Here is a 113,514-nt window from a genome sequence, read left to right as displayed (position 1 = left end):
GTGGTCGTACTGTAGGTGCTGGTGTTGTAGCAACTATCGTAGCGTAATTATTAACTTTAAAGTTAATTGTTAGAAAAAGGTCACTCAGGTGGCCTTTTTTAATGCCTGAAGAAAAGTGATTTGCTCCTAGGTATAGCATTATTGCCATAGCTTGGGTTGAGTTTTACGAAACCTGAGGGAAAGTTCTTTGTGGTATTATTTGCCAAATAAGGCGGCTTTGGGCATCCTAAAAAAGCTTTTAGAGTAAAGCTGTGTCAATAAAATAAAAAGGAATTAATTTGGACTCTTTTTTTAACTACCTTGAAAAAATAGATAAAAGATATCCTGCCTGGGACTTATCACTGTTTTTTATATTAATTTATTTACCAATATTACAGAGGGTTTATATGGAATTAAGTATTGTAGAAATAGTGACTTGCTCTACAGCAATTGTCACTTTGTTTATTGCTATCCTTACTTGGCAAATTGCCAAAAACTCGCTAAAAGTAGCTAAAGAATCCAATAACTTTGCCAAATTTCAATTAACAGAAAGGCTTTCATTAAAACTTTATGAGTTGAAGGATCTTATAGATAAAGAAAATGGATCGAGACTTTGGACTGATTTTTTATCTAATGGAAGAATATCCAAAGAGTATGAAAATTTGCTTTATATAATTAAAGATAATGCCAGAGCCAATAATGTATTGAGTGAAAAGCAATCAAACGATTTAGTTAATATATATGAATTTTTTATAGATAAGCCAAATAAAAAAATAGAGCTAGGAGAAGGAAAGCTAAATCCTAAAGATATCTTAAGAGAATATAAAGAAGAGAGAAAGAAAGAGGAACCTAATGATGAAGAAGCAGAACATGCACATAATATTATATACGATATTATAAATAACACTTTAATAAAGCTAAAGCTGCCATAGCATTAGTCATATAAACACGGCCAAGACCGCGTTTATAATATTAGGTGTATTAGGTCATTTTGCTTACAGCTAAAATTTTAGTGCTTTTTCGCATACTCTTCAGCTTGTTTTAAAACTCTTAATAAATTACCGCTAAGAATCTTTTTAATATCTTTGTCGCTGTAATCTCTGTCCATTAAACCTTGAACAAGATTAGGATAGCTAGATACATCTTTTAAACCGATAGGTAATGAATCGCCAACTCCATCATAATCAGAGCCAATACCTACATAATCAATACCAATTAGCTCAACTACGTGATCAATATGGTCAAGTACTTGCTCAAGGCTTGCAAATGGGTATGGGTTTTTAGCGCGGTACGCAGCATCAAAATCTTTGCTTAATTTAGTGCCGTCTTTTTTAACGGACTCTTTTGTGCTTTTTAACTGCTTGCCCCAACTGCCTGCTTTAGCGGTAACAAAGCTTGAGCCAAAGTTAATTTGAATAACGCCGCCATTTTCTTTAAGTGCCAATAGCATATCGTCATTCATATTACGCTCAAAGCCAGGCGTGTATTTACGAAGTGATGAATGTGAGGCAATTACGGGTGTTTTAGATAGATCCATAACCTGATAAAACGCATCATCAGAAATATGCGATACATCGATTAGCATACCAATATTATTCATTTCAGTGACAAGATCTTTACCAAATGGGCTTAAGCCTTTCCATTTACGGCGTATATCGTAAGACGAATCCGAAATATGGTTGCTTTGCGAGTGCGCTAGCGTGATGTAGCGAATACCACGGTCGTAAAAGTGCTGAAGGTTTTTCATATCCCCTTCAATAGGAGAGCCGTTTTCCATACCCATCGCTATAGACAGCTTGCCTTGTTTAAATTGCTCTTCTATATCAGTACTTGAGCTAGCAATAGCAAACTTATCAGGTGCGCGCTGGGCTATGGCTTCCATACTATCAATCATTTGATTGGCTAGCTGGTAGCTTTTTCCTTTACCTTCAAATTCCAAATGCGCAGGAATATAAATTGACATAAACGGTGCGTTTAAACCGCCTTTTACAGCGCGAGGGTAGTCAAAATCGCCATCAGTTGTTGCTTTAGTTACATCAACCCAATTTTCGTGAATTCGATAAGGTACGTCGATATGGGTATCAATTAAAATGGTGTCTTTAGCGAGTTTAATTGCCTTGTCAGATGCTGTTATTGTTTGTTCTGCTTGGGCTTGGCTAGTTAAAGCTAGTGATATGGCTACCACTAGAGTGCTGAGTTTTATCATGTTTTGGCTCTTTGGGTAAAAAGCCATTGTGTACGTTCAATTCAAAAGTTACAAGTACTACACCTTAATCAAACGCCTCTGCTTGATGCTCTTCACTTTGCAGCGCTTTAAATTCGCCCTTAGAAATAATAGTAACTGACTCATGTAATTCAGAGAAAAACACCATCGCTTCACCATTTTTAAGCTGTAGCTTAACTTGGTTAACTTTAGATTCGATGCTTGCTTCTACTTCGCCATAATCGGTGCCTTCGCGCAGTACATAGCTTTCTATTAGGTTGTATAGTGTATCTTTATCGAGTTGTTCAAAAGGGATAATCATAATTGCTCTTTGTTTGCGTTGCCTAAAACATGTTGCCCAAAATAGCATGGCACGGCTTTCTCTAACCAAAATATAGGCTTAAACGGATTTTTACCGCTAATAAAACCAACGTGTCCGCCTTTGTCAGAGATGCGCAGCGTAACATGCTCACTTACGTCTTGCCTACTTGGTACGGCCTTAATTGAGAGCATAGGGTCGTCTTTGGCATGAATAATAAGTGTAGGTATAGCGATATCTTTTAAGTACGGCATTGCACTGGCTTTGCGATAGTAATCATGTGCGTTTTCAAAACCATGCAGAGGGGCTGTTAACTGATTATCAAACTCTAATAAATCGTCAATTTTCATTAACTGTTTTGGTGTTAGTGAAATTTGCTGCTTAATTTGTGGCAGCTTTCGCTGCATTGATTTTTTCATGCGATCGAGCAGATATTTTTGGTAAATTTTACCTAAGCTTTTACGAATAACATCGCTTGATGACGACAAATCATAAGGAGCAGATACCACCGCTGCAGCACTTAGTGGGCATGCTTGTGATTGTTCACCTAAGTATTTGGCCAGTACGTTACCGCCTAACGAAAAACCTACAGCGACCATAGTGCGCTCAGGAAATTGCAGCTTTAAGTGATTTATAAAAAAGGCTAAATCGGCGGTGTCACCGCTGTGATAAGCGCGAGGTAGGCGATTGACTTCAGTTGAGCAATTTCTAAAGTGCATAAGCACAACTGCATAACCTTGCTTTTTTAACGCCTTCATCATGCCTTTGGCATAAAAGCTATTTATATTGCCCTCAAGGCCATGTAAAACAACGGCAAGTGGAGCGGTTTCGTTATGTGGAAGTGACCATGCGAGCTCAATAAAGTCACCATCAGGTGTATCAAGTTGCTCAAGTTCGTAGCGAGTGTGGTGAAATGGGCGGAAAAAACGCGGCATTATGGTTTGAACGTGACGATTGGTCATCCACCATGCTGGTTTGAACTGAGAGATCATGTTTGTACTACGCACTTTGTATTAAACGAAAAGCTAGTGTACCAAATTTTTCGCTTCAGAAAATAAAAAGCGCCTAACTAGTAAACTAATAAGGCGCTTTAGTGCGTCGTGCTTAATTTTGTTCGGGGATTTCTGCATCATGTATTTTTTTCAAAAAGAAAAAAGCAAAAAATATACACAAAGAAACAACGATGGTTAAAAACCCAAAAGACATAAATAAAACTGGATCTGTAAAAAAGTCTCTAAAGAATACGTTCATGAGTTGTTCCCCTCGTTGTTGATGGGTTAATCATAGGTGGTGTTTGCAGGTCGCAACGTGATCGAGATCAAGTTATTTACATAAGCAGATATAGGGGTGAAGCTAAGTTGATCTCGATCATGCTTTAAGGGCTACTAAGTTATTACCACTGAGAGCTAAGAGAGTTTTTCACTTTACCTAAAAGCGTAGCGCTTTAAACTTTTTTGAGTAAACCACTTAAAGATTTTTTGCACAAAGAGAAAAGAATGAGAAGTAAATGAGGGTAGAGCAACAAACTGCTCAATATTTATATCTAAGTAATTTAGTTTGTTTTCCTCTAAAAGCGAAGCGCCTCTTAACCTCTTTGTGAGTAAATTACTTAAAGGTCTTTGCGCAAAAAGAAGAAAAAGAGAAGAAAATTAGGGCAGGGTAATAAAATGCTGAGCTAAACAACCGCTCAATATTTATATTTTTACCTAAGTAATCTAGTTTGTTTTCCTCTAAAAGCGAAGCGCCTCTTAACCTCTTTGTGAATAAATTATTTAAAGGTTTTTTGCACAAAGAAAAGAGAATGAGCAGTGGAGGAGGGTATAAAAAGTAGCAGCCTAAGTGGCTTTCATATACAGCTCAATATTGTTTGGTTCTGCATGCTCGATTAATTCAAGCTCATTTACTGCTTCAATCAACATATGTTGCTGTTGTTTTTCAAGCTTTAGCTCAGTGCTTAGCAACTCTGCGCGTATTGTGGCGTAATCACTTATTGTATTTTGGTTAGCTTTTAAATAGCTACGGGCAGCGCGCAGAGGTTGTAATGCGTGAGTATCAAACTCACTAATTGCGTTTATTAACTCATTTAACTGTTGGGCATTAACGCTTAAATTTAATGAGTCTAAATAAAGCAGTAATAAGCATAAATTAACGTTTTTTCCTTGCTGGTTTTGTAGTGCCAGCAAGGTTGTTTGTTGCTCAGGCTTTGCGTACAAGGCGCACGCAAACTGCCAAAAATGGTCGCTATTGAGCAAGTTCATCGGCGAATGCCTGCTCTTTTTCTTCCATTTCTTCAAGTGCCATAAGTAACTCTTCTTCAACGTCGTTAAGTTTAGGTGTAAGCGTTGCTTGCTTGGCTAATAACTCTTTAAGCTTAGCTTTGTTGTCGTCGTTGTAGAGTTCGTTATCACCTAAGGTCACTTCAACTTCACTTAATTCAGCGGTGAATTTATCGAGTTGCTTTTCAAGCTTTTCAATTTGCTTTTTAAGTGGCTGAGTGGCTTTTCTAAATTCAGCCTCTAAACGCTTTTGCTCCTTACGGTTAACGCCTGGGTTTGCTTTAGGCTCGTCGGTTTGCTGCGCTTTAACCGCTTCTTTATTCGCGTTAAGTAACCATTGGTAATATGCATCTAGGTCGTAGCCAAACTGGGTCACTTTGCCGTCATCTACTAAGTAAAACTCATCGGCAGTATTTTTAAGCATGTGGCGATCGTGCGATACGGTAACCATAGCGCCTTCAAAGCCTTGTAGTGCCATAACAAGTGCATGGCGCATTTCTAAATCAAGGTGGTTAGTTGGCTCATCGAGAAGCAGTAGGTTTGGCTTTTGATATACCAACATGGCAAGCACTAAACGTGCTTTTTCGCCGCCTGAAAATGGGGCTACAGGCTCAAGTGCTTTATCGCCAATAAAGGCAAAACCACCTAAAAAGTCACGTAGTGATTGCTCAGTGGCTTTTGGGTCTAGTCGTTGTATGTGCATTATTGCACTGGCTTTTAAATCAAGAGATTCCAGCTGATGCTGCGCAAAGTAACCAATATTTAATCCGTGATGCTGAATAACTTCGCCCGCTTGCGGCTCTAAATCACCAGAAAGCAGTTTAATTAACGTTGATTTACCCGCGCCATTTCGACCAAGTAAAGCAATTCGGCTACCTGGTACAAGGTTTAGCTCTATATTATTTAAAATAGTGACGTCACCATAACCCGCTTTGGCTTTATCTATTGTCATTAGTGGGTTTGGTAATGCTTTTGGCTCTGCAAACTCAAAGTTAAATGGCGAGTCGGCATGTGCTGGCGCTAGTTTTTCCATGCGTTCAAGTGCTTTTACACGGCTTTGTGCTTGTTTAGCTTTACTGGCTTTTGCTTTAAAGCGCGTTATAAACTGCTCAAGGTGCGCAATTTGATCTTGTTGCTTATCAAACATCGCTTGTTGTTGTAGCAAGCGCTCTGCTTTTTGGCGTTCAAACTGCGAGTAGTTACCTTTGTACACGTTGATAAGCTGCTTATCTACGTGCCAAATTTGATCAACCACCGCATCTAAAAACTCACGGTCATGTGATATAAGTACAAGGGTGCCGGTATAAGCACGTAAAAAACGCTCAAGCCAATAAACGGCATCTAAATCAAGGTGGTTTGTTGGCTCATCAAGAAGTAGTAAATCGGCGTCGCGTATTAATGCTTGGGCAAGGTTTAAACGCATACGCCAACCACCCGAAAACGAGCTTACAGGGTTTTCTATAAGGTTATTGGCAAAGCCTAAGCCGTGTAATAGCTCACCGGCGGTTGATTCAATGCTGTAGCCTTTAATGTTTTCAAGCTGAATATGTACTTTGGCTTGTGTGTCGCCATCGTTGTTTTTCTCGGCCTCACGCAGTGCTATGCGCATTGCGTAGTATTCTGGGTGGCCTTGAAGTACATAATCAATCGCGCTTATTTCAAGTGCAGGTGTCTCTTGCTTAACAGAGGCAATAGACCAATCTTTTGGAATGCTGCAGTTACCGGCATCTAGTTGCAGTTCTGATTTTAGTAAACCAAATAGCGTTGATTTTCCACAGCCATTAGCGCCAACAAGGCCTACTTTGTGCTCTGGGAATAACGTAGCTGATGCGTTTTTTAATAAGGCTTTACCGCCACGAAGTAGTTCTATTTCTGAGATTTGGATCATGAATGCGTTACTTTGCTGTGCCCTTGTTAAGTTGGCGCTATCATAACATAGAACTTAATGCTCTTATCAAGCGTATCAACAAGTGAAGTTATACGATAAAATAGCGGCAGTTCAAACCACAGGAAAAATGTTGTGAGACAAAAGAAGCGATTTATTGCTGGTGCATCGTGCCCTGACTGCAAAGCCATGGATACTATGATGCTATACAGAGAACATGATGTTGAAAAAGTAGAGTGTGTTGAGTGTGGTCATAAAATGGCGCAACCCGATAACGCTGTTCAGGCGTCTACTCGCCAATTTGAACAAGTAATTGGTGTATTTAAACCGGGCGACTAACCCGGTTTTTTATTGCCTAATTTTTACCGGTTTTAGTAATGCGGTGGAGGCGGCTCAGGTGCTTCAGACATCATAGACGATGATGACTGCGACTCTTTAATCTTCTCTGCTAGCAGCTCAGTTTGGCGTTTCATTTTTGCTAACAGTTGCTGGTGCACTTTTATTTCATCATTTAAGACTTCAATCGTCTCATCTTGAAAAGCCACTTTGGCTTCAAGTTCCATTAAGCGATGTTCAATTGTGTTCATTATTCTCTCGTATAATAAATCGCTCTGCGATACCGCTGGAGCTTTCGGTTAACAACGACTTACCGTTATCTGTAAATGTCACATCTAGCACCACCGCCGATTTAGGCTTACTGCCTTCGCGCGGGGTAACCTGCCAAGTTTGAATTTTTTCACCGCTTGGTATTTGCCACAAATCAACGCGCTTATTTGGCGAGCCGGTTGCAAGCAAAGTGCCTTGTTCGTTAAAACGCACAGCAGTAAAAATTTTCTGACGCGCAATATACTTCAGTTTACTCACAAGATCACCTGTAGTCAGCTTCCATACATTTGCTTGTGCCATACTGTCGGCCGTAAACGCATAGCGACCTTGTGGATCGAGCGTCACTTGGGTAACACGCGTTGGGTGATTAAAACGATGAATTACTTGCCCTGTACGTGTATCCCAAAAGTAAGCAACATAATCGTTAGAACCACTTAAGGCGTAGCGTCCGTTAGGTGATAGGTCAACGGTGTTAACTTTATCTTGATGACCTAAAAACTCAATACGACGTCCGGTTTCTAGGTTTACAAATACGACAACGCCGTCGCTACGGCCGTATAAAACACTACGGCCTTGATTGCTAATAGCAATATCGCGAATACTGGCTTTTTGTATTTTGTAATAACCTTTATTTTTGCCTGTGGCTATATCCCACACAGCAAACGTGTTTTTTTCGGCGGTAACAGCCACGCTGTTATCAAAAGCAATAGCAACGGCGTATACCAAACTGTCTTGATCTTGCTGCTGAAACCATTGGTATTTTAGTACCTGCTGTTGATTATCCCACAGGGCGACCCCATGGTTGATAGAGGAGATCAAACTGTATTTACCATCGTTTGAAAGTGTTGATGAAAACGCACCTTGTGCAGCATGTTCGTAACTTGCTACAGCGTGTTGTTTTTTATCGGTACAGGCGATGGCTAAAAAACAGCTAAATACGATTAAAAAAGTACGAAATATCGACATATTACAGGTATTTCCCCTTAACTCTTAGTGACTGAGAGGTTAGACTAGGACGCGTTAAATGCCTAGGTTGTTTGTCTAATCACTGGATATGTTTTTAGTTTAGCTAACAATGTGGAATTTAGTCATTAAACAAGCAGCCTATCATGTGGGCCGTTAATCTTTAACTAGTAATAATACATTAAAATGACAACTGCAAAGTGTGTCGGAGATTTAAAATGAAAAAGACGATTAGATTGTCATTGATTGCAGCGTCAGTTTTAGCGCTTACAGCTTGTAATCAAGAAGCAAAAAAAGAACAAGCTGAAGTTAAATTAGACACTGTAGAACAGCAACAAGCATACGGTATTGGTGCATCTGTAGGTAACTTTTTAAATAAAGACTTAGCAGACAAAACAGAAATTGGTATTGAACTAGACCAAGCACTTCTAATCCGTGGTTTTGAAGATGCACTTGCTGGTAATGCAAAAATTGACGAAGAAAAAATTCGCGAAGTATTAACTGCACTAGATACATCAGTACGTACTAAGCAAGAAGAAAAAGCAAAAGTAGAGTCTGAAAAAAGCAAAGAAGCGGGTGTTAAATACCTAGCTGACAACGCTAAAAAAGAAGGCGTTACAGTAACTGAGTCTGGCCTACAGTACGAAGTACTTAGCGAAGGCGATGGCGAAAAGCCAGTAGCAACTGATGTAGTTAAAGTACACTACAAAGGTACTTTATTAGACGGTACTGAGTTTGATAGCTCATATGCACGTAACGAACCTACAACTTTCCCTCTTAACCGCGTAATTGCTGGTTGGACTGAAGGTTTACAACTTATGTCAGTGGGTTCTAAGTACAAGTTCACTATTCCTTCAGAACTTGCTTACGGCGACCGTGACTTAGGTAAGATTCCAGCTAATTCAACACTTGTATTTGAAGTTGAATTACTTGAAATTCAAAATGAAGAAGCACCAGCACAATAATAAGTTTATTGTGTAAATGCAAAAAGGGACCTTAGGTCCCTTTTTTAATATGCGTAAATAACATATTAGTTTGCGTGATTAGAAAACAAGTTATCAATAAGCTCATCTTCAAGTGCAAAGCGTGCTTCTAATGCCTCACCAATAACAGACAAGTCATCATCAAAACCCTTTAACAAGTCTTCTTTGTCTACTTCAGCGTACTTATCATTAAAATCTAACGCTATGTCGGTTGTACTAGAAATACGCGGGTAAATAGAGTTTGCAAGCTCTTGGCTCTGTAAGCCCTTTTTTTCACATGCTTTTGCTATATCGTCATACACTTCAAAATGGCCTGCAGATAGGTAATCCATTAAAAGTTGGCAAAATGATTCAATTAGTTTTGGCTCTGGCAATGCTTGATCTTGTTTTTCGTACGGCGTAAAACCTGCAATTTTGCAATAAAGTACAATAAGGTCTTGGCGTTCGTTTAGCCATTTATCAATTACTGTGTGGCTACCACCCCATTTTTGTTGAGCTTTTTCTACACGCGTCAGCATAACTGTTCTCCTAGCTGGGTTGGTCTTTCAATTAGAATATAATAAGTTTATGTACATCAAGATATATTTAATTTGCGCGTATATCAACAAGTAAAGTTGAGCTACTTTGAGGGGTGTACCTTTTTATATAATCTAAGGCGAGGGATTTTATTTTAGGCAAGAAAAAACCACCAGTTACGGTGGTCTAATTTCTTTCAGTGACTTGTTATAACAAGCTTTCTTATTTTTATGAGATGATTTTTATTGTTATTATTTTAAAACATTTATTTTTATTGTTTTAAGATTTTTATTATTGTTTTTGTTAACGCGGGACAAACAATAACAAGGTTTTTGTAATGTTGCAAACATATTAATAAAAAGTTTTAAATGTTATTCTTTTTTGCTTGTTTTATAGTCAAAATGGATTAAAGCACGCCATTATATTGATCTGCCTCTAGGTAAAGCTGTTTTCGTCCCTAAGCAATAGAGGGTCGGAGAATATGGTGGTACAATCTTGCACAATTTATACAAGTCTTAGGATCATTTACGCCATGAGCGAATTAAAAAACGACCGTTATTTACGTGCACTTGCAAAACAACCTGTTGATGTAACTCCGGTATGGATGATGCGCCAAGCAGGACGCTATTTACCAGAGTATCGCGCTACACGTGCACAAGCGGGCGATTTTATGAGCCTGTGCCGTAATGCTGAGCTTGCATGTGAAGTAACACTGCAGCCACTACGTCGCTACCCGTTAGATGCCGCTATATTATTTAGTGATATTTTAACGATTCCAGATGCGATGGGTTTAGGTCTTTACTTTGAAACTGGCGAAGGCCCTAAGTTTGAACGTCCTATTTCATCACTTGCTGATGTTAAAAAAATTCCAAAGTTAGACCCTACAGACGAGCTTGGCTACGTAATGAACGCAGTAAGCACTATTCGTCGTGAACTTAAAGGTGAAGTACCACTCATTGGTTTCTCTGGTTCACCGTGGACCCTCGCAACTTATATGGTTGAAGGTGGTAGCAGCAAAGTATTTGGTAAAATCAAAAAAATGGCGTTTGCAGAGCCGCAAACACTTCATTTATTACTCGATAAGTTAGCTGATTCAGTTATCGATTACTTAAATGCTCAAATTAAAGCTGGCGCGCAATCGCTAATGGTATTTGACTCGTGGGGTGGTGTATTAAGCCCGCGCGATTACAACGAATTTTCACTGCAATATATGCATAAAATTGTAGATGGCTTAATTCGTGAATACGATGGTCGTAAAGTACCGGTTACTTTGTTCACTAAAAATGGTGGTCAATGGATTGAAGCTATTGCAGCAACTGGTTGTGATGCAATTGGTCTTGATTGGACTATTAATATTAGCGACGCTAAGCGCCGTGTGGGTGATAAAGTAGCTCTACAAGGTAATATGGACCCATCTATGTTACACGGTACACCAGAACGTATTCGCCAAGAAGTAGGCACTATTTTAGAAGACTTCGGTACAGGCAATGGCCACGTGTTTAACTTAGGCCACGGTATTACGCCAGATGTAGACCCTGAAAATGCTGGTGTATTCATTAATGCAGTACATGAGCTAAGTGCTAAGTACCATAAGTAATAGCTACTTAAATAAGCTTTAAAACTGTTTAAAAGTAAAAAACCCGCTAAGTTGCGGGTTTTTTGTTATCTATTTATAAAGGCTTTTAAAACTTCTTAATTAAGCCGTTATTTAAATAAGCGATTTAAACCATTTAATGCCGCAACACGGTAGGCTTCAGCCATGGTTGGGTAGTTAAATGTGGTATTTACAAAGTAGTCGATATTATTGCCACCATTTTTTTGTTCCATAATAGCTTGGCCAATGTGAACAATTTCAGATGCACGCTCGCCAAAACAATGTACGCCAAGTACTTCTTTGGTTTCAGTGTGGAATAATATTTTTAAACTACCTACTTCAGTACCCGCAATTTGCGCACGTGCCAAATGCTTAAACTGAGCACGGCCAACTTCATATGGTACTTTAGCGGCTGTAAGTTCTTGCTCTGTTTTACCGACTGAGCTCATTTCTGGGATGGTATAAATACCGGCCGGAATATCAACAATCAGTCTGTCGTCACAGTTACCACACGCAATTGCATCAGCAGCTATACGACCTTGGTCAAACGCAGCACTAGCAAGGCTTGGATAGCCAATTACATCACCTACGGCGTAAACGTTGTCAATTTCTGTTTGGTATGTTTCGTTAACTTTTAATTGGCCACGGCTATCGGCTTTTAAACCAATGGCTTCAAGGTTTAATGTATCTGTATTACCAGTACGGCCATTAGCAAATAAAATACAGTCAGCTTTTACGCGTTTGCCTGATTTTAAATGCATAATAACGCAGTCGTCACGCGTTTCTATTCGGTCAAACTCTTCGTTATGACGAATAACAATACCGCTGTTCCAAAAGTGATAGCTAAGCGCGTCAGATATTTCAGCATCCATAAAAGCAAGTAGTCGGTCGCGTGTATTAACTAAATCAACTTTAGCGCCTAAACCTTTAAATATAGAAGCGTACTCACAACCAATTACACCAGCGCCGTATATAAGTACGCGGTGAGGGTCGTGTTTAAGACCTAAAATAGTGTCGCTTTCGTAAATACGAGAATGCGTAAAATCTACCTCTGGTGGGCGATAAGGGCGCGAACCCGTTGCTATAACAATCGTTTTAGCAGTCAGTCGCTCAGTTGAACCATCATTTCTTTTTACTTCAATCGTGTGCTTATCTACAAAGCTCGCATCACCTTGAAACATATGAATGCGGTTACGATCGTAAAAGCTACTACGTAAATTAGATTGCTTAGAAATAACAGAACTTGCGTGACGTAAAATATCAGGAAATGTTAAGCGGCTAGGGCGCTCACCAACATTAAATAACGGATTTGCTTTGTATTCAATATAGCGGCTAACAGAGTGGCGAAGCGCTTTTGAAGGAATTGTTCCCCAATGTACACAACCGCCACCAACTGATTCTTGGCGTTCAATAACCGCTACTTTTTTGTCGTTTTTTGAAAGGTTCATGGCGGTACCTTCACCGCCAGGACCCGTGCCAATAATTATTGCATCATATTGGTATGTCACGGGTACTTTTTTTTGTTCTGGTTGTTTGGCCACAGCCACTCCTAAATTAATTAAAAGAGGCTTTTAATAACCTCGCATTAAGTGCTAGCCATGCCTGTTTTTGATTTTCCCAGGCGGCTTCCAACTCATGGTATTGTGCCATTAATGCTGAGCGTTCACACTGCTTTGCCATGTTATTTTTTTTAACTTCTAACACTTGTTTTTGTAGTGAACAATAATTTTGCAGTTTTTTCAGCAGTAAATCGTACTCTTGTTGTAATAATGTAATCTTATCTTGTGCTAAAGGCAATTTTGCAAGACGCGTTTGCGTTTTGCTCATTAGCGTTTCGGCCTTTGCTTTTTCGATACGTTCAACAGGTGTACGCTTTAGTTTATTGGCTAAACCAACAGCGGCTAAAGAGCGGATCATCCATTTTGTTGGATCGTAATGAAACCATTTAATACCGTTACGGTAGTCGCTTGCAAAAATATGGTGGAAGTTGTGATACCCCTCACCGTATGTAAATAACGCTAAAAAACCGTTATCGCGTGCCGTATTTTTTTCGGTGTATGGGCGAGAGCCCCAAATATGTGCAACCGAATTTATAAAAAAGGTAAAGTGTTGGCTTAGTACTAAGCGTAGTAAACCTGCAAGAATTAACATACCCCACACATCACCAACTAATAAACCAAGTGCAAGAGGCAAACCTACGTTCATAGCAAGTGCTAGTTTCAAGTAGTGCTTATGTTGCCACATAACGACTTTATTTCGTTGTAAATCACGACAATTACTATAGTCGTTGTAGCTATCGCCTTGGTAGTCACGTAACATCCAGCCGATATGGCTATACCAAAAACCATTGGTAGCCGCGTAAGGGTCTTTTATTGGGTCGTCAACTTGACCGTGATGTATACGGTGATCGCTACTCCAATGCAAAGCACTGTTTTGTAGTGCAAAAGCACCGCCAAGCGCAAAAATAAATTCAACAGCAGGGTGTGCGTTATAGGTTTTATGTGCCCATAATCGATGGTAGCCGGCAGTAATTGATAAGCCTGCATAAAACATGCAGCCAACAAAAGCAATCCAATGCGCGCTGGTAAATCCGTAGCTAATGGCGTACCAAGGTACAAGTGTGGCAGCCGCCAAAAAGGTTAGGCTAAAAAATAGGACGTTTGTCCAAATAATCGGTGGTTTATTCATAATTCTCAATCTCAGCGTACAACTGTAAGCTAAAATAGTATTTCAAACTCTCGTCGTCAAGTATTAGACTGTACAATTGAGCTAATATCACTAAATATTCATATAAAATAATTCAGGGAGCTGTTGATGTCGGGTGTTAGAGCGCAACAGAAACAAAAAACACGACAGGCGTTAATTCAAGCGGCATTTAATCAGCTGAGTGCTGATCATAGTTTTTCGAATTTAAGTTTACGCGAAGTGGCACGAGAAGCTGGTATTGCCCCAACTTCTTTTTATCGTCATTTTAAAGACATGGATGAGCTAGGTTTAACCATGGTAGACGAAGCGGGCTTAACTCTTCGCCAACTAATGCGTCAAGCACGCAGACGAATAGCAAACGATGGCGGCAGTGTTATAAATACCTCAGTGGTTACTTTTATGGAGTTTATTGATAACTCAAGTAACCAATTTAGGTTGTTGCTGCGAGAACGATCTGGGACTTCTAAAGCATTTAGAGCCGCTGTAGCCCGCGAGGTAAAGCATTTTATTTTAGAGTTGGCTCACTATCTAGAAAGCGAAACTAAGTGCAACGCTATGCATGCCTATATTCAGGCGGAATCTATGGTAACGCTCGTATTTAATGCGGGTGCAGAAGCGCTCGATATAGAAGGATTGCAACGCGACGAATTGATTGAGCGCGTTATTTGGCAGCTGCGTTATATTACTCGTGGAGCCGGACATTACGTAAGAGAAAACACTGAACAAAGTTAGCAAATTTAAAAATTCATTGTAGATTTTTTGTGCCTATTTCTTTATATTAACGCACTATAATAACGGCATACCTTTTAGCCGTAACTAAATAATAAATAAGTCTCTTATTAAGAGAAAGCGAGGATGCAAATGCTCACCAAGGATCCGGTGAACTTAAATTACCCCCCACTATTTGAACAACCACATAATGAGCCTGAAAATTCAGAGCCTGTGGTTACATTCTCTTATTTAAGTCGTGCTCAGCTTTGCAAACTTCCTAAAGTGTTGCAAAGGCAACTGCAAGACAACCTGTTTGGTGCGCTAGATAAACACCAAGCTGCGCGATTACGCGACGACACTCGGTGCCAATATTGGGCTAAAGACAAAGAGTGGAAAAAGGTACCATATTCTCTGTTTAAGCAAGCTAGTACACGCCTAGCTGTTTACCCAAAACAAACTCAAGCACCAACAAAGTACTCGGGCGCGGTTAATAATGGTTCAATTACATCATCGCAAACAGCGTTGCAAAACAATACTTTTATAAATAACACAGTAATGACGCCAAGCACTTCTGCATTTATAAACAGCCAATCAGCTGCGCAAAATAGTCCGCAATTTATAAATCAGCAAAGTTATAACCAAAAACCTAAAAAAGCAGCGCAACCTATACAACAGCATGCGCCCGCTGTACGTATTTATAAGCCAGAGCTAAACAGCACAATGCTACTAAAAGCGTCTCACACTGTTAGGCAAAATTTTACAACCCATGTACTTAGCGCCGCCGAAACCGTAGAGCAACTCGCACAGCAATATACCGGCTATAAAAATGCCAATTTAATTTACGATTACAACTTAGGCTATAGCGAGCGAAAACCTGCTAAAGCAGGCACAAGCTTAACAGTACCCAGTGGTTGGAAACTCAATATAGAAGGCTCATGCAGTAACAGTCGCAGTGTAGTTATTCAGTGGCAAGGGCCAACAAGTGGTCAAATAACACTACAACTAGAAAAAAAACGCCCAGACGAAGTCTCGTTTTGGCAGCACTACGCTGAGGTAAAACCGGGTCTTTATAATGTTACGGTAACGGCCAGTGGCGCAACCGACACCACCACATTTACTGTTGAACAACCCACTTTAGCCTACGAAATAGAACTACTCGACGAAGCTGGCGAACCACAAGCTAATATGGGCTACAAAATACGCCTACGCAACGGCCACATTATTACCGGGCAACTTGATCAAAACGGTTATGCCAACGTATCAGGCCCCGACTTTGAAAACGCTAAAGTCAGCTTTTTTGAACTCGACAGCGAAGATTGGTCTGTAGGCAAAGTTTAAGGATACACAATGACCCAACAACACACTGTAGCTCAAGGTGAAACGCTATTGCGCATAGCAAAGCAATACGGCTACCAAACATCTAAAGCGCTTTACAACCACCCAAGCAATGCAGAGTTTAAAGCCCTACGCCCAGACCCAAACTTAATTTACCCGGGCGATAAAATTACGATTCCGCCTAAAAAAGAAAAGTTTATACCGCTGCGCACCAACAGTATTAACAGCTTTGTTGTACAAAACGAAAAAGAGTACTTTCGTCTGCAAGTATCGTACGACGACGGCGATGACGTAGTCGGTAAACGCGTAGTACTTAATATTGGTAACCAAACAATAGATACCGTATTGCAAAGTGATGGGCTTATCGAAGTAGAGCTTAATAGTAACGACGCCCTAACCGGCACAGTCGATTTATACCTAAATGAAGGCGATACCACACCAACTAAAAGCTTTAACGTGCAAATAGGCAATCTAGATCCAATAGACACGCTTTCAGGTGTGCAAGGCCGGTGCAATATGCTTGGGTTTGATTGTGGTACGGTTGATGGTGTTATGGGTAAAAAAACTCGCATTGGTGTAAAGGAATTTCAGTACGAGCACGATCTCGACATAGACGGCATACCAGGCCCTAAAACCAAAGCAAAACTACAACAAGTATTTGGGAGTTAGTATGAGTGCCTCGCACAGTATGGCAATGGTAGTAAATAACATAAACCCGTTAACTCTGGTTAAGCCTGCTTTTGTATTTATGTATCAGGTTGATCCAAATACGCCAAAGTACGATAAAGAGCAGCTTATACTTATAAATAAACAACATAGCTGGCAACAGGTACAGTCTATAGCCAGTGTAAGGCTCGATTCTACCTGGGTAAAAATAAAATTTACTGATATCCCTCAAAGTGGCAATTTTGATTTAATGCAAGACCCAAATGATGGTCAGCCAGCTTATTATATTTTCGACAATGTCCCATTCAGTGAGCTTCACGACCAAACGCCAGAAACCGTTTTAATGGCAGAAATAGTAGAAGAGTAAGTGCAAGCACTTTATTTTAATAACACAAGTTTTAATGAATGCGCTTATTTCTATTACTTCGTAAATAAGTGCATGTAGTAAAAGGATAGTTTTAATGACATTTTTAAAAAATCACAGCATGCTTTGCGCTCTCAGCGTTTGTTTTAGCTTACTGCTAAGCGGTTGCTCAGAGCCCTCATCGCAAAGTTCACCACAAGCAGAGGTTGATGTTGCTAAATACCCATGGGCTAAAGAGCACAAAAACCACCCAGAGTGGCCACTCGAAATACGCGAAGAGGTGTACGGAGATGCAGATACATTTTCAACCCCGCGGTTAATGTTTTGGAATAAATATAAAGGCAGTGAAGTGCGCACACTGTGGTCATCACGGTTAGATGGTTCAGACAGGCGCCGTATTATTCCAGAAGAGGTATTTCAAAAGCTTGAATCTATTAGTATACATGCACCAGCACGCTCACCAGATAACCGCTATATCGCTATTTCGGGCTATATAAATGACCGAGCGACTCGCCAGTTATACGATACTAAAGAGAAAAAGCTAATCACCATGTCAAGCGGTGGCGGCTACCCGTGGTTTAATTGGACCTCAGACAGTGAAAACGTCATTTTTTACTCAGATGGCAAAAACTTTAATTACCATGTACCTACAGGGGAACTCACCTCTCGACCGCAAATTCACCACAGTGGCGCTGCTTTTTTACTGCCTGGTGATAAAGAGTTTTTAGCGGTAAAGCACGATGGCTTTTGGATACATAAGTTTAATGGTGAAGTAGTGCGTAAAGTGAACTTTGGTTTTCCGAGAGCATGGGAAATGAAAAACCACCGTATTTCACCAGACGGCAAGTATTTAGCGTTTATGACGTATGGTAGAGAAGATTTTCACTTCCACTGGGTGAATATTGCAAACCCTGAAATAGAGCACTCAGAAAAAGGGGAGGGTGGTGGAGTGATATTTTCATTGGACGAAAATGTCACGCTTAAATTTGGTTTTAACCCGATGGGCGAGGTTGATGAGCTTGGTAGACCTGTTACTTATAGCATTATCACTAGAGCCAATATTTTAACGAGAGAGAAACGTATTACGCGTACTAAAGAAATGAATATTTGGGGCCTTAACGTTTTAGCACCTATCGCTATTACCAACCAAAAAGCACAGAGTAACTAATTATGCATGATATTAGCAAAGGATCTGCAAGCCCATTGGTTTATTTACTAACTGGATATGTTAAACATAATAAACCGATTGGCAAATTAACGCCGGTAGCAAACCGAATTGTTATTGCTGAACAGCCAAAGTCAGCCACTTATAATACAAAAAAGCCTATTGTGTTAAAAACGAATAAAGCCGGTATTTTATCGACAATAAATAGTGACTCATTAGAAGTACGTCAGCCGTTTCATGCCTACATGGCTAATAATCAACGGCCTATTATTATTCCGCCAATGGAGTCCATTGGCCTCATTGCCAATAATAACCCTAGAGGATGGGCTAAAGAATTTGTTGATAATTTAAAAAATTACAGTAGCTCAAATACACCGTTATTAGAGTTACAAACAATCCCTATTACCAATTTAAAACAGCCTACAGAAAATAGCGAAGACGACACTTACAATAAGTGGTATGAAAGGGAAATAATTCAAAAAAACGTAAAGAGTATTCAAGCGTATGTGTTGGCAAAAACGAGGGCTGTTGTATTAAGTATTAACCCAAACATCCCGCTTCTTTCTCCGGGTGAAAATATTGTTTTGTCGTCGCCTATAGGTAGAGATATACCAGCTACTTTCGTCACTGAAACTAACTTAGCGGTGATAACCGGTACTAACAAGATACTACCCAAAGGGTTGTATAGAGTAAAAATAAGGCTTCAGCGGAATACCTATGAGGCCAATATTGCAAGCTGGTGTACTAAATCTATTAAATTTGACGGCACACATTATTACTATGAACTTGCCGAAATGATCCACTTTGATATAAAAAATGAGGCAGGTGAGTTTGATGTAATTAACTGCGATCCGCTTTCGGTTGAAGAGGCAATAATAAAGCAATTTCCTCGCTTTTATAGCCACTTAATAAGTTATGCAAAAGATTTAAAAACCGAGCATGCTACCTATGACCCTAAAAATATTAGTGTTAAAGATGAAAACGGTAAAGAAATTGGCCGCGCTAAAGTTAGTGATGAACCAATAAAAATAGCCAGCGGCTTTGAGAGCTTTTGCCATGGATGGGCGGTGGCTAAAGGCCGTGCACAATTAGCCGCAGGGTTAATAAATACCGATATAACAGCCAGTGCCAGTAACGGTAATTTTACCACTAATGGTAAGTTTGTTTTAGGGAGTAAAATTGCTAAAGCAATACATACTCATTTAAACGAAACAGAAGATAAAACTATTCAAGCAACGCTAGATTCCGTGTTTGCTATGCAAGATGGGCAGGATGCTTGGAAAAAGCTACGTGAAGCTCGCGCAGCCTTTACAACCGATGCTTGGCGGCAAGCACTTGCAGAAAATTTGTGGCGCTTACCAGCTAACACTCCAGCAGCAATGGAAAGCTATAATAAAAGTTTAGGTAAAAAGCTCGGCATTCCTAAGGTGGCAATGGATGCAGCAGGTAATGCACTCAATATAGCTGACTTAACCACAAATATTGCAGCACTTGGGCAAACTACGTTGCAGCAATTTGGTACAAATATCCCTAATTTAGCGCAAGCTAAACGGCACTATAAAACGGTTGCTAACGATTACTTTGAGCATTTAAGTGCCAAAGAAATTGTAAAAGATGTCGTAATTGAAGGAACGTTTTCGCTTAATAGCGAGCAAGTAACCGATGATTACCGCAATACTATTTTGCAGCAAAGCGAGGCCGTTATAAAAGCGCTTAAGCAAAATGAGAACCTTAAAGTAACCGTGGCAGGCCACACCTGCGATATAGGTAATTACGATTATAATATTGCGTTATCTGAGCGACGAGCAGAGGCTGTTAAGCACATTTTAGTGACCCAAGCAGGCATTGATGAAGCGCGTATTGAAGTGCTTGGGCTGGGTTATGCTCAACCACTTATAAATAATAAAGATGAGGCAAGCCGAGCACAAAACCGCCGTGTACATATTGCGGCGTATGCTATTAGCCAAATAAATGTTTGCCCATCTCGTGAAGGTATGGACAGTTTAGAGCGCTTTCGTAATTTAACCGTAGCCAATGATATAAAAGTAGATGAAACAGGCGACGATATGGCGTGGCAAATGATTAACATTGCTCTGGGTGTTATGGCATTTATCCCAATAACAGCTCCCATTGCCGCGGCAGTGGCGGTAATAAAAGCGGGTGGCGCTATTGCTACGTCGGCTGCGAATTTAATGGATGAAGCACTCCTCGATAACGCCTGTAAACAATTCTACGCAGAAATTCAGCGAGATAAACGCCTAGGCCAGGAGTGTGCAGCTAATCAAGGTATGATGCATGAGCTATTAAGTGAATATAATAAAGACGGAAAAACGCAGCAAAGTACACAATGGGCAGCTCAATTTAGGCTGCGCTCAGAGGCAATATCGGGCCTTATGGGATTGCTACTAAGGGCTCAGCGTGAAGGTGATAAAAGCCAATATTATTCAAATTTAGAACGCTATAAAGTAAAACAATACATAGAAAACTTTTTATTAGGTGATAGCTGGGCACTGCCTAATTTGCCCGGTGCATCAATTAGGATGGATACATTTTGGGTATTTTTAATTGATAGCATTACCAATCAAAAGCAAAGTAAAAATGGTGATAAAAAAGCACTTTACGGCTTTAGTGATAACTACAGCTTGCTAGATAAAGCGACACGTAAAGCCGTAGTTACAGATCCTGAAAACACGCTTTATTTGCAATCGCAATCTAACCCGTATGGTTTTTATATGATGACGGTGCCGACAGTAGCGCGTGAGCATAATTATATTACGGCTGAATTTCAAAATTACTTCCCCATTCACACATTTGCTACGCAAGAAAAAGAAGGCAATAAATACCTCGAAAGCTTTGCAAACACATTTGAACCAGTATTTTCTGACTATGGTGAGGCGAGCTATCATCACAGCGCTATATATTATCAAGACCAGACTTCAAAAAAATGGTTGCCAATTATTGCCAATAAACTAAAGCGGCTAACGCCATTCACCCCGATTCGTGTTCTCGTTGTGTTTAACGATACGATGACCGGTATTGCCCCTATTACCTTGAAAGTAACGCGCTGTGATGGCGTAAATAACGAGCTTGCTTATAAAGAGCTAGTAAGGCCGCTTGTAGAGTCTGAGCTATTAAATAATGAAAAGCACTTTGCCGGAAAGTTTGGTTGTGTATTTACACCATTTTTTCAGTTGGGGCCAAAAACGTATTTAGGTACCAAGCCTATGGTGCACGAAGAAGCTTTTTACTCGATTATAAACGACTCTGCAGTTGAATATTATCAAGATGACAATTTCTCTGATATGCGTTATTTCATTGGTGCGCAAGTTGGCAGTAGCCGTGAAGTTGTATTGCCACTAATGGGGGAGCGTAAAGATAATAGTGATGAGATGATTTTTGAGTCTGACACTGCTGAGGTCCTCTATGCCTTAGGCATAAAAAATAAGTTTGTGGCGAATGAGTTTTATGTTGATTTAAATACAAAGCGTAACGGTGGTAATGAAGAGTCACTATTAATAAAAGATTTTTTAACGAGTAGTAGCTCAAGCTTTGTATATCCAGAGCTTTTTGCTGGGGAAAAAAGCATTAGAATTTTGGTGCGCTTTGGTGGTGAGGGTGAACCTTATTTAATAACCAGTAAAATACAAAGGCAAGGGCAATTTATTCGTTTATTTGAGAGTGAATTTGCTGCCGCACAAAGTTTAGGGTTTAAAGTACGCCAGTTTGGCGATGACATAATATTTGATGACTTTGATTGGAATACCCAAGTCGATATTATGGTTGTAGCCACCTGTACAGAGCTAGAGTCTGATAATTATACAAAAAAACTCATTGGTTTAGATTGGCGTAGTGTGCCATGTGATTTAATACTGCAGCAAACTATTGGTATTAATGATCAAGGCCCGAAGTATAAGTCAAAACTTTGCTATTTAGGCAAAGCTACACGTAATGCAAATAAAGGTTATAAAACAGAGCGTATTTTAAATAAAATGGTGGATACGTGGCATGACGATGACTATCAATTTGAGGATAAGTGGTATGACAACCAGTGCCAAATTGATGAGCAGGTAGGCCCAGAGTATGAAGAGTTAATTGAATTATTGAATAACGCAGGCCCTTATAACGAAAAAGGTAAACAGGCTCGAGCGCTGCTTAATTGGCATAATAAAGACGCTGAAGCATTTGCCGGTGAAGAGCAGGTTTTTGTTTTTGCGGCAAATTTTAGTTTGAAATATGAGTCGCCAAAGCGTGTTGAAGTAAACGGCTTAAGGCCTTTTGGAGACATATTTACAAGCCAATTTAGTGATATGTTTACTGACAAAGAGGACAGGCAATATACGATGGAGCTAGGTATTGCTAGCTTTAACTCGGCGGGAAATTCGGGCTTTAATTTTAATGATATCGGTTCGATGACTGATAAAATTAGCAACCATGGCTTGCAGTTAAAGTTACCACTACCGAACCCTACAAATAGCAATTTACCTTGGGGTAAAACATTACCAGAAGCTGATTTAAAAGAATTAGCCGCTGAGCTAAATAGCGATCATTCAACCCCATCACAAAAAGACCTATATAAGCGCTTGTCAGAGGAAGGGTTGACTGAAGATGAAGTGAAACAGTGGTTTGTTGAAGATGCTACAAAGAAGAAAGTAAGGCCGCTAGGAGCTTTTAAAAGCGAATAAATTTATTCGTAATTTAAGTAGTCACCACTAACATAACTGAGCGCAACAGCGCAATTATAGCAAGAATAAAAAGCTCATGAATATGAGCTTTTTATTTATTAGGGTATGGGCATAGTGTGCAGATTGGCTCAGTACTTTAACTGCTTAAAAGGATTTTAATAATGACGTTTTTAAAAAATCACAGCGTGCTTTGCGTCCTCTGCGTTTGTTTTAGCTTATTGCTAAGCGGTTGCTCAGAGCCATCATCGCAAAGTACAAAAAACACAACAGCCGTTGACGTTTTTAAATACCCATGGGTTAAAGAGCACAAAAACCATCCAGAGTGGCCACTTGAAATACGCGAAGAGGTGTATGGTGATGCAGATACATTTTCAACCCCGCGGTTAATGTTTTGGAATAAATATAAATACAGTGCAGTGCGCACGCTGTGGTCATCACGGTTAGATGGCTCAGACAGGCGCCGTATTATTCCAGAAGAGGTATTTCAAAAGCTTGAATCTATTAGTATTCATGCACCAGCACGCTCACCAGATAACCGTTATATTGCTATTTCGGGCTATATAAATGACCGAGCGACTCGCCAGTTATACGATACCAAAGAGAAAAAACTCATTACCATGTCAAGCGGGGGCGGCTACCCTTGGTTTAACTGGACCTCAGACAGTGAAAACGTCATTTTTTACTCAGATGGTAAAAATTTTAACTACAATGTACCAACAGGGGAACTAACCTCTCGGCCGCAAATTCACCACAGTGGCGCTGCTTTTTTACTCCCAGGTGATAAAGAGTTTTTAGCTGTAAAGCACGATGGCTTTTGGATACATAAGTTTAATGGTGAAGTAGTGCGTAAAGTGAACTTTGGTTTTCCGAGGAAATGGGAGATGCTGGACCACCGTATCTCACCGGATGGAAAATACTTAGCGTTTATGACTCATATTAGACCAAAAGCGCATTTTCATTGGGTGAATATTGCCAATCCTGAAATAGAGCATTCAGAGAAAGGTATGGGCAGCAATGTAATTTTTTCACTTGATAAAGACGTTACCCTCAAATTTGGCTATAACGATTTTAAAAGGCCAACTAGTCGGGATGAAGTGCCTGACATATACAGTATTATGACTAAAACGAATATTTTAACAGGTGAAAAAAAAATCACACGCGTAAAGGAAATGGGTATTTGGGGTCTTGATACTTTAGGTCCAATAGCGATTACAAATGTAGCAGCGCAGGGGTTGTAACCATACATGCCTTTCTCTAAATAAAAGCCAAAAAGGATTTTGATAATGACGTTTATAAAAAATCACAGCGTGCTTTGCGCCCTCTGCGTTTGTTTTAGCTTATTGCTAAGCGGTTGCTCAGAGCCCTCATCGCAAAGTTCACCACAAGTAGAAGTTGATGTTGCTAAATACCCATGGGCTAAAGAGCATAAAAACCATCCAGAGTGGCCACTAGAAATACGTGAAGAGGTGTATGGCGATGCAGATACATTTTCAACCCCGCGGCTAATGTTTTGGAATAAATATAAATACAGTGAAGTACGCACGCTGTGGTCATCACGGTTAGATGGCTCAGACAGGCGCCGTATTATTCCAGAAGAAATTTTTACCCAACTGGAGCCTGCGGGATTGCATCCACCAGCACGCTCACCAGATAACCGTTATATTGCTATTTCGGGTTATATAAATGACCGAGCGACTCGCCAGTTATACGATACTAAAGAGAAAAAGCTAATCACCATGTCAAGCGGTGGCGGCTACCCGTGGTTTAATTGGACCTCAGACAGTGAAAACGTCATTTTTTACTCAGATGGCAAAAACTTTAATTACCATGTACCTACAGGGGAACTCACCTCTCGACCGCAAATTCACCACAGTGGCGCTGCTTTTTTACTGCCTGGTGATAAAGAGTTTTTAGCGGTAAAGCACGATGGCTTTTGGATACATAAGTTTAATGGTGAAGTAGTACGCAAAGTTAATTTTGGTTTTCCGAAAGCGTGGGAGATGAAAAACCACCGTATTTCACCTGATGGGAAGTATTTAGCATTTATGACTCATTCAAGGCCAAAAGCACATTTTCATTGGGTGAATATTGCTAACCCGGAAATAAAGAACTCAGAAATAGGAGAAGGTAATGGCGTTATTTTCTCTGATAAAGAAGATTATCAGCTGGAATATACCAATCGCAATTTGCCTGAGCGTAATGAGAAAGGGTGGTTCCTTTCCGAGCGTATTATAAGAACAATAAACATAGTGACAGGCGAACAATCAGAAGCATTAGAAAAAGAGAATAATATTTGGGGTATGGGCTCAATATACCCTATAGCAATTACTAATTCGGCAATGCAAGGAAGTTAATATGCATGAACTAAGCAAAGGATCTGCAAGCCCAATAGTTTACTTATTAACAGAATACTTTGAACAGAATGAATCGATTCTATTGATATGCAAGTAGGCTCAATATAGCTCAAATCACTTTGACTATTTTGTCGATAAAGTGAGTAATGGCACTTTTTAATTATTAAACATGGGATTACTTTATAAGCCCAGATAAAAATAATAAAACTTATCTAATCGGAGATCACTTTAAAGCCGATTTGATTATGGTGGCAAGAAGCGTGTTTGGTATTTTTAATCTTGTTATTTAAGGTTTATTGGTTTTTATTTTCTTTATGATTATGTTTTAAAGGTGTTTTGTGGAATTTTTATGCTTGCTTCCATGGCTTTGTAATGTTAAAAATAGGCTTCACTGAACACACACATAAGAAAACAAGATGCATATTATTCGTTTAATTACACTAAAACTTAACCTCTTACTGCTATGGCAAGTGAGCGGGGATTAGTGTGTTTGCATCGAGTTGAACACTAAAAACCCCGCAATTGCGGGGTTTTTTTTATCTCGCGGCTGGGATTAATTGAAATTTGGGTAACATAGGAATGAGGGGCAGTTATGCAAGAGCAAGATAAAGTATGGATTTTTGATACCACCTTACGTGATGGCGAACAGGCGCTTAAAGCAAGCCTTACTGAAGATGATAAAATTCAATTAGCACATACAATTAGCCGCTTGAATGTGGATGTGATGGAAGTGGGTTTTCCGGTTTCGAGCCCTGCTGATTTTCGCTCGGTGCAACGTATTGCAACCGAAGTAAAAGGTCCAATTATTTGTGGTTTAGCACGCTCAGTTGCTAAAGACATTGAAGCCTGCGGCGAAGCTCTTCGCACAGCACAGCAAAGCCGTATTCATACTTTTATTGCTACAAGCCCTTTGCACCTTGAACATAAATTACGCATGAGCCTAGACGATGCAACAGCAATGGCCGTTAAATCAATTAAATTGGCACGTAACTATACTGATGATGTTGAGTTTTCGTGTGAAGATGCCGGTCGTACGCCGCATTGGGATTTATGTAAAATTGTTGAGCAGGCAATTAACGCTGGTGCCTCTACTATTAACTTGCCAGACACCGTTGGTTTTGTAACGCCAGACGAATACGCCGCGATGATCCGCCATTTAATGAATAACGTGCCAAATATTGATAAAGCGCGTTTAAGTGTGCATTGCCATAACGATTTAGGTTTAGCAGTAGCAAACTCGGTAGCCGCAGTGCAAGCCGGCGCACGTCAAATTGAGTGTACTATTAATGGCATTGGTGAGCGCGCTGGTAATTGCTCGCTTGAAGAAGTGGCGATGATCATGAAAATGCGCCACGACCACTTAAAAGTATACACAGATATTAAAAGTGAAGAAATTTACCGCGCATCTCGCCAAGTGGCTAAAATTTGTAATATGCCAGTACAACCAAATAAAGCGATTGTTGGCGAAAACGCCTTTGCACACAGCTCAGGCATTCACCAAGACGGTGTATTAAAAGCGCAAAATACTTATGAGATTATGTCGCCAGAAAGCGTTGGTGTGCCAAGCAACCAATTAAATATGACTTCGCGCTCGGGTCGCCATGTTATTGAGCATCGCTTAGAAGAGTTGGGCTATCAAAAATCTGATTACGATATGGATGGCTTATATAAAAGCTTTATCGAATTGGCTGACCAAAAAGGCACCGTATACGATTACGACCTTGAGGCGATGATTTACTTTAATCAAATTAACGACAAAGACGAAAAATACCAATTAGAATTTGTTAACTCAGCCTCTAACTCGCAATCGGTAGCAAGCTCTACCATTGGAATGCGCATTGATGGCGAAGCCAAACAAGAAGCCGCGACGGGTAATGGCCCAGTAGAAGCCTCGTTTGCAGCCATTGAGCGCTTAACAGGTATGAGCGTTGAAATGATTGAATATAACTTAGAAGCAACAGGTCAAGGTGCAAGTTCATTAGGCCAAGTAAACATTATTGCTAAATACGATGGTCGCCCTTATCACGGTGCGGGCATTGCAGCGGATGTGGTTGAAGCGTCGGTACGCGCCATGATCCGTGTTTATAACTTAATTTATCGTGCACAAAAAGTGTCTGATTTAAAACAACAAAGGAAAGCAGGATGAGTAAAACAAACTACAGCGTTGCAGTATTAGCTGGCGACGGTATTGGTCCAGAAGTAATGGCAGCAGCAGAGCAAGTACTTGATGCTGTGAGCAATAAGTTTGGTTTTACATTAAACCGTCAGCATCATGCTATTGGTGGCGCAGCCATTGATGAATTTGGTGAAGCATTACCACCAAAAACACTTAGTGCCTGTGAAAGTGCCGATGCTATTTTATTTGGTTCGGTAGGCGGTCCTAAATGGGAAAACTTACCACCAAACGAGCAGCCTGAGCGCGCATCGTTATTGCCGCTTCGTAAGCACTTTGGTTTGTTTTGTAATTTACGCCCTGCACAGTTATTACCTGCATTAAGTGCAGCGTCGCCACTTCGCGCTGATATTAGCGAAAAAGGTTTTGATATTTTGTGTGTGCGCGAACTAACTGGCGGCATTTATTTTGGTGAAAAAGGTCGCAGTGGTGAAGGCGCAGAAGAGTTTGCATTTGATACGCAAACATACTCACGAAAAGAAATTGAACGTATTGCACGCTTTGCTTTTGAAGCGGCGAAACTACGTAGTAACCACGTAACGTCGGTAGATAAAGCCAATGTATTAGCATCAAGTGTATTATGGCGCGAAGTAGTAACTGAAGTTAGTAAAGACTACCCAGAAGTAAGCTTAGATTACATTTACGTAGATAACGCCGCTATGCAGTTAGTTAAACAGCCTAGCCAGTTTGACGTACTACTTTGTGATAACTTATTTGGTGATATTTTGTCAGATGAGTGCGCCATGATCACAGGCTCAATGGGCTTATTACCATCAGCAAGCTTGAATCAATCGGGTTTTGGGTTGTACGAGCCAGCAGGCGGCTCAGCGCCAGATATTGCAGGTAAAGGCGTTGCAAACCCAATAGCACAAATATTAAGTGCCGCATTAATGCTACGTTACTCGCTAGGGCAAGACGAAGCGGCTCGCACAATTGAAAAAGCAGTAGCAGAAGCCGTAGAAGCAGGCGTTGGTACACCAGATATATATCCAAGTGCAGGTTACAGCACAAGCGATGTAGCAGCAGCCATCGTTTCACGCATTTAATAACATATTAAAGTTGCAGCACCGTTATGCTGCAACTCAAACAGATTAGGGAATTAGCAAGTGGCCCAAACGTTATACGAAAAAATTTGGCAAGCACACACCGTTGCCAGCATAAACGAGCAAACCGACTTACTTTATATTGACCGCCATTTAGTGCACGAGGTGACTTCTCCGCAGGCTTTTGCAGGTCTACGTGAAAAAAACCGTACTGTACGTTGCCCAGAAAAAACCTTTGCAACGATGGATCATAACGTATCGACTAAAAGCCGATCACTTGATGCCGCAAGCGAAGTATCTAAAAACCAATTAATGGCGCTTGATAAAAACTGTAAAGAGTTTGGTATTGTACTTTACGATTTAAACTCAATTAACCAAGGCATTGTGCACGTAATGGGTCCAGAGCAGGGTATTACTTTGCCAGGTACAACCATTGTATGTGGCGATAGCCATACCTCTACACATGGTGCGTTTGGCGCATTAGCGCATGGTATTGGTACGTCTGAAGTTGAGCACGTATTAGCAACGCAAACGCTACAGCAAAAAAAGGCGAAATCGTTAAAAATTCAAATTAACGGTGTATTGCGTCCAACGGTTACGGCTAAAGATTTAATTATGGCGGTAATTGGCAAGTTAGGTACCGCTGGTGGCACAGGTTATGTAGCTGAGTTTTGTGGTGCAGGCATTGAAGCGCTTTCAATGGAAGCCCGTATGACGCTATGTAATATGAGCATAGAAATGGGTGCAAAAGCGGGTTTAATTGCTTCTGACCAAATTACTTATGATTACTTAAAAGGTCGTCCGTTTGCACCAAAAGGCGCAGATTTTGATGCAGCCGTTGAATATTGGGAAACATTAAAAACGGATGAAGGCGCACACTTTGATTTAGTTGTTGAGCTAAATGCCGACGACATTCAGCCACAAATTACCTGGGGCACAAGCCCAGAGCAAGTAATTGGTGTTGATGAGTGCATACCCGATCCAGATAAAGAACCAGACTTAATTAAAGCCGATGCTATTCGCAGCGCACTTAAATACATGGACTTAAAAGCGGGCGATAAATTATCAAGCGCAAAAGTAGACACGGTATTTATTGGCTCATGTACAAATAGCCGCATTGAAGATTTACGCGCAGCTGCAAAAATTGTTGAAGGCAAACATGTTGTAGCCGGCATAGAAGCATTAATTGTACCGGGTTCTGGTTTAGTTAAAAAACAAGCTGAAGACGAAGGTTTAGCCGATATTTTTAAAGCCGCTGGCTTTGAATGGCGCGAACCAGGTTGTTCTATGTGTTTAGCGATGAACGATGACCGCCTAGAAGCAGGCAAGCGTTGTGCATCTACTTCTAACCGTAACTTTGAGGGTCGCCAAGGTCGTGGCGGGCGTACACATTTAGTTAGTCCTGCAATGGCGGCAGCCGCTGCAATACATGGTCACTTTGTTGATATTAGAGGAGAAGCATAATGAGCGTATTTTTTAGTGGCTTAATGGCTCCACTTGATAAAAACAATGTAGATACTGACCAAATTATTCCTAAGCAGTTTTTAACATCAACTAGCCGCGAAGGTTTTGATGCCGCATTATTTTATGATTGGCGTTACCTAGATAACGACGAGCCAAACCCTGACTTTATTTTAAATCGCCCTTGTTACCAAGGTGCAAAAATATTATTAACGCGCGATAACTTTGGTTGTGGCTCATCTCGTGAGCACGCGCCATGGGCGCTTAAGCAATATGGTTTTGAAGTGATTTTGGCTGAAAGTTTTGCAGATATTTTCTTTAATAACTGTGGTAACAACCAAATGTTAGCCATTGCGTTACCTGCCGATACGCTTGAGCAATTGTTTGTACTTAGCGAGCAGCACGACGATATTAACATTGAAATCGATCTTGAAAATCAAACACTAACAAGCAGTAAGTTTGCACCGATTAGTTTTGATATTAGTAAAGAGGTAAAAGAGCGTTTGTTAAGTGGTTTAGACTTTATTGGTGTAACCGAAACGCTAAACTCACAAATAGATGCGTTTGAAAAGAAACTGGCTACTGAGCGTTCTTGGCAGTAATTTCTTAACCTGTAATTAAGAATCACGTATTAAAAAGCACGGCAATTGCCGTGCTTTTTTGTGGGTAAATATTAGATGTGGTAGCTAAAGGTTAATGCCTAAAGTCAGCCATTAACGCCGGTATACCAGGTAACATACCTACAATTGCCATTACAGTGGTAAGTAACACAAACATAATAAGTGGAATCACCCAGCGGCTCATTTTAGTTAGCTCAGCGCTGCGCTCTTTACAGCCAATCAGCCCTAAGTTATCAAGTAACATAGTAAGTGACCAACCAAAAGCAGGATTAACTAAGGTCGAAGCAAATACCACAATAGCGGCTGATTGCGTCGTTTTACCTTCGCGCGTCATTTCCATGCCAGCCTCAAGTAACGGGATAAACACACCAACAATAAGCGCTACACACAATACAGGCTGCCAAATTGCTAAATCCATAGGGTAACCCCATAAACCTGCAATTATACAAAATAATGCAGTTAAAATAGCGCCAGCAGGGATAGGGCGTTTAGCTATAGCAGCAGGCACAATATAAGTACCCCAAGAGGACGCAAAGTTAGCACCACCAGCAAGTGAGCCAAATGTTTGTCTAACCGATGCACTTAACATGGTGTCGTCGATATTCATTTGTACTTTTTCAGTGCGTTGCGGATAACTTATTTTTTGAAATACTTGATGGCCTAAAAAATCAGGAGACCACATAGCAACGGCGAGCACTGCAAATGGGAGTACAACAACAAAGCTTTCAAGCGTTGGTAAACCTAGCATCCAACCCGTGTTTTCGCCCCACCAGTAAGCTGGGTTCATATTTGGTAAACCCGGTGCAGTATGAAACTCAAACGGTGCGCCTAAGGCAAAGGCAACCACGCCACCAATAAGGCAACTTAACGGCACGGCTAACCAACGCTTTTTAAAGTGCTCTAATAGCGCATACAATAAAATGGTGGCTAAAATAACAATAAACGCAATGTGTGCCATATCAATGGCTTCAGCCCAAGCAAACAGCTTTTTAACTTGCGAAATAGTACCAATAAAGCCTAAATAAATAAGTAGCCCGCCACATACACCTTTACTGGTTAGGCGCGCGAGCATACTTCCTCCCTTGGTTATGGCTAAAATAAAACCAAAGGCACCAATGAGTAAGCCAAACGCCATAGGGTGACCGCCAGCAGCAACAACAATAGGAATTAACGGAATAAGCGGGCCGTGAGTACCAGCCAAGTTGGCTGTTGGTAAAATAAAGCCTGAGAATAAGATGATAAAAATAGAAACAATGAGTAATTCGTAACGTACATTTTCTAAAACAAATGCATCGCTTAAACCAAGAGGCGCCGCAAAGGTTGCTGCAATAGCCCCCACCATAACGACTTTACCAATAGTGCCCGCCATTGCAGGTATAGTGTCTTCAAATTCAAATCGGTAATCTCTAAACGGTAAATTAGGACGCCAGCGCTTAGGCTGCATAATTTGTAATTCATGTTCGAGGTACTCGTCGCGAGTATTAAACTCTGAACTCGGCTTGTGAAGTTGCTCGTAGCTTTGAGCATCCTTGTGCGTGTTTGATGGTGCATCACCGGGTGGTGTAGTTTGCATGCGTTCTCCTGCAACATTGTTGCTTAATCAAATAAATACGGCTTTGTTAAAGCAAATGAATATTGAACATGCAGGGTAAATCAGCTCTTAGGCTGGGATGTATAGGCAAAAGGTCGTGCATGGTTGTTTTTAATACAGTTAATCTGACAGTCAGCTTTACGTTAGAAATTATAAAACTATACAAAATGATTTAAAGTTATTATAAATCAATGGCTTGTTTTTTATTTTAAGGAGTTTGATTACTGTTTATAGCGGGGAGTAGTGTTAATGGCAGGTTATTATCCTTTAGTCTTAGTGGCTGTAAAAGCCGCTTTGTTTGAAAAGCTTATTGGTAGCAGCCGTTAATTTCGTTTTATTTGTGGTGAAATAATACTTCTGTTACTTTCGGATTGTTAATAACAACAATAAAGAATAGAGATGCAACTCAACTCCCCTAAATCAATTGGTATTTTACTTGGTACGCTTTACGGCATATTTATGCGGCTGTTTGTAGAGCTAGTCAATGCTTACAATTTAGGTAGCTTAGTCTCTATATCATTTATGTTTTTAGTGCCTGTTGCTATTGGCTATATTCGTATTCACTTTGAGTACAACGAATCAAAAACATTAACTAAAAGGCAAATGATCACGATTGCTTGGCAGCCTATTTTTGTTTTTTTATTTGTAAGTATAATTACTTTGCTTGAAGGGAGCATTTGTGTGGCAATGGCTTTGCCTGCTTTTATGTTTTTTGCCAGCATTGGTGGGTTACTTGCGGGCTTTGTTAGAAAACGTAAAATAAAAAAAGCGAATAGTTCTTTATTATCAATCGCGTTGTTACCTATATTGCTCTCACCTATTGAAGTTAACTTTTTACATTTATCAAAAACATACGAAGTAACAAATTCAATAGCTATTAACGCGCCCATCAATGTTGTGTGGCAGCAGTTAGCTAATGTGAGTGACATAAAACCACAGGAAGTGCCTTTTTCACTCACTCAATTAATTGGTGTACCAAAGCCATTAAAGGCAAGTATGAATGCTAGCGGTATAGGCGCTGTTCGCACAAGTACTTGGCAAAAAGGCGTTGTGTTTAAAGAAGTAATAACCGACTGGCAACCAAATAAACAGATGCATTATAGATTTGATATAGACCCTGATGCTATCCCCGATGACGCACTCGATAAACACGTAAAACTAGGCGGTGAATACTTTTCACCTCTTTACGGTGGATATGAGTTAAGTGAAGATAAAATCGGCAATACGATTTTAACGTTAAAAACGACCGTGCAAGATAATACAAATTTTGGTGTTTATTCGCGAATATGGGGTGAGGTGATATTTCAAGATTTTCATCATTCACTTTTAACGTTGATGAAAAACAGAGCTGAAAAATCACTTATCGCAGCTGTTTCTTATAATTAGCTTAAAGCATTGTGTTTATAAAAATATTACACGCTAAAAGGTAAAGCCTTTGCATTTGCAAAGGCTTTTGTTTTAACTGCTAACTTTTACCAAATCATTTCTACAAATTCAGGGTGGTCGATATACGGGTTACGATTGCCTTGAAATTCAAACGCTGCTTGGTTACGGTCAAGTTCCATTTGGCTTACAGGATCGCTGTTATGCCAGTTAAGCAGCATGGCTACAACCCAGTTCTCGAATACTTGGTTGCTTGAACCATTAAGTACAGCATTACTTGAGGTCGTTTTGGTTTGCCAAGTGCCTATTACATTTTCGTAGCGCGTTGCCATGTAAAAATAAGCGCGAGCAAAGTCACCTTTAAATTCGTCAATTGGCTCAAATACAGTACCTGAGTAATTTAATGAATTTGCGGCAGAACCTAATTTACTTCCGTTAGTTGATGTAAATGAAGCGCTTGCTACTTCACCAAATGGGAAGTTACTACGTTTTGAGTTTACATAACCGTCGGTTGCGTAAATATGATGCACATCTGAGTTCATTGGCTCAATAGTGCCGCCAAACCAGCTTTTAGGAAATGAATGCTCACGGTTGTAACAGCCGCCTTCTCCACTATAGTTACCACATTGATCGCTCACCGCAGCATAATTGTAGCTGTCAGAGCCGTTTGGTTTTTCGCTATACATATCTAAAATGCTGTTATCGTTTTCAAAGTATGTATCACGTGCTGATGAGTCGTAAAAATTCCAAATAGCCGAGTAACCCTGTGCATTATGATCTTTAATAATATTATAAAGCTCAGTTTTTAGTGCATAACCCGATAGCCCTTGAGCAGTAACATAGTAGCCAGTGGGTGTTGGGTTGGTCCCGCCGCCATCACCAGAGCCACTACCTAAAGTAAATGCCGTGCTGTCTGTATTATTAAAACTTGCACCGCTAGCAAGTGTGGTAGAGCCTTGCTTAAGCGCATAACTGCCACTACCTGTTGAACAACACATACCATCGCCGTAACTGTCGCTAATAACAAGTGTGTAAGTACCATCAGTTAGGCATATTTGCTCATCATACTGAGAGTTTGATGCGTAACCACTGCCGTTAGCAACAGCGCTACCTTGATTGTTATTAACGGCCCAGCTAGTTTCGCTACCGTAATTATCGGTATTAAGCGTTAGTGTAAGGCTATTGTCGGTACAACTTGTTGATGCGCTGCCATCAGCGTTTGGTAAAAAGTTATCTACGTATACGGTTTCGCTGCCATCAAATCCACTTACATCATAAAACCTAAGCCCTACGCTAATTGTTTTATCACTGCTTGCTGTATAGCTATGGCTAACTGTTTGCCATTGGTTAGTTTGTGCTTGATTTGAATAGCCTTGATAACCATCTACATACAAGCGAGCTTTAATTTTACCTTCGGTGTGGTAAACATCAGCCGAAAAGTTATAGGTTTTACCCGCTTCTACAGCAACTTGTTGTAGTAAATCAGTGTTACTTTGCGATCCTGTAGTTACATTGACAGCAGCAGAGCTACTACCGCTTTTAACTGTACTAGTTGAGCGCGTTAAGCTGATTCCGCTATCAATAGTGCTCCAAGAGCTAGGTGTATTACCTGACCATTGTTCAAATCCGCCATTAGCTACATTGGCCATTACAGGTAATGAGCCAAGTAACAAAGCGGTACTAAGTAGTTTATTTTTATATTTCCCGTGTAACATAGTTGTTCCTATTTTTATTTTGAATGAGGAATATACCCTACATTAGTTAGGTTGCAAAATTGTTAATTTAAAGTGCTGTAAAAAGCAATAATCGTCCTTTAATCTGTTTTTGAAGGTATTTTTATAAATTAATAACTAAATGGAATATCAAAGCAGATTCTATTCTTTTTTTATCTATGCAGAGCCCGTTATCCTACATACTTAGAAAACCTCAACAGATACGCTCTGGATGAGGTAAAACTCATTTTTAACAATACACAAAGTGTGTTGTGTTTAATTTTCAGGGTTATGGGGAATCGATTCATGTTGTTAGGTCAACTAAATGCTGCGGCAAGCCCGCTATCGCAAGATCAAGTACAAAAGCTGCAAGGTTTAGTGGCTGAACTTAATCCAATTCAACAAGCGTGGGTAAGTGGTTACTTAGCTGCAAATGCTAATTCGGCTGCGTTAGGTGCTCCTACGGCAGGCGTACCGGCTGCGGGTGATGCAGCAGCGCTAACTATTTTATATGGTTCGCAAACAGGTAACGCAAAAGGTGTAGCTACCAAAATGAAAGAGCAGGCTGAGTCGCGAGGCTTAGCAGTTAAGCTTGTTAGCATGTCAGATTACAAACCAACAGCCCTGAAAAAAGAAAAGTTTTTAACTATCGTTGTATCTACTTACGGCGAAGGTGAGCCACCTGAAGACGCAGAAACACTTCACGAGTTTTTAGCCACTAAAAAAGCGCCAAAACTAGACGATGTAAAAATAGCGGTTATTGGCTTAGGTGATTCTAGCTATGAGTTTTTCTGCCAAACAGCAAAAGATTTTGAAGAGCGTTTAAATAAACTCGGTGCGCAAACCATATATCAACGTGCTGATTTAGATGTAGATTACGAAGATGAAGCTGCAACATGGATTGCCGGTGCAGTTGATGCATTCGAACCTGATTTAAAAGCGCAGCAAGAAGCCGCTGGTGGTCAAGTTGTATCAATGCCATTTGGCGCACCAACGACCGCTTCAAGCCAATACACAAAGCAAAATCCATTTGAAGCAGAGCTATTAACAGTTCAAAAAATTACCGGTCGCGACTCAACTAAAGATGTACGCCACGTTGAAATTTCGCTTGAAGGTTCAGACATTACTTACACACCTGGTGATTCATTAGGTGTGTACTTTTTAAATGATGATGTATTAGTTGATGAAGTACTTACACTTACTCAAATAGATGCAACAAGCATTGTAAAAGTAGGTGATGAAGAGCTAAGCGTACGTGATGCACTTATTGAAAAACTAGAGCTGACTCAGTCATACCCAGGTTTTGTAGAAAAATACGCAATAGCAACTGGTACGCCTGAATTATTAAAGCTTGTAGAAGATAAAGCCGCAATGCGTGCGTATATTGAACCTCGCCAAATATTTGATGTGATTCGCCAAAACCCTGCAAAAATTGATGCGCAAACATTAGTAGATTGCCTACGTAAACTACAAGCTCGTTTGTACTCAATTGCATCTAGCCAAGCTGAGGTTGAAGACGAAGTACATTTAACACTAGGTCTAGTGCAGTTTGATGCATTTGATAGCGAGCATTTAGGTGGCTGTACTGGTTACTTAACTCGTCGTGCAGAAGAAGGTTGTAAAGTTAAAGTATTTAGCGAACACAACGACAATTTCCGCCTACCCACTAACGATGATACACCGGTGATTATGGTAGGCCCAGGTACGGGTATTGCGCCGTTCCGTGCATTTTTACAAGAGCGTGATTCGCGTGAAGCGCAAGGCAAAAACTGGTTGTTTTTTGGTAACCCACATTTCACTCAAGACTTTTTATACCAAGTAGAAATACAGGGTTATTTAAAATCGGGTTTACTTAACAAAGTAGATGTTGCATTTAGCCGCGACCAAGCAGAAAAAGTATACGTACAAGATAAGTTACGCAGTAACAGTAAAGACGTGTTTGAATGGTTAGAAGCTGGCGCTCACTTTTATATTTGTGGCGATGCAAATCGCATGGCAAAAGATGTACACAACGCCTTGCTTGATATTGTTAAAGAAAACACAGGCAAGAGCAATGAAGACGCAGAGCAATATTTAAAAGATTTGCGTAGCGCAAACCGCTATCAGAAAGACGTGTATTAATCACGTTTCTTATTTTATTTAACAGCTAGCAGCCGTCACTGTAACAAATTTAGGATTTAAAATGAGCGAACAAGATAAAAACGTAAAACTTTCTGATAACGAACGTTTGAAAAGAGAAAGTAACTTTTTACGTGGCACCATAGAAAAAGATTTAACAGACGAAATTACCGGTGGCTTTACAGCCGATAACTTTCAGCTAATTCGTTTTCACGGTATGTACCAACAAGATGACCGCGATATACGTGGTGAGCGCGCTAAGCAAAAGCTAGAGCCGCTACATAATGTAATGTTACGTGCACGTATGCCTGGCGGTATTATTAAGCCAGAGCAGTGGTTAGCAATCGACAAGTTTGCAGATGACAAAACAAGCTACGGCAGCATTCGTTTAACAACGCGTCAAACGTTTCAGTTTCATGGAGTGTTAAAGCCTAATATTAAAGGCATGCACCAAATGCTTGATAGCGTAGGTATAGACTCTATTGCTACAGCGGGTGACGTTAACCGTAATGTGCTTTGTACTACTAATCCCGTTGAGTCTGAGCTACATCAAGAAGCTTACGACTGGGCTGCAAAAATTTCTGAACACTTATTACCAAAAACGAAAGCGTATGCCGAAATTTGGTTAAATGGCGAAAAAGCAGAAACCACAGAAGAGCCAATTTTAGGATCTAATTACTTACCGCGTAAGTTTAAAACCACGGTGACTATTCCACCTAACAACGAAGTTGATGTACACGCTAACGATTTAAACTTTGTGGCAATTGCTGATAACGGCAAACTTGTTGGTTTTAACGTATTAGTGGGCGGTGGCCTTGCGATGACGCACGGCGATACAGCAACTTATCCGCGTAAGGCTGATGACTTTGGCTTTATCGCGCTAGAAGATACCTTAAAAATTGCAGAGCATGTTGTATCTGTGCAGCGCGATTGGGGTAATCGTTCAAACCGTAAAAATGCAAAAACTAAATACACATTAGACCGTGTAGGCGTTGATGTATTTAAAGCAGAAGTTGAAAAGCGCTCAGGCGTTACGTTTGCACCAAGCCGTCCGTTTGAGTTTACTCATCGTGGCGACCGCATTGGTTGGGTTGAAGGCATTGATGGTAAGCACCACTTAACGCTATTTATTCAAAGTGGTCGTATTTTAGACTATCCAGGCAAGCCGCTTAAAACAGGTTGTCGTAAAATCGCAGAAGTTCACCAAGGTGACATGCGTATGACGGCAAACCAAAACTTAATTATTGCTGGCGTACCTGCAGATCAAAAAGCCGTAATTGAAGAAATTGCACGTAGCCATGGCTTAATTGACGACACAGATTCGCAGCAGCGTAAAAATTCTATGGCGTGTGTTTCACTGCCTACGTGCCCACTTGCAATGGCCGAAGCAGAGCGTTACTTACCAAGCCTAGTAGAAAAAACTGAAGCATTACTTGCTAAGCACGGTATACCCGATGACAGCATTATTATGCGCGTTGTAGGTTGCCCGAACGGCTGTGGCCGCGCAATGCTTGCAGAAGCTGGTTTAGTGGGTAAAGGCCCAGGTAAATACAACGTTTACTTAGGTGGTAATTTAGAAGGTACACGTATTCCTAAATTGTACCTTGAGAACGTAGGCGAAGACGTTTACCTAGAAGCATTCGATAAGCTCATTGGCCAATGGGCAAGCGAGCGCAATGATGGTGAGTGTTTTGGTGACTTTGTTATACGCAAAGGCATTGTTGCTGAAGTAAAAGTATCAGTAACCGATTTTCACGCTTAATTAAATACCAGCGCTTTGGCGCTGGTGAGGTTTGGAATTTACCATGAGTGAATTTAAAAACATTTTACAGCTAGATAAACAAAGCCAAACGGCTATGTTAGCTGATGCTAATGGTTTACTAGCGAATATGAGCGCAGAACAGCGTGTTGCATGGGCGCTTGATAACTTGCCTAATACGGCTTTTTTATCATCTAGCTTTGGTATTCAAGCGGCAGTAATGCTGCATTTAATGACCTCACAACGTCCAGATATTCCCGTTGTATTAACCGATACAGGCTATTTGTTTCCTGAAACGTATCAGTTTATTGAGCAAATGAGTGAGCGTTTATCACTTAACTTAAAGGTGTATAGAGCGCCGCTTAGCCCAGCATGGCAAGAGGCTAAATTTGGTAAACTATGGGAGAAAGGCGAAGACGGCATTAAGCAATATAATCAGCTTAATAAAGTAGAGCCGATGACCCGTGCGTTAAAAGAAATAGAAGCGGGCACGTGGTTTAGTGGTTTGCGTCGCGATCAATCATCTACACGTGCTGATAAACAGTTTGTAGAAATTAGCCGTGGTACCGTTAAAGTGTACCCGATTATTGAATGGTCTAACCGCGACGTGTATCAGTATCTTACCAAGCACGATTTACCTTACCACCCATTATGGGAGCAAGGTTATGTGTCTATGGGAGACGTACATACAACACGTAAGTTAGAACCAGGAATGACAGAGGAAGAAACTCGCTTTTTTGGTTTAAACCGAGAATGCGGACTACACATGGATGGTGACGGTATTTAACGCGACTACGGTGTAGTTAAATTGCAAATAAAAACGCAGCTTCGGCTGCGTTTTTATTTTTTTATTAGGGTACAAAAAATTGCTTAATTAAGTATTTTTTATTAGACTCAGAGCAATAAAGGATTAATTAAAGCAGGAACGCTATGAAATACTTTACCTACTTAGCTATATCAATCATGGCTATTGCAGTTATCTCTTTGTTTTATTTAAAAAAGCCCGATGGTCAAACATGGCTTTCTGCATCATCAATTAGCAGTGAATCTCAGCAAATTAAAGAAAAAATGGTTGCTCTTTCAAGCAATACTTTGGACCAAGCAGTGCAGGGCGTTAAGCAAGCAGGCGATAAAATTGCGAGCAGTATTTCTGATGAACCAATGCCTGAAAGTACTACCTCAAGCAGCAAAATTTTTAAGTGGCAAGACGAAACAGGCCAATGGCACTTTTCTGATACACCTAACCCGCATGTAAAAAGTATTGAAGTAAAACTCGATCCTAAAGATATTACTGTTATTGCTGCAGAAGACACGTCTATTTTAAATACCTCTCCAAGTACAAATACAATGTCGGCTGCACCAGAGGGGATCAGTATTTTGAACCCAGACTCTGTTAAAAAGCTATTTAATGATGCCGAAAATGTAAAAGACAAACTAGAAAAACGTAATAAAGAAATTAATAATTTAAGTGCACTCTAATTATTTAGAGTGAGTGCTTTTATGGTTTTTTAAATAACGTTTTTCGGCTTCCATCAGTAATACGGTTAAATATATTTTAGTAGGGAGCGACAACAACACGCCTATAGCAATGCATGCTGCCGCTATAATTATTCCTTTAATACCATGATTAACAGTGAAGTAACTCGACACAATTAAAGTGTGGCCAGTCACGATAAGGCACAACCCAAGCACTATTGATGTTTTAAGCAGCCTAATTATCATCGTTTGCGACATAGTTACCTCACTAAGAGTAGCCCTAGGGCCTGTTTATCTTTCGAGGTTAAATTTGCAGCAGTGTGTTTGGTATTTAGGCAAGGCAGAGCCTATGTAGTGTGGTTATTCCCCATGAATAGGCGATAACGTGGAATAAATGCCAAACATGCGCTGCCCGAAGGGTTCTGCCTAGGGGCTATTTACTCTTTGTTGCTCGGTTTTTACTTAGCCCACTAGGTTACAAACCTCACGCCGCGATTAAATAGCCCCTAGGTTGAACAAATTTTAATCCTGAAAGGTCAACAGGCCCTAGTGTAGGCACGCTTTAAATGCTTAGCATTGATTTAAGACAACAAACAGCACACATAAAAAAGCCCAGCTTATTATTAAGCTGGGCTTTTAAATGTATTAACTACTGTCTTTGTTAGTCGAGCATATTACGCAGTACATATTGTAAAATACCGCCGTGTTTGTAGTAATCCCACTCTTTAGGGGTATCAATACGTACATCAGCACTCAAGGTTACTTTTTTACCTTCGGCATTTGTAGCAATAACGGTTACTTCATCGGTTTTATCGTACAGGCCATCAATATCAAATTGTTCTTGCCCTGTTAACCCATGTGACTCGTAGCTTTCACCTTCTTTAAATTGCAGAGGTAATACACCCATACCAATTAAGTTAGAGCGATGAATACGTTCATAGCTTTGTGCTACAACGGCTTTAACGCCTAATAAAAGTGAGCCTTTAGCAGCCCAGTCACGAGATGAACCCGTACCGTATTCCTTACCCGCTAAAATGATGAGTGGCGTATTATTTTTTTGATACTCCATTGCTGCATCATAAATACTCTCTAGCGTATCGCCAGGCTGAGTACGTGTTACGCCACCTTCAGTACCTGGTGCTAGTAAGTTTTTAAGACGCACATTAGCAAACGTACCACGCATCATTACTTCGTGATTACCACGGCGTGAACCGTACGAGTTAAACTGCGCTTTATCTACGCCATTTTCTTGCAAGTATAAACCTGCTGGCGCATCTGCTTTAATAGCACCTGCTGGAGAAATATGATCAGTGGTTACTGAATCCCCAAGCTTAGCTAAACAACGTGCACCCTCAATAGTAGGAATGCCCGGTGGTTCTACTTTCATACCATCAAAAAATGGTGCTTTTTTAATGTAGGTAGATGCGTCATCCCAATCGTAAAGTTTGCCATCTGGTATTTTAATTTGCTGCCAACGGCTATCGCCTTCGTAAACGTTAGCGTAGCTTTTTTCGAACATTTCTTTAGTTACTGTTTCTTTAACTAGGTCACTTACTTCTTTAACGCTTGGCCAAATGTTTTTAAGGTAAATATCGTTACCGTTAGCATCTTGAGCAAGGGGTTCGTTGTATACGTCAATATCGGTTCTACCTGCAATGGCATAAGCTACAACAAGCGGAGGAGAGGCTAAAAAGTTCATTTTAACATCTTGGTGAATACGCCCTTCAAAGTTACGGTTACCCGATAAAATAGAGCTCACTACCAATTTATGTTTTTGAATTGCGTCTGATATTTCAGTTGCAAGCGGCCCTGAGTTACCAATACACGTAGTACAGCCGTAGCCAACTAAGTTAAAGCCTAAGCTTTCTAAGTCGTCCATTAAGCCTGCTTTTTCTAGGTAGTCGGTAACTACTTTAGAGCCTGGTGCAAGTGATGTTTTAACCCAAGGTTTTACATTAATGCCTAACTGTTTTGCTTTTTTGGCAACCAAACCAGCAGCTAAAATAACACTTGGGTTAGAAGTATTAGTACAGCTGGTAATTGCGGCAATAACACAAGCGCCATCGTTTAACTCAAACTCTTGCCCTTTAAATTTAACCTTGGCGGCGCCCATAAACTGCGCTTCGTTAACTGGTTCATCTGGATTTGTTGTTGGCCCTTCACTTTCAATACGAGCTTGTTCTTCGTCGCTATTATCACGACGAGCCATACGTTCATCTTGAAAGTTTTTTAAATGCTGGCTAATCACTTCACCAGCCTTGTCTAGGGAAATTCTATCCTGTGGTCGTTTAGGGCCTGCAAGGCTTGGTACAACATCACCTAGTTTAAGCTCGAGTGTATCGGTGTAGCTCGCTTCGTCACCATCGTTACGCCATAAACCTTGGTGTTTTGCGTAATCCTCAATTACCTTTAGGTGACTTTCGTCGCGGTTTGTTAAGCGAAGGTAGTTAATGGTTTCATCATCAATTGGGAAAATACCACACGTAGCGCCGTATTCAGGTGCCATATTCGCTATGGTTGCTCTATCGGCAAGTGGTAAGTCGGCAAGGCCATCACCATAAAACTCTACAAATTTACCCACTACACCATGGTTACGCAGTATTTCTGTTACCGTTAATACTAAATCTGTAGCGGTAGTACCTTCAGGTAAGCGGCCACTTAGCTTCATACCGACTACTTGTGGAATGAGTAAGCTAATTGGCTGACCAAGCATGGCTGCTTCAGCTTCAATACCGCCTACACCCCAACCAAGCACACCTAAGCCATTAATCATGGTGGTGTGAGAGTCAGTCCCTACAAGCGTATCTGGGTAAGCGAATTTTTTGCCGTCGCGCTCTTCATTAAAAACAACGCGCGCTAAGTATTCTAGGTTTACTTGGTGAACAATACCGGTTGCAGGTGGCACTACTTTTAAATTATCAAAAGCGGTTTGTCCCCAACGTAAAAATTCATAACGTTCTTTATTTCGGTCGTATTCAAGTTTTGCATTTAAATCAAATGCACCATCATTTCCGTAGCCATCTACTTGTACCGAATGATCAATAACAAGTTCAGCAGGTGATAACGGGTTTATTTTTGCAGGATCACCACCTAGTTTTTCCATTGCGTCACGCATCGCGGCTAAATCTACAATAGCGGGTACACCGGTAAAATCTTGCATAACAACACGGGCGGGAGTAAAGGCAACTTCAGATGCAGGCTTTGCTTGAGGATCCCAATTAAGAAGGGCTTGAATATCTTGTTCTTTTATATTTGCGCCATCTTCGTTACGAAGAAGGTTTTCAAGTAATACTTTTAAGGAAAAGGGCAGTCGTTTCGCTTTGTCGCCAAGTCCTTTTAGAGAATGAATATGATATTGCTCACCATTTATTGTGAGCTGATGTTGGGTATCGAAACTATTATTCATTATTTGCCCCTTTATGAATTAGAAAAATATTTTGAAGAGTGACCTCTGTAGTGTTCGAGTTGCAAAGTACATACCAGTGTAAAAAATCGTGTTTAGAGAACGAATTTTATACAGTTAATATAGTAGAGATGATGCTGAAAAGTTTAATTTCAAGAGATGATTTGAAAGAGGTAGGGTCAAAAGTTATTTCAACCCTTATTAATTACTGTAACCAACCTTGTTGCTTACCTTTAATACTCAAACAAAGTAAAGCGATGGCAATAACGATTACAAAAATAGGCATAAATACAGCACTTGCGCCAAGTAGCTCAATACTGTTTATGACCACAAAATTATAATATTGCTGAATTAAAATAGCGCCGAGCGATAGCGCAAAAGTAGGTGTTGCCAGCGCGTTTTTAGCAAGTAAAAACAGACAACCAAAAGTGCTTCCAAATACAGCTATAGCAAATGAAATGGTTGACCAAATAGGAACGTTAGAGTAGGCAGCTTGTTGATCTAGCGGAAGTTTACCTATCATTTCGGGTGTCATCATCATGTGCATAGCAAATGCAATAACGCCAAGTAAGTTCCATACGAGTGCCGCCCATACAACGGGCTTAAACCAATTTTTAGGTGTTTTAACAGACATTTTATAACCTTGTTTTTATTATTATTAACTAGGTTATTAAAGAGTAAAAAGGCCAACTATACAAGTTGACCTTTTTATATAAAAAGAGGGCTTTTAAATGCTTAACCAAATGAAATAGGTCGACGACCTGTTTTATCATCTACTTTTGGTTTTTTAGTTCGCTTACGCTTACTTTTAGCTGGCTGATTTGTTGGTTGTGGTGCAGCTTGCTTTGACTCTGCTTGAGTTTGTATCGCAGGTTTTTCTGCAGGGGTTGCATCTTCACTTAGCGCAAGTTTAAAAAATTCACCATCAAATTCTAATACATCGCCACTGTATAATTTTTTCCGCTTTATTGTACAAATTTCATGGTTAACACCCACATAGCCTTCGGTAATTAGGTTTTTAGCTTGGCCGCCACCTTCAACTAAGTTTAGTACTTTTAATAATTTACAGAGCTCAATCGGCTCTTCTTCTAATTCTATTTCTATGTATTCTTCGTTCATATTTGCTCTCGGTGGGGTAACGCACAAGCTGTAGTATAAAGGCTTGCAGCTACTTTTGCACCAAAGCAAGTGACTTTCGCTAATTGTAATACGTAAATAGCTATGAAATTTTTTATGTATTTTATCTGTCTTTAAAAAAACTGAAGCAATTGAAGAGTAACCTTTGCAGCAGTTAATTTTACGTATGGCCTGCTAATTGCTAAAACTTTGGCGGATTAAATAGTTTTCATTAAATGGAGTAGGAAATGGGCGTAAGATTGGCAATGAAAAAAGAGCTAATGGGATTAGACAATTCAGGTATGTTAACTGCTGACGATGTTAGAGAGCACCTTGCTAATTCTGTAAAAAAGCAAGCTGATCAAGATGAACGCGGTTTTTCTGTAATTTCAAAGTTCAATGATACCCATAGCCGTTTAGTTAGTGGTGATGCCACGAGAAAAACAAAACTCGAGTTTGAACGACATCGTTTATTTAAAGAAGTTTTATATACTCGAAAAAGTGTTGATGCTTGGTTAGATAGCCAAACAAATTAAATTGCTATAAATAGTTACCTTTAATAGACTACAAGCGTAATCAAAAGAGGTAACTATGAAAAATGGAATTTTAATGTGTGTGTTGGCATTACCATTAGCTGCGTGCCAACAACCTACCGTGTATGTATTTAGTGAAAACTTGCAAGATGAACAGAGCAATCAGCTCGATGCTGCGCTAAAAGCACAATCGCTCCCTTATGAATATGTACCGCTGGCAATCCCATCAGAGTTTGGTGAGGCTACATTACTCTTATCAAGTGACAAAATTTACCCAAAAGAAACTGAGCAGTTAGCTACTATTATGCAGGGGCTAGGTTACGAGCCACAAGTTAACTATACAACGCGTTCAAATCATTTTTATGGTGATGGCAATATAGGCTTTTATCTAAAAAATGCAGTGGCGGGTACAACCTTTGTTATGCCTAAAAAGTTACGAACAACTCAATGCAGCGAAGACAAGTACAATGATTTACTCGTCACATTTACAGATAAATATGCTGACTTTACCTTACCCAGTGGCGCTGTTGTAAGGTTAGGTTGGGAGTTTTTATACGGTTACGTTGTCATTTATTACAAAAATTATTCGCAAACATACAGTCACTCACAACCACTTATAAATACGCCCTTTGGCGCCAAACCATCTGATACTTACAGGTTTACAGCTCACGTTAATAACCCCAGCTGGCTTGATTGCTCACTACAAATTATTTATATGGACTGAACTAACCGTGAGTTTCTATATGCTCGCTTAGTTTGGCAATGCGCAGACTCATACCTTCTATAATTCGGTCTTTAATTTTTTCGCGGATAACATTAGGTAAGCGGGTGAGTGCTTCAGGGGTAATAGCGAGGACTATGCTGTCGGTTTTGGCACGTGCGCTAGTGCTGCGTTCTCGGTTATTTATAAAAGCGCCTTCACCTATAAATTCACCGGGCTCTATAGTACCAAGTTCTAGCAAATGATTATGTTTAAATACTAATAGCGCGCCGCTAAGTACAATATATAAGCGCTTGTCGTTATCGTATTGCTTAAATAAAAACTGATGCTGGCTTACTAAATATAACAGGCCGAACGACTCCAATAAGACTTGGCGCTCGCTGAGCGTAAATTCCTTAAAAAAGTGCAGCCTGTTTATAATTTCCATTTGTTTGAATAATGGAATATGTTCGATTAGCTTCATCAATAACCAAATGTGTTAAAAGCGTTTAATCAGCTAATATTGCGCTCTTTTAATTTTCGGGTCAACGTGTTGCGTCCCCAACCAATTTTTATAGCAGCATCTTGCTTATGACCAGAACAATTAGCCAGTGCGGTTTTAATTAAGCGAGTTTCTAGCTGGGCTTGAATGTCAGGCCAAATATTTTCTTTGCCTTGTTTAAGCTCTTGATTAAGCCATTGCTGAAACGCATCTAGCCAATCACCTTCTTCCTGGGTTGGCGAAGCATCCAGAATTTCCGGCGGTAAGTCTTGCTCGCTTACAAGCTCACCCGGTGCCATTACAGTAAGCCAGCGACAGGTGTTTTCTAATTGGCGTACATTGCCTGGCCAATTAAATAAGCGTAATTGCTCAGTTGCCTTAGGGCTCAGCACTTTGCTTTCTACTTGTAGCTCTTTAGCGCTTTTATGTAAAAAGTGTTGCGATAAGCTTTCTATATCTTCAGTACGCTCTCGAAGAGCAGGTAAACGTAGGCGCACAACATTAAGACGATGAAATAAATCATCCCTAAACTTGCCCTGTTTAACTAAATCTTCAAGGTTTTGGTGCGTAGCCGCAATAATACGCACATCTACTTTTATACTTTGATGGCCACCAACACGATAAAACTCACCATCGGCAAGAACGCGTAATAAACGTGTTTGTACATCAAGTGGCATATCACCAATTTCATCTAAAAATAGTGTGCCGCCATTGGCTTGCTCAAAACGGCCTTTACGCACGCTGTCGGCGCCCGTAAATGCGCCTTTTTCGTGGCCAAATAACTCTGACTCAACAAGCTCTTTTGGAATGGCTGCCATGTTAAGTGCAATAAATTGGTTTTCTTTACGTGGGCTATGATTGTGCAAAGCACTGGCGACAAGTTCTTTACCTGTTCCAGATTCGCCATTTATTAATACGCTCATGCTAGAAGCCGATAGTTTACCTATCGCTCTAAACACTTCTTGCATTGCGGGCGCTTCACCAATTATGTGGGCACTTTTTGGTGGAGCTTGCTTGCGTTTAGTTTTTTTAGTGGAGTTTGCTCTGCATGCGCTTTCGACCAGCGCCACTGCTTCGTTTAAATCAAACGGCTTAGCTAGGTATTCAAAAGCACCTTTTTGGAATGCATTTACAGCTGAGTCTAAATCTGAGTGCGCAGTCATTATAATAACCGGCAGCCCAGGGTTTTGCTCTGCAATAAGTTCAAGCAACGCCATACCATCCATACCAGGCATTCGTACGTCAGAAACTAAAACAGTAGGTTGGCTAAACTTTAGGGCGCTTAGTACATCTTGCGCATTAGCAAAGCTCTCTGTGTTAAACCCTGCACGGGTTAGTGCTTTTTCAAGTACAAATCGAATAGAAGCATCATCATCTACAAGCCAAACTGTTTTCATGCAAACTCCAAACATTAATCTGCAAAGGGCAGATAGATATTAAATTCAGTATGTCCAGGCCAGCTATCACATTCTATATAGCCATCATGTTGATCTATCAGTGTTTGCGCTATTGAGAGTCCTAACCCAGAGCCACCTTCTTTATTGGTGATCATAGGGTAGAACAGTGTTTCGCGTACACTGGGATCAATACCTGGTCCGTTATCAGATATTTGGATCAACAAGGCTTTTTTAGGTGCTTTACCTGGGCGACGATGCTGATGATTAATGCGGGTTTTTATTGTTATTTCACCGCCATCTACAAGCGCCTGTTGGGCGTTTCGAACAATATTTAATACTACTTGCTGAATTTTGCCTTGATCAATGTATACATCAGGAATACTTGGGTCGTAATCTTTAACCAAGCTAATATTAGAACAATTATCTAACGTACTTAGCCTTGCAACTGATTCAAGTGATTGATGTATATTGCCATACGATTTTTGCGGAAGTTGATTGGGCCCCAAAAGCCTATCTACTAGTTCGCGTAATCGGTCGGCTTGCTCAATGATGAGCTCAGCACATTGATCTCTTTCTTGTTGATCAACCTCATACTGCAATAACTGCGCCGCTCCGCGAATTCCACCTAAAGGATTTTTAATTTCGTGAGCTAAGCCTCTAATTAGGTTTCGGGCAGCTTGATATTGATGCATTTGATTAGACGCTTGGTCATGCTTAATTTCGTCATCGGTTTGGCGCCACTCAAATAAAATATAAAGCGAGCCATTAAACTTAATTTGTCGTGTACTTACGGCTACTTTTGCATGGCGAGAATCGCTAAAAACCACGTCAGCTCTGTGCTGCTGGCAATCTACGCCTTCAACTAATGAGTATTGTTCTATACGCTGTAAATCGATTGAATGGTAGTTAAAAAGGCTATCAAACGGTTGTTCTAACAAGCGCTTATTACCAAGGCCAAGCAGCTCGCTGGTACTAGTATTGGCATATACAACGGTAAAGTTTTTATCAAGTAACATGATAGCGGTTGTTTGATTTTGCCAAATGGCATCGAGTAGCTCAGGGCTAAAGTTTTTATTATTAATCATAGCTGCACCATTTTAGTGCGTGGATGTTTGCAAGCAAGTTATATGGTTAAATACACTGCTGCACGTTTAGTAATACCCCAATTTAGTTACCTAGGTTTAGCCCTTTTCGGTGCATAAAAAATATGCAGGGTTCGCTTGTAGCAATAACTTGGTTTTTACTATTAAAAAGCTTTAATTGTAGTGTGTGCTGACCACGTTCTACATCTCTAATTGCAAAGGTTGAGCTGTCACTGGCTGGGCCGTGTGCTTTACCATCAATAAAAAGTTGTATAGTAAAACCAGTTTCAAAGCGTGGTTTTATTCGGCTAGTTACATAAACAGTGCCGGTATTTTCACGAATAGTCTGGTTATGATCAGGTGAGGAAATAGCAATACTAAAGGCCGCTTGTTGAGGCTGAGGTTGCTCGTCGAAAATGTCAGTATTTGTTGCAGGCATATTAAGATCTTGGCTGGTGAGCTTTACTTCTTGAGCCCCTTTATGAGGGGTGTCTGAGAACACTAATACGCCATTTTTATCTTTCCAAGCGTATATTTTTGTTTCACCGGCATAACCATAATTACTTAATCCTAAAGTAATTAATAGTAATAAAATCTTGTTATTCACTCTGCAGCCCTGCATTTTTATCGGTAACTTAACTTTAGTGGAGATTGACTAATTTTACCATTAAAAAAGCCCGCAAAGCGGGCTTGAGAACACACATATTTTTACAGCTTAATTAACAGCTGTAGTACATTTCAAACTCAACTGGGTGAGTTGTCATGTTAAGCTTTTCAACTTCTTTAGACTTAAGTTCGATGTAAGCATCGATTAAGTCATCAGTGAATACGCCACCTTGAGTTAAGAATTCACGGTCTGCGCTAAGTGCAGATAGTGCTTCGTCAAGTGATGCTGCAACAGTTGGAATTTCTGCTGCTTCTTCAGCTGGTAAGTCGTATAAATCTTTATCCATAGCATCGCCAGGGTGGATCTTGTTTTTGATACCATCAAGGCCAGCCATAAGCATTGCTGAGAAAGCAAGGTATGGGTTAGCAGTTGGATCCGGGAAGCGTACTTCAATACGACGACCTTTTTCAGATGGAACCACTGGGATACGGATTGATGCAGAACGGTTACGTGCAGAGTATGCAAGCATAACAGGTGCTTCAAAACCTGGTACTAAACGTTTGTACGAGTTAGTAGACGCATTTGCAAAAGCGTTAATTGCTTTAGCATGCTTGATGATGCCGCCAATGTAGTAAAGTGCATCTTCAGAAAGACCGCCGTACTTATCACCAGCAAAAAGGTTTACACCACCTTTAGCAAGTGACTGGTGACAATGCATACCAGAACCGTTATCACCAACAACTGGCTTAGGCATAAACGTTGCTGTTTTACCGTATAAGTGAGCCATGTTATGGATAACATATTTCATTTCTTGAATTTCATCCGCTTTTAATACCATTGTATTAAAGCGAGTAGCGATTTCGTTTTGACCTGCTGTTGCTACTTCGTGGTGATGTGCTTCTACTACTTGGCCCATTTCTTCTAGAACTAGACACGTAGCTGAACGCCAATCTTGGAAGTCATCAACTGGAGCAACTGGGAAGTAACCGCCTTTAACACCTGGACGATGACCAGTGTTGCCATCTGCATATTCTTTATCTGAGTTCCAAGCAGCTTGCTTAGAATCAATTTTGTACATAGATCCAGACATATCTGATTTATATTTAACATCGTCAAATACGAAAAATTCTGGCTCAGGGCCAAATAAAACAGTGTCTGCAATGCCTGTAGATTTCATGTAATCTTCAGCGCGCTTAGCAACAGAACGCGGGTCGCGCTCATAGCCTTGTAGTGTAGAAGGCTCTACTACGTCACAACGTAAAATTAATGTCGCTTCTTCAGTGAAAGGGTCTAGTTTGATTGACTCAGGAACTGGCATTAATACCATGTCTGATTCGTTTATGCCTTTCCAGCCTGCAATTGAAGAACCGTCGAACATTTTACCGTCTTCGAAAAAATCTTCATCAACTTGGTGATGAGGGATCGATACATGTTGTTCTTTACCCTTAGTGTCAGTAAAGCGTAAATCAATGAACTTGACGTCATTTTCTTTAATAAAATCTAAAACCGATTGTGACATGTGTCCTCCAACTATTGGGTTTTGTTATTGCTGCATAATTGCTTTGGTATTTACTAAGCTGATTTTGTGCCATTATTGTAACTGGCTGTTTATAAATTAAAAAAATATCATTGCATCAAAATGGAATATACAAACGCACCATGTTGGTGCGTAAATATTCCATTTCGGTGCAAAATTTACAGAGCGTAATTTGTTGTTAATTTAATCAGCTGAAATTAGCATAACCTAAATGCAAAAGAGTAACAAAAAGATCGGAAAAATAGTCAAAAAGGCTGTTTTTCAAAAAAATATTGAAATTTAATTCATATAATTGTCATATATAAAACAGATACTTAGTAAAAGTATTGAGAAAGTTTTAAAATATGTATTGGATAAACTTTCATCCATGTCATTAATGAGGGATAATATGCGCCCTTTTAAATCCTATGCTGGGACATCTCGCGAAAGCGTGGATGAGTGCGTAGATCTTGCAGGATCATTGAGAATTTAATTTCTCTGAGTAAATATATGAGCATCGAAAAGTTAAGAAATATAGCGATTATCGCGCACGTTGACCACGGTAAAACAACTCTGGTTGACAAACTACTTGAGCAATCAGGTACATTAGAAACACGCGGCGGTAACGAAGAGCGCGTGATGGACTCAAACGACATTGAGAAAGAACGTGGTATTACCATTTTGGCTAAAAACACAGCCATCTCTTGGAACGACTACCATATCAATATCGTAGATACTCCGGGACACGCCGATTTCGGTGGTGAAGTTGAACGCGTACTTTCGATGGCTGACTCAGTATTATTACTTGTTGATGCTCAAGAAGGTCCAATGCCACAAACGCGTTTCGTTACGCAAAAGGCATTCGCGCAAGGCTTAAAGCCAATCGTAGTTATCAATAAAATTGATAAGCCAGGTTCACGTCCTGATTGGGTTATGGATCAAATCTTTGATTTATTCGACAACCTTGGCGCAACTGACGAACAGTTAGATTTTAAAGTAATCTACGCTTCAGCTATCAACGGCTGGGCAACACTAGATTTAGACGAGCCATCAGACAACATGGAACCTATGTTCAAGATGATCGTTGACGAAGTATCACCACCGGATGCAGATCCTGAAGGTGACTTCCAAATGCAAATTTCTCAACTAGATTACAACTCTTATGTTGGTGTAGTTGGTATTGGTCGTATTAAACGTGGTTCTGTTGCTCCTAACCAACAAGTTACTATTATCAGTGCTGATGGCACTACACGTAATGGTAAAATTGGCGCAGTACAAAGCTACCTAGGTCTTGAACGTATCGAAACTGATAGAGCTTACGCTGGTAACATCGTAACTGTAACAGGTATTGGTGAGCTTAAGATTTCTGATACAGTTTGTTTCCCAGGAAACGTTGAAGCATTACCACCACTAAGTGTTGATGAGCCAACTGTAACAATGACATTCTCTGTAAATAACTCACCTTTCTGTGGTAAAGAAGGTAAGTTTGTAACGTCACGTAATATCCGTGAACGTTTAGACAAAGAATTAGTACACAACGTAGCACTTCGCGTTGAAGATACTGGTAGCCCAGATAGCTTCCGTGTTTCTGGTCGTGGTGAATTACACCTAGGTATCTTAATCGAGAACATGCGTCGTGAAGGTTACGAGCTTTCAGTTTCTCGTCCGGAAGTTATCTTACGTACTGTAGATGGCGTTCTAGAAGAACCGTTTGAAACAGTTACTATTGACTGTCAAGACGAGCATCAGGGTTCTGTTATGGAACAAGTTGGCCTACGTAAAGGTGAGCTTACTAACATGACTCCAGATGGCAAAGGCCGTATGCGTTTAGATTTCATGATCCCTAGCCGTGGTTTAATTGGTTTCCAAACTGATTTCATGACGCTTACTTCGGGTTCTGGTCTTATGTACCATACGTTCGATCATTACGGTCCTCACAAAGGTGGCGACATCGGTGTTCGTAAGAACGGCGTAATGATTGCAAATGCAACTGGTAAAGCACTTACTAACGCATTATTCAACTTACAAGAACGCGGCCGTTTATTCATCGGTCACGGTGTTGAAGTATACGAAGGTATGGTTATCGGTATTCATAACCGTGATAACGACCTTACAGTTAACGCCCTTAAAGGCAAGCAGTTAACTAACGTACGTGCATCTGGTACTGATGAAGCGCAAACGCTTTCTCCACACCTTAACTACTCACTTGAGCAAGCGCTTGAGTTCATCGATGATGACGAGCTAGTTGAAGTAACTCCACTAAACATTCGTATTCGTAAGCGTTACCTTACAGAAAACGAACGTAAACGTGCAGGTCGTGGACCTAAAGCATAATCTATTAATTTAGAATTATGATTTTAAAAGCCGCTGTATTGAAAAATACAGCGGCTTTTTTGTGGGTGAAATTTGATGAGTAAAGGCTTAAGGAGTTCGGTTTAAATTTTTCTTATCAACGAGATAGCGTGCATTACAACGAGCACAAGCTATGGGTTGACGAATTAGCATCTAAGGTGACTTTTTATTTATATGTTAATTGGCTTGATTTTCAACTTTACGAAGCGTAAGAGTATTATTACTAAGTATCTATAGATTGAATATATGTAGTTTAGATGGTTAATATCAGCTCGATCTACTCAGTCCAAAAAAAAATTATGCAGCCCAAGTCATGCGTTAAAAAATACTAAACTGTTATTTAAAAAGGAATTGTTATGTTTCTATATCGTGGTGTTACAAGTGAATTAGATAGTTTATGTAAGGGACAGTTGATCCCCAAAGGAAAACAAAATACGGCCATACCTGAACTAGGTGAAGTTGGTGTGGAGTGCGGAGCAGGGTATGAATCAGGATACTCTGGAGGCAACGGCTTAAGGGCTCATCAAATAGATTCCAATATGAAAAAGCTGTCGTTTGTTTCTACGAGCAAAAGCATTGAAGTAGCAAAAATATTTGCTACTAAAAATGGTACTTGTAATGGATATATTTATAAATTAGATTCAAGCTTATTTGAACAATTCGATGTGGTTACAGAAGAATTGGAATCCCCCATTTATCCTGATGAGCATGAAGTTAGTATTCGGACAAACGAAAACGGGCTAATCCCTGAAGGTGTTATAGTTGATAAGTTCACTGTTAACTGCACATAATCTAGTGCTAAGGAAGAACTGAATATCTTTGCTTTTCTAGATATTTCCAGTTGCTCAAGGAGAAAAAATGAATATTTATAAAAAGTTTATCAAAAGTATACTTATTGTAATTACTATTACTTTGTCTGCCTGTGGAAGCGCTGACAATGGTGCTTTTTCGAAACAACAAATTTGTATTGCTACAATTGCATCGATTATGGGACGTAGTCCTTCAATTGTTAAAATAGATTCAATTAAAGGTAATGTTACACATCTCTCGTATGTTCGTAAAGATGATGGCACGAATTGGAAGTATAGGTGCAAGTTTGAGGGGAGTCGAGTTATTTGGGCTTCTGATGCTGGGAGATGGCGCACAGACCAATATGATTCTAAAATAACCTTTTTAGTCGATGAAAATGAATTAAGTATTTTTGAAAAATACTCTGATGGCTCTGGTAATACTAAGAAATATAATATTAATCAACTGACTAATTAGTCTAACAAGGCGATGAGTAATAGAAAGGCCCAAGTTTACTGTTCTCTAAAAGCGCAGCGCCTCTTAACCTCTTTGTGAATAATTTACTTAAAGATCTTTTGCATAAGGATAAGCAATAAAAAAGGGGCAGCTTAAACAGCCGATAATGCAAAGCATACATGTTTTTTGGTAGGGTATTTTTCGTTGGGTTTCGCTGCGCTCAACCCAACCTACTTATTTCTGGGGGGGTTACTTTTTTGGCAGCAGGGTGATTTTTCCAAATACGTCTGCGTCTATAAACCCACGGTTTCTGTCGCCATTTACTGGCTGTACTTCGTGCGAACCCATAAAGTGCTCGCGCACGTCACTACCATCGTTATCGCAATACGCTAACATAAAGCCAATGATTTGTTTTTCGCTAAGTGTAATGGGTGTATTTACTGCGCCTTCTTTGTAGTCATTGGGGTAGAGCTTTATGGCTACTTCCCACGTGATGTTAAAAGGTGCAGCAGTGTTACGCTTCCAGTTACTGATTAGGTGATCGGTATACAAGTGCGCTTTTTTATCAGGGCCATAATCGGCGGCTTGGTTATCAAGGCCGATATGGTACGCCAAAGCGGTGTGATTAAATTGATGATTTCCGCCTGATGCATCGCTATCAATAAATACTTCAAGCGCGTCGTCATCCCAATATTTATAGGTTGGATCGGCGTGTGTATCTATTAAAACGTCATCCACAATATCGGCTTGTAGGTATAAATAGTTTTGATCCCACAGTAAGCGATAACGCCCTTTAAAGTCGGCATCGTTTGCTGGCAGTGTGCCATCCATTAAATAAGGCATATCGTGCCAAGCGGCTTTATCCCACGCACTTTCTGATACGCCATCAATAGTAATTGGAGTTGATGTATGTTCAACATCAATAGCCATTGCTGGCGTGCTTAATAAAAAGCTTAAGGCGAGTGCTAATTTTTTCATTAATTTCTCAATTTTATTGTGTGCTTGTCTTAATGTAATAACAATCTTAAAACAGCTAAGTAAATAGTTACAGTGAAATACTTTCGCCTTCGTTTAAAATGTACAGCGGTACTTTTGAATCCATTTTATTGTACATATGCAATAAGCGTAGTAAGGCAGAGTGGCTAGTATGGTCGCCCATTTTCCAACTTGAATTACCATACCCCCAAGGTATCATTACTTTGCAGTTAAGTTCTTGTGCTGCGTTGAGCGCGTCTTCTGGTGTGGTGTGAACGTAACGATAAAATTTACCACTTTCTTTACTGTAGTAAGATGCGATTGGTATTAAGCACACATCTATATTGCCATATTTTTGCTGTATATCTTTAAAGTGTTTTGAGTAGCCCGTATCGCCTGCAAAAAATAAGGTACTGCCGTTTTGTTCAAGCAGCCAGCCATTCCATAAGTCTTTATTGTTATCTTCGTAAATAAAGGGCACCAATACACGAGCGCTAAAATGATGAGCTGGCACGGCATTAATAGCTAAGTCGTCAATGTTGGTTGTTGAGTACCACGGCATTTCGGTAATATTAAAACCACCGGTAGGGAAGTTGTCGGCCATCCCGAGTGGTGTTAAATAGCGAGGTTTATTGCCAATGCTTTGTATGTCGGCTTTATTAAAGTGATCGTAATGAATATGCGAATACATTACCGCATCAATATTTTCCAGTTCTTGCTCACTAGGCCAAGCCCCTGCTTTACGATAAATACCGCCGCCGAGTTTAAAGCCAAGTGCGACTGGAGAATCAAACTGATTTTTTACCGGATCAAACAGCACACTTTGCCCATTTGGAGTGTTAATTACAAAACTAGCGTGGCCAAGCCAGCGTACGGTATAACCGGTGCTAAGTTGTGGTTTAGTTTGCTGGCCTTGGTACTGGCAGTTTTCGCTGCCGGTTTTGCATAGTAAATCTGGGTGGGCTGGGTAGCAGTTTTCAGTACAGGTAGTGGGATATGTTTTTTCACCTGTGTATAAATTTTTATAACGACCGTTCTTATCATTAATAACAACAACTGAGTCAGAGCTGGTAATACGATTAATATTATTAGGTGCACCGCAGGCAGTTAGTATACATAAGAGCATTGTTGCGGTTAAAAAGCGTTTCATTGTAAATCCCTTTTAGCGTTCCCTTTAACATAAAAAAGCCTGCAATTAAGCAGGCTTGTTAAAGTAACAAATGATTAGCCAGCGCTATTCATTTGTTCAATAAATTTGTTTGAGTCGGCAATCGATTTGTTCATGTCGTTCATCAACAATTGAATATCGCGTTTAAGGTTAGTGAACTCACCTTTAATAGCCGATACCGCTTGTGCATTTAAGTTATGCTTTAAGTATAAAACGTTATCATGAAGCGAGGTTAATACTGGCTCCATTTTACTCTCTGCGCTGCGCATTGAGCGTAATAGCTGATCAAATTGACGCTTAGTCGCAGTTAGCTTTTTGCTGCTTTCACGCTTAAGTGATGCACTTTTGTACTGCTCTAACTCATCGGCCCACTCATCAAATAGCGCTTCTGCCACGTCTTCTACTTTATTGATGTTAGTTGATACTTCGTTAGCGGCATTTAAGCTCGACTCGTAATCATCGTTTAGTTGATTGTAAGTGTCTTGTAGTTCGCCACCATTAAAATCGATTAGAGTAGTTAAGCGCTCAAGTGCCGATTTAAATTCTTCTTGTGACTCTTGCTGCGAGTCTTTGGTTTCTTCTACGCGGTCAATAAGAATATCGCGTTTGTGAACACCGACTTTTTCCATTGCAGAATAATAAGCTGATTGGCAGCCAGTTAAAGTAAGTGTTACTACAAGCATTGAAACACTGAGTAATGTTTGTTTTTTCATTTGAATTCCTGTTTACGAGCGTTAGTGCTGTAAATTATGGCGCTGATTGTTATTATAATCAAAACTATATAAGCACAAGTCAATTGTATGAATGATAAGCTCTCACATTACAAACAGCAAGTTAAGTCCTTTATACGCCAGCAACCTGGTTGGTGGATGCAGTATTTTAATCGTTGTATAGACGATCAAATAACGGTTAATGCAGGTTACCTTGCTTACGTAACCCTTCTTTCTTTAGTGCCATTAATTGCGGTGGGTGTTGCTATATTTTCAGCCTTTCCGGGCTTTGAATCTACTCGCATGGAAATTGAGAGCTTTTTGTTTACTAATTTTGTACCTACCTCTACCGATGTTATTAGAGAGCATATTAGCTCCTTTGCGGGCAATGCCAACCAAATGACGGCGGTAGGTATTGGCTTTTTAGCTGCAATAGCCTTGCTGTTAATACGTAATGTAGATGCCACATTAAACCGAATTTGGCGAATTAAGAAAAAGCGCCCAATGATGATCTCATTTGCTGTGTACTGGATGGTTTTGAGCTTAGGGCCTATGTTGCTCGGTGCCAGTATTGGTGTTACCTCTTATATTGTATCTTTGGTGTCGTTTGCTGATCAGGGTATTCCTGGGTTTAGCGGGTTTTTGTTAAAGCTATTGCCGTATGGAATTTCGATGGTGGGCTTTATTATGCTCTACACATTAGTGCCTAATACGCGGGTGTCGTTTAGAGCGGCAATACCTGGCGCTTTTTTTGCGGCACTTTTATTTGAGCTGACTAAAAAGGGGTTTGCTCTTTATATTAGCCATTTTCCGTCATACGAAGTTATTTATGGCGCAGTAGCAACCATTCCTATTTTGTTTGTATGGGTGTATTTGTCGTGGGTAGTTGTTTTGCTTGGCGCTGAATTTACTGCGTGTATTAGCCCAAATGATATTCCAGAAACACCAGAGCTTGAACTAGAAGATGATGAACCAGCAATAAAGGACACAGTTTAAATGCAAGGTTTAATACAACGTGTAAAGCATGCCAAAGTAGAAATTAACAACCAAGTAGTAGGTGAAATTAGCCAAGGTATATTGTTGTTGCTGGGCGTTGAAAAACACGACGACAAACAAACGGCCGATAAGCTTTTACACAAGGTAAGTAATTATCGTATTTTTACTGACGAAAACGACAAAATGAACTTAAGCCTTAAAGATATTAAAGGTGAGTTACTTGTTGTTTCGCAATTTACGCTAGCGGCTGATACTAAAAAGGGTATGCGCCCTAGTTTTTCATCTGCGGCAACGCCAAGCCAAGCTAACGAGCTTTACGAATACTTTGTAGCTCAAGCTAAAGAGTTGGGGCTTACAATAGCCACAGGTGAGTTTGGTGCCGATATGCAAGTAAGCTTGTGTAACGACGGACCCGTTACGTTTAACTTATCTGTTTAAGTTTTTGGTTACCACGACGATATGATTTACATAGCCCGTAATTTTTTGCGGGCTGACGTTACAACCAAATACATCGAGTAATAGCTGCTGAAGTTGTTTTAATTGCGACTCATGCTGCGATAAAAAGTTAATAAATAGCACGCCGTTGTTATTTAAAGCCGAGTAGATTTTTTTATAAAATGCCTCTTCAAATAAAAATCGAGGCGCGTCTATTTGGCTAAATAAATCTAGAATAATCCAATCAATATTTTGCACACTTTCTAAAATCTGTTGCGCATCGGCGCACAGCAGTTGCTCATTCTTATTTGACGAAAAAAACTGGGTATAGCAATCAATAATATCGGCGTTTTTTTCAACCGATGTTATTTGTGCTTTAGGGTATTTGTGTTGTAAATAGTTACGAATTGCACCGCCGCCAAGGCCGAGTTCTAACACTTTTTGTGGCGGCTTAAGAGTCTGCCAGTGCTTATCTAGGTACAATAAGTGTGGAAAAAGTAATGAATCCGGGCTATTTGAATCAATAACAGATTGAAGAGTGTCGTTAATAAGTAACCAGCGTAACTGCTCGTGCTCACGTACTTGAATGTGATCGCCACTGCATTTATGCCAATAGATTAACTGACCAATGCTGTGGCTATTTTCAATAAATTGATCGCTCAGCAAACCCGTCAGTGAATTTATATAATTGATTTTTTCAGTCATATCCTCAGCATAAACTAGCAACGTTAAAGCGCAATGGCCTTTGTCATTATTTTTTTTCGTTATTTTACAGCCATCACCAAAGTCGTATTTGCAGTTTTTTTAAGATGGAGTATGGTATTTGCCATAATAATGCCAATCAATTTAATTATTTTATTTTTTTAGCTTGGTAGATAACCAATACTATTAGTATAGCGCCGTAGCCTTCTTTTGACTTTTATTTACGGCTTATATAACAACAGGAGTATGTATGTTTCAGGTAAGCACCCCACAAAGTAGCGAAGATTGGCAAGCGTATTACCAATTGCGTTGGCAGGTATTACGCGCGCCTTGGGGCGAGCCTCGAGGCTCTGAACAAGACGATATGGAACAAGACTCTGAGCATCGCTTTATAAAAAATAAAGAAGGCGAAGTGCTTGGTGTAGCACGTTTGCACTTTAACAGTCATGAGCAAGCACAAGTGCGCTACATGGCAGTTGCAGAGGGTAATCGTAATCAGCATATTGGTAGTCGTTTGCTTCATGAGCTTGAAAAAATAGCATGGACACAAAATGCCGATGAACTGGTTTTGTTTGCACGCGAACGAGCGCTTGAGTTTTATAAACGCCACGGTTACGAATTAAAAGAAAAAGCGCACTTAGCATATGGCGATGTACAACATTTTAAAATGGTAAAGCAAAAACCGTGTGAGCCAGGCTGGTTCCGCCATCCTAATTGGACGCAAGTGCTACAAAATACGTGGCGTGAGTCTATTCCAATTAGTGACGCGATGGGTATTAAGGTAGAAAGCTATACCGATTGGCAATTTACAACCAGCGCCGACCTAGACGCTAACTTAAACCTACATAACACCATGTTTGCAGGCTCTATTTATAGCTTGGCCACGCTAACAGGTTGGGGCGCTACGTACTTAGCACTTAAAGAGGCTGGGCTTGAAGGTAATATTGTATTAGCCGATGCTAACATTAAGTACTTAAAGCCGCTTACTACCGACCCACGTGGTTGTGTTGATATACAAACCTGTAAGGGCAAGTTAAGCGATTTAGAAACCGACGGTAAAGCAAGTTACGTAGTGCCTGTAACTATTTACGATGGTGATAACGTGGTTGCCGAATTTGAAGGACAGTTTGTAGTAAAAAAATAACTGTTTAGCTGTTCAAAACACAAAAAAGCCAAGCGATACTTGGCTTTTTTGTGCGTAAAACTTAGGGAAGTATTACAGCAGATCGGTTAATAATATACCTACACCAATACGTTCTACATCCGCATTGTAATCAATTAAGCTTTCGCCATAACCGTTAAAGTATTGTGCATAACCACGAACGCGGCCCCATAAAGGAAACGACCAGTCGAGTTGAATTGCACCACGATTATCTGAATTTAAGTTGTTACGTGTCATAAAGCTAAATTCATGGTCATGAAAACGATACGCGCCGCTAAACTCAAAGTAACCCATGTATTTATATATGTCTGGGTTGTCATCGCCCTTAGCTTCTAAAATATCTTCTTTTTCGTCCTCAGCTATTCGGTACCAAGGTTTAAAGCTAAAAACAAAGCCTCTGTTTTCCCAGATAAAGTCTGCATAAATACGGTTCCACGAACGTGAGTTTGGTTGGCTTCGACCATTTGATTGATGCGAAATACCTAATGCGATTGCCATTTCGTCGCCCCATAATACGTTTTCTGGGTCGAGGTAATTTATCCAAAATATCTCTGGTTCGTAGTTGGTTTCACGAAATGGAGAAGAAATTTCTGAGTTATAAATCTGCCAATATGATTGCAGTGTAAAGCCAAAAAATATGGCTTGGTCTTTATCCGAAAAATCATCGTAAAGAGGCACTTTTATCGATAGCTGGTATTTTGCTTCTAAGTTGTCGAGCGGTTCACCGTCGTTATCGTCGGTTAGTGCATCAAAGCCATCAAATGGGCGATCGTTTGGGTGTGATACGTACGAAAGAGGTAAAATATAGTTACGCTTATGTGGAGTAATTACATTTCTATTTTTTTTACCAACTTCTTCACGAGCTTGGCGTTTATCAAGCGCGGTAAGTTGTTTGTTTTCTTCAAGAGCTGAACACTTTTTACGAAGATCGTCTAATGTTTGTTTACCATCTCCGCCAATTACCTCATTTAAAATACACTGCTTTACAAGTTCGATGTCGTTGTCTTGCTCATTTGTAGCAACTTCTTCTTGTGCGAAGGTAGCTGTACTTATTAAGGCAGAAAGTGTGATCCAGTGGCGCCAGCTCATTGTAATTCCTTGTGAGTTTGGGTTGTTGTATGCGTTAATTTAATTATAACGTCTTTTTACATATGTAACGGTGAACTTTTACTGAATTTGTATTTATAACAAGTTCACTACGTATACAAAGTAAATATAGATCAGAAAAAAAGCGGCCTAAGCCGCTTTTTTAATGCACATTAACTATTTTAGTTAATGTGCTCTCACGCAATGAGAAGGGTGAGCTAAAGCTCAAATACGTTAGTAAAAAACTTATAAAGCTCGGTGCCTTGGTTAACACTCGCTGAGGCAAAGTGCAAAATGGCAATTGCATCGCAATCGAGAGTAAGTGTTTGCAGTGGTTGCTCGCTTAAGTAGCGCTCCATTCGCAAAATATTGGCAATAGGCTCACCGGCTTTAATGTGTCCGCCAAGCGGGGCTATGTATTCAACCATGCCGCCAATAGGGGCGTAATAAGCAAAGTAGTCATTTAAATTACATGCATAGCGAGTGATATTAGCTGGCGTATGCGGCGCGTTTTGCAGTACGCCTTTGTGATTTAAGTAACTTAAAATGCTGTTAGCATCGTTTAGTGCTTCTTTTAAGTCTATTTTTTCTTGGCTGCCTAGCTCTACAGTAAATGCTTCTACAGGTATTGATAATTCGCGACCTTGCCCACTAAGTGCATCACTTAAATGCCACCATGGGCAAAAGTTAGCTTCATCCATTGCACCGTCAAAATCACTAGGAATAAGCAGTACATGTTCAATATTAAAGTAACGTGCGCTGTCGGTTGCATAGGTTGGGCAGTACAAATGTTTGCTTGAAATAGGACCTGTGTGTAAATCGAGTACTATATCAGCTTGATGAGCAAGCTTTTGTAGGTTAAGCGCAATGCGTTTACCCGTATTAAGTAAATAAGCAGGGCCGTTAAGTTTGTTGTCTACTTCTTCAATAAGCGCCTGTTTGAAGTTACTTTTTAATGTGGCGTCATCATACTGAGTATGATTCTGTGCAAACTGTGCCACTAAATTTTTATTGTAGTGATACATGCGATTCCAATTAGTGCCCGTAATCGGATCGAACCTGCCAAGGGTAAACTCGCCAGATTTTTGATTACAACCAATTGGGTTAGCATAAGGTACTAATGTAATATCGCCATTAAGGTTTAGGTGTTTTAATTGCTCAAGTAGCTGAAAAATAACTGCGTTACCTTGCACTTCAGCGCCATGCATATTGGCCTGAACATAAACACTAGGCCCTGTGCCATCGCCTTTTAAACGATACACCGGAATTGTAAGCGGTAAGCCGTTTGCAACTTCCCCTACTACAATGTTCTCTTGGCTGATGTGTGTTGTATTACTCATGCTTATTACCTTAAGTAGTGGCTGGCATTTTCGGCTTGGCGAACACAGGTAAGTTCACCGTTTTGCAATGTATACTCGCCGGCGAGCTCGTGGCATAAAAAATACGGCATACTTTCGGTAAAGCCGTAAGCACCGCATTGGCTAAACACTAGCCAGTCATGCTCATTTAAATCGCTTGGCAGGTTATGCTCACCTAAGCAATCAAGCGCTGTACAAAGCGGGCCGTATAAAGTGACCGCTTGAATTTTAGCACTGGATTCACGCAGTAACGCAGCAGGAAAATCTTGGCTGGTAACAGCAGGGCGTAATAAGTGATTTATACCGCCGCTTAAAATTACTTGTTCTTGATTGTAGTTTTGTTTGCGCTCTACTACTGGGTTTGCGTAATGACCGCATTCGCCAACGGCATAGCGACCAAGTTCCATCCATAATTCTTCTACACCCGCATCATTTTTAATTTTAGCGAGCGCAGCTATTAAGTCATCCCAATCAAGCGTTGCTTCATTTTGTGTATAAGGAATACCTAAACCGCCACCTAAATCTAAAACTTTAAGATTGATGTTTAAATCGCTGGCAAGTTGGCTAAGTGGTGCAATCATTTGTGACCACAATTCGCTTAGCTTTTGCGTGCTAAGCATGTTGCCCCACTGAAAAATATGTAAGCCGTCAAACTTAAGTGTAGGGTAGTCGGTTACATTGAGTGCTTGCCACTCATCACAACCCAAACCAAACGGCGTAAGGCTGTCGCCGCCCAGTGGGTTTTTTTCACCTTCAGGCCAGCGTAATTGCACTCGCAGTAATACTTGTAACTGCGTATTTTGTAGTTGCGCTTGTTGGTTTAACCAACGTACTTGATTGAGGCTTTCGGCTACGAATATACGTACTCCGCGCTCAATAAAGTGTTTAATTTGTTTAGGGCTTTTTGCAGGCCCTGTGTTGAGCACGCGCTGTGAGCTAATACCTTGTGCTAGCACTTGCTCAAGCTCACCTTTACTTGCTACGTCAAAATTAAAGCCAGCGCTGTCTAAGCTTTGAATAATTTTAGACAGTGGATTTGCTTTTACCGCGTACCACAGTTTTACATCGGTTTGCGCAACTAAACGTGCAAGATGCGCGTTTAGTTGATCTAGGTCGTAAACAAAAAAAGGTGTATCAAGTTGTTGTGTAATTGTATTTACAGCGGTTTTGATAGGCGTGCTCAAAAAGCTCATTATCGTAAAACCTCTTCAAGCAATAATGATGCATCGCTTTTTTCGTCGCGGTATTTAACTATTAACGCACACGACATGCTTAAGCCTTGCTCGCGCGCCCACTCGTTTGACGCAGGGCGAGAGCCTGGTATTACAATGGCATATTCTGGGATTGGCTCGCCTTTATCAAGTTGGCGCTCGTTTACGCAGTCGTATACCGGAATAGTTGCTGATAAACGCACGCCTGGGGCAAGTACTGCACCTTTTTTAATAACTACACCTTCAACAATAATACAGCCAGCGCCAATAAAGGCGTCGTCTTCTACAACTACTGGGCTTGCACCAATTGGCTCAAGTACACCACCAAGCTGCACTGCAGCACTTAAATGTACGTTTTTACCTACTTGTGCACACGAGCCAACTAATGCGTGGCTATCTACCATTGTGCCTTCGTCGATGTATGCACCAATGTTTACATACGCTGGTGGCATAATAATCGTGCCTTTAGCAACATAAGCACCACGGCGAACACTAGAGCCACCCGGCACCATACGTACGCCATCGTCAGTACTAAATTCTTGCGGAGCTAAGTTATGTTTATCAACAAAACCACCTGCAAACTCAGTATTAGTGCCATTTTTGAAGGCATCCAAAATGCCTTGTTTTACTTCTACGTTAGCTTGCCATTGGCCGCTTTCGTTTTGTGATGCTGCGCGTACTGCGCCCGATTCTAAATTATTTAATAGTTCTAACCAGCTCATTATAAAAACCTGTATTTAATGCCAAGATAAAATGGTGTTGTTTGCAGTTGTGATGCAATCGGTTTGAGTTAACTCAAGGTGTGTTAAAGGTGGACGAAGTTGCGGGCTGCTTAAGCGGCCTTGCAAATGCATCAATACCTTTACGGGAATAGGGTTTGCGACAGCAAATAAGCTATTAATAGCGCTTGACCACTGGGCAAATAAATTAGGGTGTTGGCCACTTAAGCTGCGTTTAACAAACTCGTGAGTTTGTGCGGGCCATGCATTTGCAGCTACCGACACTAAACCTTTTGCGCCAGCTTGAGCAAAATAAGGCATCAGCGCATCGTCGCCACTAAAAATAGCTAAATTAGGCGCAGCTTGGCGGTAAGCTTCAAACTGAGCAATGCTGCCGCTCGCTTCTTTTAACGCCCATAAATTTTTATTATTTTGTAAGTTTTGAATTGTTGCCGTTGGAATGCTAACAGCACTTCGACCCGGTACGTTATAAAGCATACACGGGTGAGCACTTGCATTAAGTAGGCTTTCAAACCAATGAGTTTGACCTATAGCGCCGGGCTTTGCATAAAGCGGTGAGCCAAGTAAAAAGCTATGAATTGGGAGTGTATTACAGTAGTTAACCCACTCAATTTGTTGCTTTAAGTTACTACCGCCCACAGCAACCATGAGTGGTACTGCTGGTTTTAGTTGGCATACGTGTTCAACAATGGCTTGTTGTTCTTTTAGCGTTAGTGCTAAACCTTCGCCCGTACTGCCAAGTAGTAAAATACCGTTATGTGCCGCTTCTTGATCGCTAACCAATTTAGTTAACGTGTTGTAGTCAACATCGCCGTGTTGATCAAATGGCGTTACGAGCGCGGTCCACAATGAGTAGTCGTTTAAATTGAAGTTGTTGATCATCTCTCACGAACTTATAATTTGTACCAACTTTATTAAAAACGTGATCATTTTAGCGATAACTAATTTAATGCAATTGATATTATTCGAAGAGTTAAAAAGCTTTATGGAAGGAGCCGCATTAACGTCGTTCGAACTAATAATTCGAAGAGCGAATGGGCTTAAAATAATAGGGCGCACGGCCTTAATATTTAAGACCAGAAGCTCTCCACCAAACTAATAAGCTGCTTTTTATAAGCAGCTATTGGTGACAGTCGCTAGGGTTCAACCTAGTCGCCCGAAATAAACACCTCGCAAAAGTGGTTACTTCTCGGCGTTAATTCCCCTCACGTATGCTCACTGGAGTTTGCGCTCCTAACATACGCTACCTGAATAACGCACCTCTTCTAGCCCTTTGCACCTGTTTGTAGAGTAAAACTTACAAACCTGTGCAATTTAAATAGGGTAATTACGGCGATTAAAGCATTTTAGCCATCTGGGTGTCAAGCTACTAAATACAGATTAATTCACCGAAAAGAGGGGTGGTTACGTATTGGGTGCTTTTCTCGTACACTAGACCCATAGTAGAAGTAAGGTATTAATCAGATGGAAAAATTTAGCGATATTTATAAGCGAGCGGTAGAGCGAAAAGGCTCTGAAAAAATGCTTAAGTTATTACTCGCAAAACCGCTATCTAAAAAACAACTAAGCACGTTAAGTGACGACGATTGGCTTGAGGAATTTACTCGAAAAGTATTTCAAAGTGGCTTTTATTGGTCAGTCATTAATAATAAGTGGCCAGGCTTTAGAGAGGTTTTTTGGGATTTTAGCGTTGATAAGTTATTAATGATGCCACCCGATATGCTGGAACAAAAAGCAACGGATGAGCGAATTGTTCGTAACTATAAAAAAGTAAAAACAATTACCGAAAATGCTTACATGATCAACGAAATAGCAGGGGAACATGGCAGTTTTAGTCAGTTTATCGCTAATTGGCCAACAGACGATATTATTGGTTTATGGGCGTATTTAAAAAAGCATGGTGCGCGTTTAGGCGGAAATACAGGGCCTTATGCACTGCGAGCACTTGGTAAAGATACTTTTTTACTATCACGCGATGTAGAGAGTTACTTACGGGCCCATAAAATTATAGACGGCGGCTTACAAACTAAAAAGTCACTAAATGCAGCCCAAGCCTTTTTTAACGAAATGCAAAAGCAAAGCGGCTTAAGTATGCAAGAGTTAAGCTTAATTGTTGCTTATGGCGTAGGTGACAACCGTGTTGGTATAAGTCAGCAATAATAGGAATTACCATGAAATTAGTGCCAAGATACACAGACATTACGGAAAACTTTGCGATAGAAGATTTCCCTGCAAGTGTTGCCTTTCCTCAGTTATTACTGTGGAACGAGAGCTTAGCAAAAGAGTTTAATATTAACGTTGCAGCTGATTTGCGTGCTAGCACTTTTAGCGGTAACGAAAAACAGGCGATTCCTGCAGTAGCACTTGGTTACTCTGGGCACCAATTTGGACATTTTTCACCACGTTTAGGCGATGGGCGAGCGCATTTACTGGGCGCTATTAATGATGATAAAAACCAGTTGTGGGATATTCAATTAAAAGGCTCTGGTGCTACTCCTTACTCAAGAGGGGGAGATGGGCGTTGTGCTCTTGGTCCTGCTATTCGTGAATACGTAATGAGCGAGGCAATGCATGCACTAGGCATTAAAACCACACGCTGCTTAGCGGTTGTTGGTAGTGGTGAAACGGTTTATCGTAATCCGCCACAAGCAGGCGCCATAGTGACTCGTTTAGCAACGAGCCATATTCGTGTTGGCTCGTTTCAATATTTAGCGACGCAAGGCGATGTTGAAGGACTTAAAAATTTAGCCGATTTAGCTATAGAGCGACACTGCCCAGAAATAACAGATACAGGATCGCAGCGCTATTTAGCATTTTTAGGCGCTGTGATTAAAAACCAAGTTAAGCTAGTTGTGAGCTGGATGCGTGTTGGCTTTATTCACGGAGTAATGAATACCGATAATACGCTAGTAAGCGGAGAAACCATTGATTACGGCCCGTGTGCCATGATGAATAGCTTTGACTTTGATACTGTATTTAGCTCTATCGACAAACAAGGTCGGTATGCATTTGGTAATCAACCTAATATAGCTAACTGGAACTGTGCTCGTTTAGCTGAGAGTTTAATACCGCTTATCAGCGATGATGACGAACAAGCTGTTTCGTTAATGACGCCATACATTAATAGCTTTGCTGAGCAATTTAATACTGAGTTTACGGCTATGTGGGGACAAAAGCTGGGTTTAAATGAATCTTGCAATAGTAGTGGCGAGTTAATCGCAGAGTTGTTAGCACTATTAAAAGATAATCAGCTCGATTACACCAATACCTTCGATGCGCTTACTGAATCCTTAAAAGAAGAAGTAGTAATACCAGAGTCGCTAATTGAATGGAGAGCTAAGTGGGTAAGCTTAACCGACGATAATAGTTATGAAATAATGAGAGCTGCAAATCCTCGTGTAATACCGCGTAATCATGTGATCGAAGAAATAATTGCACAATATAACGCTACAGGGTCTAGTGAGTTACTACAGCGCTTTATAAAAATAGCCAGTAACCCGTATTCTGACAGTGAAAAATTATCAGAATTTCAGGCTGCACCGATAAATGATAATGATTACCAAACTTTTTGTGGTACTTAATACTTAACTTTGAGTATAACTACATGATTAAAAAGAGTCATTTTTTAATCAAATATGTGCATATACCTAGGGTAATGTTAATTCTGGTGGTATTATGCGCCGAATTAAAGCCAAGCAATATTTCTTTGCATTTATAAGTGCATTTAATTTAATTGCTCTTACATTCCTTGCTAAGTACTAATTTACAACAAACTACTATATTTATTTTTCAATAAAGTTTTAATTTCGCCTATAGTAAGTGGATGTGTGTTGTGACGAGGCATAGAAAAAAGTTATAAACTTTATTTTTCGTTAAGTATTGATTAACAAAGGCTCAGTTAGTCTATATAAAACTGATTGAGCTAGTATCGATTAGCTACAATTTAAAATTGTTCAAATGGGAAGAAAACAATGAAATTAAAATCACTTACAATTGCAATCGCGTTGGCTGCAACTAGCGCATCTACATTCGCTGCTGATAAAGAAGAAGGTTTCTACATTGGCGCATTTGGCGACTATTATGACGCATCTTGGAAAAACATGCGTGCTCAAGCTGGTCTTGATGTAAATGAATCAACTGGCTGGGGTGTTGAAGCCGGTTACCGTTTCAGTGATTACTGGAGCGCACGTCTTGAATATGCAGATATGGATTTTAATGCTTTTGATAAAGTTGCTGGCAACCGCAACGGTATTGATGGCGAGCGTTACGGTATTGATGCTCTTTACCATTTAAATGGCGGTCCTTTCTACGGTCTTTTCGGTATTAAAGAAATAGACGTAGTAGATGACAATACATTCTTAAATGCAGGTGTTGGTTACCAACATTTCATTACAGATGGCTTATTTGTAAATGCTGAAACAGCTGTATACCAAGGTCTTGACCGTGGTTACACAGATGTAGGCGCTAAAATTGGTATTAACTACTTATTTGGCCAAAATTCAGCTCCTGTAGAGCCAGTTAAACCAGCTCCAGAGCCTAAGGTAATTGAAGTAGCTGTAGCTCCTACAGATAGCGACAACGACAACATTCCTGATGCAGATGATAAGTGTGCTAACACACCTATGACTGATGCAGTTGATGGCACTGGTTGTACTTTATATGAAGATAAAGAAGTGACTGTAAGCTTATTAGTGACTTTCCCTAACAATGCTTCAGCAGTATCTACTCAGTACTTAAACGATATTGAAAAAGTATCTGCATTCTTAAAAGATTACCCAGATACAACAGTACTTTTAGAAGGTCACACTTCTTCTGTAGGTAAAGCAACTTACAACAAATGGTTATCTAAAAAACGTGCTGATGCAGTAGCTAAGCAATTAGTTACTGATGGCATTGCTAAAGACCGTATTACTACAGTTGGTTTAGGTGAAGAGCGTCTTAAAAATGATGCAAACACTAAAGCTGCAAACGCAGAAAACCGTCGTGTAGAAGCGCATATCAAAACTATCAAAAACGTTAAAGTTTTACGTTAATTAAATAGTTTGTAATAAAAACCCAGCCAAGTGCTGGGTTTTTTTATGGCTGTAATAAATTAATATTGGTTAATGGTAATGATTCTTACTTAACAAGTATTCATGAAAATAGTTTTTACTACAACCACTATTCATAGTATTTATAATCGGTATAATCAGTTGCGTAACTGGATGGATTTTCATCTATCCATAAAAGCTTTATAATTACGCGTTAGAATACTATAAGTATTGGGTAACTTATTTGCGCTTGAAGCGCTACCGGATACTTTCACGTCACCAAGAGGGCAATATTGTGCTACAAGAATATCGTAAACACGTAGAAGAACGTGCCGCGTTAGGTATCGTACCAGCGCCATTAGATGCTCAGCAAACTGCTGATCTTATTGAATTAATCAAAAATCCACCTGCAGGTGAAGAAGAATTCATTTTAGATTTGTTCATTCAGCGTATACCAGCAGGTGTTGATGATGCTGCTTATATTAAAGCGGGCTTCTTAGCAGCTGTAGCTAAAGGTGAAACTAATTCTCCACTTGTTTCTAAAGAAAAAGCGGCAGAATTATTAGGTACAATGTTGGGCGGTTACAATATTGCACCAATGATTGACCTACTTGATGACGAAACACTTGCACCAATCGTAGTTAAAGGCCTTTCAAATACATTACTTATGTTTGATGCGTTCTACGATGTAGAAGAAAAAGCAAAAGCAGGTAATACATTCGCTAAGCAAATTATTGAGTCTTGGGCAAATGCAGAATGGTTTACTAATAAGCCAGCTGTTGCTGAAAAGATTTCAGTTACTGTATTTAAAGTAACTGGCGAAACAAATACTGATGACTTGTCTCCTGCACCAGATGCATGGTCTCGTCCAGATATCCCACTTCATGCTTTAGCAATGCTAAAAATTGAACGCGATGGTATTACACCTGATAAAGCGGGCGAAGTTGGTCCAATTACTCAGATTGAAGAATTAAAAACTAAAGGTTTACCACTTGCTTACGTAGGTGATGTTGTTGGTACGGGTTCTTCTCGTAAGTCTGCAACTAACTCTGTACTTTGGTTTATGGGCGATGATATCCCGTTTGTACCAAACAAGCGTGTTGGCGGTGTATGTTTAGGTAATAAAATTGCTCCAATCTTCTTCAACACAATGGAAGATTCAGGCGCATTACCAATCGAATTAAATGTTGATGAACTCAACATGGGCGAGCAAATCGACATTTATCCGTACGAAGGTGTTGTTAAGCAACATGGTACTGATAAAGTGATTTCTACTTTTGAGCTTAAATCTGATGTGATTTTAGATGAAGTTCGTGCTGGTGGTCGTATTCCACTAATCATCGGTCGTGGTTTAACTGATAAAGCGCGTACATCTCTTGGCTTAGGCGCAACTGATACATTTAAAGTACCAACAGCAACAGAAGTTTCTGATAAAGGCTTCACACTAGCGCAAAAAATGGTTGGTAAAGCATGTAACGTTGCAGGTATTCGCCCAGGTCAGTACTGTGAGCCTAAAATGACAACTGTTGGTTCGCAAGATACAACAGGTCCTATGACACGTGATGAACTTAAAGATCTAGCATGTTTAGGTTTCTCTGCAGATTTAACAATGCAGTCATTCTGTCATACATCAGCTTATCCTAAGCCTATCGATGTAAGCACTCACCATACGCTTCCTGATTTCATCATGAACCGTGGCGGTGTTTCACTTCGTCCAGGTGATGGTATTATTCACTCGTGGTTAAACCGTATGTTATTACCAGATACCGTAGGTACTGGTGGTGATTCACATACACGTTTCCCATTAGGTATTTCATTCCCAGCAGGTTCGGGTGCAGTAGCATTCGCAGCAGCAACAGGTGTTATGCCACTTGATATGCCTGAATCTATTTTGGTTCGTTTTAAAGGCGAAATGCAACCAGGTATCACTTTACGTGACCTTGTTCATGCAATCCCTTACTACGGTATCAAACAAGGTTTATTAACAGTTGAGAAAAAAGGTAAAATTAACGAATTCTCTGGTCGCGTACTAGAAATTGAAGGCGTTGAGCACCTAACTGTTGAGCAAGCGTTTGAATTATCAGATGCATCTGCAGAGCGTTCGGCAGCAGGTTGTACTGTTAAGTTATCTAAAGAGTCTATCTCTGAATACCTTGAGTCAAACATTGTTATGCTTAAGTGGATGATTTCTGAAGGTTACGGCGATGTACGTACGATTGAACGTCGTATTACTGCAATGCAAGATTGGTTAGCTAACCCAGAACTAATGGAAGCTGACGCTGATGCAGAGTACAAGCATATCGTTGAAATTGATTTAGCTGAGATTAAAGAACCTGTTCTTTGTGCTCCAAATGACCCAGATGATGCGCGTCTTCTTTCTGATGTTGCGGGCGAGAAAATTGATGAAGTATTCATCGGTTCTTGTATGACTAACATTGGTCACTTCCGTGCTGCTGGTAAGTTGCTTGATGGCTTTAAAGGTCAACTTCCGACTCAGCTTTGGGTTGCTCCACCTACTAAGATGGATAAAGATCAGCTTACAGAAGAAGGTTACTATGGTATTTTTGGTCGTGTTGGCGCACGTATCGAAACTCCAGGTTGTTCACTATGTATGGGTAACCAAGCACGTGTTGCAGATAAAGCTACTGTTGTGTCTACCTCTACACGTAACTTCCCTAACCGTTTAGGTAATGGCGCAAACGTATTCTTAGCATCATCTGAGCTTGCTGCAATTGCTGCAATCATTGGTAAATTACCAACAGTTGCTGAGTACCAAGAATATGCAGCGAAGATCAATGCAACGGCTTCAGATACATACCGTTACTTGAACTTCCACCGTATGCCTGCTTACACTAAAAAAGCAGACAACGTGATTATCCAACAAGCTGTATAATTTTTAGAGTTTGTTTAAAAACCCGCTTAGGCGGGTTTTTTATTGGCTAAAATAAATATTAGATAGTTCATGCTTCTTTTTTTATATTATTGTATTAACTCTAGACATAAATTGCTTTTAAAGTAATTAATCGCGCAAAAATTCCTATCAAAATGCATTAAAATCCTCATCAATATTCTCATTATTTTAGGCGAGATTTTATGACAGCATTAAACAACCAGAATTTACTGCAACTACGTTTTGTTAACCAAGCAAATATTGATTTGGTTAAGCCTTCTTTTGATAACCTGCCTGCAAATCCATATGCAGATGGTGCCTTTCGTAAACGTCGTTACTCAGTAGTTAAAATGCAAAATGGTGAAATAAAGTTACAACAAACCAAAGCATTTGTTCAAGACGATTCAATTAATACTTTTCAAGGTAATGTAGAGCGTACTTACGAAAACCTAGAGCAAAGTTTACTTGAATCAGAAGGCATGAAAAGCATTGTAAATGAGTTTCGCCAACTTACCGGTATTGATGAACAGCGTGATATTGAAATTCATCAGTTCCGTATGCTTGCTATTAATAGTGATACGCCAGCAGCACCAGAAGGCGTGCATCAAGATGGTTTTGACCATGTATGTATATGCGGTGTTTCTCATGAAAATTTAGAAGGTGGCGAGCTACTTGTATACGAAAACAAGCAAGCTGAGCCTTGTTTTAAAATGGAAATAAAAGACGGCATGTTTGCATTAATAAATGACCGTCAAGTGTGGCACAACGCAACACCTATGAACAAAATTGATGCTAGCAAACCAGGTTACCTGGATTGTTTTGTATTAACGTCTTAAGGAAGTTAGGCATGAACATAACGCAATTACGTGAGCAGTTTCCTGCATTAATGCAAAACGTTGATGGTAAATCGCCAATATTTTTAGACGGACCAGGTGGCTCGCAGGTACCAACATCGGTGCTTAATGCGATGACAGCTTATTTAGGTCATTATAATTCGAACTTAGGTGGCGCGTTTTTTTCAAGTGATAAAACAGTTGAGTTGATGGCGAATGCGCGTCAAGCAGCCGCTGATTTACTTAATGCACCTAGCTCACAACACATTGTGTTTGGTCCAAACATGACCAGCCTAACATTTAGCTTTAGCCGTGCTATTTCACGCGACTGGCAGGCTGGCGATGAAATAATTGTAACCAATGCCGATCATTTCTCAAATGTATCGTCGTGGCAGCAAGCTGCAGAAGATAAAGACGTAAAGGTAAATACAGCGCTTATTAATGAAGCTGATTGCAGCTTAGATATGGTGCAATTTGAAAGCTTATTAAACAGCAACACTAAGCTTGTAGCGGTAACTTACGCTTCAAATACCACAGGTTCAATTAATAATATTAAACGTATTGTTGAGCTTGCTCACGCTGTAGGCGCACTTGTTTATGTTGATGCCGTACATTACGCACCGCACGAACTTGTTGACGTGCAAGCGCTTGATTGCGACTTTTTAGCCTGCTCTGCATATAAGTTTTTTGGCCCGCATTTAGGTCTGGTTTACGGTAAAAAAGAACATTTAGACGGGTTTACACCTTATAAAGTTGAGCCAGCTAAAGACGTAGCACCAGGTCGTTGGGAAACCGGCACACAAAGCTTTGAAGCCATGGCGGGTTTTATCGCGGCTGTTGATTACATTGCAGCAATTAGCGAACTTGACGATAGCCATTCACGCCGCGAAAAGCTAAGCATAGCTTTTGCTAAAACTAAACAACACGAAATGGCGCTTAGTGAGCACTTTTTAACGCGCTTGGTAAACTATCCACGCATTAAGTTGTTTGGTATTGATGACTTTGATCGCTTAAATGAGCGTACACCTACTTTTGCTTTAATTTTTGAAGGGCTTGAGCCGCGCGCCGTTTCAGAATTTTTAGGTAAGCAGCATATTTGCGTGTGGGATGGTAACTTTTACGCGCAAGGTTTGTGCAAGCAACTAGGTGTGCTTGATAAAGGCGGTGTAGTACGTATTGGTTGTATGCACTACAACACGATTACTGAACTTGATAAGCTATTTGACTTATTTGATGAACTACTCGGTTAATCATGTAAGTTTTGGTGCGCTAACTCTTTGGCGCACCGTATATTTGTTCTGCGCGGTTAAACAGTACCCACGAGGTTAAAATATACTTATCGTTTGATACTGGCTTATTACCTCTGTGGGTATGTGTAAAGTAGCCAGGAGATATTACCATAGTGCCTTTTTTAGGTGCTATTTTACGATTTTGATAGTAAAACTCCGTTTCACCGCCTTCATCAACATCGTTTAAATAAAACATAAATAACAACACGCGATGCAAAGCTTCATTGTGCTGTAGCTGCGGGTAAACTTCACTATGCCAGTAAGGGTAGCCACCTTTGTTTACTTCATATTTTTGCGCTTGAATATTACCAAGTCTAAAAATTTGCTGCACTAGCAAAGGTAATTGCGGTTTACCCACTTCTTCAAAATTCTCTTGGGTTAAATCGACTACTTCACCTGTTTTTGGGTGATAGACCTTTAAGCCAAACGCCCCAATCATCATAAAAATATGCTCTTCAACATACTTAAAAACATGCTGTGCAGTCGTTTGTTGTATATGTTTTAATTGTTGTGCATATTCGGGGTGATTATTTAAGTGTAGGTCGTGACTGTCTTTTTTCTTTAAGTCGACACCGCCCGATGTTACCCCTTGTCTTACATGCGGGCTTTGCGCGAATGTGGAAATAAATTCATCGCAAAACTCATCGCTTAATGCGTTATCAACAACGCGTATAAAGTCCGTCATGGTTTACCTTTATATAATTATTATTGGATTTTTATGTTTATTGAAAAAGTGATGCCGCGCTTTAGCGAAACAGATGCACTCGGACACATTAACAATACCGTACTCCCTGTATGGTTTGAAGTCGCACGTGGACCTATTTTTAAGTTTTTTACACCGGACTTAAACCCGCATGATTGGAAATTGATTATCGCCAAAGTTGAAGTGTCGTTTGTGGGCGAATTATTTTATGGCCACGAAGTGACCGTAAAAACCTCTGTAGAGCATATAGGCACTAGCTCTTTTACGCTTAGACAGGAAGCATGGCAACACAATAAATGCTGCGCAATAGGCAAGGCTGTGATGGTGAGGTACGATTTTATTGCTAAATCAAAGCAAGCGCTTAGCATTGACGAAAAAGCGGCGCTTAACGAGCATATTACTGCTGAGTCATAACTTGCTAATAAATGACCTTTTAGTGACAAACGCTTGGTTTGTCATATTCTTAGCATAATTGAATGCTAAATTAATCCTCTTAAATACAACAGCTAACACAGTTGTTTTTACTTTTGAATTAAGAGGTTTTTAAGGTCATTTTATGATTATCGAATCATTTTTTGAAAAGTTATATACCGAGCACAATAGTGAACTAAACCGTAGAGTCCGTGATTTTTTTGGGGCAAGCCTTAGCGACCATGAAGATTTAGTGCAAGAAGCATTTAGTAATATGTTATCGCATCAGCATATTGATAAAATAGAGTTTCCGAAAGCTTATCTGCTTCGTTCAGCTATTAACATTGGTTTAAATTATCGTTCTCGTTTTAAAAACACTCAACATTTTTTAGACGATACCCGCGATAATATTGATGAACCACTATGTACACAAGGTAGCCCTGAGGATCTATGTAGCATGAATTTGCGAATTGAATATATTTCAGATGCGATGAATACGCTTACAGATAAGCAGCGAGACCTTATAGTACGTAGTCGTATTCATGGTGAAACATATCAACAAATTAAAGTGGCAACAGGGTTTAGCCTAGGTGATATAAGCCGTCAAATGCAAAGTGCTATTGAGCAATTGCATAGCTACATAAGTGCCAAAAATGCGTGACTAAGTTCCCTAGTCACGCTAATCCTCTCCTTGTACGCGTTATTATATAGAGCCATAGGTTATCTTCGTTTTATTGCGGTTATTTAATAGGAAGAACCATTGAAGGCTGCCTCCCTTGACCATTAATTTTAAGTTGGGTTGGCGAAAATTCAAGAGTGCTAAATGCAGTTGTATCGGTATCAAGCATCGCATGAAAAGTTACAAAGTGAATGCCGTCTTTTTTTGCGTAGTTACCTACATGGTTATGACCATTAAACCATGCTTTTACGGTTGAATACTGGCTAATAAGGGTTAGCACTTCTTGCGCGTTCCATAGGTTATGATTGTTTTCCGGAAAAATAGGAAAATGACTCAGTAGCACAACAGGTTGCTCTTTTACTTGCGCTACTTTTAGCTTCTCTTCTAACCACTTAAGCTGTTTTATACCAATTGCGCCATTCCAATCTTCATGCCCTTTATATTGAGAGTTAAACAAAGCCATATTTTGTTGATGTTTTTTACTATTTTTAGGCCATGCGTAAGTGCTCACATCGTTGCCATCTAAAGCAATAAAGAGCCAATTATTTATTTCAAAACTGTAGTAGCGCGATGGCATGTTTAAAGTGTTAGTTATGCGCATTTTAAACTTATCATCTACCGAGAATTCATGGTTTCCTAATACATGATAAAGGGGAGTATTAAGCGATGATGATATTGTATTTAACGGAGTAAAACTTTTAAATTCACGGTCGATAAAGTCGCCTAAATGCAATACACCCGATAAAGGGTGTTGATTAAATTGCTCAACCGCAGTGCTGAACTTTTGAGGGCAAGATGTATAGTGTCGAGTACCTTTATTGGCTTGTTCTGCATATTGGCAATCGGCAATAACACCTAAAGTAAATGTGTCATTTGCAGCAATTGATGGGCAACAAACCAAAAGCAGGAATAAATTAATAAGTAATGAAACAGTGTGTTTTTGCATAACTTTTTTCCTTAAAGTTACTGGCTGCAAAAGCAGCCAGTTTAGAGGTGAGAGCTAAAATTTATACGACATACCTAACGCAAAATTACGACCACTTTGTGAGTAAGATTGGGTTCTGTGATCGAGGAATTGTCGAATCGCTTCGTCGGTTAAGTTCGTTGCTTCAAAGGTTATTTTTACTTGCTCTGTAATATTCATGAACGATTTAAAATCAACAAACGTTGTTTCATCGTATCCGGCAACAATGTTTTGCTCTGAGCCTTCCCCTGTAATGTATTCATCACGATAAGAGCTCGATACACGCATGCCCCAATGCGGCGTTTCATAATAAAGGGTAAAGTTGTGAGACAGCTCAGACAAGCCAGGAGGAGTAACACTGATGCGCTCACCTTCGTTAAACAAAATAGTTTCGCCATCTGCAATGGTTACATTACCGAGCATTCCTAAGTAATTAAACGGCTCGGGTAAAAAATCAAAGTCCATTTGAAACGCAACTTCTAAACCAGTAACATCTGTAGAATCACCATTTATAGGTTGTGAAACGGTAAACTCAGATTGCGCATTTACGCGCGGGTCAAAATCTAAAAACTCTAGAGGGTAACCCGTTTGCTCATACGGTAGGGTCACTGATTGCTGGACAATAAATGACTCCATATCTTTATGAAATAATGCAATAGCCAAGCTTGACGAATCACCATAAAACTCAAATGATGTTTCGAATGAATCAGCAACAAAACGCTCTAAATTAGGGTTACCAGCACTAATAAATTGATCTGCAACGCCCACTTGCCCAGCCGCTTTTAATTGATTTAAATTTGGTCGAGAAATATTGCGATTTGCACCAAAGCGGACTAACCAATTATCAGAAATATCAGCAACAACATTTAAGCTTGGTAGTAAATCGGAATAGGTTTTACTAAATGCAATTTGCTCAAAACCTGCTCCTGTATTAACTTCCCCGCTCGATGTTTGTTCAGTTTCGTACCAACGCAAACCTAAGTTACCTCTAATTGGGAAGTTACTTATTTCGGTGTTCCATAAATACTGTGCATAAACCCCAATAGTATCTTCTTCAATTTGATATACAGTACCAGGGCGATTATGAGAGGCGTCTAACTCTCGAGAAATTAAACCTGTTGCAACAACACGCTCAAAAGTAGCTTGGTTATCTGCAATAACATAGTCATGTAATATTGGGATGTTTGTTATTTGGAAAACAGCTTCAGGTGAATTTGGGTTGTTTTCCCAATCAACACGGTCTCTGCGTTCAAAGCCATCTGATTGATAATTTTTAGACTGTAGACCAAACTTAAATGAATGCACATCATTGAGTTCGTAATTAAAATCGACTTGATACGTGTTGTATTCATTGCTTATTTCATCTTCGCGGACATCAGTTCGCATTAATGCCCACTGGTCAACGTCGGTAATATCAAAGTCGTAAGTATTTTGACCATATTTAGCATTGCGCCAATCAACAGAAAACGCATGGTCGACAGATTCACTAAACACTTTATCGTTTATAGGTTGCTCAAAAGTAGATTTTGATAAACCAAACATGGTTGTCATGTATAGTTTATCGGTTAGTTCAAAATTACCACTGAGTGATATTTGGTGAAAATCAGTTTCGCCAAAACTTACCTTTGACTCGGTACGTAAATCAAGACCTTCAAATGAGGCGTATACTAAATCGTCACCTTCAATAGCTGCACCAACGAGTAACTGATTTGCCGTCACATCGCCAGTAAATGCGTTTGTGCCCGCTGTTGATAATTGGTTCTCAATGCGATCGTTAGATAGCTTTCCGTACAAAATATCCAAATCAAAAGACATTGCATCAGAAGGTTGCCACTGAAATGCAGCGGTAATACCGGTACGTTTACGTGTATTAGCCCAAGATGCAATGTTATTAGCGCGAGATACAAACACTCGGTCATTGCCCGTGGCGTTAACTAAACGGTTTTTGATATCGCCATCAACTGAATCTGCAACATTATCATCACCAAAGCTCGCTTGTTTCCAAGACCACACATGATAGCCTTCTTCAATTGTATCTACTTCAGAATAAGCAACCGATACGAGCGCACCAAAATTCCCCCAAGTATTTGATATCAAACCAGCAAAGCGAGGGTCTGAATGCTCTGTTCTATCATTATAAATACCTTTTACACTTACAGCACCTTGTAGCCCTTCTTCCGAATTATCAAAAGGTTTTGCAGTATGTAAATCAACAGTACCGGCAATACCTCCTTCATCTAATGACGCATCATACGATTTATACACATCTACGCGATTAAACAGTTCTGAGGCAAAAATACTGAAATCAAAATCTCGAGAGCGAGATGCACCACCACGTTGGTCAATACCTGAATCGCTTGTAAAAAGTGCTTCCATGCCATTTAAGCGTGTGCGTGTAAAATTAGGGCCTAAGCCACGTAGCGATATTTGACGACCCTCACCTGAGTCGCGTGAAATAGATACACCTGGTACACGCTGTAATGACTCAGCTAAGTTGGCATCAGGGAATTCGCCAATGTCTTCAGCTAATATGCTGTCTTGCGAGCCAATGGCATTTTTTTTGAGTTCTTTACTACGGGCTAGGTTAGAGCGGTAGCCTGTTACCGTGATCGCTTCCATTTCCTGCTGAACTTTATCACTTTGAGCTGCATGTATAGGGCTGCTTGCTAATATGAATGTGCCAGATACAGCGCTAACTAATATGCTCAGTTTATTAAGTTTAAATGGGATCATAATTCCTTTCTTCTCTCAGTTAATGTTTATAAATACTAAAAACAAAGTGCACACGCAGCGATTAAGCTGGATTAAATGGTGCAGACATCAACTAAACAAAGTAAGGCTGAAAATTTTCCAAATAAAAGAGTGGTTTAATAAAACTTTAACATATGTCGATTGGTTGGGTTTTCTTAAGTCTATGATTGTATTTATCTTTTTATTTATTTTGACGTGTTAGTTAATTAGGTGTGATTTTTAGAGGGTTAAAAACAATAAGTATTTAATTTACTCGCCTTATGTAAATAATAATGGCAGCTGTAAATTTTTGTCGAGAAATTTTAACGTATTTAGATTGAGTTACAGGCTTCAATTATATACTATTTATATTATATATTGTTGCGCCGTTATAACAGGAAATGTTAATTCGGTAATTTGATTGGAGAATGCGTGTGACATCTATTGCCAATAACCAACCTTTACAAGTTATTCAGCTCAGTGATAGTCAAAATTTAACAGCTGAAATTTTGCCATTTGGCGCAATAATAAAAAGCATTAAATTTAAAAAACAAGAAATGACGCTTAGCGTCGATGATCCTCAATATTATTTTGAAAACCCATTTTATCTTGGCGCTACAGTAGGTCGATACGCTAACCGCATTGCAAAGGGGCGTTTTAACTTATCTGGTACGAAGTATCAATTAGAAGCAAATAACGGCCCTAATAGCCTGCACGGCGGCGTTAAAGGCTTTAATAAAGTACTGTGGCAAGTAACCAAACAAACTGAAAGTGAAGTTGAGCTTTATTATTGCTCGCCCGACGGCGAACAAGGTTTCCCTGGGCAGTTGCAGGTTTGGCAAACTATTAGCGCTAAAAACGGCGAGCTTACTCTGCACTTTAAAGCGCTAACCAATAAAGAAACGCTCGTTAACTTTACTAACCATTGCTACTTTAATCTTGATGGCAGCGAATCAATCTATGATCATTGTGTTCAAATTAATGCCAGTCACTACCTTCCTATCGATAAAACCAGTATCCCGCTTAATGAAGCGGCACTAGTTACAGGTACTTGCTTTGATTTTACCAAACCAACTCAAGTTGGTGAGGCATTAAGTGCCGTTCATTCACAGTTAGAAGCTGGAAATGGCTTTGATCACTGCTATATTTTTAATGATGACAGCAGTTTAAAGACGATGGCTACATTAACTTCGCCACACACGAAGGTTAATTTAACCCTTAAGAGCACTCAGCCAGGTATGCAGTTATACACTGCTAACTTTGTAGGTGCGCCTTTTAAAGCACGCCAAGCTTTGTGTTTTGAAGCGCAAAATTGGCCTGATGCGCCAAATCGTGAAAACTTCCCCAAAGCAAATTTATTGCCGGGAGAGGGTTACGAACAGGTTATTATTTACGCATTTTCTGAGTGAATACAGCATCCTAATGTTAATTTAAAGAAAATAAAAAGAAAAAATACAGTAATTAAATGCTATCTATAGTTTAGGAAAAGGTTGCACTTTTTACTGTTTTAAAGTATTTATAATATAAATAGTATTTGAAACTATATGCACCACCACAACGACACAACGACTACACACAATCAGGAGTTTTTAAAAAATGATAATCAACAAGAAGTTATCGTTCAACAAAAAAACCGCGCTTAGTATTGCTATCACAGGCATATTGGCAAGCGGCAGCTTTGCAGCTCAAGGCGCTGAAGGTGACACACCTAAAGTAAATGAAGATGTTGAAGTTATCGCAGTAACGGGTATACGCAGCAGCTTACGTTCATCAATGTTAGATAAAAAAGCCTCTAATGTTGTTACTGACGGGATTAAAGCAGAGGATCTTGGTAAATTTCCTGATTTAAACGTAGCAGAATCTCTGCAACGTATTACAGGTGTAGCCATCGATCGCAGTGGCGGTGAAGGACAAGCAGTTACAATTCGTGGTTTTGGTCCACAGTTTAATACGGTTCTTGTAAACGGTCGTCAAATTGCGACAGACAGTGCAGGTCGTGAATTTAATTTTGATGTATTAGCGGCGGATCAAATCACCGGTGCTGATATTTATAAGAGTAATACAGCAACTCTTCAAGAAGGCGGCATTGGTGGTACGGTTAACGTAACTACAGCACGCCCTTTTGATTTTGGTGGTTTACATATTTTAGGTTCAGTTAAAGGTATGTACGAAAGCCTTTCTGAAGAAGTATCTCCATCAACATCATTCTTAATAAGTAATACGTTTAACGATGACAAGCTAGGTGTGCTTTTTGCCATCACTAATCAACAACGTAAACTTCAAAATAACCAAATTTTAACGGCAGGTTGGCGCGGTGGCCAAACAATTTCTAACCCAACGGATGGTGTATTGTTTGAAAATGCTTACATTCCACGTAACTGGGACCAAGTAGTTGATGAGCAAGACCGCGAGCGTACAAATGCAAGTTTAGTACTTCAATACGCACCGTCTGACGATGTTACGATTACTGTTGATGGCATGATTTCAAAATTCGAAGTTGACTCAACAGTACGCGATTTAGCATCTTGGTTTGAACCAGACCGCGTAGGCAGTGCAACGATTGATCCAGAAACAGGTACTCTTTTAACTTTCTCTCAAGAAGTTGGTTTAGGCGCGCCAAGTGGCGACCCTGCAAGTGACTTTGTATCGCATACACGTAATTCACGTGATGTAACTAATAAAGCATTTGGTATTAACGTTGATTGGCAAGTAAACGAGTCATTAAAAGCTAAATTTGATGTATCTCGCTCAACAGCCGAAAACGACCGTGCTGGTAGAGATCGTTTTAACGTAGTGGGTATTATTAATAGCTTCAGTTTTGATGGCACAGGTGGCGTTCCAACTGTTCAGCATGATGGATTTACAAATGGTTCATTGCCTGATCCAAGCTTAGCGCGACTTCATTACAACGAAATTGGTAATCAATTTACAGATGAAGATGAAATTACTGAAGTAAAAGCCGATTTTGAATATGTGCCAGATAAAGGCCCAGTTGAGCGTATTAACTTTGGTGCTTATCGCCAAGAGCGTGAAAAATCAAGCTTTCAAATCTTTGGTAGTCAATGTCAGTTCTGTGGTTATGGTACACAAGCACCACTTGATGCAATTGATTTTGAAGCATATACAGCGAGTAACTACTTCCCTGGTTTGATCGATACATTTTATAGCTACGATGGCGATAAAATGCTTGATTACTTAGCCGATCAAGGTTTCCCAGTAGAACCAACACTACAAAATAACCGTTACACAATTAACGAAGACATCACTAGCTTATACATGGACTTTACGCTTGGTTTTGACCTAGCTGATATGCCAGTAACTGTTAATATGGGCGCACGTTACTCAGAAACTGATATTGAAGTTGCTGCAATACAAAGCTTTATTAGCGATGTAATACCAACATCTGACGCAACATTGTTTCAGAATGTTTTTGGGCCTGCAACGAACATCGAGCAAGGCACTAGCTACTCAAACTTGTTACCATCTTTCAATGTTAAGTTAGAGCTACAAGACAATATGATTTTACGCTTTGCGGCGTATGACAGTATTACTCGTCCAACGATGTCTCAGCTATCTCCTGCGACAAACTTTAACGAGCCACGTCGTCAAAACTTAACGGCAAGTGGTGGTAATCCAGCACTTAAACCATTCCAATCAGAAAACTGGGATATTTCTTACGAGTGGTACTACAACGATGCTAACTTATTTAGCTTTGCAGTATTTAGTAAAGAAGTAGATGACTTTATTGTTACCCTAACAGGTGCCGAAACATACGAAATGTCTGATCGTTCAGGCCCTGATTTTGCGTGTACTACATGTACAGATCAAACAGATGACGAACTTATTGGTAGTTCAGAAGTTTACACTGTAAGTCGTCCTCAAAATGGTGAGTCTGCAACTGTAACCGGCTTTGAAGTCGGTGTTACTCACATGTTTGAAAATGGCTTTGGTTTTATTGCTAATGCAACCGTTGTGAATAGCGACATTAGTGTGGGTGACGATACTACACAAACATTTGCACTAGAAGGTCTTGGGGATTCACAAAACTTAATATTTTTCTATGAGCAAGAAAACTGGCAAGCACGTGTTGCATTTAACAACCGTGAAGGCTTTTTACGCTTAGTTGATAACGGCTTTAACGGTGAACCAGTGAACGTAGAAACTTACGGCCAGTGGGATATTAGTGCAAGCTACGATATTAACGAAAACTTCACTATTTTTGCAGAAGGCATCAACATCACTGAAGAAGAGTTGGTGCAAACAGGTCGTTTTGCTAACCAAATCTATTCAGTAGAAGATAATGGCTCACGTTACGCGTTTGGTATTCGCGGATCGTTTTAATTAATGATGGAGGCGTATTTTTTCGCCTCTTAGTTTTCATTACAGCACCGAGGTGCTAATACCAATTAGGTTAATTTAGCAGTAATGTATATTAGTTAACCTAATTGGCTAAAATGAATTCACATTAAATCAAAATGCCCTAACGGGCATTTGCTGTATAAAACGTTATCAAAAAATACTCAAAGAGTAGTCCATTATGAATAAAGTAATAAAAACAGTAGCGGTAGTTGGCGGTGGTACAGCAGGATGGCTGAGCGCTGCAATTATAGCTTCGTATCACCAAGGTCAAAATGGTGACGGCTTAAAAGTGATGTTGGTTGAATCGTCAGACATTCCAACTATTGGCGTAGGTGAAGGTACCTGGCCCACGATGAAAAACACACTTCAGCAAATAGGCTTGCGTGAAGTTGATGTGTTTAAAGCCTGTAATGCTACCTTCAAACAAGGCGGGAAGTTTGTAAATTGGACTCATGGCAATAATGACTTTTACTACCATCCATTTACTGTACCGCTAGGCTACGGCCGTATAGATTTAGCCCCATATTTAGATAATGTTGAAGACTTTGCACAGCAAACTAATTTTCAACATGATATTTGCGAAGCAAGCTTAGCCCCAAGAGGTATAGCGCAAGGTGAATATCAAGGTAATTGTAATTACGCTTATCACTTAGATGCCGGCGCTTTTGCAGAAATGCTTAAACAGCATTGTAAAAGTAAGCTTGGCGTAGAGCATATTATTGGTACTGTTGATCAGGTAAAGCTTGATGACGATGGTGCAATAAATGTGCTTACTCTAAAAGGTCAAACCCGCACTATAAACGCCGACTTATTTATAGACTGTACTGGTTTTTCATCATTGTTATTAGGCCAAGCGCTCAACGTACCGTTTAAAAAAATGGACCACGTGCTATTTAACGACAGCGCACTGGCTATGCAAGTCCCTTACGATGAAAACGAGCAGCTTCTTGCCAGCCATACCATAGCAACAGCGCAAAACGCTGGATGGATTTGGGATATAGGTTTAACGCATCGCCGAGGTGTAGGACATGTATATTCAAGCAAATTTTTATCAGACGATGAAGCAGAGCAAAACCTAAGAAACTATTTAGGCGATGCAGCAAACGGTTTAACTGCCCGTAAAATTAGTTTTGAATCAGGATACCGTGAGAAGTTTTGGCATAAAAACTGTGTTGCTATTGGTATGTCAGCAGGGTTTGTAGAGCCGCTTGAAGCAACCGCTATTATGCTTGTTGAAATTTCAGCACGCTTTGTAGCAGAGCACATGCCAGCAGACACACAAGTAATGCCTATTGTAGCTAAACGCTTTAACGAGCAGATGGATTACCGCTGGCAGCGTATTATCGACTTTTTAAAGCTGCATTACATGCTAACCAAGCGCCCAGAACCTTACTGGCAAGCACATGTACAGCCCGATACTATCCCACAAACCCTGCAAGAAGATTTACTTCTTTGGGGAAGCCGTGGCCCGCTTATTCAAGATTTTCATGGCGCATTAGAGTTATTCCCTGCTGCCAGTTATCAGTATGTTTTGTACGGTATGGGCTTTAAGCCTGACTTTACTAAACAAGCATATTTGTATTCACAACATGTGCAAGCCAAACAAATAATTGAACGTAACAGCCAGCTTACACAGCAGATGTTGCAAACTTTGCCGCCTCACCGTGCTTTTATAGAGCAGTGGTTAGCAGCTAACCCAGTTTAAGGATGTGTAACTATGGCTATTAGTGAACTAGTAAACACCAAACACCAAACATTAAAAATTAACCCCAATGCAGCCGTTGAATACGCAAAAACGCAGCATTTAGTTAATTTAAGAGCAAATGAAATAGCAAAAGCAGCCTGTGACTTACCTATTTTTTTAGCACGTAATACACAAAATGGCAGTTATACAGTATCAGCGTTAACCAGCTTTAGTGCAGGTCAAAGTTTATTGGTTAATAACAACCAATGGCAGGCACTTTACACGCCGGTATGTATGCAAACCCAGCCTCTTTATTTAATGACCCGAGAAGCAAATAGTAGCGATTATTTTATTGCGATTGATGATCAAAGCTCAGCCGTAAACACGCAGCAAGGTGAGGCACTATTTGATGCTAAAGGTAATCCGAGTTTATTTTTAAGTGCACAGCAAAAACTGTTAGAAAGCGACTTAAAAAATGACTATCAAACGTATCAATTTACCCAAGAAGTTGCGCGGTTAGGGCTCATTAAAAATATAGATATTGTATTGCAGTTTGAACAAGGCGAAACCCAAACTATTCAAGGTTTGAGCACCGTTGATGAAGACAAACTGCAAACATTAAATAGCGATACCGTTGCAAACTTACACAAGCAAGGTTACTTGAGCGTGCTTAACAGCATGCTTATTTCACTGTTTCAGTTAAATGCATTGGTAAAGCTGCATAACCAACGTCCCGAACTTATGCCTTTAAAGCAGATTAAGTTAGAACTAAGTCGAGATGCGCACGCGCTGTAGCGTGCACTTTTTTATTACACAGACATTGCGCATAACGCGTAGGAGACACACACATGTCAGATAACATTTTACAGCTGGTGGTTTTTGTTTTTGTCACCGCTTTAATTGGTGGCCTTACTTATTGGAAATGCCGAGGCCAAAATCGCAATAACGGACAAAGCCAAACCAAAGAGTATTTTTTAGCGGGCGGTGGTCTTACTTGGATGTTTGTTGCAGGTTCAATCACATTAACTAATTTAAGTACTGATCAGCTTGTAGGTATGAATGGTAACCAAATGGCTTTACTGGTTTGGTGGGAGCTTGCAGCAATTATAGGTTTGATTATTTTAGCCAAAGTGTTCATTCCTGTTTATTACAAATACAACTGTACTACCACCACAGAGCTTTTAGAAAAGCGCTATAACAACAAACATATTCGCGCTGTGATTGGTGGTTTATTCTTTTTAGGTAATGCACTTATTTATATGCCAGCGGTTATTTATTCTGGCGCGCTATTTATGCAAACCATGTTTAAGGTTGATATTCCGCTAATGTATATTGCCACCGCATTTGCCATTATTGGTGCTGTTTATGCGTTTTTTGGTGGCCTGAGAGCAGTTGCTGTATCGGATACCTACAATGGCATACTTGTACTAGGCATGGCTGTTTTAGTCGTGTTTTTAGCACTTAATGCGATTGATTATGACTTTACGGGTATTCCAGAGGAGCGCTTAACACTCATAGGCGATGCTGATTCACCTATTCCGTGGCCAACACTTTTAACCGGTATGATCTTTATTCAAATGTATTACTGGGGTACTAACCAAACAATCACACAGCGAGCAATGGCAGCACCTAATGTTAAAGAAGCGCAAAAAGGTATATTTGCAGCTGCGGGTATTCGTTTTTTAATCGTCCCTGCAATTGTGGTATTACCGGGTATTATTTCGTTTAAACTTTATGGCGATATTGGCGACGCTGCTTATGGTCGAATTGTGGGTGATGTAATGCCAGCATGGTTAACCGGTGTGTTCGCAGCGGCAATGGCAGCAGCAGTACTCTCTACTTACAACAGCTTATTAAATTCAGCTACAGCACTATATGTGTGTGATATTCACGAAGCGTACTTTAATAAAGAGCCAAGTGTTGTAAAGCTAAGTGGTTACGTAACATTGCTACTAACAAGCTTAACACTGGTACTTGTACCAATTTACCAGCAAGCAGATAGCATTATTAACTTACTACAGCAATTAAATGGCTTGTTAAGTATGCCTATATTCTCTATTTTTGTAGTGGGCTTATTATTTAAAAATGTGGATGCACGTGCAGGTATTGCAGCAGTAATTTTAGGTGTTGTAATGTACGGCATGCTTACATTTGCAAACTCACCACTACATACTGACATTCATTACATTCACTTAATGCCAATTACACTGATTGTATGTGTCGCTTTTGCATTGATAGTAAATAAAGTGGTATTTGGTTTAAATGCGCAGTGGGCAGGTAAAACACCAGCACTTGATGACGCAGGCCAAGCACAAGTACAAAAATAACGTATAAATAGTTTAAGCTGAAAAAATCGGTCATGGGGAAACTCTGGCCGATTTTTTTATATGTATTAAAAGCAACATGAGAACTTCAAAGCTAAGGTTAGTTTAATACTTTTTATTACAGTGATACTTCCAGTGAGTTTATCTGACTATTTGCGATGTAAAGACTATCAAAACCTAATTTATATGATATATACTATTATTATTGAGTGTCACCGTCTGATAGATTGTGGCTCAAGCAAAGAGATACATTTACTACATAGTGTAGCTTACTAATTTTCGTTATATTTATAACTCACACAATGAACAAGAGGATAGGAAAATCATGGCCGACACTAAATCATTTTATCGATTAGACAGTGTAAACAGCACCGTTATTTTCGACTGCCAGAGCAAAACACCGGCGTTACTGTACTTTGGTAAACGCCTATCTGAGCAAACAACAGAAACAATGCTAACTCAGCTTGCTACGCGTCAAGAAGTAAAATGTGCCGTGGTTGAAGAAGCGCCTATTTCTCTATCTCCGTTATTAGGCGAAGGCTTTACTGGTGCGCCAGGGCTTGAGCTAGTAAATGATTCAATCGCATGGTCAGTAGGGCCAGAGCTTCAAGAAGTTCGTCAGCCTTCAAGTGCGACAGTTGAGTTTGTAAGCGTAGATAAGCTTCGTGGTATTGAAGTAGTGCACAGCATTACACTTGATAAAAACACTGATGTACTAAGCGCACATACTGTATTAACTAATTTAGGCGACTTACCGCTAAGCGTTAACTTTTGCGCCGCGCCAACATTTCAATTGCCAGATAGCGTAAGCAAAATAGTGAGCTTTGAAGGTCGTTGGTCAAACGAGTTCCAACGTCAATCGGTTGATTTAGTCTTAGGCAGTTTTGTTCGTGAAAACCGTAAAGGCAAAACATCACACGATGTATTTCCTGGTTTATTAGTGCATAACGAAAATGCAGGCGAGCAGCACGGCGAATGTTACGGCTTTCATTTAGGTTGGAGTGGTAATAATAAACTACGCGCAGAGCTTTTAGCTGAAGGTCGTCGTTACGTGCAAATGGGTGAGCTATTACTACCTGGTGAGCTTACGCTTGCTAAAGGTCAAACGTATCAAAGCCCGAGCATTTATGGCTCGTTTTCGAGTGAAGGTTTTAGTGCGCTTTCTCGTAATTTTCATCGTTTTGTTAAAGCTAATTTACTTAGCCAAGCACAGCGTGAAAAAACGCGTCCTGTGCATTACAACACATGGGAAGGCATTTACTTTGATCACGACGTAGATACGCTTAAGCAGCTAGCGGACAGAGTAGCGCCGTTAGGTATTGAACGTTTTGTACTTGATGATGGTTGGTTTAAAGGCCGCCGTGGCGATAACGCTGGTTTAGGTGATTGGACAGTAGATTACAAAATTTACCCAGATGGTTTATCACCAGTCATAGATCATGTGAATAGCTTAGGTATGGAGTTTGGTATTTGGTTTGAACCAGAAATGGTTAACCCAGATAGTGATTTATACCGCGCGCATCCTGATTGGGTTTTAGGCTCTCAAAACAACGAACAGTTAAGCTTTAGAAATCAGCTAGTACTTGATTTAACGCGCTCTGAGGTTGTTGAGTACCTATACAAAGCAATTGACGATATTTTAGTTGAATACCCAACTATTAAGTACATTAAATGGGATATGAACCGCGATATTAACCATGCGGGTAATTTTGATGGTAAGCCAGCAGTGCACCAGCAAACATTAGCACTTTATCGTTTAATTGACCGTATTAAAGCGGCGCATCCAGGGCTTGAAATAGAAAGCTGTTCGTCAGGTGGTGCACGTGTAGATTACGGCGTACTTGCACACACAGACCGTGTATGGACGTCAGATTCAAACGATGCGCTTGATCGCCTTGAAATACAGCGTGGATGTTCGTTCTTTTTCCCATCGTCGGTTATGGGTGCACACGTAGGCCCACGCGATTGTCATATCACAGGGCGTAATGTAAGTATTGAAATGCGTGCTGCGGTATCAATGTTTGGCCACATGGGAATCGAAATGGACCCACGTGAACTGAACGATCACGAATACAATGCACTTAAAGCGGCAATAGCACTTCATAAAGAGCATCGTGAGTTTATTCATAGCGCCGATTTATACCGCCTAGATAGCGACGATTTATCAATTAACTTTGGTTTAATCGATGAGCAAAAAACAAAAGCGTTATTTGCCTATAACAGCGTTCGCGAAACACCGCGTACAGCGCCTAATAAATTACGTTTTGTTGGCCTAGATGGCGATGCGCAGTACACACTTAATTTAGTGTGGCCGGTAAAATTTGAAGAGTATCGTCCATCTTCTATTGCTGCGGTAAATGGTCAAACATTTACAGGTGAAGCGCTAATGCAGTTTGGTTTACAAATGCCAATATCATTCCCGCAAACATCGCTTATATTTGAGCTTAATAAAGCTTAAATTTAACTAAGAGCAGTAAAAGGCGCTAATCGCTTTTATACTGCTTAGCTTAGCTTAGCTTAGCTTAGCTTAGCTTAGCTTAGCTTAGCTTAGCTTAGCTTAGCTTAGCTTAGCTTAGCTCAGTTTAGATATCAGTAGTCAGCTCTATATTGTTTAGAGCTGACTTTTTTATAGCCTTTGTAAATGCTAACGAATAAATTTAGCATCTCTAACTTAGTAAGCTAATTTAGTAAATTAACTTACTAAACTCAAAGTATCGAAAATAGAGTGGTTACGCTTGCGCGTAATTTTGCTTGTTACCCAACCAACGTTGAATTAGTGGGTCAACAACCTCTGGGTGTTGCTTAAGCATTTGCTGTGCAATCGGTCTAACTTGGTTGAGGATGTGCTTATCGCGGGTAAGATCGGCAATTTTAAACTCGGCTAACCCTGTTTGTTTTGTACCGAGTACTTCACCAGGGCCACGAATTTCTAAATCGCGCTCAGCTATCACAAAACCATCGTTACTATCGCGTAGTACACCTAATCGCTTTTGAGCAGTATGAGACAGTGGTGCGTGGTATAAAAGCACGCAATGCGATGCAGTAGCGCCACGGCCAACTCGCCCACGTAACTGATGCAGCTGTGCTAAGCCTAAGCGCTCAGGGTTTTCTATAATGATTAAGCTCGCATTAGGGACATCTACACCAACTTCAATAACCGTAGTGGCAACTAAAACATGTATATTGCCTGCTTTAAACTCGCTCATAATGGCTTGTTTTTCAGCTGATTTCATTCGCCCATGTACTAAACCTACGTTTAGCTCTGGTAATGCTTCTTTTAACTGCAGTGCACTGTCTTCGGCGGCTTGGCATTGCAGTACTTCAGATTCATCAATAAGAGTACACACCCAGTAAACTTGGCGGCCTTGCTCGTTACACGCTAATTTAACGCGGGCAATAATATCGTCTCTGCGAGTATCTGGAAGTGCTACTGTTGTGATTGGCGTACGCCCAGGTGGTAACTCGTCAATCACAGAGGTTTCTAAGTCGGCATAGGCTGTCATAGCGAGTGTACGCGGGATAGGTGTTGCGGTCATAACTAGTTGATGAGGGTAACAATCACCAAACTTACCCTTTTCGCGCAGTGATAAACGCTGGTGGACACCAAAGCGGTGTTGTTCATCGATAACGATAAGCACTAAGTTATTAAACTTAACTTCATCTTGAAATAAAGCGTGAGTACCAATAATCATTTGCGCCTCACCAGAGGCTATTTTTTCAAGTGTTGCTACGCGCTCTTTGCCTTTTGTTTTACCGCCAAGCCAAGCAACGGTTATACCTAGTTGATTAAACCACGTTGTAAAATTAACGCCATGTTGCTCTGATAAAATTTCAGTAGGAGCCATTAAAGCTACTTGAAAGCCCTGCGCAATGGCTGTTAGTGCACTAAGTGCTGCTACTAGGGTTTTACCTGAGCCTACATCGCCTTGCACTAAACGCATCATTGGATACGCGTGTTGCATGTCACCTTTAATTTCAGCAACTACGCGGCTTTGCGCATTTGTGGGTGCAAAAGGAAGTTGCTCTAAAAATTGGCTTTCTAATGTGTTTACCGGATTTAATGCCACGGCTTTAACTTGTTGCCCTTGCTCTCGTACTTTTAATAAGCTGAGGTTTTGAGCAAGTAACTCCTCAAATACAAGGCGCTGTTGAGCTGGGTGAGTACCTTGCTCTAATGCAGTTACATCAACATCATTTGGTGGGCGGTGCAGTAATAATAAGGCGTCACTTAGTGGCATATTTGATGGCTGCCACTGTGAAGGCAGTAGTTCTTCTACTGAGTATTTATGTAGTAAATCAATAGCCTGTTCGCTTAAAGCTCTAATCGATAGTTGCTTTAAACCTTCGGTTGTTGAATAAACGGGCGTTAATGTTGTCGCTACTGGTTGCTCGTTGGAAGTATCGCTGATGCTGTATTCAGGATGGCTCATTTCAAAGCCAACACGGCCACGGCGCACTTCACCAAAACAACGTATTATTTTACCAGCGCTAAATGCGTTTTTTTGTGCCGCGGTAAAATTAAAAAATCGTAGTGTTAGCCTGCCAGTACCATCATTGATTTGGCAAACAAGCATGCGCCTTTTACCAAACGTAATTTGGCTTGTTTCAATTGTTGCTTCAACACTTACGTGGCTATGAAGTGACAACTCGCTAATCGCGTATAAGCGAGTGCGATCTTCATAGCGAAGTGGCAAATGAAAAAGCATATCTTGCACAGTTAAAATACCTAGCTTTAACAAACGCTCAGCCATTTTTGGGCCGACCCCTTTGAGCTCTGTAATTGGGTATTGATTTAAGCTAGGTTTAGACAAATTATATCAATCTTATTATTTGTGAGTAGGCTAAGTGTACTTACAGAGCTTTAGTCCATCAAGTATGTTTTAAAGCTTGCCAAAATTGCTCGTCAGCGACTATTTCGCCGTTTTCATCAAGTGCAGGATAAGGTAATTTTTTTTGTTTACACTGCCTTGCAATAATAGGGTGGCAGCCTTCAAAGTAAAGTGGATGTTTAACTTCGGCGCTCAGCATATCTCTATTATATAAACCAGCCAGCTCGCGTTGGCGCTGTGCTTCAAACAATATTAGCGCAGCAGCAACCGAAACATTTAGTGATTGCACCATGCCTTGCATTGGAATAATAATATTTTGATCGGCATATTCTAGAGCTTTTTCTGATATCCCCGTTTTTTCTTGTCCAACAATAATAGCCGTTGGCTTGGTGTAATCTACTTCTCTAAAATCAACGGCATCTTCTGATAGATGAGTCGCTAATATTTGTATTTCTGGATTGCGTTCACGCATTGCAGTAACGGCATCATCAATATTTCTATGTAAGTGCGTCTCTAGCCAGTTTTTACTGCCACCTGAGGTATTATTTGTTAGCCATTTTTGCTTTTCAGGCCATACAGCATGTACGTGATGGCAACCAACCGCATCAGCACTTCGTACTATTGCAGATAAGTTATGGTGTTTGTGCACGTCTTCTAAACACACGGTTAGGTCTGTTTGACGGCGCGAAAGTACGTCTTCGATTCTTTGATAGCGAGTTTGCTGCATGGTTATCCTCTTTTTTCGGCAATTATACGAGATTTTTGCAGTTAAGGCATTACCGTACGGCTAATTGGATTTTGTAGAGAAATAAGTGTTTCTGTTGATTGAATGGCTTCTATTGCCTGTATTTTATTAATCAGCACATCTTGTAAGTGATCAATGGACTTTGTCATTACCTTTATAAATATACTGTAGTTACCTGTTGTGTAATAAGCCTCTACCACTTCCTCCAATGCTTCTAGCTTTATAAGCGTTTGCGGGTAATCTCGTGCGTTATTTAAATTAATACCTATAAAGCAGCACACATCGTAGCCTAGCTGTTTAGTATTAATCGTTAATTGGGTGCCTGTAATGATCCCTGCTTGCTTCATTTTTTCAATTCTTACGTGAATTGTCCCTGCGCTTACATTAAATCTTTTTGCTAATTCGGCGTACGCAGTACGGGCATTTGCCATTAACGCATGAAGTATCTGTTTATCGAGATTATCGAGATTATCGATTAAATAATTTTCCATTATATTTTTCTCATAAAATTATCGAATATATGATTTTTATACCATTTAATTAATGGTTTTTATATATTAAAGCTATTTTTGTTATGGGATATTGAATTAATCCTTTAAATCGTTACATTAACTTCATTAAGGGCGTTAATTAGATCGCTTTTTATCAATTAAGCAAGTAACAATAACTGGGAATGAGGCCAATTATTATGAGTTCACACTATGTGCAGCAACAGCAGCAAATAAGTAAAGTTAAGCAATTTTTTTCACAACAACTAGAAACCCAACTTGGGCTGGTTGAGGTTCAAGCCCCAATTTTGGCTAAGGTTGGCGACGGTACGCAAGATAACTTAAGCGGCCATGAAAACGCAGTTGCTGTAAATGTGAAAGCGATTACAGATAGCCGCTACGAAGTGGTGCATTCACTGGCTAAGTGGAAACGTAAAACACTGGCAACTTATGGCTTTAGTGTTGGTGAGGGTATTTACACTCAAATGAAGGCTTTGCGCCCAGATGAAGATTCATTAAGTCCTATTCATTCTGTATATGTTGATCAATGGGATTGGGAAAAAGTAATTAACGAAACGACAGAACGTTCGCTGGCAACACTAAAGCAAACTGTTCAATCTATTTATAAAGGGATAAAAGAGACGGAAGCTTTTGTAAGAGAGTCTTATGGCTTAACGCCTTTTTTACCGGACGATATTAAGTTTGTGCACAGTGAAGAGCTACGTAAAATGTATCCTGACTTTAGTGCTAAGCAACGCGAAAAAGCCATTGCACAAGAATATGGTGCTGTATTTTTAATTGGTATTGGTGGCGCGCTTGGAGATGGCAAAATTCATGATGTAAGAGCCCCAGATTACGATGATTGGTCTACGCCAACATGCGATCAATATATGGGTTTAAATGGTGATATTTTAGTATGGAACCCAGTACTTGAAGATGCATTTGAAATATCATCAATGGGTATACGTGTAAGCCCTGAGGTTTTAAAAGCGCAGTTAAGTACAACTGGAGATGAAGACCGCTTAGAGTTTGATTGGCATAAAGCGCTACTACAAAGTAAATTTCCGCAAACGATTGGCGGTGGAATAGGGCAGTCTCGCTTGGCTATGCTATTGCTACAAAAGCAGCATATTGGCCAAGTACAAGTGGGTGTATGGCCAAGTCAAACTTATGATACGGTAAGTGGCTTACTTTAAATTGTAAAAAAGTGAGTTAATTTGAGTGCTCAATAGAGCACTCAATTTTTTAGTGTGTTTTAAACTCTATTTCAATTTTATTATTTAAAAGTTTAACGTTGCACGGAGGGTAATTGCGGATTGTTTTAAGTACTTTATCAAAAATATGGATCTCTACGCCTGAATGCAAAACAGAATTCACCGTTAAATTAGCGTCGCTAAGTAAATCGTGTAAGTCATGATCTAAGTTTGAAAGACGTTTTTCTAATTTCTCTGCTTGCTCACAATAATGTTTCTGAGTAGCGCCAATTTTAGTGATTAATATTTTCTTCTTTTCGGCATCCTTCACTAAATCAGTTTTTTCTAGCGCTGCTTGCAGCGTATCTAATTGTGCATCTGTTTTAGCTAAGTCTCTAAAGCAATTATCAGTATCCGCTGTTATTTCAGCACCAGAAGCTGCTAAATTAATAATCATTTTAGCACCTGATTCATTCCCTATTTCGCCAGCAATGAGAGTTGTTGCATCAAGTATTTCACCACCAAATATTTTACCTTTAGGTAAGTCTGGTTGGCCTACTTGCAGTAAGCGTTTAGCTTTCATTACACAATGGCTTGTTTGGCGATCAATAAAAATATTATTTGCATCGAGATAACAATACTGTGAGTGAGATACATGAATATCACCTAGCGCAATTAGCTTGCAAGAAAGTGACTTACTATCCACTTTTTGATGGCCAATAATGCCTTGTTTAACCGTGATGTTTCCGCCTGCGGTAAGCTCACCTGATTCAACTGTGCCAAATATAGTAATATCGCCTTTGGCAGTTACTTTCATCCCAGGGTCTATATTGCGAGTAACAATAACACTGCCTTGAAAGTCAATATGGCCGCTTTTTACATTTACATCTGAAATGGTAAAAATATCGTCGACACGCATACCATTATTAATTTCAACCGGAACACCAGCAATAGTAGAGACTAACTCAAGCGGATTCATTTTTGATATTTCAGTCCCTTCGCCTGCCACTAATTGTTTATTTTCTCCGGGCTTTGCGGGCAGTATGTCACCTATTACGGTAAAGCCTTCTTTACCGGGGGTTGCTGGTTGCTGGCGAATAAGCACAGAGCCAGGTTCTACGCTTGCAAGCTTGCCAAAGTCGCGCATGTCCACACTGCCATCTTCTTTGAGCTTGGGCGCTTTTAAGCGGTCTTTTAAAGTCTCTACGGTTGTTATTAGTTTAGTGGCTAAACCATCGCTTGGGAGCCTACCTTTAGCTAATATCCCTTTAACTACAGATCCCGCAGAGTGTTCAGATTGTTTTTGCAGCAGCTGTTCTAAAAAAGCTTGTTTATACCCACGCACAATGCCTGCTTTAACGAGTTGTTTTTTTGCATCTTCTAAGCTTAATAGCTTTCCACCTTGGGCAAGCGTTAGCTCGCCAATGGCCAGCATTTTATCGTCGCTAATTGTTACATTTAAAGTGGCATTGTGTTTTGTTGCTACAACGAGAGTTTGTTGTGTGTTTTCGTTTTTAAAAAAATCATTAATAGCGTCATGATCTATTTTACAGTCGCAAAAAGCTGACTTTTCGAGAGCCTCTAAAATAAATGCAGCGCTGGGAGGAATATGCTCTTTTACATCAAGTAAAACATTTCCATTGTTGGCAAGCTTAAACACGAGTTAATCCTTTTTTACTACTTAAGTTAAGTTTGTTTTTTAAAACACAACTACAGATTGCTAGAAATTTACATTTGAGTCAAGAAGTCAGATAAAACGAAGTGTGGAGCGAAAAATAAAGGCTATAGAGAAGCTCTATAGCCTGTAATACTTAATTGGTAGAAGGTAATTCCATTATTCCGTCTATTTCAACTTGTGCACCTTTTGGTAGTGCACGAACACCTAATGCAGCTCTCGCTGGGTAAGGTTGTTTAAAGTATTGGCTCATCACTTCATTTACAGTGGCGAAGTTAGATAGATCAGTTAGGTAAATATTGATTTTAACTAAATCGTGAATTTTTCCGCCTGCTTCTTCACATACCGCAGCAATATTTTTAAATACTTGATGCGTTTGCTCGCTAAAATCTTCTGAAATCATTTCCATCGTTTCTGGAACTAATGGAATTTGACCAGATAAATAAACAGCGGTACCTACTTTAACTGCTTGGCTGTAAGTGCCAATAGCTGCAGGTGCTTTGTCGGTAGAGATAAATGCTTTATTCATGTGTTTCCTATTTTATTTTTTACGATAGACTTTTTGTACATCAGGCATAACGCGAATGCGGCGCATAATGTTAGCAACGTGGATACGGTTTTTAACGGTAACCCCTAAATCTATCACGTATAAATTACTTTCTTTTTCATCGGTGGCAATTTCGACAATATTGGCTTGGGTTGTAGCGACAACATTGGTTAGCTTAGCTAACGCGCCTTGATGGTTAATAATTTCAACTCTCAGAGCTGCAATATATTCTTTTTCTGGGTTATCGTCCCATTTTACAACTAAGTATTTAGAACGCTCATTTTCCCAACCACGAATATTTTTACATTCTTGGCGGTGAACGGTCAGGCCCTTACCTTGGCTTATATGAGCCGTAATGGCATCGCCTGGTACAGGTCGGCAACACTTAGAGTAATTCACTAACATGCCTTCAGTACCAATAATGGTCGCTTTAGCTTGGCTTGTTATATCAGTTAAATCGTCATTGTCATTTTGCAATAAGCGCTTGGCAATTAACATACTCATTAAGTTACCAGAGCCAATTTCTACAAGTAATTCAAGAAGCGTAGTTAGTTCGTGCTCTTCAAGTACTCTCGCTATATTTTCATCAGCAATGCTATCTAGTTTGTTTTCGCCTAATGCCGAATCAAGTAAACGACGCCCTAAAAGCATAGCTTCTTCATGATGCTGGCTTCTAAGGTAATTACGAACACCTAAGCGTGCTTTACCAGTAACAATAAAGTTTAGCCATGTTGCATTAGGGTGGGCACCTGAGCTTGTTATTATCTCTATGGTTTGCCCTGTATCTAATGGCCGACTTAAAGGATGTGGCTTGCGATTAACGCGAGCGCCTACACAAGTGTTGCCTACATCAGTATGAACCGCATACGCAAAATCGACTGCGGTAGCGCCCATTGGTAGCTCAACAATACGACCATCAGGTGTAAATACGTAAATTTCTTCTGGGAATAGCTCAGTTTTTACGTTTTCAATAAATTCAAACGATGAACCCGCACTTTGCTGAAGCTCTAATAAGCTTTGCATCCATTGGCGAGCACGTTGCTGCGAAGTATTACCGGCACCATCACCTGATTTTTTATACATCCAGTGCGCCGCTACACCTTTGTCGGCCATCTGATCCATATCGTGAGTACGAATCTGAATCTCAACAGGTATCCCGTGTGGGCCAACTAATGAAGTATGAAGCGATTGGTAACCATTAGTTTTTGGTACAGCAATATAATCTTTAAAGCGTGTTTCTATAGGCTTATAAAGACTATGAGCCACACCTAATACGCGATAACACGTATCCATAGAATCAACTGCAATTCTAAACGCGTAAATATCCATAACTTCGTTAAATAGCAGTTCTTTATTAAGCATTTTTTTATAAATACTATATAAATGTTTCTCACGGCCAGACACAGTCGCTTTAATGCCTGACTCTTCAAGACGTGCTTCTATTTCATGTTGGATATTAGTGATAACTTCTTTGCGATTACCACGTGCTTTAGCTACTTCAGATTTAAGTGCGCGATGACGCATAGGATATAAAGCTTGAAAACCTAAGTCTTCAAGCTCATTTTTAATATCGTGAATACCTAAGCGGTTTGCTATTGGCGCGTAAATCTCAAGCGTTTCACGTGCTATTCTGCGGCGCTTATCTGGGCGCAGTGCCCCTAAAGTACGCATATTGTGCGTTCTATCAGCAAGCTTGATTAAAATAACTCGAATATCCTGAGTCATTGCCATAATCATTTTGCGGTAGTTTTCAGCTTGGAATTCTTTTTTATCTTTAAAGCTGAGCTTATCGAGCTTACTTACACCTTCAACGAGTTCTGCCACAGTTTCGCCAAAAATTTCGGCTAAATCTTGTTGGCTAAAATCAGTATCTTCAATTACATCATGCATTAGCGCGGCCATGAGCGTTTCATGGTCAAGATGCATGCCTGCAAGAATTTGGGTTACTTCTACTGGATGAGTTATGTAAGGTTCGCCACTTGAGCGAGTTTGTCCTTCATGGGCCTCTCGGGCTACCACGTAAGATTTTTGAACCAGCTCTACATCAGCAGCGGGCAAGTATTCTGAAATTTTCTTTTTAAGACCTTCAAAAAGATACATTCACACTCCAATGTTCTAGGGCCTGTTGACCTTTCAGGATTAAAATTTGTTCAATCTAGGGGCGATTTAATCGCGGCGCGAGGTTTTTAGCCTAGCGGGCTAAGTAAAAATCGAGCAACAAAGAGTAAATTGCCCCTAGGCAGAACCCTTTGGGCAGCGCATGTTTGGCATTTATGCTGCGTTATCGCCTATTTATGGGAAATAACCACACTACATAGGCTCTGCCTTGCCTAAATACCAAGCATACTGCTGCAAATTTAACCTCGAAAGATAAACAGGCCCTAGTGAAGCAAATTAGGTAAGCTACGAATATACGATGAAATGAAAGGATTGCCAACGGCTATAGTAGAAATACTGCGCCGTTGGCTAAATCAGACCGGGAGGTCGATTATTGGTTGCCACCAACAATGGCAGCAACAGCAGCTAATTCTGCTGCTTCTTGGTGTTGTTGTTCTTCACGGTCAATTAAGTCCATTGAAGCGCTATCAACTAAACCTAATTCAATTTCACGTAAAGCAACTACCGTTGGCTTATCGTTTTCAGGGTCTACTAGTGGAGTTTTACCACCAACAGCAATTTGGCGGGCACGACGAGCCGCAACTAAAATTAAGTCAAAACGATTACCAACTGCATCTACTGCATCTTCAACTGTTACGCGGGCCATCACAGCACTCCAAAAATAATTTAAAAGCAAAGACGTAGTTTACTCCAAGGAGCCACTTTCGCCAATAGCCAGTGTTCAATTTTTATCAGTTTTACTTGCCTAAGCCTAATTTAAGTAGGCTTAAATTATTTAAGCAGACTATTTAGTAAAACTTGATGACGATCTTCTTGCGCTTTTAGTGTTAAGCGCTGAGCCATTACAATCATTTCTATGTCGCCAAGTGCGCTCTCAAAGTCATCATTAACAATTACAAAGTCGTATTCGTTATAATGTGATGTTTCAGATTGTGCTTTTGCCATACGAGAGGCAATAACTTCAGCCGAATCTTGGCCACGGTTATTTAAGCGTTGTTCTAATTCTTCTTTTGAAGGCGGTAGAATAAAAATAGTTTGTACGCTTGGCATAATTTTGCGCACTTGCTGAGCGCCTTGCCAATCAATATCTAAAAACACATCAATACCCGCATCAAGTTGCGACTCAATAGCCTGCTTTGATGTGCCGTAGTAATTATCGAATACTTGAGCCCATTCAAAAAAGTCATCTTTGGCAATAAGCGCTTTAAATTCGTCTGTAGATACAAAGTGATAATGCACGCCATTTTCTTCACCTGGGCGAGGGGCGCGAGTTGTATGTGATACAGATACTTTCATGTCAGCGTGTTTTTTTAATAACGCATTGATTAAGCTTGATTTACCAGCACCAGAAGGGGCTGACAAAATAAATAAGTTACCGCGAGTTTGTGCCATGTTTTTCTCTACCTAAAAATAAACAGGCTTGGGTTACAAGTAAGCCAAGCCTTTAATTAATTGTATTGTACTTTAATTAGCTCACCTTGCTCAAGTTAGTCGTACTCATGTTGGTCATGTCCAAATTGGCTTGGGAGTATTTTGCTAAGTTAGATTTTAAATAAAATTGCAGTTTAAAATTGTCAACGGAACTAGCCGCTAGATATAAGTATTTGATAAGGTGAAGTATCACCTATTAAAGGAGCCTTTATGCTTAATAAAACCTTATTTACCGCACAACAAGTAAGAGATAGTGAAGCTTTAGCGGCTAAAAATAGTCATTGCGATTTATTTACCCTAATGCAGCGAGCAGGAGAGGCTGTATATAAGCAATGGCAGCTATTTGATGCACAGCATACATTAGTCATTGTTGGCCATGGTAACAATGCTGGAGACGGTTACATTGTAGCTAGGCTGATCAAGCAATCAGGTAAAAATGTAACAGTATGTGCTGCTGAACCCGAAAAAACATTAAAAGGTGATGCTGCAAAAGCGCAGCAGCTATGGGTAGAAGCGGGTGGGGTGGTTTTTCATTTTACAAAAGATGCTCTTAATGAGTGCGATATAGTTATTGATGCGCTCCTTGGTACTGGCCTTAAAAACGCAGTGCGCGATAATTTTGCGAATATAATAAAAGCTGTAAATAACAGTGATAAGCCCGTAATAAGCATTGATATTCCATCAGGCATTGAAGCAAATACAGGACAGCCTTTAGGGTGCGCAGTACAAGCGACTTCAACCGTTACTTTTGTAGGTATAAAGCAAGGGCTCACAACGACGGCAGGTAAACAATATAGCGGTAAGTTAGTATTTGATGATTTAGCAATTGGTGATGCGTTTACTTCTATCGCTCAATCTTCAGGAACCCTTGTTAATATCAATAGCTTTAAAGGAATAGCCACGCGGGCAATCAATAGTCACAAAGGAAGCCACGGTAAACTTTTATGTGTTGGTGGCAATCAAGGTACTGCAGGTGCAATTAGGTTAAGTAGTGAAGCAGCTCTTAGAACGGGTGCTGGCATGGTAAGAGTGTATACACACGAAAGCTCAATAACGCCTATTAGTATTGGCAGACCAGAACTTATGGTAAGCAGTAATAACTTACATCAAGCGCTAGAGTGGGCAAGCTGCGTTGTTATTGGCCCAGGGCTTGGGCAAGACGAGTGGGCACAACAAACATTCGATGAAGTAATGCAATATTGCCAAAACAATAAAATGCCATTGGTTATAGATGCAGATGCCCTTAATTTACTGGCTAAGCAAGCTTCATCATACACGTTAGAGCAATGCGTACTTACTCCACATCCCGGCGAAGCCTCTCGACTGCTAAGTGTTAGCACCAGCGACATAGAATCAGACCGTTTTAATTATGCTCGCCTTTGCGCCAAGCGCTATACCGCGACTTGTGTATTAAAAGGGGCTGGAACATTAATAGATAATGCCCAGCAAACATGGGTATGTGAAGATGGCAACCCGGCATTGGCCGTTGGCGGCAGTGGCGATGTACTCACTGGTATTATTGGGGCATTGCTTGCCCAAGGTTTAACTATTGATGAAGCAGCACGCTATGGTGTAACACTGCATGCTAAAGCCGGTGATATTGCAAGTGAGCGAGACGGGCAAAGGGGAATGCTACCCAGTGATTTATTCCCAATTGTAAGAGAGTTAGTTAATAAAGTGACGTGAGTTTAAGCGTCACTTTATCGTACTAATTATTAAGCTGCAGTAAATCCCATTTTGTACCATATAAGTCTTCAAAAACCACTACGGTGCCATAGGGTTCTACTCGAGGCTTTTCGTTAAATGTAACGCCTTTAGAAAGCATTAAATTATAATCTCGCCAAAAGTCATTGGTATGCAAAAATAAAAAAACGCGACCACCCGTTTGATTACCAATAGCGCTGATCTGTTCGGGTGTTGTGGCTTTAGCAAGCAGTAGATTAGTCCTGCTCGAATTAGTCCCATTTGAACTAGCTCCGTTTGAATTTGGAGGTGAAATTAACACCCAGCGTTTACCCTCTCCTAAATCAGTATCCTCTACTAACTCAAAATTGAGCTTTTGAGTATAAAACTCAATGGCATCGTCGTAGTCCTTAACAACTAATGCAATGCTGCCGATATGCTGTTGAACGTTAGTCATGTTTAGCTCACTCCGTACTATTAAATAAATGTGCTTTTTATCATATTTACGCAGGGTATATGCCCGCAGTATGTAACTTAGTTATAGGTATAAATTAAACAGTATCAATCTGCTTTATAATAAAAAGCAAAACCCAGCCGAGGCTGGGTCTACTTTAAACCGATTTTTTAGTACTAAGTGCATAAAGTGTTTATCTGTGTAATTCACCAGCACGTTCTGGTTGATAAGTTACTTCTTTTATTTTTACCTTTATTAAGCCGCCACTCGGTTTAGGCCACTCAATTTCGTCGCCTTGGTTTAGTCCAAGTAATGCGCTACCTACAGGTGATAATATCGATATTTTATCGCCGCTAGAGTCACTGTTTTTCGGGTACACCAAGGTTAACGTAAATTCTTCTTTAGAAGACTCAACAATAAAGTTTACAGTTGAGTTCATCGTTACAACTGATGATGGCATATCTTTAGGTTCGACTATTGTTGCTCGTGCCAGTTCAGCTTCCAATTCTTCTTTATTAGCAAAGCTACCTGCAGGCAATGATTCCATTAAGTCATATAATCTATCTGCATCGAGTGATGAGATGATCAGTTCAGGTTTTTTATTCATCTTAATATCCTTAATAATTTTTAATAAATAAAATTAACTCTGAGTATGGCTTGGCATGCATTTAAGAAGCAAAGGGATACGCGAAGTCATTTTATTAATTAGCCACACCTGTGGCTTTTACTTTATTTGTGCCCAATAGCTAAAAACCCAGCCGAAGCTGGGTTTTTATTTGAGCTAGGTGTTTAGGGGATGATTACATCATTCCGCCCATACCACCCATTCCGCCCATGCCACCCATATCAGCGCCACCAGCTTCATCTTTTGGGATTTCAGCTACCATTGCTTCAGTAGTGATCATTAGACCCGCAATAGACCCTGCAAACTGTAATGCAGAGCGTGTTACTTTAGTTGGATCTAGGATACCCATTTCAATCATGTCGTTGTATTCACCAGTTGCTGCGTTGTAACCAAAGTTACCGTCGCCGCCTTTAACTGCGTTAATTACAACTGATGCTTCTTCGCCAGCGTTAGTTACGATTTGACGAAGTGGTGCTTCCATTGCACGAAGTGCAACTTTAATACCGTGGTTTTGATCTTCGTTGTCGCCAACTAAATCAACTAGCTTGCTAGCTGCACGTACAAGTGCAACACCGCCACCAGGTACTACGCCTTCTTCAACCGCTGCACGAGTTGCATTTAATGCATCTTCAACGCGGTCTTTTTTCTCTTTCATTTCCATTTCAGTAGCAGCACCTACTTTGATTACTGCAACACCGCCAGCTAGTTTAGCCATGCGCTCTTGTAGTTTCTCTTTATCGTAGTCTGATGTTGCTTCTTCGATTTGTGCTTTAATTTGTGAAACACGACCGCTAATACCCGCTTCTTCACCAGCACCATCAATGATTGTTGTATCATCTTTAGTGATAATTACGCGCTTAGCTGTACCTAGGTCTTCAACTGTTGCTTTTTCAAGCTCTAAGCCGATTTCTTCAGAAATAACAGTACCGCCAGTTAATACAGCGATATCTTGTAGCATTGCTTTACGACGGTCGCCAAAACCAGGTGCTTTAACTGCTGATACTTTAACAATACCGCGCATGTTATTAACTACTAATGTAGCTAGTGCTTCGCCTTCAAGGTCTTCTGCGATGATTAGTAGTGGTTTGCTTGCTTTAGCAACCGCTTCTAATGTTGGTAATAATTCGCGGATGTTAGATATTTTTTTATCTACAAGTAGAATAAATGGGTTATCTAGTTCAACAGTACCTTTTTCTGGGCTGTTGATGAAGTAAGGAGATAAGTAACCACGGTCAAACTGCATGCCTTCAACAACATCTAGTTCGTTTTCAAGTGATTGACCTTCTTCTACAGTAATAACACCACTGTTACGGCCTACTTTTTCCATTGCTTGTGCAATGATGTCGCCAATCTCTTTATCAGAGTTAGCTGAAATAGTACCTACTTGTGCAATTGCTTTAGTATCAGAACAAGGAACAGATAACGCTTTAAGCTCTGCAACAGCAGCAATAACTGCTTTGTCGATGCCGCGCTTAAGATCCATTGGGTTCATACCCGCTGCAACAGCTTTAAGGCCTTCATTAACAATAGACTGTGCAAGTACTGTAGCGGTAGTTGTACCATCGCCGGCTGCATCATTTGCTTTAGATGCAACTTCTTTAACCATTTGTGCGCCCATGTTCTCAAACTTGTCTTCAAGTTCGATTTCTTTTGCTACAGATACACCATCTTTAGTGATAACTGGTGAGCCAAATGATTTATCTAGTACAACGTTACGGCCTTTAGGACCTAATGTAACTTTTACTGCGTTTGCCAGGATGTTTACGCCAGTTAGCATTTTAGCGCGTGCGTCACCTGCAAAAAGTACTTCTTTTGCTGCCATGTTTTAAATTCCTCTAAATTCTTAAATGTTTATAAACGAAAAGTAGGTTTAGCCTACAATGCCTAAAATATTATCTTCACGCATGATCAGGTACTCTTGACCTTCGATCTTTTCAACTTTTTCAACATATGAGCCAAATAACACAGTGTCACCGGCTTTAACTTCTAACGCTCTCACGTCACCGTTTTCTAAAACGCGACCATTACCTACGGCTACAACTTCTCCGCGAGTTGATTTTTCAGCTGCAGAGCCAGTTAATACAATACCGCCAGCAGATTTTGTTTCTTCTTCTAGACGTTTAACGATTACGCGATCTTGTAAAGGACGAATGTTCATGTTTTTTAGTTCTCCTAACAGTTTCTGAACAGTACAGAAAAAAGCTTTTCTAATTTGCATTCATTAATGGGGGTAGAGTGAAAAATTCCAAGAGAAAAAACGATAAATTTTTAATCTTTTCGCTCATATTCACCATCAATAGTGGTTGGTCGTTCCATTTGCCCTTGCTCTCGTTCAGCATGTTGCTGCCCAGCAAACGGCGATGGCCCTTGTTGCATGCCTGCGCTCATTCTAACAGTTGCTTGGCTAGCAAGGCCTGCAGCCAATTTGTTACGAATTGCAGGGGTTAATAATAGTAGCCCAAATACGTCAGTCATAATGCCAGGGGTAAGGAGTAATACACCTGCAATTACAACGCATATTCCGGTAAATAATTCTTTGGCTGGCATTTGCCCTTGCGCCATTTGCGCTTGTACGTTTTGCAGCGCCCCCATACCTTGTGTTTTAACCATTTTGGCACCTAAAATCGCCGTAATAACAACAAGTGCAATTGTTGCAAATCCGCCAATCACGTCGCTTACTTGAATCAGCAAAGCGATTTCGATAATAGGGATGATAATAAACAACACAAATAAAAATCTAAACATAGCGCTCTCTAAATAATGACACTCAAAAGAGTTGATGAAATATAAATGAGGGTGACGAGGTCTCTTTTCAAGGTTAGGGCATAGGTATCGTCATTTTACTGATATTTTAGCGTCTACACATTGTATCGGCTATCAGATACTATGATGATAGACACTGTCCAATAAGTATAGGTTCATAATGACTACGCATTTTAAAATGATTTTTACGACCTGCAAAGACGAAGCAGAAGCACGCACACTTGCAAGGGCGTTGGTAGAAAAAAAACTAGCTGCTTGTGTAAATATTTTACCTAACATGGGCTCTATTTATATGTGGGAAGGCGAAGTTGCAGAAGCAACTGAGGCTAAGCTACTTATAAAAACGAAATCAGATAAAATGAACGATGTGTTTCTAACAATAAAAGAGTTACATAGCTACGAAGTGCCAGAGATTCAGGTTTTAGAAGTTTCTACGGGAAATTTGGCGTATTTTAATTGGATGGACGAGGTACTGAATTAATGCGTTTTTTCTTTTTATTGTTGGTTACATTATTAACCGTACCTGTAAAGGCTGCGACTAATAATGTGCTTGGTGATCTACTTGGGCCTCCTCAACACACTTTTTTACCTGTAGACCAAGCGTTTGTATTTGACTTTGATCAGCAAGGCAGCACCTTGTTTGTAGGTTGGGATATAGCGCCAGACTATTATTTATATAAAAAGAAAATAGAAATCATTGCCAAGGGCGCAAACATCCAAGTAGGTGACTCTGGTAGTGGCGAAATTATTGAAGATGAATTTTTTGGTAAAACAGAAGTCTTTTTTAATACCGCGAGCGTTGTTAGTAAGTTAAGTAATATTACTGAGGGAGCGGTTGTTAAAGTTCGCTATCAGGGCTGTGCAAAAGCAGGGCTTTGTTATCCACCAGAAGTGATTAGCATTCCACTTAGTGTAATTAGTGGCGCACAGATTAAAAATGTAGATCAAAATAGCGCTACAGATGAAGCGGCAACAGCGCAAAGTACATTTTCAGCACTCAACGAGCCAACGACTGAACTTACAACAAATTCGGATGATACCGAAAAAGAACTGACTTTTACTGAGCAATTAGCCAGTCAGAGTTTAATAACTAATTTACTCATATTTTTTGCTGTTGGTGTAGGCCTTGCTTTTACGCCGTGCGTATTTCCTATGTTTCCTATTTTGTCGAGCTTAATTGCGGGTCAGCAAAACCTTTCAACTAAAAAAGCGTTTGCGTTGTCGTTTGTATATATACAAGGTATGGCAGTTACCTATGCAGCGCTTGGCTTAGTTGTTGCTGCGCTTGGTGGGCAAGTGCAGGGGTATTTACAGCATCCATTTGTGTTAATCAGCTTTAGTTTATTGTTTGTATTATTGGCTATGTCGATGTTTGGTTGGTACGAAATTAAACTGCCAAGCAGTATGATGAGCAAGCTAACCCAAGTAAGTAACAACCAAAAAGGCGGCAACTACGTTGGCGTATTTTTAATGGGTGTACTTTCGGGCTTAATAGCATCACCTTGTACTACTGCGCCATTGTCGGCGGCACTGTTATTTGTAGCGCAAAGTGGTGATTACTTAGTAGGTGGTTTAACACTGTACGTGCTCAGTTTAGGTATGGGGTTACCACTTTTATTACTTGGTACATCTGGCGGTAAATTGCTTCCTAAAGCGGGTGGTTGGATGGAGCAAGTTAAAACCTTGTTTGGTTTTGTGATGCTCGTTGTGCCGCTTATATTACTTGAGCGACTAATCAGCGCCGACATTATATTATTAATGGCAGGTGTGCTTGCACTAGCAACAGCACTGTACTTACATCATTGGCAAAGTAGCCAAACACAAAGCAAGTTAAAAACTGCATTATGGTTTGCTGCAACTCTATTAGTTATTACAGGCTTTACGTTAACTAAAAACTACTTTTGGCCAGTTCAAGTACAAACAGTACAGGTAAGCTCACAAAATAATGAGTTTAAACAGGTTGCTGATTTAGCAGAACTAAAAGAAGCAGTTGCACAAGCAAACGACGAAGGTCGAATGGTTATGGTCGATTTATATGCCGACTGGTGTGTGGCGTGTAAAGAGTTTGAACATTACACCTTTCCTGATGCCAAAGTGCAAAGTGAGTTTAGCCACTATCAACTTATTCAAATTGATTTAACTGAGAGTGATAATAAAACAATTGAGCTAATGGAAGAGTACACGGTGTTTGGTTTACCTAGTATTTTGTTTTTTAATACTCAAGGACAAGAGCTTAGTACGCAGCGCGTAACGGGCTTTTTAAATGCTGAGGACTTTGCTAAACACCTAGCAGTTGTGCGCGCCAGCGCACAATAATAGTGCAATAGTGCCACTTGAATTGACTAAGTGGCACCTTCTTAATTCTTCTTATATTTGTACCCACGACACTGATAAGACCAGTATTTTGCTGCTATTTACGTCGAAATCACTATAATAGTTGGTTAACGTGAGAAATTGTTGCTACATTACTTTTTCTGCTTACTTAAAAGTGAAAAACTAGTTAGTAACCGCTTAACTCATTACTTATAGGATATATCGCGTATTATGGCTGCAAAATTTAACCTTTTAGTTATAAATGGTCCAAATTTAAACATGCTTGGTAAACGTGAACCGGATAAATACGGTTTTCAGACGCTGAGTGAGATTATGGAGGAGCTAACCAGTGCTGCTAATAGTCTAGATGTTGAGTTAACGCATTTTCAAAGTAATAGTGAGCAAGCCCTCATTGAACGAATTCACGATGCTTGGCAAGCGGTTGATTACATAATTATCAACCCAGCTGCATTTACGCATACTAGCGTCGCATTACGTGATGCACTGTTGAGTGTTGATATTCCGTTTTTTGAGGTGCACTTAAGTAATGTGCACGCACGTGAAGCCTTTCGTCATCATTCGTATTTTTCTGATGTGGCACAAGGCGTGATATGTGGATTAGGCGCAATGGGTTATCACGCAGCATTAAACGCCGCTGTGGGCCGGTTGCAAAGCGCAATTTAATTTAAATTAACACACAAACTAACAGGCGGGTCGTGTAATGGATATTCGCAAGATAAAGAAGCTTATCGAATTAGTAGAAGAATCAGGTATTGCTGAGCTAGAAATCACTGAAGGTGAAGAATCAGTACGTATTAACCGCAACAACATGAGCGCTGGCCCAGGTTACCCGCAATTTGCTCCACAGCAATATGCACCAGCGCCAGCAGCACCAGTTGCAGCGGCTCCTGTAGCTGTTGAAGCAGCAGCACCAGCTGAGCCTACGGGTCATCAAGTTAAATCACCAATGGTTGGTTCTTTTTACTCAGCTGCGTCTCCTGAAGCTCCAGCATATGTAGAAGTTGGTCAGCAAGTTAAAGTTGGCGATACACTTTGTATTATCGAAGCTATGAAAATGATGAACCAAATTGAATCAGACAAAGCCGGTACAGTAAGAGCTATCTTAGCTGAAAATGGCGAGCCAATAGAATTTGATCAACCTCTATTCATCATTGAATAATAGCGTAACCTAAAAGGCCAACTCTAATGTTAGATAAAGTAGTCATTGCAAACCGAGGTGAAATTGCACTTCGTATATTGCGCGCCTGCAAAGAGCTTGGGATCAAAACGGTTGCTGTGCATTCAACGGCAGATCGCGATCTTAAGCATGTATTGCTTGCAGATGAAACCATCTGTATTGGTAGACCATCAGCAACTGAAAGTTATTTAGATATTCCGCGCATTATTGCTGCGGCTGAAATAACTGACGCTGTAGCGATTCATCCTGGTTACGGTTTCCTTGCAGAAAATGCTGATTTTGCCGACCAAGTTGAGCAAAGTGGTTTTGTATTTATCGGTCCTCGTGGCGACACTATTCGCCTTATGGGTGATAAAGTGTCTGCTATCGCAGCAATGCGTAAAGCCGGCGTTCCATGTGTTCCAGGCTCTGACGGTCCGGTATCAGATGATAAAGAACGCAACATGCAAATCGCTAAGCGTATCGGTTACCCGGTAATCATCAAAGCCGCTGGTGGCGGTGGTGGTCGTGGTATGCGTGTTGTTCGCAGCGAATCTGAACTTATTGATTCAATTGCATTAACACAGCAAGAAGCTAAGCAATTCTTTGGTAATAGCATGGTTTACATGGAAAAATTCCTTGAAAACCCACGCCATATCGAAGTTCAAGTATTAGCAGACGGCCAAGGTAATGCAGTACATTTAGGTGAACGTGATTGTTCTATGCAACGTCGTCACCAAAAAGTAGTTGAAGAAGCTCCAGCACCAGGAATTACTGCTGAAACGCGTAAATTCATTGGCGAGCGCTGTACACGTGCATGTATCGAAATTGGATACCGCGGTGCAGGTACGTTTGAGTTTTTATACGAAAACGGCGAGTTTTACTTCATCGAAATGAATACACGTATTCAGGTTGAACACCCTGTAACTGAAATGGTTACTGGTATCGATTTAGTGAAAGAGCAGTTAAAAATTGCAGCGGGTCAACCGTTATCATTCACTCAAGACGACGTTGTTATTCGTGGTCATGCTATTGAGTGTCGTATTAATGCTGAAGATCCTGAAACGTTTATCCCGTCACCGGGTAAAATTACACGTTTCCATCCAGCAGGTGGTTTAGGTATTCGTTGGGACAGCCATATTTACGCTGACTACACGGTTCCACCACATTACGATTCAATGATTGGTAAGTTAATTACTTACGGTGAAAACCGTGATGTAGCTATTGCCCGCGCGCGCAATGCACTTAACGAGCTAGTAATTGACGGAATTAAAACTAATACTCCTTTGCATAAGAGAATTCTTGCAGATGAAAACTTCCAAAATGGTGGTACTAACATCCACTATCTTGAGAAGAAATTAGGATTGTAATTCTAGCCTGCAAAAGGCGTTTTATCTCAGTTAATAACCAGAGTTATTAATCTGATTTAAATAATTAAAAATCCGATATCAGGAGACTGATATCGGATTTTTTAATGCCTGTAATTTAAGTTTTATAGGCAATAAAAAAGTCCATCGAATGTACTGCAAAGAGTAAATTCGATGGACTCAATATTTATACAATATGTTGAACTAACATTAAACTAATTTAGATTCAATTAACTGTAGTGCTTCTTCTAAAATTGTTTCTACTGCTTTTTTAGCGCGTTCAGGGTCGCGTGACTTTATGGTCTCTAAAATATCAGCGTGCTTAGCAACGTCTGCGCCCGGTACACCTTTAATGTGGTTTGTATAACGAATACTTACTCTAAGGGCTGTACTAATAAACTCAGTTAACTGCACAAAAAAGCGATTGTTACTGGCAACTAATATGCTGGTATGAAAAGCAATGTCAGCTTCTAGTGGATCGTCTAAGCCTTCGTCTGCTTCAGCCATACGGGCTAAAGCGTTATCAATTTCAGCGAGTTGTTCAGCAGTTGCATTTAGTGCAGCAAGCGCG

The 113,514-nt window shown here is 40.1% G+C and carries 97 protein-coding genes and 1 riboswitch (1 of these 98 cut by a window edge); of the genes, 50 read left to right on the top strand and 47 right to left on the bottom strand.

What is annotated here, in order from left to right; genetic code table 11:
* Positions 1-278: 278 nt before the first annotated feature.
* Positions 279-911 (top strand): hypothetical protein, encoded by a 633-nt coding sequence (locus GQR38_RS13780; protein ID WP_165723058.1) that lies wholly within the window; start codon positions 279-281, stop codon positions 909-911.
* A gap of 77 nt (positions 912-988) precedes the next feature.
* On the opposite strand, the gene GQR38_RS13775 is transcribed toward GQR38_RS13780, so the two are convergent.
* The 5 genes from GQR38_RS13775 to GQR38_RS13755 form a co-directional block, all read right to left on the bottom strand.
* Positions 989-2,185: a dipeptidase gene (locus GQR38_RS13775; RefSeq protein WP_165723057.1), complete on the bottom strand. Its 1,197-nt coding sequence runs from the start codon at positions 2,183-2,185 to the stop codon at positions 989-991.
* 64 nt (positions 2,186-2,249) lie between these two features.
* Positions 2,250-2,504 carry a YheU family protein gene (locus GQR38_RS13770; RefSeq protein WP_007582257.1) on the bottom strand — a complete coding sequence of 85 codons (255 nt, stop codon included), beginning with the start codon at positions 2,502-2,504 and terminating at the stop codon, positions 2,250-2,252.
* Positions 2,501-3,493: a hydrolase gene (locus tag GQR38_RS13765; protein ID WP_007582255.1), complete on the bottom strand. Its 993-nt coding sequence runs from the start codon at positions 3,491-3,493 to the stop codon at positions 2,501-2,503. Before GQR38_RS13765 ends, GQR38_RS13770 begins: the two co-directional genes overlap by 4 nt.
* A gap of 843 nt (positions 3,494-4,336) precedes the next feature.
* Positions 4,337-4,759, bottom strand: a complete 423-nt coding sequence (locus tag GQR38_RS13760) for a TIGR02444 family protein (protein WP_165723056.1) — start codon at positions 4,757-4,759, stop codon at positions 4,337-4,339.
* Complete coding sequence (locus tag GQR38_RS13755) at positions 4,743-6,665, bottom strand: ATP-binding cassette domain-containing protein (RefSeq protein ID WP_165723055.1); 1,923 nt, start codon at positions 6,663-6,665, stop codon at positions 4,743-4,745. The genes GQR38_RS13760 and GQR38_RS13755 overlap by 17 nt, the downstream gene beginning before the upstream one ends.
* A gap of 132 nt (positions 6,666-6,797) precedes the next feature.
* Between GQR38_RS13755 and GQR38_RS13750 the strand changes: the two genes are divergently transcribed.
* Positions 6,798-7,001, top strand: coding sequence for a YheV family putative zinc ribbon protein (locus GQR38_RS13750; RefSeq protein WP_007378899.1), 204 nt, complete (start codon positions 6,798-6,800; stop codon positions 6,999-7,001).
* A 32-nt stretch (positions 7,002-7,033) separates the two neighbouring features.
* Here GQR38_RS13750 and GQR38_RS13745 read toward each other — a convergent pair whose 3' ends face one another.
* Complete coding sequence (locus GQR38_RS13745; RefSeq protein ID WP_007378900.1) at positions 7,034-7,249, bottom strand: SlyX family protein; 216 nt, start codon at positions 7,247-7,249, stop codon at positions 7,034-7,036.
* Positions 7,236-8,234 (bottom strand): hypothetical protein, encoded by a 999-nt coding sequence (locus GQR38_RS13740; protein ID WP_024589508.1) that lies wholly within the window; start codon positions 8,232-8,234, stop codon positions 7,236-7,238. Before GQR38_RS13740 ends, GQR38_RS13745 begins: the two co-directional genes overlap by 14 nt.
* 215 nt (positions 8,235-8,449) lie before the next feature.
* Between GQR38_RS13740 and fkpA the strand changes: the two genes are divergently transcribed.
* Positions 8,450-9,196 carry an FKBP-type peptidyl-prolyl cis-trans isomerase gene (gene fkpA, locus GQR38_RS13735; protein WP_165723054.1) on the top strand — a complete coding sequence of 249 codons (747 nt, stop codon included), beginning with the start codon at positions 8,450-8,452 and terminating at the stop codon, positions 9,194-9,196.
* Between the two features lie 65 nt (positions 9,197-9,261).
* On the opposite strand, the gene GQR38_RS13730 is transcribed toward fkpA, so the two are convergent.
* Positions 9,262-9,732, bottom strand: coding sequence for an Rsd/AlgQ family anti-sigma factor (locus tag GQR38_RS13730; RefSeq protein ID WP_007582240.1), 471 nt, complete (start codon positions 9,730-9,732; stop codon positions 9,262-9,264).
* A gap of 530 nt (positions 9,733-10,262) precedes the next feature.
* On the opposite strand from GQR38_RS13730, the gene hemE reads away from it, so the two are divergent.
* Positions 10,263-11,327, top strand: a complete 1,065-nt coding sequence (gene hemE, locus GQR38_RS13725) for a uroporphyrinogen decarboxylase (protein WP_002961084.1) — start codon at positions 10,263-10,265, stop codon at positions 11,325-11,327.
* A 107-nt stretch (positions 11,328-11,434) separates the two neighbouring features.
* On the opposite strand, the gene sthA is transcribed toward hemE, so the two are convergent.
* Together sthA and GQR38_RS13715 are read right to left on the bottom strand one after the other, a co-directional pair.
* Positions 11,435-12,865 carry a Si-specific NAD(P)(+) transhydrogenase gene (gene sthA / locus GQR38_RS13720; RefSeq protein ID WP_033040546.1) on the bottom strand — a complete coding sequence of 477 codons (1,431 nt, stop codon included), beginning with the start codon at positions 12,863-12,865 and terminating at the stop codon, positions 11,435-11,437.
* Between the two features lie 13 nt (positions 12,866-12,878).
* Entirely contained in the window at positions 12,879-14,012 is a 1,134-nt protein-coding gene (locus tag GQR38_RS13715) for a fatty acid desaturase (RefSeq protein WP_007582235.1), read from the bottom strand.
* A gap of 126 nt (positions 14,013-14,138) precedes the next feature.
* Here GQR38_RS13715 and fabR point away from each other — a divergent pair, with 126 nt between their 5' ends.
* The 12 genes from fabR (at position 14,139) to leuD (ending at position 30,586) form a co-directional block, all read left to right on the top strand.
* Entirely contained in the window at positions 14,139-14,762 is a 624-nt protein-coding gene (gene fabR, locus GQR38_RS13710) for an HTH-type transcriptional repressor FabR (RefSeq protein ID WP_007582233.1), read from the top strand.
* A 129-nt stretch (positions 14,763-14,891) separates the two neighbouring features.
* Entirely contained in the window at positions 14,892-16,079 is a 1,188-nt protein-coding gene (locus GQR38_RS13705; RefSeq protein WP_231388426.1) for a hypothetical protein, read from the top strand.
* A gap of 9 nt (positions 16,080-16,088) precedes the next feature.
* Entirely contained in the window at positions 16,089-16,745 is a 657-nt protein-coding gene (locus tag GQR38_RS13700) for a peptidoglycan-binding protein (RefSeq protein WP_024589511.1), read from the top strand.
* A gap of 1 nt (position 16,746) precedes the next feature.
* The gene (locus GQR38_RS13695; RefSeq protein ID WP_024589512.1) at positions 16,747-17,109 is read left to right on the top strand and encodes a hypothetical protein; all 363 of its coding nucleotides are present in this window, start codon (positions 16,747-16,749) and stop codon (positions 17,107-17,109) included.
* A gap of 94 nt (positions 17,110-17,203) precedes the next feature.
* Entirely contained in the window at positions 17,204-18,274 is a 1,071-nt protein-coding gene (locus GQR38_RS13690; protein WP_024589513.1) for a PD40 domain-containing protein, read from the top strand.
* 2 nt (positions 18,275-18,276) lie between these two features.
* Positions 18,277-22,953 (top strand): OmpA family protein, encoded by a 4,677-nt coding sequence (locus GQR38_RS13685; RefSeq protein ID WP_165723086.1) that lies wholly within the window; start codon positions 18,277-18,279, stop codon positions 22,951-22,953.
* Positions 22,954-23,114: 161 nt separating this feature from the next.
* Positions 23,115-24,191 (top strand): hypothetical protein, encoded by a 1,077-nt coding sequence (locus GQR38_RS13680; protein WP_165723085.1) that lies wholly within the window; start codon positions 23,115-23,117, stop codon positions 24,189-24,191.
* A 45-nt stretch (positions 24,192-24,236) separates the two neighbouring features.
* On the top strand, positions 24,237-25,307 hold the full coding sequence (locus tag GQR38_RS13675; RefSeq protein ID WP_165737984.1) for a hypothetical protein: 1,071 nt from the start codon (positions 24,237-24,239) through the stop codon (positions 25,305-25,307).
* A 592-nt stretch (positions 25,308-25,899) separates the two neighbouring features.
* Positions 25,900-27,453 (top strand): 2-isopropylmalate synthase, encoded by a 1,554-nt coding sequence (gene leuA, locus GQR38_RS13670; protein ID WP_008171909.1) that lies wholly within the window; start codon positions 25,900-25,902, stop codon positions 27,451-27,453.
* Positions 27,450-28,526 carry a 3-isopropylmalate dehydrogenase gene (leuB, locus tag GQR38_RS13665; RefSeq protein WP_165722259.1) on the top strand — a complete coding sequence of 359 codons (1,077 nt, stop codon included), beginning with the start codon at positions 27,450-27,452 and terminating at the stop codon, positions 28,524-28,526. Before leuA ends, leuB begins: the two co-directional genes overlap by 4 nt.
* Positions 28,527-28,586: 60 nt before the next feature.
* Complete coding sequence (gene leuC, locus GQR38_RS13660) at positions 28,587-29,987, top strand: 3-isopropylmalate dehydratase large subunit (protein WP_007582204.1); 1,401 nt, start codon at positions 28,587-28,589, stop codon at positions 29,985-29,987.
* Positions 29,987-30,586, top strand: coding sequence for a 3-isopropylmalate dehydratase small subunit (gene leuD / locus GQR38_RS13655; RefSeq protein WP_165722257.1), 600 nt, complete (start codon positions 29,987-29,989; stop codon positions 30,584-30,586). Before leuC ends, leuD begins: the two co-directional genes overlap by 1 nt.
* Before the next feature lie 91 nt (positions 30,587-30,677).
* Here leuD and GQR38_RS13650 read toward each other — a convergent pair whose 3' ends face one another.
* On the bottom strand, positions 30,678-32,177 hold the full coding sequence (locus tag GQR38_RS13650) for a DUF3360 family protein (protein WP_007582201.1): 1,500 nt from the start codon (positions 32,175-32,177) through the stop codon (positions 30,678-30,680).
* A gap of 417 nt (positions 32,178-32,594) precedes the next feature.
* Here GQR38_RS13650 and GQR38_RS13645 point away from each other — a divergent pair, with 417 nt between their 5' ends.
* Positions 32,595-33,581, top strand: a complete 987-nt coding sequence (locus tag GQR38_RS13645) for a hypothetical protein (protein ID WP_165722256.1) — start codon at positions 32,595-32,597, stop codon at positions 33,579-33,581.
* 86 nt (positions 33,582-33,667) lie between these two features.
* Here GQR38_RS13645 and GQR38_RS13640 read toward each other — a convergent pair whose 3' ends face one another.
* The gene (locus GQR38_RS13640) at positions 33,668-35,293 is read right to left on the bottom strand and encodes an endonuclease (RefSeq protein WP_165722254.1); all 1,626 of its coding nucleotides are present in this window, start codon (positions 35,291-35,293) and stop codon (positions 33,668-33,670) included.
* A gap of 303 nt (positions 35,294-35,596) precedes the next feature.
* Here GQR38_RS13640 and GQR38_RS13635 point away from each other — a divergent pair, with 303 nt between their 5' ends.
* The 4 genes from GQR38_RS13635 (at position 35,597) to GQR38_RS13620 (ending at position 40,646) form a co-directional block, all read left to right on the top strand.
* Complete coding sequence (locus GQR38_RS13635; RefSeq protein WP_165722252.1) at positions 35,597-37,411, top strand: assimilatory sulfite reductase (NADPH) flavoprotein subunit; 1,815 nt, start codon at positions 35,597-35,599, stop codon at positions 37,409-37,411.
* A 61-nt stretch (positions 37,412-37,472) separates the two neighbouring features.
* The gene (gene cysI, locus GQR38_RS13630; protein WP_024589523.1) at positions 37,473-39,170 is read left to right on the top strand and encodes an assimilatory sulfite reductase (NADPH) hemoprotein subunit; all 1,698 of its coding nucleotides are present in this window, start codon (positions 37,473-37,475) and stop codon (positions 39,168-39,170) included.
* A 43-nt stretch (positions 39,171-39,213) separates the two neighbouring features.
* A complete protein-coding gene (locus GQR38_RS13625) occupies positions 39,214-39,954 on the top strand; it encodes a phosphoadenylyl-sulfate reductase (RefSeq protein WP_007582191.1) in 741 nt (246 codons plus the stop codon).
* A 143-nt stretch (positions 39,955-40,097) separates the two neighbouring features.
* Positions 40,098-40,646 carry a DUF4124 domain-containing protein gene (locus GQR38_RS13620; protein WP_008166491.1) on the top strand — a complete coding sequence of 183 codons (549 nt, stop codon included), beginning with the start codon at positions 40,098-40,100 and terminating at the stop codon, positions 40,644-40,646.
* Here GQR38_RS13620 and GQR38_RS13615 read toward each other — a convergent pair whose 3' ends face one another.
* The 4 genes from GQR38_RS13615 to GQR38_RS13600 form a co-directional block, all read right to left on the bottom strand.
* Positions 40,647-40,901, bottom strand: a complete 255-nt coding sequence (locus GQR38_RS13615; protein WP_010554784.1) for a hypothetical protein — start codon at positions 40,899-40,901, stop codon at positions 40,647-40,649. It lies immediately after the preceding gene.
* Positions 40,902-41,304: 403 nt separating this feature from the next.
* On the bottom strand, positions 41,305-44,049 hold the full coding sequence (acnA, locus tag GQR38_RS13610) for an aconitate hydratase AcnA (protein WP_010554785.1): 2,745 nt from the start codon (positions 44,047-44,049) through the stop codon (positions 41,305-41,307).
* 202 nt (positions 44,050-44,251) lie between these two features.
* The gene (locus GQR38_RS13605) at positions 44,252-44,680 is read right to left on the bottom strand and encodes a hypothetical protein (protein ID WP_165722250.1); all 429 of its coding nucleotides are present in this window, start codon (positions 44,678-44,680) and stop codon (positions 44,252-44,254) included.
* 101 nt (positions 44,681-44,781) lie between these two features.
* Entirely contained in the window at positions 44,782-45,165 is a 384-nt protein-coding gene (locus GQR38_RS13600) for an RNA-binding S4 domain-containing protein (protein WP_165722248.1), read from the bottom strand.
* Between the two features lie 245 nt (positions 45,166-45,410).
* Here GQR38_RS13600 and GQR38_RS13595 point away from each other — a divergent pair, with 245 nt between their 5' ends.
* Positions 45,411-45,698, top strand: coding sequence for a hypothetical protein (locus GQR38_RS13595; RefSeq protein ID WP_007582180.1), 288 nt, complete (start codon positions 45,411-45,413; stop codon positions 45,696-45,698).
* A gap of 55 nt (positions 45,699-45,753) precedes the next feature.
* Complete coding sequence (locus GQR38_RS13590) at positions 45,754-46,419, top strand: hypothetical protein (RefSeq protein ID WP_024589530.1); 666 nt, start codon at positions 45,754-45,756, stop codon at positions 46,417-46,419.
* 1 nt (position 46,420) lies between these two features.
* On the opposite strand, the gene GQR38_RS13585 is transcribed toward GQR38_RS13590, so the two are convergent.
* The 5 genes from GQR38_RS13585 to glnA all read right to left on the bottom strand — a co-directional run bounded on the left by GQR38_RS13585 (position 46,421) and on the right by glnA (position 51,502).
* Positions 46,421-46,879 (bottom strand): cyclic nucleotide-binding domain-containing protein, encoded by a 459-nt coding sequence (locus GQR38_RS13585; protein ID WP_010554789.1) that lies wholly within the window; start codon positions 46,877-46,879, stop codon positions 46,421-46,423.
* A 29-nt stretch (positions 46,880-46,908) separates the two neighbouring features.
* The gene (gene ntrC / locus GQR38_RS13580; RefSeq protein ID WP_007582175.1) at positions 46,909-48,294 is read right to left on the bottom strand and encodes a nitrogen regulation protein NR(I); all 1,386 of its coding nucleotides are present in this window, start codon (positions 48,292-48,294) and stop codon (positions 46,909-46,911) included.
* 14 nt (positions 48,295-48,308) lie between these two features.
* Positions 48,309-49,379: a nitrogen regulation protein NR(II) gene (gene glnL, locus GQR38_RS13575; protein ID WP_007582173.1), complete on the bottom strand. Its 1,071-nt coding sequence runs from the start codon at positions 49,377-49,379 to the stop codon at positions 48,309-48,311.
* An 82-nt stretch (positions 49,380-49,461) separates the two neighbouring features.
* Complete coding sequence (locus GQR38_RS13570) at positions 49,462-49,983, bottom strand: DUF4124 domain-containing protein (RefSeq protein ID WP_024589531.1); 522 nt, start codon at positions 49,981-49,983, stop codon at positions 49,462-49,464.
* Between the two features lie 112 nt (positions 49,984-50,095).
* A complete protein-coding gene (glnA, locus tag GQR38_RS13565; RefSeq protein ID WP_165722246.1) occupies positions 50,096-51,502 on the bottom strand; it encodes a glutamate--ammonia ligase in 1,407 nt (468 codons plus the stop codon).
* Between the two features lie 507 nt (positions 51,503-52,009).
* Here glnA and typA point away from each other — a divergent pair.
* The 3 genes from typA to GQR38_RS13550 all read left to right on the top strand — a co-directional run bounded on the left by typA (position 52,010) and on the right by GQR38_RS13550 (position 55,117).
* Positions 52,010-53,833 (top strand): translational GTPase TypA, encoded by a 1,824-nt coding sequence (gene typA / locus GQR38_RS13560; RefSeq protein WP_024589533.1) that lies wholly within the window; start codon positions 52,010-52,012, stop codon positions 53,831-53,833.
* A gap of 374 nt (positions 53,834-54,207) precedes the next feature.
* Positions 54,208-54,642 (top strand): hypothetical protein, encoded by a 435-nt coding sequence (locus tag GQR38_RS13555; RefSeq protein ID WP_024607647.1) that lies wholly within the window; start codon positions 54,208-54,210, stop codon positions 54,640-54,642.
* A 67-nt stretch (positions 54,643-54,709) separates the two neighbouring features.
* Positions 54,710-55,117 (top strand): hypothetical protein, encoded by a 408-nt coding sequence (locus GQR38_RS13550; protein ID WP_024607648.1) that lies wholly within the window; start codon positions 54,710-54,712, stop codon positions 55,115-55,117.
* A 228-nt stretch (positions 55,118-55,345) separates the two neighbouring features.
* On the opposite strand, the gene GQR38_RS13545 is transcribed toward GQR38_RS13550, so the two are convergent.
* The 3 genes from GQR38_RS13545 to GQR38_RS13535 form a co-directional block, all read right to left on the bottom strand.
* Positions 55,346-56,074, bottom strand: coding sequence for a CBM9 family sugar-binding protein (locus tag GQR38_RS13545; protein ID WP_165722245.1), 729 nt, complete (start codon positions 56,072-56,074; stop codon positions 55,346-55,348).
* Positions 56,075-56,141: 67 nt separating this feature from the next.
* Complete coding sequence (locus GQR38_RS13540; RefSeq protein ID WP_165722243.1) at positions 56,142-57,221, bottom strand: MBL fold metallo-hydrolase; 1,080 nt, start codon at positions 57,219-57,221, stop codon at positions 56,142-56,144.
* A 74-nt stretch (positions 57,222-57,295) separates the two neighbouring features.
* A complete protein-coding gene (locus GQR38_RS13535) occupies positions 57,296-57,952 on the bottom strand; it encodes a DUF2959 domain-containing protein (RefSeq protein WP_007582161.1) in 657 nt (218 codons plus the stop codon).
* 87 nt (positions 57,953-58,039) lie between these two features.
* Here GQR38_RS13535 and GQR38_RS13530 point away from each other — a divergent pair, with 87 nt between their 5' ends.
* Positions 58,040-58,945 carry a virulence factor BrkB family protein gene (locus GQR38_RS13530; RefSeq protein ID WP_024600023.1) on the top strand — a complete coding sequence of 302 codons (906 nt, stop codon included), beginning with the start codon at positions 58,040-58,042 and terminating at the stop codon, positions 58,943-58,945.
* Positions 58,946-59,383, top strand: coding sequence for a D-aminoacyl-tRNA deacylase (gene dtd, locus GQR38_RS13525; RefSeq protein ID WP_024589537.1), 438 nt, complete (start codon positions 58,946-58,948; stop codon positions 59,381-59,383). It begins immediately after the preceding gene.
* On the opposite strand, the gene GQR38_RS13520 is transcribed toward dtd, so the two are convergent.
* On the bottom strand, positions 59,372-60,085 hold the full coding sequence (locus GQR38_RS13520; protein WP_165722241.1) for a fused MFS/spermidine synthase: 714 nt from the start codon (positions 60,083-60,085) through the stop codon (positions 59,372-59,374). The genes dtd and GQR38_RS13520 overlap by 12 nt on opposite strands.
* Positions 60,086-60,332: 247 nt before the next feature.
* On the opposite strand from GQR38_RS13520, the gene GQR38_RS13515 reads away from it, so the two are divergent.
* Positions 60,333-61,226 (top strand): bifunctional GNAT family N-acetyltransferase/hotdog fold thioesterase, encoded by an 894-nt coding sequence (locus GQR38_RS13515; protein WP_024589539.1) that lies wholly within the window; start codon positions 60,333-60,335, stop codon positions 61,224-61,226.
* Between the two features lie 72 nt (positions 61,227-61,298).
* Here the strand turns inward: GQR38_RS13515 and GQR38_RS13510 are convergent, their stop codons facing one another.
* The 5 genes from GQR38_RS13510 to dapA all read right to left on the bottom strand — a co-directional run bounded on the left by GQR38_RS13510 (position 61,299) and on the right by dapA (position 66,521).
* Positions 61,299-62,333: a phospholipase A gene (locus GQR38_RS13510; RefSeq protein WP_024607652.1), complete on the bottom strand. Its 1,035-nt coding sequence runs from the start codon at positions 62,331-62,333 to the stop codon at positions 61,299-61,301.
* 215 nt (positions 62,334-62,548) lie between these two features.
* Positions 62,549-63,670, bottom strand: a complete 1,122-nt coding sequence (locus GQR38_RS13505) for a succinylglutamate desuccinylase/aspartoacylase family protein (RefSeq protein ID WP_024589540.1) — start codon at positions 63,668-63,670, stop codon at positions 62,549-62,551.
* Between the two features lie 5 nt (positions 63,671-63,675).
* Complete coding sequence (locus GQR38_RS13500) at positions 63,676-64,881, bottom strand: PLP-dependent decarboxylase (RefSeq protein ID WP_165722239.1); 1,206 nt, start codon at positions 64,879-64,881, stop codon at positions 63,676-63,678.
* Positions 64,881-65,621, bottom strand: coding sequence for a 2,3,4,5-tetrahydropyridine-2,6-dicarboxylate N-succinyltransferase (locus GQR38_RS13495; RefSeq protein ID WP_007376223.1), 741 nt, complete (start codon positions 65,619-65,621; stop codon positions 64,881-64,883). The genes GQR38_RS13500 and GQR38_RS13495 overlap by 1 nt, the downstream gene beginning before the upstream one ends.
* Before the next feature lie 15 nt (positions 65,622-65,636).
* On the bottom strand, positions 65,637-66,521 hold the full coding sequence (gene dapA, locus GQR38_RS13490) for a 4-hydroxy-tetrahydrodipicolinate synthase (RefSeq protein WP_165722238.1): 885 nt from the start codon (positions 66,519-66,521) through the stop codon (positions 65,637-65,639).
* Positions 66,522-66,711: 190 nt separating this feature from the next.
* Positions 66,712-66,912: riboswitch (Lysine riboswitch) on the bottom strand.
* Positions 66,913-67,103: 191 nt separating this feature from the next.
* On the opposite strand from dapA, the gene GQR38_RS13485 reads away from it, so the two are divergent.
* The 6 genes from GQR38_RS13485 to GQR38_RS13460 all read left to right on the top strand — a co-directional run bounded on the left by GQR38_RS13485 (position 67,104) and on the right by GQR38_RS13460 (position 75,642).
* On the top strand, positions 67,104-67,799 hold the full coding sequence (locus GQR38_RS13485; RefSeq protein WP_165722236.1) for a DNA-3-methyladenine glycosylase I: 696 nt from the start codon (positions 67,104-67,106) through the stop codon (positions 67,797-67,799).
* Between the two features lie 11 nt (positions 67,800-67,810).
* Positions 67,811-69,220, top strand: a complete 1,410-nt coding sequence (locus GQR38_RS13480) for a protein adenylyltransferase SelO family protein (protein ID WP_165722234.1) — start codon at positions 67,811-67,813, stop codon at positions 69,218-69,220.
* Positions 69,221-69,610: 390 nt separating this feature from the next.
* Positions 69,611-70,672 carry an OmpA family protein gene (locus tag GQR38_RS13475; RefSeq protein WP_024607656.1) on the top strand — a complete coding sequence of 354 codons (1,062 nt, stop codon included), beginning with the start codon at positions 69,611-69,613 and terminating at the stop codon, positions 70,670-70,672.
* Between the two features lie 292 nt (positions 70,673-70,964).
* Complete coding sequence (gene acnB, locus GQR38_RS13470; RefSeq protein ID WP_024597216.1) at positions 70,965-73,562, top strand: bifunctional aconitate hydratase 2/2-methylisocitrate dehydratase; 2,598 nt, start codon at positions 70,965-70,967, stop codon at positions 73,560-73,562.
* Positions 73,563-73,762: 200 nt separating this feature from the next.
* Positions 73,763-74,395, top strand: a complete 633-nt coding sequence (locus GQR38_RS13465; RefSeq protein WP_007579988.1) for a 2OG-Fe dioxygenase family protein — start codon at positions 73,763-73,765, stop codon at positions 74,393-74,395.
* An 11-nt stretch (positions 74,396-74,406) separates the two neighbouring features.
* Complete coding sequence (locus GQR38_RS13460; RefSeq protein ID WP_165722232.1) at positions 74,407-75,642, top strand: cysteine desulfurase-like protein; 1,236 nt, start codon at positions 74,407-74,409, stop codon at positions 75,640-75,642.
* A 19-nt stretch (positions 75,643-75,661) separates the two neighbouring features.
* On the opposite strand, the gene GQR38_RS13455 is transcribed toward GQR38_RS13460, so the two are convergent.
* The gene (locus tag GQR38_RS13455; RefSeq protein WP_165722231.1) at positions 75,662-76,366 is read right to left on the bottom strand and encodes a 2OG-Fe(II) oxygenase; all 705 of its coding nucleotides are present in this window, start codon (positions 76,364-76,366) and stop codon (positions 75,662-75,664) included.
* A gap of 33 nt (positions 76,367-76,399) precedes the next feature.
* Between GQR38_RS13455 and GQR38_RS13450 the strand changes: the two genes are divergently transcribed.
* Together GQR38_RS13450 and GQR38_RS13445 are read left to right on the top strand one after the other, a co-directional pair.
* The gene (locus GQR38_RS13450; RefSeq protein WP_165722229.1) at positions 76,400-76,798 is read left to right on the top strand and encodes an acyl-CoA thioesterase; all 399 of its coding nucleotides are present in this window, start codon (positions 76,400-76,402) and stop codon (positions 76,796-76,798) included.
* Positions 76,799-76,940: 142 nt separating this feature from the next.
* Positions 76,941-77,456 (top strand): sigma-70 family RNA polymerase sigma factor, encoded by a 516-nt coding sequence (locus GQR38_RS13445; RefSeq protein WP_024593443.1) that lies wholly within the window; start codon positions 76,941-76,943, stop codon positions 77,454-77,456.
* Between the two features lie 79 nt (positions 77,457-77,535).
* Here GQR38_RS13445 and GQR38_RS13440 read toward each other — a convergent pair whose 3' ends face one another.
* Complete coding sequence (locus GQR38_RS13440) at positions 77,536-78,420, bottom strand: metallophosphoesterase (RefSeq protein WP_165722227.1); 885 nt, start codon at positions 78,418-78,420, stop codon at positions 77,536-77,538.
* Between the two features lie 54 nt (positions 78,421-78,474).
* Positions 78,475-81,171, bottom strand: a complete 2,697-nt coding sequence (locus tag GQR38_RS13435; protein WP_165722225.1) for a TonB-dependent receptor — start codon at positions 81,169-81,171, stop codon at positions 78,475-78,477.
* Positions 81,172-81,602: 431 nt separating this feature from the next.
* On the opposite strand from GQR38_RS13435, the gene GQR38_RS13430 reads away from it, so the two are divergent.
* The 6 genes from GQR38_RS13430 (at position 81,603) to GQR38_RS13405 (ending at position 91,993) form a co-directional block, all read left to right on the top strand.
* Complete coding sequence (locus tag GQR38_RS13430; RefSeq protein WP_165722223.1) at positions 81,603-82,577, top strand: aldose epimerase family protein; 975 nt, start codon at positions 81,603-81,605, stop codon at positions 82,575-82,577.
* Between the two features lie 187 nt (positions 82,578-82,764).
* Positions 82,765-85,509, top strand: a complete 2,745-nt coding sequence (locus GQR38_RS13425; RefSeq protein WP_165722222.1) for a TonB-dependent receptor — start codon at positions 82,765-82,767, stop codon at positions 85,507-85,509.
* Between the two features lie 196 nt (positions 85,510-85,705).
* The gene (locus GQR38_RS13420; RefSeq protein WP_165722220.1) at positions 85,706-87,232 is read left to right on the top strand and encodes a tryptophan halogenase family protein; all 1,527 of its coding nucleotides are present in this window, start codon (positions 85,706-85,708) and stop codon (positions 87,230-87,232) included.
* 12 nt (positions 87,233-87,244) lie between these two features.
* Positions 87,245-88,006, top strand: coding sequence for a SapC family protein (locus GQR38_RS13415; RefSeq protein WP_010554817.1), 762 nt, complete (start codon positions 87,245-87,247; stop codon positions 88,004-88,006).
* A gap of 53 nt (positions 88,007-88,059) precedes the next feature.
* Positions 88,060-89,538, top strand: coding sequence for an SLC5 family protein (locus tag GQR38_RS13410; RefSeq protein ID WP_007580003.1), 1,479 nt, complete (start codon positions 88,060-88,062; stop codon positions 89,536-89,538).
* Between the two features lie 322 nt (positions 89,539-89,860).
* Positions 89,861-91,993: an alpha-galactosidase gene (locus tag GQR38_RS13405; RefSeq protein ID WP_165722218.1), complete on the top strand. Its 2,133-nt coding sequence runs from the start codon at positions 89,861-89,863 to the stop codon at positions 91,991-91,993.
* Between the two features lie 271 nt (positions 91,994-92,264).
* Here GQR38_RS13405 and recG read toward each other — a convergent pair whose 3' ends face one another.
* Genes recG through asnC form a run of 3 tightly spaced genes read right to left on the bottom strand, consistent with a single transcriptional unit; the run spans position 92,265 to position 95,600 of the window.
* Positions 92,265-94,346 carry an ATP-dependent DNA helicase RecG gene (gene recG / locus GQR38_RS13400; RefSeq protein ID WP_165722217.1) on the bottom strand — a complete coding sequence of 694 codons (2,082 nt, stop codon included), beginning with the start codon at positions 94,344-94,346 and terminating at the stop codon, positions 92,265-92,267.
* 58 nt (positions 94,347-94,404) lie between these two features.
* Complete coding sequence (gene trmH, locus GQR38_RS13395; protein ID WP_007580009.1) at positions 94,405-95,091, bottom strand: tRNA (guanosine(18)-2'-O)-methyltransferase TrmH; 687 nt, start codon at positions 95,089-95,091, stop codon at positions 94,405-94,407.
* Positions 95,092-95,132: 41 nt separating this feature from the next.
* Entirely contained in the window at positions 95,133-95,600 is a 468-nt protein-coding gene (gene asnC / locus GQR38_RS13390; RefSeq protein ID WP_165722215.1) for a transcriptional regulator AsnC, read from the bottom strand.
* 197 nt (positions 95,601-95,797) lie between these two features.
* Here asnC and asnA point away from each other — a divergent pair, with 197 nt between their 5' ends.
* Complete coding sequence (asnA, locus tag GQR38_RS13385) at positions 95,798-96,793, top strand: aspartate--ammonia ligase (RefSeq protein WP_165722213.1); 996 nt, start codon at positions 95,798-95,800, stop codon at positions 96,791-96,793.
* A 49-nt stretch (positions 96,794-96,842) separates the two neighbouring features.
* On the opposite strand, the gene GQR38_RS13380 is transcribed toward asnA, so the two are convergent.
* From GQR38_RS13380 to gmk, 5 genes are all read right to left on the bottom strand, one after another.
* Complete coding sequence (locus GQR38_RS13380) at positions 96,843-98,450, bottom strand: FapA family protein (RefSeq protein WP_165722212.1); 1,608 nt, start codon at positions 98,448-98,450, stop codon at positions 96,843-96,845.
* A 151-nt stretch (positions 98,451-98,601) separates the two neighbouring features.
* Positions 98,602-98,994 (bottom strand): RidA family protein, encoded by a 393-nt coding sequence (locus GQR38_RS13375; RefSeq protein WP_007580015.1) that lies wholly within the window; start codon positions 98,992-98,994, stop codon positions 98,602-98,604.
* Positions 98,995-99,006: 12 nt separating this feature from the next.
* Entirely contained in the window at positions 99,007-101,112 is a 2,106-nt protein-coding gene (spoT, locus tag GQR38_RS13370; protein WP_007580016.1) for a bifunctional GTP diphosphokinase/guanosine-3',5'-bis pyrophosphate 3'-pyrophosphohydrolase, read from the bottom strand.
* Between the two features lie 388 nt (positions 101,113-101,500).
* On the bottom strand, positions 101,501-101,776 hold the full coding sequence (gene rpoZ / locus GQR38_RS13365; protein ID WP_007378835.1) for a DNA-directed RNA polymerase subunit omega: 276 nt from the start codon (positions 101,774-101,776) through the stop codon (positions 101,501-101,503).
* A 125-nt stretch (positions 101,777-101,901) separates the two neighbouring features.
* Complete coding sequence (gene gmk, locus GQR38_RS13360) at positions 101,902-102,522, bottom strand: guanylate kinase (RefSeq protein ID WP_010554822.1); 621 nt, start codon at positions 102,520-102,522, stop codon at positions 101,902-101,904.
* Between the two features lie 249 nt (positions 102,523-102,771).
* On the opposite strand from gmk, the gene GQR38_RS13355 reads away from it, so the two are divergent.
* Positions 102,772-104,247, top strand: a complete 1,476-nt coding sequence (locus GQR38_RS13355; protein WP_165722210.1) for an NAD(P)H-hydrate dehydratase — start codon at positions 102,772-102,774, stop codon at positions 104,245-104,247.
* 22 nt (positions 104,248-104,269) lie between these two features.
* Here GQR38_RS13355 and GQR38_RS13350 read toward each other — a convergent pair whose 3' ends face one another.
* From GQR38_RS13350 to GQR38_RS13330, 5 genes are all read right to left on the bottom strand, one after another.
* Positions 104,270-104,701, bottom strand: coding sequence for a VOC family protein (locus tag GQR38_RS13350; RefSeq protein WP_165722208.1), 432 nt, complete (start codon positions 104,699-104,701; stop codon positions 104,270-104,272).
* Between the two features lie 190 nt (positions 104,702-104,891).
* Entirely contained in the window at positions 104,892-105,305 is a 414-nt protein-coding gene (gene rnk, locus GQR38_RS13345) for a nucleoside diphosphate kinase regulator (RefSeq protein WP_010555031.1), read from the bottom strand.
* A 193-nt stretch (positions 105,306-105,498) separates the two neighbouring features.
* Positions 105,499-107,145 (bottom strand): chaperonin GroEL, encoded by a 1,647-nt coding sequence (groL, locus tag GQR38_RS13340; RefSeq protein WP_007580030.1) that lies wholly within the window; start codon positions 107,143-107,145, stop codon positions 105,499-105,501.
* A gap of 48 nt (positions 107,146-107,193) precedes the next feature.
* Positions 107,194-107,481 carry a co-chaperone GroES gene (locus GQR38_RS13335; RefSeq protein WP_007580032.1) on the bottom strand — a complete coding sequence of 96 codons (288 nt, stop codon included), beginning with the start codon at positions 107,479-107,481 and terminating at the stop codon, positions 107,194-107,196.
* A 110-nt stretch (positions 107,482-107,591) separates the two neighbouring features.
* Complete coding sequence (locus tag GQR38_RS13330; protein ID WP_007580034.1) at positions 107,592-108,068, bottom strand: FxsA family protein; 477 nt, start codon at positions 108,066-108,068, stop codon at positions 107,592-107,594.
* Between the two features lie 178 nt (positions 108,069-108,246).
* On the opposite strand from GQR38_RS13330, the gene cutA reads away from it, so the two are divergent.
* The 5 genes from cutA to accC all read left to right on the top strand — a co-directional run bounded on the left by cutA (position 108,247) and on the right by accC (position 112,946).
* On the top strand, positions 108,247-108,567 hold the full coding sequence (gene cutA / locus GQR38_RS13325; protein ID WP_007580036.1) for a divalent-cation tolerance protein CutA: 321 nt from the start codon (positions 108,247-108,249) through the stop codon (positions 108,565-108,567).
* On the top strand, positions 108,567-110,402 hold the full coding sequence (locus GQR38_RS13320; protein WP_165722206.1) for a protein-disulfide reductase DsbD: 1,836 nt from the start codon (positions 108,567-108,569) through the stop codon (positions 110,400-110,402). Before cutA ends, GQR38_RS13320 begins: the two co-directional genes overlap by 1 nt.
* A 228-nt stretch (positions 110,403-110,630) precedes the next feature.
* Positions 110,631-111,083 (top strand): type II 3-dehydroquinate dehydratase, encoded by a 453-nt coding sequence (aroQ, locus tag GQR38_RS13315; RefSeq protein WP_165722205.1) that lies wholly within the window; start codon positions 110,631-110,633, stop codon positions 111,081-111,083.
* 37 nt (positions 111,084-111,120) lie between these two features.
* Positions 111,121-111,579 (top strand): acetyl-CoA carboxylase biotin carboxyl carrier protein, encoded by a 459-nt coding sequence (gene accB, locus GQR38_RS13310; protein ID WP_007580042.1) that lies wholly within the window; start codon positions 111,121-111,123, stop codon positions 111,577-111,579.
* A 26-nt stretch (positions 111,580-111,605) separates the two neighbouring features.
* On the top strand, positions 111,606-112,946 hold the full coding sequence (gene accC, locus GQR38_RS13305; RefSeq protein WP_007580045.1) for an acetyl-CoA carboxylase biotin carboxylase subunit: 1,341 nt from the start codon (positions 111,606-111,608) through the stop codon (positions 112,944-112,946).
* 207 nt (positions 112,947-113,153) lie between these two features.
* Here the strand turns inward: accC and GQR38_RS13300 are convergent, their stop codons facing one another.
* Positions 113,154-113,514, bottom strand: the 3' portion of a protein-coding gene (locus GQR38_RS13300; protein WP_007580047.1) for a FadR/GntR family transcriptional regulator. The gene runs 341 nt beyond the window's last position; only the last 361 of its 702 coding nucleotides appear in the window; its start codon lies beyond the right edge, outside the window; it ends in the stop codon at positions 113,154-113,156.

This window comes from Pseudoalteromonas sp. c7(2019), assembly GCF_011378625.1.
Classification (GTDB): Bacteria; Pseudomonadota; Gammaproteobacteria; order Enterobacterales; family Alteromonadaceae; genus Pseudoalteromonas; species Pseudoalteromonas arctica.
This window is presented reverse-complemented; position numbering and strand designations above follow the sequence as displayed.

Bases quoted from the DNA above. Each gene is read 5' to 3' on its own strand.
- GQR38_RS13690 (WP_024589513.1), top strand. From the start codon at position 17,204: ATGACATTTTTAAAAAATCACAGCATGCTTTGCGCTCTCAGCGTTTGT.
- GQR38_RS13700 (WP_024589511.1), top strand. From the start codon at position 16,089: ATGACCCAACAACACACTGTAGCTCAAGGTGAAACGCTATTGCGCATA.
- GQR38_RS13515 (WP_024589539.1), top strand. From the start codon at position 60,333: ATGTTTCAGGTAAGCACCCCACAAAGTAGCGAAGATTGGCAAGCGTAT.
- GQR38_RS13440 (WP_165722227.1), bottom strand. From the start codon at position 78,420: ATGCAAAAACACACTGTTTCATTACTTATTAATTTATTCCTGCTTTTG.
- GQR38_RS13605 (WP_165722250.1), bottom strand. From the start codon at position 44,680: ATGTCTGTTAAAACACCTAAAAATTGGTTTAAGCCCGTTGTATGGGCG.
- GQR38_RS13765 (WP_007582255.1), bottom strand. From the start codon at position 3,493: ATGATCTCTCAGTTCAAACCAGCATGGTGGATGACCAATCGTCACGTT.
- GQR38_RS13485 (WP_165722236.1), top strand. From the start codon at position 67,104: ATGGAAAAATTTAGCGATATTTATAAGCGAGCGGTAGAGCGAAAAGGC.
- accB (WP_007580042.1), top strand. From the start codon at position 111,121: ATGGATATTCGCAAGATAAAGAAGCTTATCGAATTAGTAGAAGAATCA.
- GQR38_RS13460 (WP_165722232.1), top strand. From the start codon at position 74,407: ATGAACATAACGCAATTACGTGAGCAGTTTCCTGCATTAATGCAAAAC.
- GQR38_RS13540 (WP_165722243.1), bottom strand. From the start codon at position 57,221: ATGAAACGCTTTTTAACCGCAACAATGCTCTTATGTATACTAACTGCC.
- GQR38_RS13465 (WP_007579988.1), top strand. From the start codon at position 73,763: ATGACAGCATTAAACAACCAGAATTTACTGCAACTACGTTTTGTTAAC.
- GQR38_RS13645 (WP_165722256.1), top strand. From the start codon at position 32,595: ATGCAACTCAACTCCCCTAAATCAATTGGTATTTTACTTGGTACGCTT.
- GQR38_RS13405 (WP_165722218.1), top strand. From the start codon at position 89,861: ATGGCCGACACTAAATCATTTTATCGATTAGACAGTGTAAACAGCACC.
- groL (WP_007580030.1), bottom strand. From the start codon at position 107,145: ATGGCAGCAAAAGAAGTACTTTTTGCAGGTGACGCACGCGCTAAAATG.
- GQR38_RS13740 (WP_024589508.1), bottom strand. From the start codon at position 8,234: ATGTCGATATTTCGTACTTTTTTAATCGTATTTAGCTGTTTTTTAGCC.
- gmk (WP_010554822.1), bottom strand. From the start codon at position 102,522: ATGGCACAAACTCGCGGTAACTTATTTATTTTGTCAGCCCCTTCTGGT.
- aroQ (WP_165722205.1), top strand. From the start codon at position 110,631: ATGGCTGCAAAATTTAACCTTTTAGTTATAAATGGTCCAAATTTAAAC.
- cysI (WP_024589523.1), top strand. From the start codon at position 37,473: ATGAGCGAACAAGATAAAAACGTAAAACTTTCTGATAACGAACGTTTG.
- GQR38_RS13600 (WP_165722248.1), bottom strand. From the start codon at position 45,165: ATGAACGAAGAATACATAGAAATAGAATTAGAAGAAGAGCCGATTGAG.
- GQR38_RS13510 (WP_024607652.1), bottom strand. From the start codon at position 62,333: ATGAGCTGGCGCCACTGGATCACACTTTCTGCCTTAATAAGTACAGCT.
- GQR38_RS13770 (WP_007582257.1), bottom strand. From the start codon at position 2,504: ATGATTATCCCTTTTGAACAACTCGATAAAGATACACTATACAACCTA.
- dtd (WP_024589537.1), top strand. From the start codon at position 58,946: ATGCAAGGTTTAATACAACGTGTAAAGCATGCCAAAGTAGAAATTAAC.
- GQR38_RS13420 (WP_165722220.1), top strand. From the start codon at position 85,706: ATGAATAAAGTAATAAAAACAGTAGCGGTAGTTGGCGGTGGTACAGCA.
- accC (WP_007580045.1), top strand. From the start codon at position 111,606: ATGTTAGATAAAGTAGTCATTGCAAACCGAGGTGAAATTGCACTTCGT.
- GQR38_RS13705 (WP_231388426.1), top strand. From the start codon at position 14,892: ATGCTCACCAAGGATCCGGTGAACTTAAATTACCCCCCACTATTTGAA.
- GQR38_RS13775 (WP_165723057.1), bottom strand. From the start codon at position 2,185: ATGATAAAACTCAGCACTCTAGTGGTAGCCATATCACTAGCTTTAACT.
- GQR38_RS13435 (WP_165722225.1), bottom strand. From the start codon at position 81,171: ATGATCCCATTTAAACTTAATAAACTGAGCATATTAGTTAGCGCTGTA.
- GQR38_RS13475 (WP_024607656.1), top strand. From the start codon at position 69,611: ATGAAATTAAAATCACTTACAATTGCAATCGCGTTGGCTGCAACTAGC.
- spoT (WP_007580016.1), bottom strand. From the start codon at position 101,112: ATGTATCTTTTTGAAGGTCTTAAAAAGAAAATTTCAGAATACTTGCCC.
- GQR38_RS13755 (WP_165723055.1), bottom strand. From the start codon at position 6,665: ATGATCCAAATCTCAGAAATAGAACTACTTCGTGGCGGTAAAGCCTTA.
- GQR38_RS13595 (WP_007582180.1), top strand. From the start codon at position 45,411: ATGGGCGTAAGATTGGCAATGAAAAAAGAGCTAATGGGATTAGACAAT.
- GQR38_RS13760 (WP_165723056.1), bottom strand. From the start codon at position 4,759: ATGAACTTGCTCAATAGCGACCATTTTTGGCAGTTTGCGTGCGCCTTG.
- glnL (WP_007582173.1), bottom strand. From the start codon at position 49,379: ATGATTAATAATAAAAACTTTAGCCCTGAGCTACTCGATGCCATTTGG.
- GQR38_RS13415 (WP_010554817.1), top strand. From the start codon at position 87,245: ATGGCTATTAGTGAACTAGTAAACACCAAACACCAAACATTAAAAATT.
- rpoZ (WP_007378835.1), bottom strand. From the start codon at position 101,776: ATGGCCCGCGTAACAGTTGAAGATGCAGTAGATGCAGTTGGTAATCGT.
- GQR38_RS13680 (WP_165723085.1), top strand. From the start codon at position 23,115: ATGACGTTTTTAAAAAATCACAGCGTGCTTTGCGTCCTCTGCGTTTGT.
- GQR38_RS13520 (WP_165722241.1), bottom strand. From the start codon at position 60,085: ATGACTGAAAAAATCAATTATATAAATTCACTGACGGGTTTGCTGAGC.
- GQR38_RS13620 (WP_008166491.1), top strand. From the start codon at position 40,098: ATGAAATACTTTACCTACTTAGCTATATCAATCATGGCTATTGCAGTT.
- GQR38_RS13505 (WP_024589540.1), bottom strand. From the start codon at position 63,670: ATGAGTAATACAACACACATCAGCCAAGAGAACATTGTAGTAGGGGAA.
- GQR38_RS13545 (WP_165722245.1), bottom strand. From the start codon at position 56,074: ATGAAAAAATTAGCACTCGCCTTAAGCTTTTTATTAAGCACGCCAGCA.
- typA (WP_024589533.1), top strand. From the start codon at position 52,010: ATGAGCATCGAAAAGTTAAGAAATATAGCGATTATCGCGCACGTTGAC.
- trmH (WP_007580009.1), bottom strand. From the start codon at position 95,091: ATGCAGCAAACTCGCTATCAAAGAATCGAAGACGTACTTTCGCGCCGT.
- dapA (WP_165722238.1), bottom strand. From the start codon at position 66,521: ATGATCAACAACTTCAATTTAAACGACTACTCATTGTGGACCGCGCTC.
- GQR38_RS13495 (WP_007376223.1), bottom strand. From the start codon at position 65,621: ATGAGCTGGTTAGAACTATTAAATAATTTAGAATCGGGCGCAGTACGC.
- glnA (WP_165722246.1), bottom strand. From the start codon at position 51,502: ATGTCACAATCGGTTTTAGATTTTATTAAAGAAAATGACGTCAAGTTC.
- GQR38_RS13590 (WP_024589530.1), top strand. From the start codon at position 45,754: ATGAAAAATGGAATTTTAATGTGTGTGTTGGCATTACCATTAGCTGCG.
- GQR38_RS13535 (WP_007582161.1), bottom strand. From the start codon at position 57,952: ATGAAAAAACAAACATTACTCAGTGTTTCAATGCTTGTAGTAACACTT.
- fabR (WP_007582233.1), top strand. From the start codon at position 14,139: ATGTCGGGTGTTAGAGCGCAACAGAAACAAAAAACACGACAGGCGTTA.
- GQR38_RS13375 (WP_007580015.1), bottom strand. From the start codon at position 98,994: ATGAATAAAGCATTTATCTCTACCGACAAAGCACCTGCAGCTATTGGC.
- GQR38_RS13745 (WP_007378900.1), bottom strand. From the start codon at position 7,249: ATGAACACAATTGAACATCGCTTAATGGAACTTGAAGCCAAAGTGGCT.
- GQR38_RS13455 (WP_165722231.1), bottom strand. From the start codon at position 76,366: ATGACGGACTTTATACGCGTTGTTGATAACGCATTAAGCGATGAGTTT.
- GQR38_RS13640 (WP_165722254.1), bottom strand. From the start codon at position 35,293: ATGTTACACGGGAAATATAAAAATAAACTACTTAGTACCGCTTTGTTA.
- GQR38_RS13530 (WP_024600023.1), top strand. From the start codon at position 58,040: ATGAATGATAAGCTCTCACATTACAAACAGCAAGTTAAGTCCTTTATA.
- GQR38_RS13715 (WP_007582235.1), bottom strand. From the start codon at position 14,012: ATGAATAAACCACCGATTATTTGGACAAACGTCCTATTTTTTAGCCTA.
- leuB (WP_165722259.1), top strand. From the start codon at position 27,450: ATGAGTAAAACAAACTACAGCGTTGCAGTATTAGCTGGCGACGGTATT.
- GQR38_RS13695 (WP_024589512.1), top strand. From the start codon at position 16,747: ATGAGTGCCTCGCACAGTATGGCAATGGTAGTAAATAACATAAACCCG.
- GQR38_RS13650 (WP_007582201.1), bottom strand. From the start codon at position 32,177: ATGCAAACTACACCACCCGGTGATGCACCATCAAACACGCACAAGGAT.
- GQR38_RS13730 (WP_007582240.1), bottom strand. From the start codon at position 9,732: ATGCTGACGCGTGTAGAAAAAGCTCAACAAAAATGGGGTGGTAGCCAC.
- GQR38_RS13355 (WP_165722210.1), top strand. From the start codon at position 102,772: ATGCTTAATAAAACCTTATTTACCGCACAACAAGTAAGAGATAGTGAA.
- GQR38_RS13615 (WP_010554784.1), bottom strand. From the start codon at position 40,901: ATGTCGCAAACGATGATAATTAGGCTGCTTAAAACATCAATAGTGCTT.
- GQR38_RS13585 (WP_010554789.1), bottom strand. From the start codon at position 46,879: ATGAAGCTAATCGAACATATTCCATTATTCAAACAAATGGAAATTATA.
- GQR38_RS13330 (WP_007580034.1), bottom strand. From the start codon at position 108,068: ATGTTTAGATTTTTATTTGTGTTGTTTATTATCATCCCTATTATCGAA.
- hemE (WP_002961084.1), top strand. From the start codon at position 10,263: ATGAGCGAATTAAAAAACGACCGTTATTTACGTGCACTTGCAAAACAA.
- acnA (WP_010554785.1), bottom strand. From the start codon at position 44,049: ATGAATAATAGTTTCGATACCCAACATCAGCTCACAATAAATGGTGAG.
- GQR38_RS13555 (WP_024607647.1), top strand. From the start codon at position 54,208: ATGTTTCTATATCGTGGTGTTACAAGTGAATTAGATAGTTTATGTAAG.
- GQR38_RS13450 (WP_165722229.1), top strand. From the start codon at position 76,400: ATGTTTATTGAAAAAGTGATGCCGCGCTTTAGCGAAACAGATGCACTC.
- GQR38_RS13625 (WP_007582191.1), top strand. From the start codon at position 39,214: ATGAGTGAATTTAAAAACATTTTACAGCTAGATAAACAAAGCCAAACG.
- rnk (WP_010555031.1), bottom strand. From the start codon at position 105,305: ATGAATAAAAAACCTGAACTGATCATCTCATCACTCGATGCAGATAGA.
- GQR38_RS13335 (WP_007580032.1), bottom strand. From the start codon at position 107,481: ATGAACATTCGTCCTTTACAAGATCGCGTAATCGTTAAACGTCTAGAA.
- ntrC (WP_007582175.1), bottom strand. From the start codon at position 48,294: ATGAAAACAGTTTGGCTTGTAGATGATGATGCTTCTATTCGATTTGTA.
- asnA (WP_165722213.1), top strand. From the start codon at position 95,798: ATGAGTTCACACTATGTGCAGCAACAGCAGCAAATAAGTAAAGTTAAG.
- cutA (WP_007580036.1), top strand. From the start codon at position 108,247: ATGACTACGCATTTTAAAATGATTTTTACGACCTGCAAAGACGAAGCA.
- GQR38_RS13320 (WP_165722206.1), top strand. From the start codon at position 108,567: ATGCGTTTTTTCTTTTTATTGTTGGTTACATTATTAACCGTACCTGTA.
- GQR38_RS13500 (WP_165722239.1), bottom strand. From the start codon at position 64,881: ATGAGCTTTTTGAGCACGCCTATCAAAACCGCTGTAAATACAATTACA.
- GQR38_RS13550 (WP_024607648.1), top strand. From the start codon at position 54,710: ATGAATATTTATAAAAAGTTTATCAAAAGTATACTTATTGTAATTACT.
- leuA (WP_008171909.1), top strand. From the start codon at position 25,900: ATGCAAGAGCAAGATAAAGTATGGATTTTTGATACCACCTTACGTGAT.
- GQR38_RS13350 (WP_165722208.1), bottom strand. From the start codon at position 104,701: ATGACTAACGTTCAACAGCATATCGGCAGCATTGCATTAGTTGTTAAG.
- GQR38_RS13685 (WP_165723086.1), top strand. From the start codon at position 18,277: ATGCATGATATTAGCAAAGGATCTGCAAGCCCATTGGTTTATTTACTA.
- GQR38_RS13635 (WP_165722252.1), top strand. From the start codon at position 35,597: ATGTTGTTAGGTCAACTAAATGCTGCGGCAAGCCCGCTATCGCAAGAT.
- GQR38_RS13480 (WP_165722234.1), top strand. From the start codon at position 67,811: ATGAAATTAGTGCCAAGATACACAGACATTACGGAAAACTTTGCGATA.
- asnC (WP_165722215.1), bottom strand. From the start codon at position 95,600: ATGGAAAATTATTTAATCGATAATCTCGATAATCTCGATAAACAGATA.
- fkpA (WP_165723054.1), top strand. From the start codon at position 8,450: ATGAAAAAGACGATTAGATTGTCATTGATTGCAGCGTCAGTTTTAGCG.
- GQR38_RS13425 (WP_165722222.1), top strand. From the start codon at position 82,765: ATGATAATCAACAAGAAGTTATCGTTCAACAAAAAAACCGCGCTTAGT.
- GQR38_RS13675 (WP_165737984.1), top strand. From the start codon at position 24,237: ATGACGTTTATAAAAAATCACAGCGTGCTTTGCGCCCTCTGCGTTTGT.
- GQR38_RS13445 (WP_024593443.1), top strand. From the start codon at position 76,941: ATGATTATCGAATCATTTTTTGAAAAGTTATATACCGAGCACAATAGT.
- GQR38_RS13410 (WP_007580003.1), top strand. From the start codon at position 88,060: ATGTCAGATAACATTTTACAGCTGGTGGTTTTTGTTTTTGTCACCGCT.
- leuD (WP_165722257.1), top strand. From the start codon at position 29,987: ATGAGCGTATTTTTTAGTGGCTTAATGGCTCCACTTGATAAAAACAAT.